Here is a 91,233-nt window from a genome sequence, read left to right as displayed (position 1 = left end):
AACCGGAAACGCTATCTTATTTTTGTCCTTCGGACCTAACTCCACACAAGTCTAATTTTGTCTTGAAACAAAAAGTAGTGTTTATCTACAACCTGAGCCACCCATCATGGGTGGCTCTTTCTCTCTATGCTAAAGGGAAATGACACGCGACCTGCCGATCCTGCCCAACCTCAATCAGCTCGGGAATCTCCTTGCTGCATCTCTCCTGCGCCATTGGACAACGAGGATGAAAACGACAACCTGACGGCGGATTGGCCGGAGATGGTACATCCCCTTGCAGGACGATCCGCTCTTGTCGCCGATGCGGAGTAGGCTTCGGAATCGCCGACAACAATGCCGCCGTATACGGATGCAGTGGCTGTGCAAACAAGTCATCCGTTCGTGCAATCTCCACCATTTTCCCCAAGTACATCACGCCTACCCGATCAGAAATATGGCGTACCACATTCAGACCATGCGCGATAAATAGATAGGTCAGCCCCATCTCTTTTTGTAATTTCATCATCAGGTTTAAAACCTGTGACTGTACGGACACATCCAGCGCAGAAACAGCTTCATCCGCCACAATAAACCGTGGCGAGAGTGCAATCGACCGCGCAATACCGATCCTTTGCCGCTGTCCGCCGGAAAACTCATGCGGATACCGATTTCGCCTTGAAGGATCGAGTCCCACCAGACTCATCAGCTCGACTACCCGCTCATCCATTTCCTTTGCAGATGCACGCAGATGAACCCGTAACGGCTCTCCAATAATATCGCTTACCAAAAATCGTGGATTCAATGAACCAAACGGGTCTTGAAAGATAATCTGCATATCCCGTCTCAGCTTCAAATTTTCTTGTCTATTCACCTGATGGATATTGGTTCCGTCAAACAGCACTTCTCCGCTCGTCGCCCCTTGCAAATTCAGCACAACACGCCCCAGCGTCGACTTCCCGCAGCCGGATTCTCCTACGAGCCCGAATGTCTCCCCTGGCCGAATTCCGAAAGATACATCATCTACGGCTTTTACTTGACCGATGACACGGCTCAACAAGCCAGCCTTAATCGGAAAATACTTTTTGATTTGTTTTGCTTCGATCAAATATTCCTGGTTCATTGGCGGTTCACCTCTGCTTTACTTCCAGCGACTGAATTGGCACGCTGATTTATTCTGAATTGATTGCTGACATCTTCATTCAACCAGCAAGCCACTTGTTGTCCCATAACAACCTCGCGCAAAATAGGTTCCTCTTTTCGGCATTTGTCAATCGCATGCGGACAACGCGGGTGAAAACGGCAGCCCGTCGGCAATTGGGTAATACTCGGGATGGTGCCTTGGATCGTGTACAATTCTGCGCCGCGCTCCCCTTCAAATCCAGGAATGGACTGCAGCAACCCAATCGTGTAAGGATGCCGAGGCTCGTCAAATATCCGTTCGACCGTTCCTTCCTCCACAATCGTTCCTGCATACATCACCGCGATACGATCCGCCATCTCTGCTGCTACCCCCATGTCATGGGTGATCAGCAAAATCGACATACCCAATTCCTTTTGTAGCCGTCTGAGCAAATCCAAAATTTGCGCCTGAACCGTAACATCAAGAGCAGTAGTTGGCTCGTCTGCTATCAGCATTTCCGGGTTGCAGGCCAAGGCCATCGCGATGACAACACGCTGGCACATCCCTCCAGACATTTCGTGCGGGTACTGCTTCACTCGTACTTCCGGCGCCGGGATCCCAACCAGACGAAGCATCTCGATCGCTTTTTTAAACGCATCTTTCTGGTTCATATTTTGATGCAGCATCAAGCTCTCCGCAATTTGATCGCCTACTGTAAACACCGGATTGAGAGCCGACATCGGGTCTTGGAAGATCATCGCGATTTTGTTCCCGCGAATGTGCATCATTTCATCCAAGTCCTTTGCCGCCAGATCCTGACCGTGAAACATGACGTTCCCACTCTGAATAAATCCGCCCGCATAATCAATCAGTCGCATGACCGCAAGTGACGTCACACTCTTTCCACTGCCGGATTCCCCTACCAAGCATACCGTCTGTCCTTTACCAACGTTGATGCTCACTCGATCCGTGGCCTTGACCGTGCCGTCATCCGTAAAGAAGCAAGTGGTCAATTTTTTTATTTCGAGGATGTTGCGTTCCACTTGTTCAGCCTCCTTTTCGGGTTCTTCTTTTTCTTCCGTGGGTCGAATGCATCGCGAATGCCGTCTCCGACGAAGTTAACCGCTAGCACCACGAGCAAAATACAAAGACCAGGATAAAGTGCTTGCAAAGGATCGACCAGCATGAATTCCTGTGCCTTGCTCAGCATTAATCCCCAGCTTGTTTCAGGCGGTTGAATTCCCAAGCCTAAATAAGAGAGACCTGACTCTGACAGAATGGCCGAACCAACCATGAGAGTCGCGTACACAATGATGGGAGCCATTGCATTACGTATCAGATGACGCGTAATAATGCCCCAGTGCGAAACACCAATCGCCCTCGCTGCTTCTACATACTGCATTTCCCGTAGCTGCAAGAACTGCCCGCGCACCAGACGTGCCACACTTGTCCAGCTCGTCAGCGACAAAATCAGGATCATATAGACAAATTCCGCTCCGAAGAGAGCCAGAACCAGAATGTTAAAAAACAAACTCGGAATGGAGTTCATCACGTCAACGAGACGCATGAAGCAGGTATCAATCCAACCTCCGAAATAACCAGAAATCGCTCCAATCAGCGTCCCGATGACAACCGCAGCAAAAGCAACGCTGAAGCCGACCAGCATGGACACCCGGCTGCTATGAATGAGGCGGGACAAGATATCACGACCGAGCTCGTCTGTTCCGAGCACATGTCCTTCTGTTCCAGGAGGCAGGTTGGTAATCATAAAATCAATCTTTGCCGGATCATGCGGTGCAACCCAATCAGCAAACACAGCAATCCCAATAAAAAACAGGAGTACGATCAAGCCAGAAACGGCATATGGATTCCGCATGAATTTTTTGCCCGCGGTCGTCCAGAGTCCAGGAGGTTTTTGGCCAACAGGATTCGTCGGAAGTTGTCCACCCGGTCGATTCGTCTCAACAACAGTGTCATCTTGAAGCTGTACTTGACTCATGCTGCCCTGCCTCCTTTGCGTCCAAGCTGCACGCGTGGATCAACCAGTGCGTAGATTAAGTCGGCAAGCAGGTTTCCGATAATCACCATCAGTGAAATCAGCAACGTGATCGACATCAACACAGAATACTCACGGGCTACAGCCATTTCCACAAACAGACGCCCCATGCCTGGCCAGTTAAATACACTCTCTGTCAATGCTGCACCTGCTACCAGAGTCGGCAAATCCAATCCGATGATCGTCACGACAGGAATCAGTGCGTTCCGCAGAGCATGGCGGAAAATAACGCGTCTTTCCTTCATCCCTTTGGCACGTGCCGTCCGAATATAGTCTTGCTCCAATACCTCCAGCATACTGGCACGCGTATATTTGACATAGGCTGCGATGTTCACCAGTGTTAACACCGTAACAGGTAGAATCAAGTGCAAAATGAGGTCGCTTACTTGTCCCTCTTTCCCCATCGTGTACATGTCAGATAGTGGGAGCAGATTCAGCTGCATTGCGAAAAACTGCTGTAGCATAATCCCAAACCAGAAGGTCGGCATCGCAAATCCGAGATAGGCAACGATGGAAGCTATCTGGTCAGACAGACCGTATTGCTTTGTGCTATTGTAGATTCCCCATGGGATGGCGATCAGCATGGAAAGCCCCCACGCTACAGACATGAGCACAAACGTATTCCAGACCGTCGGCCACAAAATATCACCAACAGGAACGTTATTTTTAAAGGTATGGCCCAAATCCCCCTGCAACAAATTTCCAACCCATTTCATGTATTGAATGTAGACTGGCTGATCCAACCCCATATTTTTCATCTGGATGAGTTGTGCTTCTGGGGACATTCCCGGTGAGAGCATGACTTTTAATGGTCCTCCCGGTGCTGCATGCATCAGTCCAAATGACACCACGGTGATCAAAAATAAGACAAGCACAGCTTGTAGTACGCGGCGTACCAAATATTCAGTCAATCCAGCATCCTCCTTTCGTTTGAAAGGGGAAGGGACATAAGGCTGCCCTCCCCCTTTTCCTATTGCTAACCGCTACTAGCCAAGCTTATTTTTTTGTATCGTCGATCCACCAGTTCAGGAAACCAAAGGTCTCCCCATATGGAATCATGGATACTGGTTTAAACTCATCCTTATATTTGACGCGAGAAGTCATGCCTCGTGGCGTTCCGTACTGATACATGAATACGTATGGCAGGTTCGTCGAGATTTCTTTTCCGACTTCTTTATAGATAGCTGCGCGCTCCTCTTGTTTAACCGTGGATACAGCTTTTTCCCAGAGCGCATCTAGCTTCGGATTGTCGTACCAGCCAGCGTTGTTGCCAGGCGGGAATGCCTTTTTCCCGAAAGTAGAAATGCCATCCGGATCTGGGTCAGACAATTGCCATCCGAGTAACAGAACCTGGAATTTACCAGGGTTTGCATACTGATCGACAAGAGCCGAGAAGTCTAATGCTTTTGGCTTCGCTTCAATTCCGATCTCTTTCAGGTTTTGCTGAATAACGACTGCTGCCTGTTCACGACGACTGTTCCCCGAGTTGAAAATGAATTCAAAGGAGAATCGATTGCCGTCTTTGGCAAGGATTCCATCTGACCCGGCTACCCATCCGTCTTCTTTTAGCAATTGTTTTGCTTTCTCTGCGCTATATTCGTAATGGACTGCTGCATCGCCCGGGTCTGCCCATGTACCTGGCAGGAACGGTGCATCCATAATTTTTCCGGTTCCTTTCAAGATATTGTCGATAATACCTTGACGATTGATTGCGTGGGCAATGGCCTGACGCGTTTTTTGACCTTCAAACAACCCGTAGTTGTTCGGGAAGTTCTTCTTGTCGAAGTTGAAGGCAAAGTATTCATAGCTAGGACCTGGCTCCGTCGAGATGTTGATCGTTCCTTTCGCCTTTACCGCTTCGAGCTGCGTGACAGGAATGGAATCTACCAAGTCAACGTCACCTTTCATCAGAGCCTGTACTTGTGTGTTTTGATCCGCATAGATTTTGTACACAACCTTTTGGATATGCGGCTTCTTTTCGCCCCAGTAATCTGGGTTAGCATCTAGCACATGGAATTCCTTTTGTTTCCACTCCGACCATTTGAATGGTCCGGAAGTTGGCGTCTTGGCTGGATCTTTTCCGTAAGAATGTGCTTGCAATTCTTTAAACGGTACGTCTTTCAGCACGTGAGCTGGTGCCAACTTTTGCATTAATCCAAAAGCAAACGGAGCGTACAATTGAGTCAATTTGATTTCCACGGTGTAATCATCCAGTTTTTTCATCTCTTTCACTTTGTCGTATTTCGTAATTTCTGGTGATCCAGTCTCAGGAGTTTTGATGGCATTAATGGTAAAAATCAAGTCGTCAGCCGTGATTGGCGTTCCATCCGACCATTTCGCATTATTCTTCATCTTGATTGTGTAGGTTAAGCCATCTTCACTTACTTTTGGCAGCTCAGCTGCAAGGGACCAAGGGTAAACCGCTAAATCAAAAGATGGGTTTCGATTGTACAAATACGCCTGGGTGTACTCCATCACATCGCCGGATGCCGTGTCATTTCCGAAAATCGGATTGATCGTGACGATGTCAGACGTCGTAGAATGCGTGAACGTTCCACCGTCTACTGGCTTCTCATCATCCGTACTGGTCGCCTGAGGAGCCACCTGCTCCACCGGTTTTTGTGTTGGTGCTGGTGTTCCTGACGAAGCATTGTTCCCGCTCGAGCAACCGACCAACAGCGCGCCGGTTAACGAGAGCAACGCCAACGGCTTCAACCAACCTTTCCCTTTTTTCAAATCAATTCCCCCTCTTTCACTTGTTTTCAAGCCTTTTCCATAATGGGTAATACATCCCAAGACTTGTCTTTTTAATATTAAATAATTTTCTGTTATTTGAAAATATTTTCCCTTTAAAATATTTGAAAAAATCGGATGATTTTATATTCTTTTATAAACCTTAATAACAAATCCCCCTTCTCATGAAGGGGGAGCGTACATGTCTGCTCTACACAGTTTGGAACTGCAACAGTTCACGTACGATGCTTAGCGCCTTGTCGATATCCGCTGTCTCAATACCGGAATGAGTTACTGCTCGAATTCTGCCGTGACCGAGCTCAGCTACGCGCAGCCCTTGTGCTTGCGCTGCTTCTATGAAGGTCTGCCACGTATGGACTGGGTGTTCAATCCGGAAGAACACAATATTGGTCTCTACATCATCCACATGAGTCACGATTCCTGGAATCTCCGCCAGACCCCGTGCCAAGCGAAGGGCGTTTGCGTGATCGACTGCCAATCGATCCGTCATTTGTTGCAAGGCAACCAGGCCTGGCGCTGCTATAATTCCTGCCTGGCGCATACCGCCACCCAGCATTTTGCGAAGACGATACACTTTCTGAATAAAGTCTTCTGATCCGACGACAAGGGAACCAATCGGTGCTGACAACCCTTTCGACAGACATATTTGCACGGAATCCGCATAACGCGCAATCTCAGCCACATCCACGTCAAGAGCAACTGCCGCATTGAACAAACGTGCACCGTCCATATGAACAGGCACAGCCTTTTCGTTCGCAAATGCGCGAACCTCTTCCAAATAAGACAGCGGTAGAACACGTCCCCCCATCCGGTTATGCGGGTTTTCCAAGCAGATCAAGGACGGCAATACGAATTGTGGATCTTCTGGCTCCAACGGAAATACCCGCTCCATATCAGCAATGTCCAACCTTCCATCTGGCTGCGTCGGAATCGGTTCGTACATAATGCCGCCACACACAGCCGCGCCACCCGCTTCATAGATGTAAATGTCGGTCTCATTGCCTACAATGACTTTGGAACCGCGAGGACAATGCGCCATTAAGGATGCCAGATTAGCCATCGTTCCACTCGGCATGAGAATGGCTGCCTCTTTGCCCAGCTTCTGGGCCGCTTCTTGCTCCAATTGGCGAACCGTAGGATCCTCCCCATACACATCGTCACCGAGTACCGCCTCTTGAATTGCATGCATCATCTGACTTGTCGGCAAAGTGAATGTATCGCTTCTCAATTCGATCATCGGTTTCATACCCCACTCTCCAATTGCTGACCTACTTGTACTTTCAGGCTGTCTTTCACCTGCTGGATCAGCTCAGCGGTCTCGCTGTAATGCTTGCCTTCCACGATGACATAGCCGAGACGATGCGAGAAATTTTGCGGAGGCTGGACGCTTTGACCGATTTTTGCATGAACGGTCACTTCAGCAATCCCTGGCAGGTTGCGAACGTTATCCATTCCATGTATCCCGCTAAAGGTTCCCTGACTCTCCGACACGAAAAAATGAATGCCTGCATAGCGTTGCTCTTCGATGGTTTGAGACAATTCTGGCGCAAGTCCAGCCGCACACCGAATCTGTTGCAAAAGCAGATCAATCCCTGTTGAACGACGAATCAGCTCTGGAATCATTCCACCGGCAAGCCTTGCGTTGACCTCGATGACAACACAACCTGCTGGTGTCCACTTCACTTCTGTATGCGCAGCACCAAACTGGTAGTTCACCGCCGCTAACGCCCTTTCCACTGTTCGCTCGATCTCCTGCTTCTCTTCTGCCGACAGCGGTGCAGGGAAAATATGCCCTGCTTCCACGAAAAAGGGATATCCCGTTAACCGTTTCTGGGTAATGCCAATGACAAAGCATTGCCCTTGCCACGAGAACGTCTCCACGCTAAATTCAGGGCCCTCGACATACTGCTCCAGAAGAACTGTTCGAGCTGTTTCCTGGCCGCGCGCATTGTACTTGATCGCAAGGATTTCCGCTGCTATTTGCTCCACTTCATCCCAGCTAGAGCACAGCCGTACGTTATTCGACCCACTATCGTCAGCAGGCTTTACCACGCAGGGCAGAGAAATGGAAGACCGCGCTTCCATTAACGCCTCCATAGAGCCTATTGCCACAAACTCAGGCTGAGACACTTGCTGACCCTGAAGCCTCTCGCGAAATATCGCTTTATTACGGCAGGCCTCAATTGCCTCCAGAGAATTTCCAGTCCACCCGAATTTCCGGGCCAGCTTGGCTACTGATTCGAGGTAATAGTCGCTTGTCGACATGATTCCGGCTATCTCTCTGCCTTCCTTAACCACTTGTGCTACACTGTCAGTCAGCTCCGCTTGGGAATTCGTATCTGTCACGACAACGTGACATTCCAACTCATTCAAACCGTGGTAACGTTCAGGCTTTTCTGTGAAAAATACGGGCTCGAACCCCAACTCGCGCGCCTTTTTAATAGCGAGCATACCTGTCCCCGTCGTATTTGCTTCAACGAATAGAAAGTGTTTGTTCATTCGGATACATCCCCATCGATTTGGAATAGGACCAGCTAGTTACGACTGTCTGTGGTTCCACACATTGTGGCGTGTCGAGCAGGTGCGTTTGCATCAGACCCTTGCTCTCTCGGTAGGAGTGGCTATAGATCGTATCGACATAACGATCCCCTCGATCCGGCAATATGGCCACGATATTGCACTCACTCCCGACTTGGCTCGCTAACCAGTTGGCTACGGCGTACACAGAACCCGAGCTGTTGCCAGCAAAAATATGCTCATTACGAGCCAAACGCAGCGTAGCCGCAAATGCCTCAGCATCGTTCAACCAATGCACTTCATCGATCATGGAAAAATCTACATTCTTGGCGATCAAACTGTTTCCCAAGCCACCTTGTAGACGCGTTGGCTGATCGGGCTGTCCGAATATCACACTCCCCGCTGCATCAACCGCCACGACGCGCAGCTCCTTATAATGACGTTTCAGTTCTCTGGCGGTCCCGGACAAGGAACCTCCGCTGCCGACTGCACCAACAAGCACATCAATTCGTTCGAGATCTTGCATCAACTCGGATGCCAGCGCAGCATATGCACGCGGATTTTCCGGATTATCGTATTGTCGAGGCCAAAACGCTCCTGGATACTCCTTCATTAATTCTTGGAGTCGTTCCAGTCTGGCGCTTTGCCACCCTTGTTTCCCCATCTGCGAAACCACGTGAACATGGCAGCCAAGCGAGGTCAACTTGGCATAGGTAATTGGGTCAATTCTCGGATCAGTCACGATGTGTACGTCGTGCCCCAACTGGCGCCCAACCAAGGCCAAACCGCAAGCCAACGTTCCTGACGAGCTTTCGATAATCGGCATGCCCTCCTGAAGTTCTCCTGACTGTATCGCTGCCAAGACCGATTGCTTGGCTACACGATCCTTCATGCCGAACGGATTCATTAACTCGAGCTTTGCAAATACGGAACCCACTGCCTTTTCATCAAGTCTCAGCTTGACCAGAGGAGTATCCCCGATTGTATCTGCCAACTGTTCATAGCGCATCTACGCTCACATCCTTCCCCTGCTTGCCAGAAAGCAACCTCTTCATTACCCTCTCCCGCCTTTCTTCAATCGCCTGCAATTGCCCTTGTCGATCTTGCCACTCCCGTTGTAGCTTCTCTGCATGCTCCCTCTGTGCTGTCAGCATCTGCTGTACTTCCTCGGGGTTCGTGGAGCCCGTTGATTTCTTCGCGTACAAGCCCCCCTGCACATTGAAGGAAGCAGCGAGGAGTGCAGCCGTATCTGGTACTTGAAAGCCTGCTTCCTCGCAAGCTTCATAGAGTAGCCGTGGATCTCCCGGCTCCGGCGATACACCGTGTTCCAGCGCGCTAACGATGTATCGGCCTGCGATTACCTGGGCTGTACGATACGGAATCTCACGCTCCAACGTCAGCAAATTCGCAAGAGTAAATCCTCCAAAGAAGTCCCGTTTACATATATGGAGCAAACGATCCTCATTGAATTGCAAATGATCGATAACCGCTTTTAACAGGCGCAGCAACGTTTTGGTTTGTTGAAACAACGTCAGAAGATGAGTGCCTGCCTCTTTGGACGTCTCTACCAAATTCGTGAAGGCTGTATTGCGCTGACCTAGCACCATATCCATATAAAATCCGGTTAGATGCGCACTCTTCCCCCGGATACGCTCCAGGATCGGGAAGTTTCTTTTCTGTGGCATGGCAGAAGATATTCCGGATAGCTCATCCGGCAATTGGAGGAAGTTCATTTCGCTGCTGCCCCATTGAATCAAATCCGTTGTAAATCGGGAGACCAATACTGAGAAGTTGGACAGCTCTCCTGCCATTCTCAAAACCCATTCCCGAGACGCGACCGCCGACAACGCACTCATTCGAGGCTGTCGGAACCCAAGCAGCTTGGACAACCGTTGACGGTCCCACGGCAGTTCTACCCCAGCCATGGCCCCTGCCCCAAGCGAGCACTGATTCATTTCGTCATAGATTTGTATCCATCGATTCATGGCTTGCAAAAATTCACCGTTAATAGAGGAAAGATAGAACCCAGGGGTAATGATTTGTGCGGATTGATAGTGAGTATATCCTGGCATGGGGACAGAACGATATTGATCAGCACGTGTATGCATCGATTGAATAAGCTGTCCCAATTCCCCCATCGTCTCTAGCCATTGCGCACGACCAAACATCACTTGGGCGCACGCTTGGACATCATTGCGGCTGCGATCCATATGCCAACACGGTACCGGTCTCGGGAGCAAGCCTTCAATATAACGCTCAAGGGCAAAAGAGATATCAGACATATTCCGTCCGGGGTCAGGAGCTATTGTTTCTGGTGTAGCGGCCTGAAGTGCCTTTGCGATAAGCAAAGCGTCTTGTCGTGTAATCAAGCTCATTCTGACATATTCCAAAAGCATGGCGAATTCAATCTGAATATACCCAGGCAACAAATGATCGACTTCATATTTGAACTGTGGTTCCAATACTTCATCATGCAAGAGGCGGCTTGGTGTCGAAGCAATTCTGCCCGTTAATTTTACACTCATGCAAAAAATACACCTCGCTTCCGACTGAGTAACGATCCAACCAGGAATTGTACTAAAGAGAGATACCCCCTGATTTCTGTTCCGCATAATCGTAGTGATGTTCTTTTTTCATTCTCAAGTGTGGATTCATCAACATGAGAACCACAACGAGAAGTCCCGCTCCGCCAATGATTCCAAATATCGTAAATATGGAAACAAGACCTGTAGTCAGACCTACCAGGAAGACGGAGACTGGCATGGCGCACTGAACTATTACACTGATCAAGCTCGATGCTCTTCCCAAGACTTCTTTAGGCACCATCAAGGTGATCAACGTACTCATTTTGATATTGACGAATGCCGAGCCTATCCCATTCACGAATACACATATGACTTGCCAAACAAGTGGAATGCCAAACGCAAACATTCCGATTCCGATACTGAACAGACTAATGCCACAGCAAATGTAAATAATCGCATCATATCGATTCAAATAATTAATACATAGAGACCCAAGCAAAATCCCGATAAAAAAGCTGATCTCGAGCATGGCCAATTCGGTAACATTGGTAACGACCAGAGGCAGCAAGATCGTTTCTGGAGCCGTCAAAAAATTGAGGATGGTAAAATAAATCATGCAGTTTCGCAAAAAATCATGCTTCGTAATCGCATGGATTCCATCCTTCAAATCCGTCATGATCATCTTGGCTGTAAACTCACTGACAGTAGATAGGACAAGCTCCTTCTCGTTAATCCATAAAATAATCAGTGCACCTAACAAATAGGTGACGACATTCAAAATAAAAGCATATTCTATTCCAAACGCGATCAACCCCGCTGCCAATGCCGGAGCCGCCAAACTGACAATCGTTTGAATCATCTGCGATAAACTTTGGGCTTGCGTCATATGTTGTTCGGGAACCAGCGTCCGTATCGCTACCGTGAGTGCTGGCCTAAAGAAGGCACTGACTGTAGTCAGCAAAACGGCAATGATGATCAGTGCAGCAGGATGTAGCATATTAAACAAAAACAACAGGACGATGCATAAAATGAGCGCAGCTCTCAATAAATGCGAAACGACCATGATCCTCTTTTTATTTCCTCGGTCAACAAAAACGCCCGCGAACAATCCGAATATGATCAATGGAATGGTCTCCGCTGCCAATAAAATCGACATTAACAAAGGACTTTCCGTCAAAACCTTCATTAGCCAAATAAGCGCTAATCGATACACTCCATCTCCCATATTCGAGACAAATTGCGAAAAGATTAAATAGCGATAACTTTTCAAGCTCAGCAACGCCCGAAAAGATACCTTTTCATTAACGCTTACTGGCTGTTCCATCTCGATAATCCACTCCCAATACGAACGGAATCAATTTTTGGGGGAAGATGACTTCCAAGTCTGCCAGAAGCCATCTCTTGGATCTGCTCCTCTACGTGTGGTACACATGCACTTCTTTATTCAATTCACTTAACCATCTGTACCCCAATTCCAGCTTTTGATAGAAGTCAGGTTCTTCTTTCAACAATAAAATACCGAGGCTGGTCCCACTGTGTGCAACAACAGTACCTAATCCTCCAATTTTCTCGTTGATCTCCATGACTTCTGGCAATAATTTTTTGGGCAGAATTTTTTGATTCAAGATCGCACTTCTGGACGACACGGCACCTATCGTGTGGACATCCCTTTCTCTGATCGCTTTCGTGATTTTTTGCAACAACAAGCTATACTCCAGCTTTTCTTCGTGGGTATAGGGCTTTGTTTGCTTATTGAACTCAACAGTATCAATGGTTCCTCCCTCATCAATACTTACAATGCATAATGCCGGCAGTTCCCCGATGTATTCTCGCAATCTGACTTCTTTATGGTAGTAAGAAACAGAACCCTCATACATAACGCCATCCGTCGGCTCAATACTCGACAAAAACCACTCTAGTAAGGAAGGCTCAATGTTTATATGGAAACAATCCCCAACCGCTCTGGAGGCAGCCACCAAATCTGCTGATGAGCTTGCCAAGCCTTTCCCAACCGGAAGTTCAGAGTTGATCTCTAAAATTCCACCTGGCGGCAATCCATAGTGCTGAATGATTTTTTCGACCAACCTTTTTGATTTTTGCTTGGAGTGTGGCACGATGACGATCTCCTGTAGGGTTGGAATCGAATAAAAAGTAGCGTAAGATGCATTTTTGATAGGCAAAGTCACCAGGAAATCCAGATTATTTTCCTCTAGAATCCCCTGCAGAAGTTCCCCAAAAGTACCGACAGATACACCGATTCCTACGTCATTCGTATTAGGAAAACGACTAATGGAACTAGTCTTTATCATGCTCATAGTGGCCCCCCGTTTACACGAATATGATTTGGTGCTGATTCCCCTATACAGCTTGACTACAGGGAAACACATGATTTACATGAGGATCGCTTCCGCAGGACGATAGCACTTCATAAAGTAATCGAAAAATTCAATTTTGTTGAATTGACTTTTATTTGTACTAACAAATACCCCCATTTGTTTTTCTGGCAGGAACCACATAAATGAGTTAAAGCCGATGACCTCTCCTGCCTTCGCCAAAATATTCTCATGTACGTATTCTGGGTGGAATTTTACTGTAAATCCATACCCTGTATATGTTCCTTTTGGATGAGGGACTGATTTACTGGAGAACATTTTGTCTATCGAATCTGCTTCTAAAATGTTTTCTTTGCCATCAGCACCTCCACTTAAGAGAGCCAGCATGAATGTGGCGATATCGTGCCCCGTGGAGAGCATGCTGCCGTCTGGTGAGATAGCAGGGCTGAAATCGTACTTTTGCACGGCCTGATTTTCCAGATCATAGCCTGTGGCCATTTTCGCCTCTAATTCTGGTTGTAGTAGAAAACTGCTGTTTGTCATTTCGAGAGGCGCAAAGAAATGCTCACTTGCATAGCGATCAAAGGAAACGCCTGTAACTCTTTCCACAAGATAACCCGCTAGCATAAAGGCAAAATTCTCATTCCCAAATTGTTCGCCAGGTTTGTAAATCACGGTTGGCATATAGCGGTGAATATATTCTCGTAACGTTAGGGTGTCACGCCCGCCAAAATTATAGCTTTGATCATTTCCCGCGTCTGGCGAGTCAAACCCTGTTGTGTAGCTGAGTAAATGTTCTACCGTTAGTGGTCCTTCAACACTTCTCGGTATTTCAATATCGAGGTATTGCTGAACATCCTCGTTCCACCCAATCAGACCTTGCTCCACAAGCTTTATAATGGCAGCGACTGTTACGAGTTTGGAAATCGAACCTACCTTGACTATCGTTTCATCTGCACTCATAGGCAATTTCTCTGATAGATTGGCGTAACCGTAAGCTTTCTTTACTTTCACTTGACCGTGTTGGACTACCACCGCAATTGCGCCAGGAATATCATTCATCGTAGAAGTGTCGAAAAATCCGTCTACCACTGCCTCGAAATCTACCCATTCTCCAACGATTTCGTGGTCAGGATTGTTGTGCAATTTCATCATGCAGTGTTGGATGACTTCCCTTAGACTATCCTGGAGGCATGCAGTAAGTCGTTCGATGGTTTCCGTTTTATACTGTGCCTCGCTGTAAGCTACCATAAAGTGAAAGCTTCCATTCAACACCACGCACTCAATATCAATCTTGCATTCCCGGGACTGCTCCAGACTCATTGATTCTCCGCCTGAGAATGCGGACAATTGAATGTCGTCATCCTTTTCTTTTCGATCCATATCAAATTGTCCCAAATAATTAAAACTGACCTCAGGCTGTACATTCATGCTGGTGTTTGGCGATTTTGCAGACAAATATTTTAATACACCGTAGTGAATCCCTTTTTGCGGGATTTGTCGTACATCTTTTTTGATTTTAGGAATGATAGCTGACGGATTTATTTCGTTCCCGACGTCTACCATGACTGGATATTCACTCGTGAACCATCCCACTGTACGGTTAATGTTCAGATCTGGTAGAATCGATTCCCTGCCATGCCCTTCCATATTCAAGGTGACGCGATCGATATTTGCCCATTTTTTGAAGGCCATTCCAATAGCAGCCAACAGTAGTTCATCGATTTCCGTCTGATAGGCACGATTGGCTTGTTTTAGCAATTCATCGGTTTGCTGCTGATCCATCGTGACCGTTTTCGTCCTGGTTGTTTTCCGAAGCGGTTTTTGCTCATCGTAATCCGTTGGCAACGATTCGGTGTCCCTCTCCTCGATGCGATTCCAATATTCACGCTCTTGCTCGAGCCTTTCGCTATTGGCATACTCGTTCAATTGTTGCGCCCATAATTGGAAGGAATCACTTTTTAAAGGCAAACGAATCTCTTCGTTACGGAGGAGTTGCCCATAAGCTGTTTTGAAATCGTCGATTAAAATGCGCCATGATACCCCGTCTACGACTAAATGGTGCACAGCTATAAGCAAGTGATCGCCATCCGAGCATTGGAATAACCCTACCCTCATTAATGGACCATCAAAAATATTAAGCTTTGATTGTATTTCACTACATTTCAAGTCCATCGCTTGTTCGATCTCAGACCCATTCTTGGTTTGATAGTCCCAAGTCTCCAGACGATACATGTCGCTAGTGTTGACGCCTCGATTATATGCCTCATAGCCAGCCTTGGTTTGGCGGAAAATCATTCGCAGCGCATCATGGTGCTGTACGAGCTTATCGATGACTTTGCGAACCATCCCCTCGTCAAACCGCTCTTTGCGGTACAACACAAAAGATTGGTTATAGTGATGGAGATGCTGACTGTGTTCTTGCATCAACCAATGCTGTATCGGGGTCAGCGCTACAACGCCTTCAACATCCTTTTGGTCAATTTTCCTATTCATCGGTTTCAGTTTTGTACTTAGTTCTGCGATCGTTGGATATTTGAAAAGGTCCCGAATTTCCATCTTGTATCCCAAAGCTGCTAATTGCGAGGATACTTGGATGGATTTGATAGAATCGCCACCGAGCTCAAAGAAATGATCCATGATCCCAATCTTTTTCTCATGTAAAACGTCTTGCCACACAGCCACCAATATCTTCTCGGTGTCCGTTTTAGGCTCCACATATTCCATTTCACTCTGCAATACGATGTTGATATCCACTAGCGCTTTTCGATCGATCTTTCCATTCGGCGTTACTGGTATTTCATCTAGCTGAACAAAATGGGATGGGACCATAAATGCCGGTAACGACTTCCGCAACGACTCTCTCAATACGTTCGATTCCACAGCCTTTGCAGCTACATAGAATGCAACTAGCCTTTTTTGACCGGATTCATCCGCTCTTGCGATAACGACCGCGTCGCGAATATCGCCCAGCTTTCGTAATTCCGCTTCGATTTCTTCCAATTCGATTCGATTCCCACGTATTTTCACCTGATTATCCAATCGCCTTAAAAATTCAATATCTCCGCTAGGGAGCCATCGTGCCATATCCCCTGTCTTATACATGTTTTCGCCGATACAAAACGGATTGGGAACGAATTTTTCATTCGTCAAATCTGGCCGTTTGAAATATCCTTTTCCTACTCCCAAGCCTCCAATATACAGTTCTCCTGGGACACCCACAGGCTGCACATGAAGATTGGCATCCAGAATATACATTTTCACCCCTGGCAAAGGCTTGCCAATCGGCAAAAATTTGTAATCTTGCTGGTCAACTTTTTCATAATAGGAGGAATCAACGGTAGCCTCCGTCACTCCATAGCTGTTTAAGATTCTCATTGTGCTTCCGTATCGATCGACAAGCTTGTGAAAGGCATGTAACGGGCATTGATCCGAGCCAAGAATCAATATTTTCAAGAAGTCTATGTTGAGCCCATTTTCATAGAGATAGTCCATGAAAGGAAGTACCAAGACGGGAGTCGATTCAAACAGATTAATTTCATGCTTTTCCATCAGGTGGTAAAGGCGCTCCAAATCCACTCTCACATCTTTTGGGCAAATAACCAGTTTCCCACCGTATAACAGACATCTCATATAATCACCAGTAAACACATCAAAAGAAAAACTTGCCCATTGCAAACTCCTGACGGGGAATTCATCCAGCTTGTATTCTTGTTTCCATGCCTGCGCAAGCGAATGAAGCTGTCGGTGTTCAATCATGACTCCCTTTGGCGTTCCCGTAGTGCCTGATGTATAAATCACATAAGCAAGTTGATCAAACTGAACAGGTAACCCCAGATTCGTATTCTCCTGATGATAGGACTCAGCATCGTCAAGCATGATCATTTTTTTGTCAGCATTCACTTTATGGCGTACCGACTGATGCAGCAGCAAAACCTCTGCTCCCGAATGTTCCAACATGTACCTTATACGCTCTTCCGGATAATCAGGGTCAATTGGGACGTAGGCTCCACCCGCTTTCACTATCGCCAATACGCCAACGATCATCTCTATGGACCGTTCTGCGATAATCCCCACCAATTGATTTGCACGGACGCCTTCAGCTACCAATGTCCGCGCCAGCTGATTCACCCGTTTATTCAGCTCCGAATAAGACAGTTCTTGCTCTTCAAAAGCGAGAGCAATTCGATCCGGGGTTCTCTCCGCTTGCTCCTCAAATAGCTCAATGATCGTTTTATGCTCATCCCCATTGGTAAAAGAAACTTCCTTATAGGCAGAGATCATTGCCTGTTTTTCTTCCACTGACAACAATTCGATATGCTTGAAATGAATATCGGGTTGATTGGCTACCTGTTCGATGATGTTGCCCAAGTATCTGAGCATCCGTTGAACCGTTTCTGGTTTAAATAAATCTGCGCGATATTCGACAGTCAAACCCGCTCCCTTTTCTAAATCCATGCATACGAGCGATAAATCGAAATTCGTCATGGAATTATAGGATTCAACAGATGTCATTTCCAAGCCGTTTATTTTATTTTCCTCTTCCGTTTTTTCGATATATTGGAACATAAAAGAAAAAATAGGATTGCGGCTAACATCTCTTTCCGGATTAATTTTTTCGACCAATTTATCGAATGGATACTCATGATGCATGTAAGACTCCAGGGCTTGCTGGCGCCAATCGTGCAACGCCTCGATGAAGGTATGATCCTGATTGACTTCCAGTCGCAAAGGAAGTGTGTTAATGAAAAATCCAATGACCTGTTCAATATCCATGTGATTCCGGCCAGCCTCCGGAGTACCGATGATGATATCCTGTTGATTGGTCAGTTTGGACAGCCAAATGCCTATCGTTGATAAAATCACCATAAACATGGATGCATCATGTTGCTGCGCAATCTCTCTCATCCGGTTAAACGTTTTGTCCTGAATCTGATAAAATTCCATTGCCGAAAAATACGTTTGTACAGGCTGGCGCTGAAAATCTGTCGGCAAGTCCAATACGGGAATCTCTTTTTCGAATGTCTTCAGCCAATACGCTTCTGATTCTCCCAGCTCTCCATGATGAATCGAATGGTTTTGCCAGACTGCGTAATCCTTATACTGGATGCTCAATTCTGGCAATTCGGGCTCTATCCCTTGATGCAAGGATTCGTAGATGGTGCCCAAATCCTTCATCAATATCCCCCATGACCATTGATCACTGATCATGTGATGCATGTTCATTAACAATACGTATTTTTCTTCCTCAGCCTTGCATAACTTCACACGAAACAATGTATCCCTGTCAAAATCAAAGCTAGTTTCCGTTTCTTTTTGGATAATCAGATCAATTGCTTCTTGCTTCGATGCTTCGGACTCCTTGGAAAGATCGACAAATGCATAGGTGAAGTCATTGCTCGGCAGTACCTGTTGAACGGGGAGTCCGTCTCTTAACAAGAATTTTGTTCGCAACACTTCATGTCTTTTCACCAGCAACCCGAATGCCTGATACAAAATACGTTCCTTCAATGGTCCCGTGATATGGTAGATCGTCGGCATATTATAAGCCGTGTTCTCAGGCTCTAGCTGCTGAATGAAAAATAGTCTCCTCTGCGCATGTGAAACCGGATAATACGCTTGCTCTTCTGCCTTTGGAATCGTTGATCGATCATGTTGGGTATGGAGCTCTCCTGTGGATACCGCTTCCTCGGTATGAAACAGGGAGGATAATTCCCGAATGGTTCGATGCTCGAATAAGTCCTTGATGGTAACTTCTATGCCCATCTCTCTTTTCATGCGCAAGCGGACCTGAATGGTTTTCATGGAGTGCCCGCCAAGCTGGAAAAAGTCATCGTCGATCCCAATGTCCTCTATGTTTAGCACGGTACGCCAGATAGCTGCCAAGCTTCGTTCCAGATCATTGCGCGGAGCTACGAATGCTTCCGGCTTCTTGTGAATCACGTCTGTCTCTGGCAATGCTTTTTTGTCTATTTTTCCGTTGCGATTCAGTGGCATCGCATCCAGAATAACGATTCGTTCCGGAATCATATACTCCGGCAAGATCGTTCTGAGATAGGCTTGCAGCTCAGGTTCACTCTGCTGTTCATGCATGACCACATAGCAAACCATTCGGTTCTGCCCATTTTCATCCTCTCGCGCAATCGCTACACACTGTCTCACCAGCGTGTGACGTAAAAGAGCGTTTTCTATCTCACCGAGCTCTATGCGATATCCGCGTACTTTTACCTGAAAATCAGCACGCGTAACAAATACGAGTCTCCCATTTGACAAATAGCGTCCCAAATCGCCTGTCTTATACAGCCGTTCTTTTCTATCCTGCAAAAGTGGATTTTCTGAATAGGCTAGCTCCGTGCGTTCAGCATCATGGAGATACCCCCGCCCTACGCCAGTGCCAGAAATGTAGATTTCCCCGACACAACCAACCGGAACGGGACGCATCCATTTGTCCAGCACATAGTGCTTCATATTGGCGATCGAGCTTCCCAAGGCCACATAAGGATAATCATCATGCACATACGAACGATCGATGATTTCATGCATCGTATCATCTGAGCACTCCGTAGCTCCATACGTGTTCACTACAATCACATCGGGATACAGGTCTTGCCACTTTTTGCACAGTGTTACGGGCAATCCTTCTCCGGTAGAAATCATGTATTGCAATTGAGGCAACGCATGCTGTTCCGGTGGAAGAGTCAGTGCAGCATTGTGCAATGCTTCTATCATCGCTGGTACCATCTGAATCACGGTGACACCGTCTCGATTCAAGGCTTGGAGCAATGCATCCGGATCAGTAGCTGTCTCGTTGTCGTAAATCACAAGCTTTCCCCCTGCCATCAAGGGAGCCAGGAATTGCCACACCGATATATCAAAGCAATGGGAAGCATTCTGCGCTACGATGCTGTCTTCATTCAGTCCAAGGACATCCATTTTGGCGTAAAGATGATTCAGCATGCCGCTATGCTCGATCATTGCCCCTTTTGGCATACCAGTGGAGCCTGAGGTAAAAAAGACGTTTGCCAAATCATCATGTGCTTGGATGATCTCTGGATTCGTTGTATCCGACGCTTGCAAAGAAGAGATATCCGGGCTTGACCCGTCCCCTTCATTCAGGCAAAACACGACTGGCTTGTGGTCCAAGTTGTCTGCCAAGGTCATGCTGCGCGCTTGGAAACGCGCCTCGGTCAGTAAGACCTTCGCCTTGCTGTTATCCAGAATCGTAAGGAGTCGTTGATCGGGATGCGCTGTATCAAGCGGGACATAGGCCCCTCCTGCTTTCAGCACAGCCAGAATGCCAATCAGCATGTCGATGCTTCTCTCTGCAAATAGGCAAGCAAGATCATTTCGGCCAAATCCTTGTCTTCGGAGCCAATGCGCCAATCGGTTCGAATCCTCATTCAATTCCCAGTAGGTGATGGATTGCTTCCGGTCGATAGCAGCAACAGCGTCAGGATTGCGCTTGACCTGCTCTTCTATGATTTGCTGCGCAAATTGCTCCATGCTTCGATTCGACTTCGCAAAATTACCCATCACCCTTGTCATGATCTCTTGTTCTTCATCCGTCACGATGTTCAGATCGCTGATGCTCCTGTCTGCCTCTGAGCAAATCTGCTCGAGCATATGGATGTAATGGGATTGCAGCCGTTCCAGATCGCTCTTGGAGGACGCATTCTCATGGAACAATTGAATCTTCATGAGCTGCCCGACCGTTACGACTATCTCCACTGTTTGGAGACCGCCGCGATAAAGCATGGCAGATTCCTGATGATCTTCTGCACTATTCCGTATCGTCAGTGTCGTTCCAAATATAGGATCAGCTTCTCGGACACCTGCATAGTTACGGACCATATCTAGTGTGGCCATTTCATGTTGCCGCAGTTGTTCCCAGCTTTCCTGAACTTCCTTTACGACATCACGCACTTTTTGATTCGCATGCACTGTCAGGAAGACAGGTAAGCTGTGAGCCAATGGCCCAATAATGGTATTCGCCTCTTTCCATGTTTCGGGTCTGCCAGAGACGGTAACACCAACAACCAGCTTGTCCTCGCCACTGTACATATTCTCCAAGAGGAGCCAAGCAGCCTGAAAGATTGCCTCTATGGATACCCGCTGCTCGAATACCATACTTCCGATGGACGTGGTTAATGCTTCGGAAAGAACAGCGTTGCAACTGATCGGATGACTTGCTTCCTTCTGTGCCCCTTGTACCGGATAAAACACAGTCTCGCTTTCATAGCCTTGGAATTGATCTGTCCAAAAGCTTTTGACTCTGGAGCCATCTTGGCTTGACTCCCAAGCAACGTACTCTTTGAATGAGGCCCGCTGGTCAACAGATGACTGCGTACCCCGTACCCGTTTCAGCCATTCCGCTACAAGAAGCTCGCGACTGGCATCGTCCATACATAATGCATGATGGGTCCAGATGAGGACGGATTGATTTGCGTCCATCTGCAAAATCGATACCCAGACTAACGGCCCCTCCTCATACGGAATGGGCTCCTGATGGGATGTAAGCGTAGAGAGATACACTTGCTCTTGCTGTTCAGGAGATAATTCCCGTACATCGTGCCAGTCAATGGGAATGGGGAGCTCCTTCAACACGACTTGTACATGTTTATTTTTGAGCTGGCGGAAAACCGTTCGCATCACTGGCGTCTGGCTGACTAATTCCTTCCACGTTTCTTGAACGCGTTCCAGTTCGAGACGGTGCTCGATGAGATAGCGCATGGTTGTCATCTTGTCAGGGCGTAATAATTGCTTTTGCACCATGGAAAGCTCTATGACTTCTAGTACGTTCTCTTTTGTTAAATGCTTCAAGCCAGTGCACCCCTTTCGCTACAGAAATAATTGTTCAAAATCATCACTGGTCAGGAATTGGCTGTTTAGATGACTGACAATCTCGCGGATTCTTCGATGCGGCTCGGCTGTCACACTTTCCAACAAATATTTATAGTGGGTGCAGATCCGTTGCACAGTCTCCTTCTTGAATACATTCGCACGATAGGTAATGGCACCATTTATGTGGTCGTTAGATTCATGGATGCGGAATTGAAAATCAATCGTGGAGGGAAATTCGTTCTCATTCATTTCAAATAAGAGTTGAGGCTCGTGAGGTTTAGGAAAGGACACTTGATGATAATGGGCTTCTTTTAACTTGCTTTGGACTTGCAAAACCAAATCGCCAAGTAGTGGATTACCTGACAGATCAGCTCGTAAAAGCAAGGCGCTTGTGACATCCTCGCTCTCGTCCCACCCCGCACGAAATGCCAAAGCCAAATCCTCCTTCTCGGTTTCTGCATACAAAAGTACGAGAAATGCGGTCATGAATATCGCATAGGAAGAGGTATCCCAAACTTCAACTAGTTGAGATATCCCATTCTCCTGCAAGCATGCCCATTCAAACGTCTCTTGCTCGAACTTTATTGAGTCGGTAGAGAGCGGAATGTCGTCCTCCGGCAATATCTTGAGGGAAGGCAAATTGGTAAGACTTTTCATCCAATCGTTGGGCTGACCTGCATATACAGGGATGCTTTCGCGATCATTTTTCAAAAGATAAAGACTGGTGCGTTCAAAGTCGGCAACCCATTTGGCAATGGTTTCTTCATCCAAAATATCCGAATTGTATTCGAAGCCTGCCAATATATCATGATGGTTGTCCTTTTCAACGACCAAACATAAATCATACTGGGATACATCTTTGCCAATCGGATAGATGCTTACGGTAAGACCATTGCTATCAAAAGTATTTTGCGCATTGCCCAGCATAATGGCTGCGTCTTGCTTAATCGCTTTTTGATGGACGAAAGCCGTTGAAAAAAAGGAAGCATATTTTTTATCGCGCTCATATTGCAATTCAGCTGTAATCAAAGAGATTGGATAGTTTTGATACTGTGAACATAAAGACAATTCTTCATGAATCTGCTTGGCTAACTCACGTAGCGAGCTGTTTTTTGGAATTTTGATTCGCAGGGGAAGCATCACCATACACGGTCCCATGATCGTATGAAACTCTCTTTTTGGCCTGCCGTATCTCGGTACGCCAACAATGACGTCGTCTTGCCCAGCTATCCGATAAAGCAAAGCACTAAAAAGGGATAAATAAATGACATCCGTAGGATATTTGTTATGTTTGTGATAAGCAATCAACTCATCCCGGAGCTCGCGGGTAAACGTAAAGAATGATATCCCTCCTTTAAACGAAGGGGTACTCGGACGTTTTTTATCTGCCGGTACTTCTAACCTCTCAAGATTTCCGCCCAATTTCTTTTTCCAAAACACTCTCGCAGCTTCGCCTTCTTGGCTGGCTATGTACTTCTGTTCCCACTCCACAAAGTCCGCGTATTGGTGTATTTGAGGTTGCAACTCCTGATCATTGCCCGTTATCAGTAGTTGGTAGATCATCGTAAATTCATCGAGCGTGAGCGAGACACTCCACCCATCAAAGCAGATATGGTGATACTTGAAACTTAAAATACTGCCGCTTTCTTTATAATCCAGCAATCTGCAACTGAATAACGGCCCCTCTTCCAGCGTAAAAGGCTTGTTGAACTCCTCATTGAAATATTCTCTAATCATCGTATCGTCCCAGGTAGCGGAAGACACATGTTCAAAATCCACTACGGGCTCGCTATATACTTTTTGGATGGGCTCGTCTTCCAAAACAAAAATGGAACGATAGATTTCGTGGCGTTTCACAATCTCGTAAAGAGCACGGAGCGTAACCGATACATCCAATCTACTTTCGAATCGGAACAGATACTGCTCCTGATAATATGGACTCATTGGATAGACCAAATCGTGTAAATAGTAATCTTTTTGAGCCTCAGACAGAGGGATGGTTTTGATAAAAGTTTTATCCATCATTCGTAGTCACCCCGATACGCAACTGCGTAATGGTTGGGCATGCGGCTCTCACCAGCATGCCCCAACAGCCATAAACTAGTTAGCTGAACAGTTCATTGAAATCATATTCTTCCACCAAGTTTATTTGAGACAAGCGCTGCATTGGATTGTCAATCATTTGGCAGATGACATGCTTTAGCTGATCCAGTAACGTATCCATGGTATTCTCGCTGAATGCTTCCGTGTTGTAATGTGCCGTTAACGTCAGTTGGTCATGACGCGTGGACAAAAATAACATCGTATCCAACTGATCATCTTGAACGAAGTGACTTCCTTCATATGTTTTGATAATCGTTTCATCCAGAAAACGACGTAACGGACATTCCGTAAAGGTAATTTCAGCTGATTCCGGCTGATTGTTCGATACGTGTTGTCCAATAAAAACAATGGAATACAAACTCTTCTTATCGCCTGTGGTAGCTAGTTGATCCTCTACGACCAAATTGTACGGATACTCTTGATTCTCGTACGCACCATATGCGGTTTCTCTTGTTCTGTTCAACATTTCCAATACAGTCGGATTGCCTGACAAGTCTGTACGCATGGCGACCGGATTGATTAGCGGACCAATAATTCCTTCAAGGTCCGTCTGTGTACGACCAGATAAAGTCGATCCGACAGTAATGATGGTTTGATCTGTGAGGAGTGACAGCCAAATGTTGATCGCCGCAAGCAAGCTCGTATAGACAGTACCACCAGCCATTCGAGTCAATTCTAAAAGTGATTGTCCCGTCACTTGCTCGATTGGGAGCGATGCTACGTTTGAAATTCGGTTGCCGTGCGTGAGTGTATGTGTCTCTCGCGGTATGAACGGCGCATCTACATTTTGTTGCAGCTGTTTTAACCAATAGTCCCGTTGGCGGTTCAGTTCTCCATTTTGCAATCGTGTTTGCTGCCACAAGGTGTAATCCATATAATCCAATGGTTTGGAAAACTCCTGTTGCACATCACTCTTTACTTGTTGATAAATGCCCCTCAGATCATTCATAAACACATCTAAGGACCAGCCATCAAATCCAATATGATGAGCACTCAAGATGAGGAAATGCTTCGTTGGTGTGACTCGGTACAAAGTCATCCGGAAGAAAGACTCTCGCGAAAAATCAAATGGCTTGTACAGAGCAGCTTGTAAATCCATTTTGATGCGCTGCTCGCCTTCCGTCACAGATAAGGAAGACAAATCTACAAACGCATTCTCCACCTCAAGGTCGTCATGCACTTTTTGATACAATTGCCCTTCGTTTTCTATAATCGTCGTGCGCATGATTCTGTGACGTTCAAACATGAGGCCCATAGACCTGTGCATAAAATGACTGTCAACGGGACCAGCTACTTCAAAGAGGTAAACTCCTCCTACTGCTTCTTGGTCACTGAATTTTGCATGGAACCATTGTCTTCTTTGCCCGTGCGATACTTCGAATAAGGAGACAGCTGTCTGATTTTCTACTCGCGATACTTCATGAATGCGGGTACTCGTTTCACTACCTTGCTTGATCTCAGATATACGAGCGGCAATCACTTCAATAGTTGGAAACTCAAATATCGTGCGCAAAGGTATGTCCATCCCAAAAACGGTTCGCATGCGGGAAATGACTTGCGTAGCCAATAAGGAATGTCCACCCCTATCAAAGAATGAGTCCTTGATCGAAATCTGATCCACCTGCAATATATCGCACCAGATGGAGTGTATAAGCTCCTCAGGTATCGTGCGCGGCTCGATGATCGAGAAATCGCTTGGTTTCACATCTGGTAATTCCAGTCTATTTCGGTCGATTTTTCCACTCGTAGTTTTAGGAATGCTGTCCAACTTCATGAAATAAGTTGGAATCATATAAGCAGGCAAATGCTCCTTCAGGAATGCCCGCCATTCGTTTACATCCCCGTCCCCTACGATATAAGCAGCCAATTCGGTAGCTGACCTGTCGTTTTTAACAGAAATAACGGCTACTTCACGAACAGACGGATGCCTACTTAATGTGGATTCAATTTCACCCAATTCCACCCGCATGCCCCTAATCTTGATTTGATTATCTTGTCTGCCTACGAATTTAATGTTGCCCGAAGGCAGGAAGTACCCCTTGTCTCCCGTTCGATATATTCTTTCTCCTGGTACAAACGGATTCTCCATAAATACTTCTTGGGTTTTCTCGCTATTATGCAGATAGCCTCTGGCCAATCCAAGGCCCCCGATATAAAGGTCGCCAATGACGCCAATTGGGACAGCCTTCATACTTTGGTCAAGAACATAGACTCTGTTGTTATCAATCGGCTTGCCTACACTCACACAATCCTTTTCCAGCACGTCCATTGGCGAGCATGTGTAAATGGTGGAGTCGATCGATACTTCTGTGGCCCCCCACGTATTATGGAGTTTGGCATTTAGCTTTTTAAAGAACTTGCCTACTGTTTCGGGTAATAACGCCTCACCACTGGAGATAACATTTTTTAATTTGTGCAAGTTGGCTGCATCTTCTGGAGTAAGGGCGTCCACAAACATATTGAGCATGCTCGGTACAAATTGAATGCACGCCACCTGATAGTGAATGGCAGCCTGGATAATCGCCTCAGGGTCCCGATGCAGCCATGGTTCCAAGAGTGATATCCGTCCCCCTACAGACAATGGCCAAAAAAACTCAACAGCTGCATCATCAAATGTTAAGGTAGTTTTTTGCAGAACTGACTCGCCCTGCTCCAAGCCATGTTGTCGCTGCATCCATAGCATGCGATTTACCCAACCATAATGGTGGTTTTCAACGCCTTTCGGATTTCCCGTCGATCCTGACGTGTAATAAATCGAGACCAAATCTGTCGGTTTTACGGTTTGCTCCGGCAATCCCTCCGGCATGCTCGCTATTTTTTCCCTTTCCGCTTGGGAATCTATACATCTAACATGAGTGGCTTGTCCAAACAGGTTCATGAACTCCGGCTCAGATATACAAATGTTGGTTTTGGAGCTTTCCAACAGTTTCGCCATCCTTGCTTGCGGCATTTCAGTATCCAAGGGGAGAAATGCTCCGCCAGCCTTTACGATGCCGAGAATCGATATGACAAGCTCTATGGAGCGATTCATACATATCCCGACAGGCGTATTGGGTCCAACCCCCAGCATAATCAGGTAGTGCGCCAACTGGTTAGAACGTCTATCCAGTTCTTGATAGGTCATTTTTTCACTACCATATTCAGCTGCTATGAGTTCTGGTGTCTTTTTTGCTTGTTCGATGAACAAATCATGCAGGCATGTATTCTCCGGAATGGCGACTGCTGTATCATTCCACTCCACGAGGATTTTGTGACGTTCTTTCTCGCTCAACAATTCTAACAAGGCCATCGGCACGTCCGGTGCGTTCACCAGCTCTTGCAACCAATTCGCGAAGTGGTCTGTCATTTTTTCAATCGTGGATGGATCAAATAGATCCGTGTTGTAGATCATGTTCATTACGAGACCGTCCTCAGACTCACCCATGGATAACTGAAGATCAAATTTCGCCACATTGATCTGAACCGGCATTTTTTCTAATTGCCCACTGGACGATTGATAGACTTCCGCTTTCATTTCTGCCCATGTGAACACCGTCTGAAATACCGGGGAGTAGCTCGTATTGCGTTCCAGTTGCAGCATTTCTACGATTTTTTCAAACGGGACATCCTGGTACTCCTGTGCCTGTAGAGCTTTTTCTTTTACTTGGGCAAGCAATTGCTTGAACGTTGGATTGTCTTGGAGGTTCGTCCGGTAGACGAGCGTATTGACGAAAAAGCCAATCAATCCTTCGATTTCCTTTACGTTTCGATTCGCTATGGGGCTGCCCACCAAAATATCGGTCTGTCCTGTATATCTGGATAAAAAGCCTTGGTAAGCAGCCAGTAGGGTCATGAATAAAGTGGTATTCTCTTGCCGACTGAGTGCTTTCAGCTTCTCAAGCAGTTCAGTTGCCAGCACCATCTTATGCATATTTCCGGCATAGGTTTGGATGCTTGGTCTTGGTCGATCGATTGGCAATTGCAAGACAGGAAGCTCCCCAGATAGCTCCGCTTTCCAATAGTCCAGTTGTTGGCCCATCACTTCATCCGTCAGCCATTCGCGCTGCCATACGGCGAAATCAGCGTATTGAATCGGCAATTCTGCCAGCTCCGCACGTGCCCCGCTCTCTGCTTCCTCGTAAAAGGCCAGCCATTCTTCCAATAAGATATCCTCAGACCAGCCATCCGTAATGACGTGATGTATGGTGCACAGCAAAAGAAACTGATCCTCCTCGACAACGATTAATTTGGCTTGAATCAAAGGTCCTCGCTGTAGATCAAACCTTCTGTCTGCTTCCTGCATGATAGTATCGTGGATTTGCTCTTCTTTTTCGGCGGCAGATCGATCGCGTAGATCAATCACCGGCAATATTCGATACACATGGGGTTCAATGACCTGGAAAGGTTGACCCCCTTCATTCAGAAACACAGTGCGCAAGATGTCATGGCGTTGAAGGAGCGCATTCCATCCCGTTTCCAGCGCCTGCACATTCCACTGCCCTGTTAAGCGCCACATGTGAGGAACGTTGTACGCCGTACTCTCCGGCTCCAATTGATGTAAAAACCATAGACGCTGCTGGGCATGCGATAACGGCAGCTTTTCTAGATGCGAGGCCTTCGCAATAGCTGGTGTCCGTTCTCTTTTTCCATCCCGGCCCAGCTCCATGATTTTGGCATCTAGGCTTGCGATCGTCGGGCATTCAAACAGGATGCGCAACGGGATAGACAATTGGAAGGCTTCCTGCAAGCGGGAAATGACCTGCGTCGCAAGCAACGAGTGTCCGCCCAAATCGAAAAAGGAATCGTGGATACTCAATCGTTCCGTTTCCGTTTTTAAAACTTCCCGCCAAATCGATGCTATCCTATTCTCTGTATCCGTGCGTGGTGCGACAAATTCATCCTTCATCGTGCGCATTTCTGGTAGCGGCAATGCTTGACGGTCCACCTTCCCGTTAGCTGTCAGTGGGAAAACGTCCATTTTCACAAAATAGGAAGGGACCATGAAAGACGGCAATTGTTCACTCGCATACCGTCTCCATTCATCGACATCCCCGTCTCCCGCGATATAAGCAATCAGACGTTTATCATCCGCTCCATATTCATGTACAAGGACGACGGCGTCTCTTACGCTCTCATGCTGGCTGAGGACAGCTATAATCTCACCAAGCTCGATCCGGTTCCCTCTTATTTTTACTTGATTATCTTTTCGCCCGATAAATTCGATTCCTCGCCCTGGCACATATTTCACCAGATCGCCCGTCCTGTATAATCTCGCTTCAGTGTCTGAATGAAACGGGTGCGGAATAAATTTCTCTTGGTTCATCTCCGGTCGGTTCCAATATCCGAAAGCTAGTCCCTTGCCTCCCACGAACAATTCCCCCACGAGACCGTCAGGAACTACCTTTAACATTTCGCTTAAGATATACACCTCTGTATCATCGATCGGTCGACCGATCGGAACGGAGTGCTGGATTGCGCTCTTATTTTTTATAGGATAATAGCAAGTAAATGTCGTGTTTTCTGTCGGGCCATACCCGTTAATCACCAATGTATCTGGCAACATATCCAAGGCACGTTGCGTATGCTTGGCGGACACAATGTCGCCGCCAGCTAACAATTGACGCACCCCTTTTAAATCTTCAATCCGGTAATCGATCATTTGATGAAAAACGCCTGCGGTTAGCCATAACGTACTAATTTTTTCGTCACGTAACACCTGTCCCAACTCTTCAAGAGACAGACCATGAAATGGATAAATCACCAATTTCGCGCCATTTAGCAAGCTCCCCCATATTTCGAAGGTCGCCGCATCAAATGAGATTGAAGCGAGTTGCAGCATGGTTTCATCCGGTGTGAGTGATACATATGAGGCGTGCTTCGTAAGTCGAATTACCCCTCGTTGAGGAATGAGTACCCCTTTCGGATTTCCTGTCGAACCGGACGTATACATCAAATAGGCAAGGCTTTCCGAAGTCGTACTCTCGCCCAGATTTGCATCTGATTCCTTGTTGATCTCGCTAGCGTCCAGATCAGGACAAACGATTTTCAATCCATCTGGCAGTCTGGACACCAAGCTTTCTTGTGTCAGCACAGTCGTAATGCTTGCATCTTGCAGCATATAAAACAATCTTTGCTCAGGGTAGGCAGGGTCAAGCGGAACATAGGCACCGCCTGCCTTTAAAATAGCGACCATACTGATGATCATTTCAAACGAGCGATCCATGTACAAGCCTACTCTGCTATCTGCTCCAACCCCGCACGCTTTTAAATAATGCGCCAATTGATTTGCTCTGCTATTAAGCTCTCTATAGGACAGGCTAGTGCCTTTGTATACTAAAGCAGTGGCGTCAGGATGAAGCTCCACTTGTTCTTCAAATAATGTGGCGATGGAATCTTGCTTGGAGACTGTAGCCCCCTCATTTTTTCCAAAGTCACTGCGAGTGTGATTCCATTCGAATAAGAGTTTGTAACGTTCTTCCTCGGTCAACAATTCCAGCAAAGCAATCGGCATATCCGGTGCGTTTACAAGTTCTTGTAACCAATGCGCGAAGCGGTCTGTCATTTTTTCAATGGTGGATGGATCAAATAAATCCGTGTTGTAGATCATGTTCAACACGAGACCGTCTTCAGACTCACCCGTGGATAACTGAAGATCAAATTTTGCCACATTGATCTGAACTGGCATTTTCTCTAATTGTCCACTGGACGTGCGATAGACATCCGCTTCCATTTCAGCCCATGTGAACACTGTCTGAAATACCGGGGAGTAGCTCGTATTGCGTTCCACTTGCAACATCTCGACAATTTTTTCAAACGGAACATCTTGGTACTCCTGTGCCTGAAGAGCTTTTTCTTTTACTTGGGCAAGCAATTGCTTGAACGTTGGGTTGTCTTGAAGATTCGCCCGATAGACGAGCGTATTGACGAAAAAGCCAATCAAACCTTCGATTTCCTTTACATTACGGTTCGCTATGGGGCTGCCCACTAAAATATCGTTTTGTCCGGTATATCTGGATAAAAAGCCTTGGTAAGCAGCCATCAGAGTCATAAATAAGGTGGTATTCTCTTGCCGACTGAACGCTTTCAGCTTCTCAAGCAATTCGGATGCCAGTACAATCTTATGCATACTTCCGGCATAGGTTTGAATGCTTGGTCTTGGTCGATCGATCGGCAATTGCAAGACAGGAAGCTCTCCGGACAACTCCGCTTTCCAATAATCGAGTTGTTGGCCCATCACCTCATCCGTCAGCCATTCACGCTGCCATACGGCGAAATCAGCGTATTGAATCGGCAAATCTGGCAGCTCCGCACGAGTTCCACTCTCTACTTCCTCGTAAAAGGACAGCCATTCTTCCAATAAGATATCTTCAGACCAGCCATCCGTAATGACGTGATGCATCGTGCACAGCAAAAGGAACTGATCATCTTCAACGACGATGAATTTGACTTGAATCAAAGGTCCTCGCTGTAGATCAAACCTTTTGTCTGCTTCCTGTTCGATATAGTCGTGGATTTGCTCTTCTTTTTCGGCAGCAGGTCGATCGCGTAGATCGATCACTGGTAACGTTTGATACACATAGGGTTCAATGACCTGGAAAGGTTGACCCCCTTCATTCGAAAACACAGTGCGCAAGATGTCATGGCGTTGAAGGAGTGCATTCCAGCCCGTTTCCAGTGCACGCACATTCCACTGCCCTGTTAAACGCCACATGTGAGGAACGTTATAGGCCGTACTCTCCGGTTCCAGTTGATGTAAAAACCATAGACGCTGCTGAGCATGTGATAACGGCAGCTTATCTCGATGAGAGACTCTCGCAATAGCTGGTGTCCGTTCTCTTTTTCCATCCCGGCCCAGCTCCATGATTTTGGCATCTAGGCTTGCGATCGTCGGGCATTCAAACAGGATGCGCAACGGGATAGACAGATGAAAGGCATCCTGCAAGCGGGATATGACCTGCGTCGCAAGCAGCGAGTGTCCGCCCAAATCGAAGAAGGAGTCATGGATGCTAAGACGCTCCACCTTTAAAATTTCATGCCAAATCTCTGCGATCCGATTCTCTGTATCCGTACGTGGTGCGACAAATTCATCCTTCATCGTGCGCATTTCTGGCAATGGCAATGCTTGACGGTCTACCTTCCCGTTCGCTGTGAGCGGGAAAACGTCCATTTTCACAAAATAGGAAGGGACCATGAAAGGCGGCAATTGTTCACTCGCATACTGTTTCCATTCATCGACATCTCCGTCTCCCGCGATATAAGCGATCAGGCGTTTATCATCGGCTCCATATTCATGTACAAGGACGATGGCTTCTCTTACACTCTCATGCTGGTTGAGAATAGCTACGATCTCACCGAGCTCGATCCGGTTCCCTCTTATTTTCACTTGATTATCTTTTCGCCCGATAAATTCGATTCCTCGCCCCGGCACAAATTTCACCAAATCGCCTGTTCTGTACAATCTCGCTTCAGAGTCTGTCTGAAAGGGATGCGGAATAAATTTCTCTTGATTCAACTCCGGTCGATTCCAGTATCCGAAAGCTAGTCCCTTTCCCCCCACATATAATTCGCCCACAAGACCAACAGGAACGAGCTTTTGCTTATCGTTAAGGATAAAGACCTCCGTATCATTGATGGGTCGACCGATCGGAACAGAATGTTGAATCTCGCTCTTCTGTTTTATGTGATAAAAGCAAGTAAATGTCGTGTTTTCTGTCGGGCCATACCCATTAATCACCAGTGTATCTGGTAACATGTCTAAGGCGCGTTGCGCATGCTTGGCGGACACAATGTCGCCGCCCGTCAACAATTGACGCACTCCTCTTAAGTCTTCGATCCGGTAATCAATCATTTGATGAAAGACGCCTGCGGTTAGCCATAACGTACTGATTTTTTCATCAAGCAGCACTTGACCCAGTTCGTCCAGAGACAGACCGTGAAATGGATAAATCACCAATTTCGCGCCATTTAGCAAGCTCCCCCAGATTTCGAAGGTCGCCGCATCAAAGGATATCGACGCGAGTTGCAGCATGGTTTCATCCGGTGTAAGCGATACATAAGAAGCATGCTTCGTAAGTCGAATCACCCCTCGTTGAGGGATAAGTACCCCTTTGGGATTTCCTGTCGAACCGGACGTATACATCAAATAGGCAAGGCTTTCCGAAGTCGTACTCTCGCCTAGATTTGCATCTGATTCCTTGTTGATCTTGCTAGCGTCTAGATCGGGACAAACGATTTTCAATCCGTCCGGCAGTCTGGGCACCAAGCTTTCTTGTGTCAGCACAATCGAAATGCTTGCATCTTGCAGCATATAGAGCAATCGCTGCTCAGGGTAGGCAGGGTCAAGCGGGACATAGGCCCCGCCTGCCTTTAAAATAGCGACCATACTGATGATCATTTCAAACGAGCGATCCGTGTACAAGCCAACTCGGCTCTCTGCTCCAACCCCGCACGATTTTAAATAATGCGCCAATCGATTCGCTCTGCTGTTAAGCTCCTTGTAGGTAAGGCTTGCATCTTTGTATACCAATGCAATGGCATCAGGATGAAGTTCCACTTGTTCTTCAAATAATGCGGTAATGGAATCTTGCATACAGCACCTCCTAATGATTACTCCACATTTCCAGCAGTTGTTTTTCTTCCTCTTCTGAAATCAGTCGCAAGCCTTCTATTGACTCCTCCGGATATGCCATCACTTGCTCGAGCCAATTCACAAAATGTCCGATCATTCGTTCTATACTGGACGGATTAAATAGGTCTGTGTTGTAGCCAAATGAAATCGTCAACGAATGCTCTGAATTGACTTCTATTGAAATAGACAAATCAAATTTAGCTACCTTGATGGTGCTTTTCACTGGCTCAATTTTTCGATTTGGCCATTGCTTTACGTTTCTCAGGTGGGTTTGCATCGTAAAAATCGTTTGGAAGACAGGGGAGTAGCTTGCATTTCGCTCTGGCTGAAGAGCCTCTACTATTTTTTCAAAGGGCACATCCTGATTTTCTTGCCCGCGCAACGTTTTTTCTTTGACTTGGGTGACCAATTGCCTGAAGCTTGGATTGTCTTCGACGTTTACTCTGTAAACCAGCGTGTTTACAAAGCACCCAATTAACCCTTCCATTTCTTTTCGCGTGCGATTCGCAACCGGGCTTCCTACTAAAATATCTGTTTGTCCGGTATAGCGAGAGAGAAAGCCCTGATAGGCAGCCAGTAATGTCATGAACAGAGAAGCACCCTCTTGTTTGCTAAAAGCTTTTAGCTTTTCTAATAATGCAGGTGCCAAATCGATATGCTGCATGTCCCCTGCATACGTTTGAATGGCTGGCCGTGGACGGTCGAATGGCAACTGAAGCACCGTAAGCTCGTCTGCAAGTTCATTTTCCCAATACGCCACTTGCTCTTTCATCGTCTCATCCGATAGCCATTGTCTTTGCCACACAGCAAAGTCCCCGTATTGAATGGATAACGGTGGCAGATCGGCAGGCGTTCCGCTGACTGCTTCTTCATAAAATGCCATCCACTCGTCCAACAAGATATCCTCTGACCAGCCATCGAAAACAATATGATGCACGGTACAAAGAAGAACATACTCCGATTCATCCTGCTTAATCAGCTCGGCTTCAATCAACGGTCCTTGACTCAAGTCAAATACGCGATCAGCACTCCGTTGAATAGAATGCTGGACCTGCTTTTCTCTTTCATCCGCGGAGAGACTGCTTACATCCATGACAGGTAATGATCTTGGCTGATGCGGCTTAACGAGCTGTACAGGGACGCCATTTTGTTTTGCGAATACGCTACGAAGCATTTCGTGACGTTCAATCAATTGGTTAAATCCTGTTTCTAATCCGGCAACATCCCACGATCCGCTTAAGCGCCATACATATGGAATGTTATAGACGTTGCTTCCAGGCTCCAGTTGGTCAAAAAACCACAACCGGTGCTGCGCAAAAGATAACGGGATCGGTTCCGTTCTATCCACTTGCAGGAGCGCAGGCAATTGAACCATTTTCTCGCCTTGTCGCAATTCGGTTAGCCGCTTAGCCAAGCCTTCAATGGTCGGGCAATCAAAGATCGCTCGGAGAGGTAGATGTTGACCAAACACTTCTCGTATGCGCGATACAACCTGTGTTGCCAAAAGGGAATGTCCGCCCAATTCAAAGAACGAATCAAATACCCCAATTTGGTTTACTCGTAAAATTTCACTCCATATGAGTGCGAGCAATTCTTCCGTTGAGTTTCGCGGCGCTGTGTAGTGATGGCTTACAATGTGGGTCTCAGGCAGTGGCAATGCTTTACGATCTAATTTGCCACTCGATGTGAGCGGCATTTCCCCCACCCGTACAAAATAAGAAGGAATCATATACGGCGGTAACTGTTTCTGTAAATGGCTTTTTAATGTCTCGACCTCTGATGCCCCACTGTAATAAGCAATTAATCGTTTATCCCCCGGCTCATATTCATGGGCAATGATTGCAACTTCTCCTGCCCCTTGCTGCTTCCTCATAACCGCTTCGATTTCACCTAATTCAATCCGATAACCGCGAATTTTCACTTGATTATCCATACGCCCGATATACTCAATATTTCCATCTGGCATCCACCGCGCGTAGTCACCTGTCTTGTATAGCCTTTCAGATAGATTGCCAAAAGGATTCGGGACAAAACGTTCAGCTGTTAACTCGGGTTTTCCGATATACCCTCGTGCAAGACCAATACCCCCAATAACCAATTCTCCCATCACACCTATTGGTTGCAGGTCCCCTTCCTTATTGAGGATGTAAGCTTGAATATTATCCATAGGCTTACCAATAGGGATTACCTTGCTATCGGCATGGCAATCATAGTAGGTCACTTCAATTGTCGTTTCCGTAGGACCATACAGATTGATAAGCGTCGTATGATTCCGTTGCCCGATTAATTGATGAAAACGTTGAACCTGATCCGTACTCAAAGCTTCCCCGGTCGTATAAACTCGCTGTAAAGTTTTGATTTCCTCTGCGCAATCCACGTTCTCCAAATGGTCTAAAAAGATGCTGAGCATAGATGGAACAAAATGAATATAAGTTACTTGGTGCTGGGCAACCGTTTTGATAATAAGCTCCGGGTCTTTCTCTGCATGGGGAGCGAGGAAACATAGTTTGCTGCCAGTGAAAAACCATAGGACTAATTCCGTTACGGAAACATCAAAACAATAGGGAGTTTTTTGCATAATGGTGTCATACTCGCCCATAGGATAGCGATGGACCATCCAGTTCATCCGATTGACAACCGAGCAATGTTCGATCATGACTCCTTTTGGTGCTCCCGTCGAACCTGAGGTATAGATGACGTACGCCAAATTTTTCGAATGGGCAACGGACTCAAGATTATCGCATTCCACATCCTGATCCGGCCTATTCTCTTCAAATAACAGAACAGGTCCATTGAAATCGATCGCTGTCTTGAATTTCTCTTGCATGACGACGACCTTCGTATCGCTATCCCGGAGAATATAGGACAGTCTTTCTTTCGGAGCCACTGTGTCCATCGGCATATACGCTCCACCCGCTTTTAGAATGGCAAGAATACCAATCATCATGTCGGGAGAACGCTCACTCATTAATCCTACTAATGTATCCGGCTTCACTCCCATATTTCGCAATTTGCTTGCCAGGAAGTTTGCCCTGTTGTTTATTTGCCTGTAGGTCCATTGTTCATTGCCGAATACAACCGCCATTCGCTCTGGCGTCCGGGCAGCTTGCTCCTCGAATATTTGATGGAGCGTTTTCTGATCCTCAAACGCAACTTCCGTGTCATTCCACTCTTGAAGGATTTGGTTCTGCTCAGAAGCGTTCAGCATAGGCATGGAATGTAACGTCCGGTCACTGTGTGTAAGAACGCTTTTCAGCAATTCAATATAATGCGCGAACATGCGGCGCATAGTAGATTCGTCATACAAATCCGTATTGTATTCCCAGTCAAGGCTTATACTTCCGTATTCATCCTTTGTTAAAAGGGAAGAAGCGAGCTCCTCGTGATTCGTCACCACTACGTTGATATCAAATTTGGCCGATCCGTTGCTAATGCCTTCGGTGAGTTGAATATTCAGGTTGGATACAGGTAGATGAGTGACTTTTGCATCCTGAAAACTAAACATGACTTGGAATAGAGGGTTACGGCTTTGATCACGCTTCAGTTTTAAGGCATCGACTACTTGATCAAAAGGAATCTCTTGATTCTCGTACGCTTCCAAAGCTGACATCTTCACGTCTTGCAATACATCCTGGAACGTCATATTGTCGGTAAATTGCTGACGGATCACAATATTGTTCACAAACATTCCGATCAATTCTTCCGTGTCTTTCCAGCGCCGATTCGCGACACCCGAACCTACTATAATGTCTTCTTGATTGGAATACCGATGGAGCAAGGTTTGAAACGCAGCCATCATGACCATGAATAAGGTCGTGTTTGTTTTCATGCAGTAATCACGCAGTTGAAGATACAGTTCTTCCGGTATTAATTGGGTGAACATATTCCCGTGAAAGGTTTGATTTACTGGTCGTGGCCTGTCAGTGGGCAGTTCCAGAACCCCATTCGCCCCTTGCAATAGATTCTTCCAGTACGTTAACTGCTTGTTTTCCTTGCCGCGCTTAAACAACTCATTTTGCCATACGCAATAGTCTGCGAATTGAATCGGCAACTCAGCCAATGGAGATGGTTTATTTTCAAGATAGGCACTGTACAGCGTAAACAGCTCTTTTAAAAATTTGCGGAACGACCATCCATCATGAATCAGATGATGCTCCACAAACAGAATGACGGACTCCAACTCAGAAATCTTGTAAACAATCCAGCGGGCTAATGGCAGCTGCGCGATATCAATCGGATTTTTGATCTCCATTTGGATCAATCTATGGACTTCAGCGGCACGATCACTCTCAGGTAAGTGCGAAACATCCATAACAGGCAATTCCACATCGAATGGTTCATAGATCACTTGATACGGTTGCCCATTTTTCTCATGAAAAACGGTTCGGAATATTTCATGTCTGCGCACAATCTCTGTAAAACACTTATTGAGAATGGGGAGCTCCAGCATCCCACGCACTTTCATTGTGGCTTGAAAAATATAAGCCAAATTATTAGCGCTTAGCTGTTCTAAAAACCACACTCTTTCTTGCGAATAAGAAAGCGGCAATTCTCGATCTCGTGATACCCTCTTTATGGCAGGTAACGCATCTACTGCATTTACCTCATCTGCGGCAGTTACAATCGGCACGATGCTCCGAATCGTCGGATATGTAAACAGAGCAGACAACGGAATCTCTTTCTTGAAAAGAGCACGGATTCTGGCAATCACCTGAGTCCCCAACAGCGAATGTCCGCCTAATTCAAAGAAATTATCCTCGACGCCAATCTCATCGTATCCGAACAAATCCTTCCAAATGTCCAAGAGCTTCATTTCCCATTCTGTATCCGGTTTTACATATTCCGTCGAAACATGCGGGCGACTATTGCCTACCTCTGGCAGTGACTTACGATCAATTTTTCCGCTGGGAGTAAGCGGGAAAACATCCATTTTCACAAAATAGGCCGGAACCATGAACTCTGGAAGCTGAGCCTTCAGATAATCACGCCATTCTGTTACCGTTCCAGACCCTATCACATAAGCGATCAGCTTGTTATTTTCATAGGCGTCTTTTTTCGCGACAATGATTGCTTGTTCAACAGTCGAATGATTGCCTAGAGTGACTTCAATTTCCTCCAGCTCAATTCTGTACCCTCTCACTTTTACCTGGTTGTCATTCCGCCCGATATACTCCAAGTTTCCGTCGGCCAGGTATCGAACCAAATCTCCCGTTCGATACAACCGCGAGTCTGATCCCGCACAATACGGGTTGGAAATAAAGCGTTCCTTTGTCAATTCAGGACGGTTCAAGTAACCTCTTGCTACGCCTGATCCGCCGACATACAGCTCTCCGGCAACTCCGACAGGTTGAATTTGCAAATGCTCGTTCAACACGTATAACTGTGTATTGGCATTCGGTTTTCCAATGGGTATTTGCGTGTGTGTTTCATCTGGATGGCATTTGAAGCTGGCAACCTCGACTGTCGTCTCTGTCGGCCCATACGTGTTGTATAAGCTGGTACCATGAGGAATGGTCAATCGATCGATACTTTTCGTAACAACATGAGGCGGAAGCACTTCCCCTCCAACTGTGATGTATTTCAAGGAGGATAATGCAGAAGAAGAACCATAATTTTCTATACAATCCAAGACGGCTTTCAACATAGTCGGCACAAACTCAAGATGGGTAATTTTATGCATCTCGACTGCTTTCACAAGCAAGGCGGGGTCTTTCTCATCGCTGTTCGGGAGGATGTACAAGCTAGCACCTTTCAACATCCACCAAAAGAGTTCCCAAACAGACGCATCAAAGGAAACAGACGTTTTTTGCAAAAGCCTGTCCGTTTGTAAAAGCGGACTGCGACTCTCCAGCGTTTGAAGAAAATTCATAACGGAATGATGCTCAATCATTACGCCCTTCGGATTTCCTGTCGAGCCGGAGGTGTAGATGACATAAGCAAGATTGTGGCCGTTTACTTCCATTGCAGGAGGCTCCGTGCTTTCATTCGACAAAATTTTGCAATAATCCGATAATTTAACCACTTTTATTCCGTCAGGCACTTTCGCCGCGGACGCTTCATCCGCAATCACTACTTGTAAAGCTGCATCCTCCAAAATATAGTGGAGTCTTTGAACGGGATAAGCAGGATCGATCGGTACATAGGCGCCTCCTGCTTTCAACACACCCAATATGCTCACGATCATTTCAATGGAACGCTCTTGGCATATTCCCACCAGCACTTCACTCGTTACGCCAATCTTTCGGAGGTAATTCGCTAATTGATTTGAGCGGAGATCCAATTCCCTATAGGTCATCTTCTCTTGCTTAAAAACGAGCGCAATGGCATCGGGATTTCGATTGGCCTGGAAATCAAAGGCAGCCAAGATTGTGCTAGGAACATTCGTGGGTTCATCCTTCCTGCACCACTCGTCTACCAGTTCTTTCTCTTGGTTTTTGGTTATCAGTCTTAATAAATCGATAGGAGTATCGACATTAGTAATTACTTGTTCGATCCAGTTATGGAAGTTCTCGATCATTCGTCGTATCGTTTGTTGTGTAAATAGGAAGGAATTATATGTAAATGTTATGCGCATTCCCTCAGCCTCTTCGACATCAACACGCAGCTCTACATTTTCTATTTGGGAATCGACAAAAAGTCTGTTATCCTCATCCCCAGCTTTTCTCGCTCTTAAAAAGGTATGAAATAATTTCGTAGTTTCGGAGCTATTGGCAAGCTTCTCTTCAATCCCATTCTCTCTGACTTCGTTCAATAGCTGCTTAAAATTCTTCGTTCCACCAACAATCACTCGACTTGCAAAAAAAGCAGAACTACCACCCGCTATCGCACCAATCCGAATGTCGTTTTGCCCCGTATATCTGTAAAGATAGCTATGGTATGCAGCCAAGAATAGCGTAAACATGTCGGTCTCTTCTTGCTCGCAAAGTAAACTCGCTTTCTCCCCTATCGTTTTTGACAGATCAATCAATTGCGTCTCTTCCACATAGCGAGCATTCTTATGTCTGGGGACATCAAACGGAAGCTGCAGTAATGGAGCCTCTCCTGCCAATTCTGAAAGCCAATGATTCACTTGATCTTCCATGGTCATGGTTATCCTCCCTTTTTGAGCTTGATAATGAAGGGGGAACCCTCTAAACTTATGAAGTTCCTCACCCGCTCTGCTTGATCAGACTTTTAAAATGGATATTGGTCGGTAAGCCTTCCCCTCCTTTACAAAGTAGGCGTTGACTCATCGAATCGTCCACGATAAAGACTGGACACACGATTGGTTAAGGTGAATCAAATAGAAAAAGGGAAAAACAGAGGAATAGTTGACCAAACAAACATGTTGCTTTCAAATTTTATCGTGCATGTTCAAAGCGGCTACAAACGAGATGTGAAAGGGAAGGTAACTGAATCGAATTTCTATGAATTCGCGAAAAAAGTGGAGTAGTGTTTGAATACAGTTGCGTATGAAACACCTATGCAGGAAAGCCTTGTAATTGAATGGTGAATTGTTCTTTCGAATCGTGGAAAGGCAGCTTCAGATTCTACTAGGAAGAGGGGAATTTTTAGAACAATTACCTTTTATAAGCATAATATGTAATAGATTACCATTTAAGGGCATTATACCATATCTGAATTTTATGTCAAATATTAGCATAGACATTGGTTTATCATAAAACAAAAATAGACATGTTTACCTTCTCGGGTTGGCTGGTGTAGAAATTGATCGATACCTGAGAAGGTTGAACATGTCTATTTTTCTTTGTAGAAATTTGCTTACTCGATACGTAAAATCATTAACTTTGAAAAAGGGTATACCCTCCTACTACTATCGAGACTGCAAATAAAATACCGAAGTACCACTTCGTAAATCGAAGACTGAACCACGAGCCTTCCCACCATAAGATCCCAAAAAAAATAGCGCCTACCATGATGCTAGTTGCAAAAGCAATGAGTGCATTTTCCATATTTCTTCACCTTTTAAACAGAATGGAAAAGAGGCTGCCCTCCACAGTAGATCGAACAGCCTCTTTTCATTTACCTGACCGTAATGTTAATTGTAATGGTCTCGCCGCCGTATTCCACAGTAATGGTTGTTTTACCAGTTTCCAGTGCGGTCACGATACCATTTTCTACGGTCGCAATCTCAGGATCTTTCACTGTCCATTCAGCATCCTTGGTGATGATCTCCTCGTATCTATTTTCATAGACCGCATACAGGACGATCTCTTCAGTATTGTCTGCCTTCAAGCGCAGTGAAGAGCGCGATACTCGCAAGTTTTTCACTTTCTTTTCCTCTACGACGAGCACACGATTGGTTACCTTTTTACCGCCATATTTCGCAGTAATGACAGCCTTCCCTTCAGCCAGCGCTGTCACTTTTCCCTCTTTTGTTACTTCGATGATCTCTTCGTCGCTAGAGGACCAAGCTGCTTTCTCTGTCACCTCTTCAGTGTTCTTGTCACTGAAGACGGCTGTCAGCGTTAGCTGCTTTTCATCATCGACTTCCAGCACCAAATCCTTGAAGGAAGTCGTCAACGAACGAATCGTTTTCTTAGAAACCGTCACCGGAATCTCCAGTTCCTCGCCCATATAGCGAACGGTAACGATGTCTTCTCCCTCTTCTTTGCCTGCTGTAATGCGGCCCTGCTTGACGGTAACCAACCCGTTTTCTGTGTCGTATTCCACATTTTTGTCTCTCGTGATGTCTTTGCGTTTTTTGCCTTCTACCTTATAGAGTCGTAAGGTCGTGGTTACTCTTGGCTTAATCCAGAAGGACGGTTCGTCTGTTTCCAACTGGAAGGTAGCTATTTCCTTAACGGTTACTTCCACCGAATCGGTTTTCTTCCCGTCCTCTGTCGTCACTGTAATCGTCGTAGTCCCAGGAGCTACTGCCGTGATCTTGCCTTCCTCATCTACCTCGACGATTTCAGCGTCACTGCTTTCCCACTTGACTCGTTTGTTGGAGGCATTCGCTGGTTTTACAGTGGCACGAAGGCTTTCTGTATCGCCAACACGCAGCGTCAGCTCCTCTTCCTCCAACTCAACTCCGGTGACCGGCTCTCCTATTTCCTTAACAGTTACTTTCACCGAATCGGTTTTCTTCCCGTCCTCGGTCGTCACTGTAATCGTCACAGTTCCCGGAGCTACCGCTGTGATCTTGCCTTCCTCATCTATCTCGACGATTTCAGCGTCACTGCTTTCCCACTTGACTCGTTTGTTGGAGGCATTCGCTGGTTTTACAGTGGCACGAAGGCTTTCTGTATCGCCCACACGCAGCGTTAACTCCTCATCCTCTAACTCAACTCCGGTGACCGGCTCTCCTGTTGGCGGATTTGACACATATAACTCAATGGAATCATCCAGTTCGACCGTGTTTCCTGCCAGGTCGCGAAGCTGGATCAGAACTTTTTTCGTGCCATTGCCATACGTCAAGCTCCACGGTACCGTTCCCGTCACTTTTTCCCAGCTGCTCCACTTGCCTTGGTCATTGGAGATGCGCATCTCTACATCTCCCAAATTGTCCGTAGCAGTAACATGCAGTCTCACGCTGGTAGAGTTGGTTAGACGATCATCATTGTTGATGACGAACGTTCCCGTTGGTGCTGTCTTATCCAAAGTAAACGTGATCTTGGTTTCGTTTCCGGAAGCATCTACGACCCGCAGTTCATGCTTGCCTTCACTTGTTACCTGGTCACCACTTGCGAACGGAGCACTATTCAACGTCGCAGTTCCTTCATTGAAGGTGATGGTCACGTCATCTTTGTAAATGCCCTTGTCCTCGACTCCTGTAACAACTGGCGCATCTGCATCCAGCTCGATCGTATCGGAAACGGTTGTGATGTGCCCTGCCCTGTCTGTGATCTGCATCTCGACAGTCTTGGTTCCATCACCGGACTTCAACTGCCATGCTTTGGTCGTAGTTACTGCCTCCCAATCGCTCCAGTCGTTGTCACCATTTGCGAAGCGGATCTGTACAACGCTCGTACTGTCGTTCGCTGTGATGGCGAGCGTAACATCACGGGACTTAGTGTAATTGTCTCCGTTATTGATCGTGATGGATCCAGTCGGCGCCACCACATCGAGTTCAATCGTATCACTTAGCTTTGTGACGTTCCCCGCTTTATCCCGCAGCTTGACATAGACCGTTTTGGTGCCGTTTGTACTGCCATCAGCCAGCTTCCATGCTTTTGTCGCTGTGACTCGCTCCCACGTACCCGAATTGTCATCCGCGTTAGAGATTGCCATCTCGATGTCGTCTGAATTTCCTGACGCAGTGAGTTGCAGCGTAACATCTTCTGTTTTTGCAAATTCGGCTCCGTTATCGATGCTGAGCGTTCCAGTCGGTGGTGTTTTATCCAGCGTGAAACGAATCGTCGTGCGATTTTGTGCCTCGTCTGTTACGACTAGTTCATACGATCCTTCCGCACTGACAACAGAACCGCTCGTAAACGGATTGCCGTTCAGTAATGCTGTTCCCTCGTTGAAGGTAATCGTTACGTCGCTCGCATAGACACCATTCTGGGCGACTCCTGTAACAACTGGTCCATCTGAATCCAGCGTGACTTGCTTTTGAAGGGCAATTTGGTTTCCGGCCGGATCTCTCAGCTCGAGATAGACCGTTTTGGTTCCATTCGCACTATTCAGATCCCATGGAATGTCACCTTTTGATGGTGCCGCTTTCCAATCGCTCCACGTCAGGTTGTCATTGGACAAGCGCATTTCCACACCATGAGCATCAGCCGACTCCACACTCAAGGTAACTTTGCTCGTGTTGGTATGCGACTGACCTTGATTGATCTCAAAAGCACCCGTAGGGTTGGTCATATCGAGTGTGATCTCATCGGTAAAGCTAGCAATATTCCCTGCTTTGTCCTTTACTTCCATGTAAACCGACTTGGTTCCGTCCCCAGTCGGCAAGGTCCACGCCTTTGTTGGAGTCAGCGCTTCCCATGAAGTCCAATTGGCTGGATCACTCGTATCATGGGAAAAGCGCATCTCTAGATCATTACTGAAATCGGTAACGGCAATTTGTAATGTGGTTGCAAGTGAATTGGTATAATTGGCGTCACCATTGATCTTGAGACTGCCTGACGGTTTTGTTTGATCAATCGAAAATGCAAGCGATGCTGTATTGCCCGCTTCATCCGTGACAATCAACGTATAAGCGCCATCCTCATTGACGATTTCTCCGTCAGCTATCGTCTTTCCGTTCAAGGTCGCCTTTCCTTCGTTGAAGCTGATCGTGACACTCTGATTGTACAGCTTGTTGTTCTCAACCCCTGTGACAGCAGGTGCAACCGTATCGAGTGTAATCGATGCCTGTAAATCATGGGGGTTGCCAGCTTCGTCGATCAACTGTAGATAGACCGTTTTCTGTCCATCCCCATTTGTTAGCTTCCAAGCCTTGGCGGTCGCCACATCCTCTAGCGCACTCCAGCTGATGTTATCGTTGGACAGCTTCATTTTCACCTTGCTGGAAACGTCAGTGGCATCGATTTGCAAAGTGACATCTTGGTTATTCGTATGGGTGGCTCCGTTATTGATTGCAAGAGTTCCAGTAGGCGCGGTTTTATCTAGGGTAAAAGTTACCGTAGTCGTATTCCCCGCTGTATCCGTCACTACCAGCGTATACCTGCCCTCCACACTCACCTTTGTGCCGCTGGCAAAAGGAGCACCATTCAATGTTGCTGTGCCATCATCGAAGACAGGTGCGACATCTGCCGTGTAGAAGCTGCCATTCGCAACCCCCGTCACAACAGGTGGCGTTTTGTCTAACTCGATGGTATCCGATGTCGTAAACAGATTCCCTGCACCATCACGGAACCTCGCGTAGACCGTTTTTTGTCCGTCTCCACTAGCCAAGTTCCATTCCAGCTTGTTATTGGCAGGGATTGGCAGCCAACTGCCTGTAAAGTTGTTATCATTCGACAACATCAGTTCTACCAGGCCGTTCGCATCACTACCCTGAATGGTAAGCTCTACCTTTTCTGATGAAGTGGCTACGTTCCCATTATTGATCTCGATGGTCCCTGCCGGAGGTATCGTATCCAGCACAATGCTATCCTGCACTTGCAGGACAGTTCCTGTTCCGTCACGCAGCTCCATGAAGACCGTTTTGGTTCCTTCTCCTGTTGTGAGAGTCCACGTCAAAGGTGTCACAAACGACTTCCATTCGCTCCAAGGACCACCTTCCACATTCGTCAAACGGTACTCGGGCTTGGCCGCGTCGGGATCATCATGGGTCATGGTGAGCGTCACATTTGCTGAATTCGTAATCGCAGCACCGCCATTGATGGTAACCGACGCTGTCGTAGGTGGTTCATTTACATCTGTCACCTGGATGGTCATCGTCTTGGTAAAGATATTGCCAGCCGAGTCTGTTGCGGTGATCGGTACATAGTAAGTCGACTTCGTTTCAAAATCAAATTTTTCCGTTGCCTTCAGTTGATTTCCCTCAATAGTAAATGGCACCGGATTGTTTAGAATGCTGAACGTAACGGTTTCCCCTTGATCAGGATCTACTGCCGAAAGCGTACCAACTACCGCTCCTATTTGATTGTTTTCAGGAATCGAATGGGACGATAAGAGGATATCGGTTGGTGGAGTGTTAGCAGCATAAGTGATTTCTAGCTGAGATGCGAAGCTGGGATTTATTTTGTCGTAAAAAACGATTTGAGGCTGATACAAAGGTGGAACTGGCGGCGCAGTTTGTCGTCCTCTTAAAACAAAGGTAGCTTTTTTGTCTGGAATCTGGCTCTTAACAAAGCTGGTTACATCAAACGATTTCCACCCTGTGAAATTATTGGGAAGCATCTCATTTGCTATGATTCTTTCATGATGCATAGGTATCGTCACCGTAGAATCATCGTTCCAGCTGTCATCAAGCGAGCCCCATAGATCAATAAAGGGCATATCTCCGCCTGTTGATTCTACCTTATGCACATAAATTTTCAGGTTGGCGGACTCAATTTTCTTCTCACTTTTCACGCCGCTCAGGTCAAAACGCAGGGCAGTATTCGCAGCCCCATAGTCCCCGCCAGAGTCTCGCGCATAGCCGACGATCAACGCGTTCGGAATCAATTCATACTGTATTCCATCTGGATAGGCACCAGACGCATCCACGAACTTGTCTGCCTCTACTCGAATCACATCTGTAAGACCGGCTGCATTCACTTTTTCATGAATAAACACAGGTTGGACAATTGCAAACAGCAAAGTAAATACCAACAACCGAGCAATCATTCTTTTCATCAATAACACTGTCCTCCTTCCTTCTTCATTTGAATTCCCCCTACTGTCGACACACTCCCCTAGCAAAACATCTAGGTGAAACAAAAATATGGTAACAACAGTCTTTTGCAAAAAATACTAACTAAAGTTATGTCTTTTCGTGATTATTTTCTTCCCAACAAAAAACCCCACCGTAAACATGTGCCAAACAAAATAAAAAGAACCTCAAAAATGAGGTTCCAATTGATCGGACGTTATTTAAGGGTTAGCTCCTTCTCCCATGTCTTTTCATTGCCTTGCTCATTTTGAAAGACCAAAATCAATTTCCCCTTTTCCCCCTTCAACTCATCCTTGTAGTAGAAACTGGATAACGACATGCTACCACCGATGACAAAGCGATTCTCACCAGGGTTACCTTCCATGTCGTTTTTGATCGCTTGCTCTGTCGTGGTTACGATGTCAGTTTTCTCAGACTTCCACTGCATGCTAGCTAATGAATAGCCGGCAGGTCGCTGTTCGATAAAGAAATCGAAGCTATTTCCCTCGATGGGTTTCGGTTCCTGGTCGACCACGACGAGAATTTCTTTTTCCTGCTGTTCTGCGGCCATGTCTTGTGCAACGTTCTCCGGTTGTTTCTCCTTGTTTTCTTTGTTTTCCTGAGGAACTTGCGGCGACACTTGACCAGTCGATTCTGAAGGAAGCGGTGTGCCACAAGCACTAGTAACAAGTGATAGGACCAATACAGCCAGTAAGCTTTTCATATTATTCTTTTTCAGATTCATTGTCATTTCCACCTTTGTTTTCATTGTCAACTAACGTGAAGGAAAAAGCGACTCCATCCACGGTATTTTCCGCACCATAATCACTGCCATGCAGATCGAGGATATGTTTACAGATCGCCAATCCGAGACCCGTGCCGCCAGATTTCCGCCAGCGAGAGCTATCTACTCGATAAAATTGCTCCCATATCCGCGTTAGTTGATCCTCTGGGATGTGCGCTCCTTCATTTTCGATGCGAAACCGGATGCACTCCCGCTCGCTGGCCCCCGTTATCCGAATCTCACTTGATGGATTGGCGTGCCTGACTGCATTGCCGAGCAAATTCACGATCACTTGCTCGATACGTCTTGGATCTGCCCATACGTTGATCTCTTCAGGTAAGGCGAGCCTTAGTCGTACCTGCTTGTTTGCCAGCTGTAGTTGAAAGGAAGCGGCTACACGATCTATTACTTCCGATACGGGAAACGATTGTCTACGAAGCAAAATGGCTTTGGCTTCGAATTTGGACAACTCCAGCATATCCATAATGAGCTCGTTCATCTTGTCGACTTCGCTTAAAATGACGTCCATGTATCGCTCCCGCTTTTCATGTGCGACATCATCTTTTAACCCTTCCGTAAAGCCCTTCACAATGCCAAGCGGGGTCTTGAGTTCATGAGAGATGTTTGCAATCAATTCTTTGCGAAGCTGCTCCATTTTTTCCTTATGCTCTAGATCCTCGCGAAGAGTGACGTTGGCACTCGTCAGGTCTTTTAATGTCTGATCCAGCTTGCCGGCTAACGTATTCAGATGGCGAGAGAGCTCACCGAATTCATCCTGAGAATGAATCGAAGCAAGTTCTGTGAAGTCCAGATTAGCCATGCGTGAAGCGGAATGACTCAGCGTAACTAATGGTTTCGTGATGATCTTCGAAAAGACAAAGGACAGCAGCAGTAAGATGACGAGGATGACTGGTGTTGCGTAGAAGGAATAGCTGGTTAGCATACTTATTGCATCGCTCACAGGTTGCAGTGTCGTCACCGCTATCATGTACATCGCCTCGCTATGATAGGAGAACCGATGAATGACGATGGCATAGTTTACACCACTCCACGGATCAGTCCACTTCCGCTGGATGAATGATCCGCTTTTCATCTGTGTAATCTCTTCGGATTGCTGCGTCAGCCATGATCCGATTTGATCCTCTACGAGAGAATCCTGATAAAAAGGGTTATGTGCCCGCTGCTGACTAGGTAGCATGAGGTCAGAAATGACACCCGTAACCCGGGTTAGTCCTTTTTCGGATACATTTGTGGATGGACTTTGTCTTGCTATCTGTATCGGCTTCATGATCGTGTCGTTCTCATCCATAAAGATTCCGTCAACGGTAATCGTGTCTCCCACATGGAGTCCTTCAGGGAGCTCGGTGCTCGTCATTTCTTTTAACGGTAAGGTAATCACTTGATTTTGATTTGCTACGTTTACTTTGAGAAAATAGGGATCGAGATTCATTTGCCTAAGCTGCTCGTTTGCGATCGCAAAGCTGGCATCTGTACGATTCATCAATGTTCCAACCAGCCTATCCAGCTTGTGCTTGCCTGGAGGGAGTTTGGCGTACTCATCTGGGAAAGATGCCATTGCTTCCGAGAGCTCGCTTACTTTCGCATTTAAATAAAAGCGCTCAAAGAAAAACTTTTCCCCGATCAATATCAAAGCGTAGAGCAAAAAGACAAAAACAAAAGTGGCGGCAAATAATTTTGTCACAACGTTTAGTCGAAGGCGTTTCATCGTTTTGCCTCAAACTTATATCCAAAACGAATCATCGTCTGAATCAGATGCTGCTCTGTATCCAGCTTGGCACGCAGTTTTTTCACGTGGGTATCAACCGTACGATGGTCGCCAAAGTAGTCCATCCCCCAAACCCCATTCAATATGCTATCTCGGGACAAGACCGTCCCTTCATGCTTAATGAAGAACAGAAGCAGCTCATACTCTTTTGGTGTCAATGAAATCGGGGAGCCCGCAATCGTAACGGTGTGAGCTCGTTTGTTTACCGTCAATGCTCCAAACTGAGCGATATCATCTCCCCTCCCGATGCTCCCCTCTGCCCTTTTCATCAGAGCTTTGGCACGGGCCACTAATACTTTTGGGCTAAACGGTTTGGTGACATATTCGTCCGCGCCAAGCTCAAAACCCATCAACTGGTCATCGTCGTCTACTCTTGCTGTAATGATCATGATGGGAATGTCGGATTGTTGGCGGATTTTTCTGCACACCGACCAGCCATCCATCTCGGGCATCATAATATCTAGTACAACTAAATCGACAGGGTGCAGAGCGAAAAGCTCCATCGCCATTTTACCGTGTTGCGCTTCGTACACTTCCCAAGCTTCTTTTTTAAAATAATCCGATACAAATTCACGTATGAGCTCGTCGTCCTCTACGAGTAACACTTTCCGTTTCATTTCCGCACTCCTTACTCGTGGTTGTGCATTTATTGCATAGATTACCAGTCTATCGTGAAATTTACGAATCCTTTTCTCACCGTCGCCATTCCTATGACCACCAACCTTGTTATTACAAGATGAGTATAGATGGCTGATGTGACCGTTGTGTGTACATGAGATGGATTTGCAAAGAAAACAAACACCCGAAAATAGCTGAGGCCACTGAAAACATGCAAAACAAGCCTTAGAATCGATTCTAGAGGCTCGTTTTGCTTTCGTTATTTTGTCTAATGGTCGATCTCACTTTCTCTTAATCTGACGATGGCTTGTGCCCGATTTTTCACCTGGAGCTTGCTAAAAATTTGATGCACATGCCCTTTTACCGTTCCCAGTGTGAGATGCAGCTTGTCCGCAATCTCCGAGTTGGATAACCCTTCACCGATCAGTGCCAGCACTTCCGACTCTCTTTCCGTCAATTTTTCCAATGCAGGGGATACCCGAATTTGAATATCGAGCGTAGGAAATTCCTTCTCTACACTTTTAAGCAGCATCGAAAGATAAGCCATCTCTTGCTTGGATACGTTTTTGCTTTTATAGAGCGAATAGAGCATTTTGGCAACGCCAGGGCCTTCATCCAAAAAAGTGCGTACATAGCCTTCTGGTGCGGCTAACGTCACCGCCATGCGCATACACGCCATCGCTTCATGATGCTGTTTTTGGATCATGTAAGCTTGGCTGAGCAGAATAAAGGCTTCAATCCGACTCCCGAGCCGATCCTTTATTTCCGCCTCATGCTTTAAGCTGGTTAGTAGCATGATGGCTGCACTGTCGTTTTTTAAATAGATATATACCCGGGCCAACGTCATTCGTTCAAATTCATGTCGGGAAGCGACAATATCGACATTCATTTTGGTGTAAAGCTCGGCCCATTTTTCTATTTCTTCCCGTCGATTTTCTTCGATCCATAATCGGACGCGGAATGTTTCTACAAAAGACATCCAATGGGGAGGCGCATCATGCTGGCGGCAGAGCGATGTGATTTCCTCCATGGCCAGCCACATCTCGTCGTTACGATGCTCTGCTTTTCTCCATCGGGCCAAAGTCAAATACACAGGGACCAATACGCCAAAATTCAAGGAGATGGTGCCTAACTGGATGGCTCGCGGTACGAAATATTTTAGCTGCTCAAAATCATTTTTCTCATAATAAAGCTCAGCCATCACGATGGAACCGTAGGCTAATATGCCAAGACCACTGTGCTTCCAGATCGCTCTTAATTTTGGATAGTATTCATTCACATTGGACAAATACCCGCTCAAGGCCACACGACTACGCAGCACGTACGGCTCATCTGAATTCAACTCTATGCCGACGATGAAGTAGCGGCTGAATTTTGGCTTCATTTGGACCGAATCTTCCATATATTTGAGGGAAAGGTCCACATTTCCCCGCATCACTTCGATATATCCCCGAAGCACACACATTTCTACTCGACAGTCGTCAAAGCTCCCATGATTGGTCCGTGTTGCTTCGTCAGCCAATTGAAGGAGGATTTCCGCCTGATCAATTTCGTTGGATACAGCATGCAGCCAAGCAAAAGCAATGCACAGCTCAGGGTTGCATTCCAACCAGGACTTCTCAAAGTATTTCATCCATCTGCGCAGTGTTATATTTTCGTACTGTTTCAACATCCACGGCGCATGTGCGACGATCAAACGGCTCGCCCGGGTCCAATCTTTTCCGAGAAACGCATGCTCAGTCGCCTCCATTATCCACCCGTGACTTTCAAACCAGCAGCTTGCAGAGATATGTAGGGCAGGAAGCAGTTCGTTATATGTTTTCCTTACATGGGAAAGCAGAAGTTCTGCGAACAAATGGTGATAACGATACCACTCATTTACGCCATCCAGCGCGATGACAAATGAATTCGTTCTCTCGAGCATGCGAAGGATGTCGTGAGCGTCCGGCTCTCCGGTAACGGCTGCGCATAGATCTCCTGTCAGACGCGGCAGTATGGACGTTTTCAACAAAAACATCTGCACCTTTTCAGGCAGTCGTTTCAATACTTCTTCCGTCAAATATTCTCCGACATACTTATCGTTACCGGAAAATTGATGAATGACCTTAGACGCTTCGGGCTTTCCTTGCATGGACAAGGCTGCTAACTGCAAACCAGCCACCCATCCCTCCGTTCGTTTGCTTAACGAGCCAATATCTTGTTCAGACAGACTCAGACCCAGTTGCTCATGGAATAAGCGTCGACACTCCTCCTCATTGAACCGAAGAGTGTCCGAGCCCAGTTGCTTCAACTGTTTCCGAACGCGTAGACGGTGAAGGGCAAAAGGAGGTTCCTCCCGCGTAATCAGGACGACATGCATATAGAAGGAAGCATGCTGGATCAGTGTCTGCAGTCCTTCATGAATGGAAGGTTCCTTAATGAGATGGTAATCGTCCAATACCAAATAAAAATCACGTTCAAACCCCGCAATTTCTTCGAGTAACACGGACATCAACTGCTCAGCAGAAGCCGTGTACTGTGGGTGGAGCACCGAGGAAGCTTCTTTGCCCAAGTCTTCCTGAGCCCTATCAATTGCCCTAGCAAAATATCGCCAAAAGCGCACGGGATCATTATCTGATTCATCCAGGGAGATCCAACCGGTCGGTTTGCCGGAATTTTGCGTCCATTGACTGACTGCTGTCGTTTTACCGAAACCGGCTGGCGCGCACACGAGAATCAATCTTGCATCTCCAGCGTCATCGATTTCTTTCAATATCTGATGTCGAAGTAACAAGTCCGAACCATACTTCGGAACATGAAGCTTGGTTGCGATAAGTGGACTGTACGTTAATAGATCCATACGCATCTCCTGCCTAGAAGTAAAATGACATTCATGAAGGAAACATGGAAAGTAGCCTTGCTATCGATGACCTGAAGCGCAATGAGGTTGGCTAACGGGGAAAAAAGTCTATAAAAAGATAGGAAATATTGCTCAGATTAAAGATACAGCAAAGTGATCTCTGAGTGGATATTTTTTTTATGAACGTTGCATCCAAACAGAGAAAAACCCGACCATTACAGATGTCGGGTTTACTTTGAGTCATCTAAGCATTCTGTTGATTCGTCTAGCTTCTATCGCGACTTTTTTACTGTACAGCCTTTTATCCTGTTTGAGTTGCAGCACCTTGGCACATTGGTGCGCCTTTCTCAAAACATTACTGCTGTAGTTGTTTGTCGATTTTAACATCTGGTCGGCCCAGTGGTACGCTTCTCTAGCCAAAGACTCGTCGCTGTCCTTTGCCATCAAGCTGATATCCAACAAGGTCTCGCTCAAACTTCTTCCCAAACCGGCACTCCTCCAGGAGGAAAAGAGTTTGAGCTCTGGCTCGCACTGCTTGATGCTGGCAAAAGCCTGAATCCAGTCCTGCTTGAGCAAATGGATTTCGGCCATTTTTAACCAAAGGAATACTTTGTCAAACGAGTCTTCCTGTTCCGGGAGATCCTGTGTGAGATAGTGAAGTGCCTTGTCGTACTCTTCCAATTGTTTTGCCTGATGATACAGCAGAGAATAATTCTTTTTGTCAGAGCCCAGCTGCTCTTCTAGCTTCTCCAGTAATTTTCTGGCTTCTGCCATGTTACCGAAATCGCTTGCTCTGTCCATTAACGTAATCAAGGACTCTTCCTCGCGATTGGCAGGGTAATTTCTAGCCTTGGATTGAAACCATCGCTCCATATGTTCAACCGTATACATCGTTTCCAGCTCCTCTTTCTTATCCTGAAAGAAAGAGCTGATTCGGTACAGGTCGTTCTCTTCGATGTACGTGATCGCCTCTTCAATCCCCGCCGAAATGACATACTCGGTGTCAAAGCCATAGTAGGTATCAAAATTGCTTAATTTTGCCTGCTCAAACAGCGGGATATAATTAACATCCTTAAACTTCGCCAATAAATAAGCCACGATGTCCATGGATTCATGTAATCCCTGATAGGGATGGGACTTATGCATCTCAATCTCTTGGCTCATCAAATAGTGCAGGAACTCCTTGTCTGCTTCTGTCACAGTCTGATCGTATTGAAGCTGAACGATCAGCGCGTATCTTTTCAGCCCGTTCTCGTCATAACCGTATGCATCCTTACACTTGCTATAGGCAAAAGAGCCCCAGCGGTCTTTGGAATGTTTGATCACTGGCAATTGCTCGGGTATTTGGTGGATTTCCATATGTAATTCTCCTCTCCCTGGAATGGGACGGCAGCGCCTTGCTCATCTTTTTCCATTCTAATCGTCTACAATTGACAATACAATTTTCAAAGTGGTTAAATGTAATATGTTTACATTTTTCAGGAGGTGCACAAAATTGGAGCAACAACCGCCATCACCATTGGTACCGACAGAGTTTTCTCCTCTTCCCCAGCAAGAGCCACCAAAAAACATGGGAGATTTATCGAAATCGTACGACAGGGCAACGATTTTTTTCACGAGATGGGGAGCCCATGTTCTTGATCATATTCTTCTCGCTTGTTTTCTAATCGGATTGCTCTCACTTGGGGTTTCCATTGATAAAGTCGCTAACGGTCTCTACTTCTTCATCCTAGCCGCCATTATCCTATGTTCTTATTATGTACTGTTAGAAGGACTTACCGGATATACGATCGGAAAATTTACGTTCCGCATCATTGCTGTCAATGCGGAAGGACGACCACCCGGGTTATGGAAATCATTTATTCGTTCCCTCATTCGTCTATTCGAAGCAAATGTATTTCTTATAGGCGGGTTGCCAGCCGGAATCAGTGTGTTGGCTTCCGACAAAAGACAACGGTTAGGCGATCTAGCAGCGAATACATACGTCGTGAAAGTGAAGGATCTGAACAACGTCAGCAAAAAGCAAACAACCGTACTCGCTGTTGTCTTCTCCATCGTAGCTGTTTTATCCATCATTGGTATGATTTTTGGGATAGTCGATCTCGCATCAAGAACGCCTACCGAAGAAATTTTCTATAGCAAGGATAAAAAGTTTCAAATAACAGCCCCTTCGGATTGGGGCAAGGATTCAGCCCTCCACGATGAAGCTGGTTTACAAATCTCCAATCGTTTTAGCGAAAAGTATGTATTGGTGCTGTCAGAATCGAAGCAGGATCTAGACAGTTCATTCACGCTTCAAGATTATACCCAAGTCATTGAAGCAAACCTTCAAGAGGGTGTAGAAAATGTATCCGTAGATAAACAGATTCGTACTGTAGTCGACAACCAGGTGGCCATCCAATTCAATGCCAAAGGCGAAGTAGACGGCATTAAGGTCGCTTATATTGTGACATTGGTCGAAACGCCTACACATTTTCATCAAATCATGGCTTGGACAGAAGAAAAAAGGTTTGATTCCCTCAAGCAAGAACTGCAAAAGGTCAGTGCAAGTTTTCGCGAGGTAAAATAGCGACTGCCTTCTCCGTGGTTTCAATAAAAAATGAAAAGAGGAGCTCTTCTTAGGGCTCCTCTTCGCACTTCTCCGTTTTCTTTCCACTCACATGCTATTTCTCTATCGGCTCTTTATCACTGGCCTTTTTGTTGGCTATTTGATTTCCCCACGGAGGTTCTGTTCTCATCAAGTGCCTTACAAAATAATCCCATTTTCTGCGAATAAAGTAAGGCTCCAAAGAAAAGCCGTGATGTCGGTTGGGCAATAGCAGCATGTCAAAATCTTTGTCCGCTTTAATCAGCGCATCCGCCATCCGAATCGTTTGGGATGGATGCACATTTTCATCCATATCTCCGCTCACCAGTAAGAGCTTTCCTGTCAGATTGGCTGCCAGACGCGCATTGTCTTGATCCCTGTACAAGTCCGGATCATACAGACCTTGATAGCGTTCTGCCCATGCTGCTATATACAGTCGTTGATCATGATTACCACACGCGGAAACCGCAGCCTTGTAAAACTCAGGAAATGAGAGCATGGCCCTTGTCGAAGCATAGCCTCCCCCTGACGAGCCCCAAATGCCTACCCGATCAACATCCACATATGGGTAGCGCTCAGCCAATTGCCTTACCGCTGTCACATGGTCAAGCAAACCTCCTGCTTCCTCCAATTTTCCGTTCGAGATATCATGGAACCATTTGGAGCGATAAGGTGTCCCCATTCCATCTAAGATCAATACGATAAAACCCAACTGCGCCAATGATTGTCCACCACCCAGCGGGTCATGGCTTCGACCTGGATCGAGCGCGAAAGCTTTCGGCGTATTGATGATCTGAGGTCCCCCGTAAATGTAATCTACGACCGGATACTTGCGTGAAGGATCAAACGGGAATGGACGCAGCATCACCCCATAAAGATCGGTCACACCGTCTCGTGCTTTGACGGTAATCCTTTCTGGAAATTGGTACCCCATCTCGAGCAGCATTTCCACATCAGCGTGCTCCAATTCGCGAATTAAGGTGCCATCTATCGAGCGGAGAACAGAAACAGACGGCAAATCAACTCGCGAAAACGTATCGACGAAATACTTCATAGTGGGAGAAAACACAACATCATGTTCTGCATCTTCTGGCGTCAGCAACGATAGATCCGTTCCATCCAGGCGAACACGATACAGGTGTTGATAATAAGGATCTCGCCCCGCTTCTAGCCCCCCTCCAGTGATATACACCCATCCCTGCTGCTCGTCCACTGCCATCAATTTTCGTACCGTCCAGGAACCCGATGTGATCGCATTGCGAATTTCCCCCGTATTGCCATCGCAATGGTAGAGGTGGCTCCACCCATCACGCTCTGAGTGCCAGATGAACGAACCATCGGCCAATAACCGAATATTCGGATTAGACGCTCCGAGATTATGCAGGTCTTGGTTCAAAAACGTATCGCTTTCTTCCCGCAGTAGCGTGCAAACCTCACCGGAGCAAGGATCAGCTACGGAAAAATCGACAGAGCGGGCATCACGGGACATCCGGGCGAAATAAACCTGTTTACTGTCGGCTGACCATCCGGCCATTTGCATCCCCGGAGTGAGGGGTGAGACTGGACATGCCAGTAAAGGCTCGCTTTCAATTTGGACTGTGGTTCGCCTTTCCAAATCACAGACAACCAGCTCTGCCAACGGTACGTGTGGATCGCCAACCAGTGGATAACGGTACGAGTGCAGTACCGGCCTTACTTCTTCGCCCTTCGGAACCGATTGAATCAGATGCAAATTGCGCACCTTTCTTTGGTCAAGTCGATGGGTCAACAGCATCTTGGAATCAGGGGACCAAATGACCACTGGAGGGAGCTTCATGTTTGCCAATCGCTCCGCCACCGTCGAGAGTCGACATTCAGGTTGGGTTCCGTAATCATAGTAAGCCTTGCCGTCGCGGGTCAGCCTGATACGCTTTCCGGTTTCGAGTGACCGAACATACAAGTTATGATCATATACGAACGCCACCCATTTTCCATCTGGAGACGGCAGTTCATCCATCGACGGCTTATCAACATGATCTATGGGCTTGCAGCTGTATTCCTGTAAATCACAGATCCAGACAGTACCGCCCACCTTAAACTGGAATGACGATCCATTCTCGGTAAACAAAAGTTCCCCAAGTGGCAATGTTTCTGCGCTATACGTTTCTCCTGCCCTTCTTGACAAACAGACGGCTAATCGTGCGTGATCGAATGCTGGCTGACTCGTATTCTGTTCAGCATCCACGATCACATATTGCCTACCAGTACCCTTTTCCAAACGGATTTCACGGATGTACCAGAACTGATTCCCGCTGATCCAGTTTGGCCTGAGAAAAGCATTGAATACTGCGTCGTAATAATTGGCAGGATGCAAGCGTTGTGCCCTCTCATACTGTTCCCCTGTGACAACATTCTCCATCTGAATCCCCCTCTTTCAAAGTGAGATACAAGAATCATGTGCTTCACATTTCCGAACGAGAAATTTACTTAATTATCCATTTGTTACATGCATATGTCAAAAGCGAGATAATATATCTCCGAATTTACTTTTTTAGCACCGAACAAATGATTTTTTTTCAAAAAGAAAGAGGCGATCTCTCGCCTCTTCGCTCCTCACATAGATTACTCCACTTCCGCTATCATTGTTTGGTTCCTACCCGATCTCTTCGCCCTGTACATGGCCTCGTCAGCTACATGCATCAGATCTTCAGCCGAAACAGCATGGGAAGGATAGTGCGCAATGCCTTGTGACACGGTCAGCGGCTGCCCGATTGGATTTGTACTTGTTTCTAAGGTATGGCGTATTCGTTCGGCCACCTGATAGGCCTCTTCCAAGCCAGCATGGGAAACAAGGACAACAAATTCCTCACCGCCAAAGCGACTGCTCACATCTTCTGGCCGAAGTGATGAAGAAATCATTTTTGCAAAATGTTTCAACACCTCATCTCCAGACTGATGACCATACGTGTCATTAATGGATTTAAATCGATCAAGGTCCATCATAATAAGAGAAAAGGGGATTTGCTCCATCATCCATTTTTGCATGGTTTCCTCGAGTGTTCTTCGGTTTGTTAGCCCTGTTAACGGATCTGTTCGCGCATCATGAGCCAACTGATCTGTCTGTTTTTTGATATCGTTTAATGTAAAGCGAATGGCTCGAGTTAACAGCTCAGCCTCTCGATTCCAATGCTGTTTACCTTCCGAGAACTCCACCTCTTCTCTACCTGCCTTGCTCACAAGATCGGCCAGGGATACGAAAGGTCTTGCTACTTTGCGCGCAAGTCCAATCACAACTAGCATTAATAGTAGAAAGGGAGGCAGTGTATACAACAAAACGCGTTGAATATCACGATTTACTTGTTCATAAACAACACTGATATTCGACACGACAACGACACCCCAGTCGTTCTCTGGAACTTTCACGTAGGCGGCCAATTCCGTCTGTCCCCTCAAGTTGACGATCTGTTCATAGCCACTTTGCCCTTGAGTGAGCTTGTACACGGCTGGATTGGCACTGATATCCTCTCCGATCCGACTTTCATCACGATGGAACAACAAATGACCGTTTGATCCTACGATGTAGAAAGATGAACCTAGCTCGTCCGTTGGGTTGCTCCCCAGGATCGTATTTAAAATGTTCTCTTCATGAAGATAAATCGTTCCCCCGATAAAACCACGGTAGATTCCGTCTTTATCAAAAATGGGTTCGCTAATAAGCAAAATGAGACGATTCGAATGTGCAGTGATATAAGGTACAGAAATATAGGGCTTTTTTAATGCCAGTACCTTTTTCCCCACTTCCATTTTCAAATATCTTCCTGCTGCACCAATTGATTCGGGAGACACACTTCGAACAAGCCCGGTTTCATCCACCACGATAATCGAATTAAAAAAGTTGTTTGTACGACGTATCAATTCAAGCTTCGAATGTATTTCATCTGCATCCATCGCGTGCATATCGGAAAAGATGCTCGCCGAATACTGTAAGCTACTCCGCATGGATTTTATCAAAGCGTCTATGGTGTGACTCATTTTGAGTGCACTTGTGTGATTTAAGGTCAACGTCGTGTGAATCAGTGCCTGTTTTTTGGATTGATAGAATGAGATAAGGAGAATGGTAACAGTCAGAACAACAGATAAAGAGACTAGTCCTGTTAATAGTGCCACCAGGCTAATCTTTTTCGAGTGGTTTGCTTTTTTTTGTAAGACAGGCATCGGATGCCCCCTTGTATTTAACATGAGAGATAATCAATAAATAAAAAATAGTCTAACACTTGTTAATATTCGTTTCAAGTATATAAGGAAGTTCGAGTAGCCGACTCTTGGCTTGTGGACATAAAGAAGCCACCTTTGTCAGGTGGTCGTTTCGCATATGTATTTGGGGATTCCTCCTCTAGGAGACCCGAAAGCTTTGTCTTCTCATCCACATCGTTGCAACCCACTTTTCCCCATGGATCACTTGTGTCCCTGCATGCAAAGTGAACTCATTTAATTCTTGATTGCTATAAAAATATTCAAAGTAGACAGCCATGCCTTTAGTAGGAAAAACAGATAAATGAAGCAAAGGGAACACGGTTTCTCCGCCTTGCTCCACATCATTCAAATACATCACGAGCGTACTAATGCGATTGTTGGTACTTGCTCGACTTGTTTCTGCAAAGAAATCATAATGGGGTTTGTATTCTTGGCCAGGGGTATATCGTAGAACTTGCAAGCCATCACCGTGCTCAATAGGAATGTTCATGATTTGAGAGATTCGCTTCTCGATTCTTGTAATCGTCTCCGTCTGCTCGCAGAACACCCCGCTGCTCGTCCGAATAGAATTGACTGAACGATCCTCCCCTATTTTTGAGCGTTGCAATCGTTCTTTGGAATGTTCGATTAGCTCATCGCATTCGCTATCGCTAAGCACATTTCCTAACACGACAACCAGTGGTTCCTCATACTTAGCAAGGATTCGAATCTCTCGGTCTTCTGTCTTGATCCTATTCCCAGTATGATCAAATATCGTCCGTTCTTTCTCTGTCGTGTGCCCTATCATCGTTATGCACCCCATATATATGACATCCATAGCAAAAAATAGAATACCATAAAATCGGTAACTTCAATCAGTAAACTTTAGAAAAATAAAAATATTTTTAACTATCGCTCGATGCTGATTGACTTATGAACAAAACCCGTCTCCTATATGGTAAGAGACGGGTTTGTAAAGCATCTTCTAAGTGGCATGTGTCTATGTGAAAAGTTAGATTCATGCCTCCTTCTGTTTTTGAACGTGATACGTATTCTTCCGGAATACACTGATCATGTATCCACATACCCCACCTATAAGAGAAGGCAGCAACCAGCCCAAGCCTACGTCATACAGTGGAAGGAACTGAGTAAAATAATGATGGACAACACTGTTTTCGACTCCAGCAGCCTTTAAGCCATCAAACAGACTAATCAGAAAAGTGAAAAGTAAACTTCCTTGATACACTTCTGGCCTGCCATTGAATGCTTTGTGCAGAAACGTCAAGAAGAGTAACGAGATCGCAATCGGGTACATAGTCATTAAGATCGGAACGGAGACCTTAATGAGTTGCGTTAATCCAATATTAGCAACAAGCGTACTAAATACAGACAAAATAACCGCGAATTTTTTGTAAGAAATCTTCGGAAACAATGAATGAAAAAAAGAAGAGCAGGCTGTAATAAGCCCTACACTTGTAGTCAAGCATGCCACTGTAATCATTAATCCCAATAAAACGGCACCATAAGAACCAAAGTAGTAATTCGAAACTTTCGCCAAAACTTCAGCGCCATTTTCCAAGTGGCCCAACTTTTCTACACTAGAGGCACCCATAAAGGAAAGCGCGGTATAGAAAAGAGCGAGAAGTAAACCGGCTATCATTGTTGCTTTTGCGCACGCAGCCAAAACTTGTTTTTTGGCAGTAACTCCTTTTTCTTTAATCGCATTCACGATGATCATTCCAAAAACAAAAGCTACAAGCGCATCCAATGTTAAATACCCTTCTTGAAAACCCTTGAAAAATACATCGGATGAGTAATCTGCTTGCGGGGCTTGAAGGGCTCCAATTGGATAAAGAATAGCCGTTACTGCAATAATTCCGATAAATGTTAATTTAATTGGAGTTAAGATTTTTCCGACTACATGGATAATTTTCATAGGATTGAGCGATAAGAAGCAGGCAATTGCGAAAAACAGGATGGTAAATAGAATCAGCGGTGCCGAACCTGCCTGTTCTGATAGAAATGGCTTTACCCCAATATCAAACGATACATTGCCGGATCTAGGTATCGCAAAAAACGGACCGATTGCTAGATATAAAACAATCGTGAATACCATTCCGAATACGGGGTGCACCCGACTGGCTAAGGAGCGCAAGTCGTCTTTTCCCGAATAAACAAAGGCTGTGATCGCTAGTAACGGTAACCCAACCCCTGTAACCAAAAAGCCTGCATTGGCTATCCATACATTTGTTCCTGCTAATTGGCCAAGCATTGGCGGAAAAATTAGATTACCCGCTCCAAAAAACAACGCAAATAACATGAATCCTATCGTAACTACAAAAGAAACTGGCGCTTTCTGTGACACAACAATCCTCCTATTTGTTCTCTATCTCTCATTCATAAATGTTCATTCAGATGGTAGGTTACCCAACCCTCATTTATTCATTTTGATACTATACTCTAAATAAACATTCTTTTCAAACATACATAACTCAAAGTACCGCTCCCCTCGTAAGAGAAAGACACTCCAATCGCTATGAGCTCAGTTACTCCAAGTTACCGGAAATCAAGCTTACACCCTGATACAGTTTACTACAAGCACCCCCAGTGTCGCAGCAGGAAGTACCTTCCCTGGAATAAGCCACCATTAATAGAATTTATATTTTTCAGAAAATATTTATTTTTCTTAACTTGAAATGAATTGTCAATTTTCCTTATAATTACAAATGAGCCTTTTGTTGATAAAAAGCTCATATAATTCCATCTCCATGGAAAGGAGGAGTAAACTCATGAAAAAGGTCGTAAAAGTAGCAGTAAACAAGAACAAACAAGTGCAAGAAATGAAAGCGTTGAAATGGCGCGTAGTTGTTGATGTTTGCTTGTAAGAGAGTCAAAAAGCATGCATGCTTTCCATAAAATGATAAAAACTAGGAAGGACGGGATTGCCCATGAAAAAGGTAGTGAAAGCACAACTTTCTAATAATCAAAACGTTCAAGGAATGAAATTGCTTCCCCTTCCAATTTTAACCATTGCATGTAGAATGTAATCAATTGTTCAAGAGCACCTCGTGTGCTCTTGAATTTTTTGCATAAAGTTCTCACTTTCCAGGCAGTAAGCAAACATGACGGGATGGTGCAGTTTATGAATCAAGCGCATTTGTTGGAAAGATATCATCAGTTGAGAGAGCTTGCCGAGGACGCAGACGCATGGCTGGAATCAGAGATCGGTTCCGATCTTTGGGTGGATGGAATTAACGTATTTTTAACGGTATCACCAGAGGATTTTATTGAGGGACTTGAGAGATTCGAGGCTAACTACGGTTTTAAGAACCATGGAATTGTAAGCGATATACTTCAATTTCAACGATATTGTAAAGAAGCATCCGCGGATGGTGAATTTCCTTTATATCAGGCTCTAGCAGTTGGGATGACCTGGTTACGCTTACAGCCTCAAATAAACGGCGGCTATTTCAACTTGCCTGTTCAAATTACCAATCACTCCATCGCTTTGTTGTTAAGCCCAACCTATTTAGCTGTTTGGGCACATAGTTACAATGAAGGGATTGGATTATACTTAGATTTACACTCGACGCTACCCACGTTATTCCGGCCAGAACATGGACGGATCTATCAAAATGCAGGATCGTATTTGGAGGGAAATCACATCAAGTTCCCTTTTCAAAATTACTTCCACGAAATTGCTCATATCCTCTTCTTCCATGACGTCTATCAACGTGTACTAGGGAGCGAAGACGAATGCAGAAGCTACTGGACACATATCGAAGCATGCATTTATGGTCTTGAGGAGCAGGTGCTAGCTGAAATGATGGAAGTGCAACCAGATTTGCATGCCATCGATGATGGATTCGGAAGTAGTAAAGGATTCGAGGATTTTATCTCTTATCGCTTTGGAATTCTTGGTGCTCAAGAGGATAGATCGATACCAAAAGACACGGTTCGAACGTACATCAAAAGAAACATGCAATTAGGCGAAGCGAATGAAAACATCCCTGATAATAGGGTAAAAGCGAGGATTCTTGCTAGTCATAAGCTAGATGAAGAACGATTAGAAGAGCTCGATACATACTGCAAGTCATTTGCTACGGCATTGCAGGTACATAGCTTGTGGGGAATCAAAAGCTATCAACGAAACTCGATTCCAGCGTTTCGTGAAGTGGTAGAGCTACTCTCTCCTGATGCGTACTGTCTGCAAAAACTCGAAGAATCTATGCGACCAGATTCATGGGGTACATTAGAGGATTTGTTATCGAAAAATCCGTTTGTTGAGATATGCTCTCAAACAAGAGAAAAGAATATTCAAGTATGGAACTGTCGAGATACCCTGTCTCGGTTGGCAGAAATGCGCGGATATTTGGCAAACGCGAATGAACCTGGTTATGGTGACACCAATCAAGAGCTATTTCAGATAGCAAATCGTTTAGCTAGAGTAATTCACGAGGAGAAACAAAAAGAGGGCCTGGAAGAGCAGCATGAGAGCCAGTACGTCGACATAAAACAAGAAATTAGCGAAACATTAAACCGAATGCCTAACGTGGAAGTACGCGATCATTTGCACAATCTTCTCTCCAAACCCTATTACTTTGTGTTAGAGCCTAATTAATAGCTGATATGAGTCAAAGACCGGCGATATTTACTATGTTGGTCTTTGTTTTTTTATGCAATGTATACATAAGCCGTTATGACGTTCAGATTTTATCCTTTTTTTAGAAATCGTTTAGGGTTTGTTTTGAACTTGCGTTTAGGATGGGGGTAAGACAAATTATTCAGATGGGAGCGGTTTTTACATGCTTGAGATGAATGAGAAGATCCCCCTTCCCCCTCCTCGTGTGAAAATATTGAGGTACATGTTTATTGTCCTCGCATGGGTGTTTTTTGCTTTCATTATTGTTCAAGTATCACTGGCAGGTCTTGGGCTGTTCGTCAACGGAGAACATTGGGAAATGCATAGAACCTTGGCTCAGTATTTTGCATGGATTCCAGTCGGCATGTTGGTTCCCTCTTTCCTTGGAAAGTTGCCCGTACATCTTCGTTGGATTTGTCTCGGATTATACCTAATGATCGTTGCGCAGTTCCTGACCGTTATTTATTCCTCTAACTTAGGAATCCTATCTGCACTTCACCCGGTTATTGCCTTGTTTCTCTTCTGGGGATCTCTCTCCACCGTAAAACATGCTCATATTCTAGGGGGGAAGAAGTCATGAAACTCCCTAAAATTTGGTGGGGATTATTTCTTGTATCTCTAGTGGTTATCCTTCCATTTATGTATCCCTATTTAACATTAGATCCTACAAACAGTCGAATAACGATTATTTCCGGCACTGTTCACTATCCGTTATTAGTTGCTCATATCGTTTCTGCTTTCATTGCTCTTCTCACTGGTTTTTTCCAATTTGTCGACCGCATTCGCCTGAAGAACCCAAGAATACATCGTTTTCTTGGGAGGGTTTATGTGTACAGTGTGTTTATCAGCGGACTACTCTCTTTAGGGAGTATCTTTTATGCAGAAAATTTCATGAAGGCAACAAGCTTCCTTGTCTTATCTTTGGCTTGGCTGTTCACTTGCTGGAAAGGATACCGTACCGCCATCAACAGGCAATATGAGGAACACCGAAAATGGATGATTCGCAGTTTTGGAATGACATTAGTTGCCATAAGCGCGCGACTTTTAGTGCCAGTATTACTCCTTTTCTACTATATTTTACACGGCTTTTCTCTTCCGCATGGTATGGAAACCGTCATTGGAGAGGTATTGAATGTTAACATTTGGGCTGGTCTGATTCTTAATTTTGTTATAGTCGAGTGGGCTATATTGAAGAAATAGGCTTGCTTAGTCACGCCACATGGGCGATGGAGCTCTACCACTACGGTGATGTAGCCGCGAAGTTTATCCGATGTAATTTTTGCTAGTTCTTTCTCGGCTTCCGCCGCGTTGTCATGTAGATACGCATACAAAAAACGATAGTAAGGTTGTTTTGAATTGTTGATTTGACCGATTAAGTCTATAACATTTTATGTAAAAATATTGAAAAAACACCAAATGATTGAAGGGGCTTAATAAGACAAAAGCGAATCCTAACAGAAAATATTTCTTATGAGAGGGTGTTTTGTTCATGCTTAAAAAAAGTATGGTTTCTGCTTTAGGTCTACTAGTAGTTACAATGTCTTTATCCATTCCTACCAAGGCTACTGAACTCACTACATCTTCTCAGGAAACGTTACTTCAAAATAATTCAACCGACTCTCGTAAAGTATCAAGAATAACTAGTGTTAATTTTGGAGCTACAAGACAAATTTCAAAATCTACTCCGATTCCTCCAGATTGGGTCATTACAACAGTAATGAGTGACTACTACGTCATCCAATATGTAGGTGGAGCAAGGTTGGGTCAGACAGTACAGACTGCTAGAACGACCCCCATTCCAAAAGACTGGGTGATCACTCTTGCAACAAGTGATTTCTTTGTATGGACGTATGTAGGAGGAGCAAGCTTCGGACATTCAATTCAGACCGCAAAAATAACCCAAGTTCCAGAAAACTGGGTGATTACTCTAGCAACTTCGGATTTTTATCAACTGATGTATGTAGGAGGAGCAAGCTTTGGACAGACCGTACAGACTGCAAAGTTCACTCGAATTCCAGCAAATTGGGTGATCACCCAAGCAACTTCGGATTACTTTGTATGGATGTATGTGGGAGGGGCAAGCATTGGAACGACCGTACAGACCGCAAAAATTACCCAAATTCCACCAGGCTGGGTCATTACAACTGCTACATCAGACTTTTATATCCTTACTTATAGAGGATAGTGGTAGTTAGAGTAAACATGCATAATGACACCTACTCGTGAGAGCGGGTGTTTTTTCTCATCTGTCATTGCTATATTTACTGTCACCCTAGACTACATATTATCGTCGTTCATCTTCATTGACACGCCTCAAAATTGCCCAAAGTTTCTCAGTCGCCGCAGAAAAATTTTGGCTTGCCGAAACAAAAAAAGCGAGATACGCATCTGCGTACCTCGCTTTTGTCAGTGTATTATACGAACATGGCGTGCTGCTTATAGAAGGATTGTAAAAAACGTGCCGAAAGCGGCCGCTTTCCATAAAGTTTCTCGCAGAACGCATAAATCGTTTGTCTTGCGGCTTCGTCTTCGAGCATTGTCATATGTGTCGAGGCTTCAACGTCCATCACGTACGCCTGTGGGATCTGTCTAACCCATTCCTCCCAGTAAGGCAGATGGTCGAACGGAACTGCCCCTTCTTTTGCCGTTAAATAAGGTTCCCATGGTCCCATGAACACCCCACTCTGGTTTCGGAAGTAATAGCAGGTCACCTCATCAGGCCGAGGCAGAGGCAGAAGCTTATAGTCTATCAACCCGTAGCGCTGCTGCATGGAAAACTGACGCTCGAATTGCTTCTCCATCAGCCGCTTAGGAATATCCAGTCCTCTATGCTCGGCTAGCTCGGTTAGACGTTCAAAGAATACATCGAATCCGTTGTCGCCATCAATCTCATCCCTATGGATGAGATGACCTTTCTCATCGGTCGAGGCAAAGCCATGGGCGGCTGCCAACGCCATGTTAACGGTTTGCAGGGCTATAGAATTCTGATCGAGGGTCGTACTCTGGACCTCCGGGCTAAACATCGTATCCAGCATGACCAAAGACGATACGGTCTCACCCGCTTCCTGCAGCTGACGCGTCATTTCGTAGGCCAACATACCGCCGAGCGAATATCCGCCAAGCTCATAAGGGCCCTCCGGCTGAATCGCTTGGATGAGTCGGACATATTGTGAAGCAATAGCCACTATGCCCTCAGGTGCTTCATCGCCGGTATCACCGAACGATTGGATACCGTAGAACGGTCTTTTCGCATACGCGGCTAAAGAACGATATACTTCCACGCCTCCGGATGCGCCATGAATCCAAAATACCGGCCTTCCATCCGTAATAGGATTGAGCCGAATGATCTGCTGATTGAAGTTCTCCTCCAAAAAAGAGCCGTCAACATGAAGATCATCGATTTCCGGCGGGAAGTTCGCTTGCACCTTGTCGATCAAGTCTTGAATCGTTTCACAAGTCAACAGATCGGGGAGCTCCATCGATGGAGCAGCCACTTTCTGCAGTCCTGCAAGCAATTGCGCGAGATGAAGCGAACTCAATCCGTAATACATCAATCGCTTATCGGGTTGAATCTCTTTCGGCTTCATGCCAAGAAGTAGAGCGACGCTGTTTAAGACGATCGTCTTTGCATCATTCCCGTTCATGGCAAGCTGAGCCTTTTGTGCGCTCATCTCATCGTTCTTGCTCATCTCAGCTTCGGTCCGCTCTAAGCCCGCTTCCGGTTGGGATTCAAGCCAGCAACGCTGCTTGACGAACGGGTAAGTGAGCAATGGTACGATTCTCCCCTTTCTTCGGCTGCGATACAATTCCCTCCAGTCCATATCGCCGCCCTTTGACCAGTAGATGGCAAGCTTCTCGACATCATATTCATCCATCAAGTGCTTCATATACAGCCGGCCGTTTTTACCAGAAAGGAGCCTGAGCATATCATCCGGAGGTCCGCCCGCATTTCCTTCGTATAACCCGAAGCTCCCGGATAGCGGAACCGAACTGCCGGTATCATCAAGATAGTACGAGAGCGCTGCCATCAATTCTTCCCTGCTGCTAGCTGTTACAGCAAGGCGGAAGTCCGTGGATTCACGACCGACCTGCAGCGTATAGGCCAGATCGTCCAACGAAAGCTCCTCGTTCCGCTTCACATACTGACGTACATGGTACACGGCTTCCTTCAGACGTTCCCGGCTTTTGGCCGAGAGGATCAATAATTGATCTCCAGTTTCCTGTACAGACGGCTCTTCAGCAGGCGGCACATATTCCTCGACAATCAGATGAGCATTCGTACCGCCGGCACCAAAGGAGCTGATCGCCGCGCGAAGCGGGAATTTCCCGCCACGTGGCGCTTCATTTTCCGTCTGCTGCCAGTCCTCTAAACGCCGCTGAATACGGAAATTCGTTTCCTCAAGGCGCAAATTCGGATTCAAGGCTGTGTCCGAGCCGATTGTCGGAACAAGCTGCCTATGCTTTAACTGAAGAACGACTTTTGTTAATTGGGCGATGCCCGAGGCAGCTTCCCCATGCCCGATGTTGGATTTGACGGACCCAATCGGCAGAGCACGCTTCGTACCGGAATGGCTGCGGTACACCTTGTTCATCGCTGCTATTTCAACTGCATCGCCGATGGATGACCCGTTAGCCGCACACTCGATATAGCTGATCGACTCTGGTTTTATGTCGGCCTGGCGCATGCTATCTTCCATCAGTTGGGCTTGCGAATTCGGATTCGGCGCTCCGTAGCCGTTTGTCTGTCCGCCATGATTGACGGCGGTTGATTTAATCACCGCTAAAATGGAATCACCATCCTCGATGGCTTTGACCAGCGGTTTTAATAGGACCGAACCGACTCCTTCCGATGGCAAATAACCGTCCCCGTCCGCGAAGCTTCTGCTTCCAGGATGACTGCCAGCCAAACGCGACATGCTTAAGCCGACATACTTTTGCGGATGAATCGAAAGATTGACACCGCCAGCGATCGCCAGCTCGCATTCCCCCTTCCGCAAGCTTTCGCATGCCATATGGATCGCGACCGCCGAGGAAGAGCACATCGTATCGACAGCGATGCTCGGACCTTTGAGATTAAAGAAATGGGACACCCGGTTGGCGATGGAGCTATACGAGGACAGAGCAAGAAGCGGCTCCTTCGCCGGGTCCTTATTAAGCAAATGATAATGATTGTACATACAACCGGCATACACGCCGACTTTGCTGCCGTACTCATGCTCAAGCGTCTGGCTTGTATATCCCGCTTGCTCTAGCGTGTTCCATACGGACTCGAGAAACAGCCGCTCTTGCGGGTTTATATAAGACGCTTCCATGGGTGAGAGCTGGAAGAAGATCGGATCGAATTGATCGATATCTTTCAGAAACCCGCCCCACTGACAGTAGCTCTTGCCCGGCTTGCCTTTCTCAGGATCATAATACTTGCCGCTTTGCCAACGAACAGCGGGTATTTCTTCAATACAATCCTTCCCGCTCTTCAGATTGTCCCAGAACTGGTCTAAATCGTCCGCTCCCGGATAGCGGCCCGACAATCCGATGATCGCGATATCGGACGCAGGTTGACGCTCGGATATCTCCTCGCGGATCAGCGTCGCTGGCTTTAACACTGGTTTTGTCGCCGCTGGAGCCGGCGTAACGGATAAATGAGCAGCCGCTAAGACCGGTGAAGCTGCCTTTGTTATCACTTGCGTTAGCTCGGGCGCAAGCAGCTGACGGAGCTTACGCTCATAATGACCGAGAAGATATTCACTCAGCGCTTGTATATTTTCATACTCGAAGAACAAGGTTTTCGGCAGCGAGCCTAATTCGTTCTCAAGCTGTGCCGTAAGCTGCATCGCCATAATCGAGTCAATGCCAAACTTGCTGAAAGAAGTCTTGGTATCCATACGATGCAGCGGCATGCGTATATAGGATGACAGGGTCTCCCTTAAGTAGTGCATCGTTCTCTCATACAACTCGTCTGGTCCGAGCAGGTTATCTCTATCTGATTGCCACTCGGCCGCGGGAGCTTGCTGCGCTGTCGCCAACTCTTCCTTGAGCGGCGTTGTGCTCAAAGCCATGTTCGTCACCGCAACTTGGTGCTTCCCGCTTGCTAGCGCAGCGTAAAGCGCTTGAATGCCCTGCTGGCTCTGCATCGCTTTCATTCCCACGCGCTGCTCCATCATCGCTTCCGTTGCGGGATCGACGGTCATGCCGCCTTCCTGCCACAGCGGCCAATTCACCGAAAGCGTATGTCCTTGCCGCTGGCCAGCCGCTGCCAGCTCATTCCGATAAGCGGCGAAGGCATCCATAAACCCGTTTGCTGCCGCATAATCCGCCTGCCCATAGTTTCCGAGGCATCCGGAAAGCGAGGAAAACAGAATAAAGAAGTCGAGCTCCAGCCCGCTTGTTGCTTTGTCCAATGCTATGAGCCCATCCACTTTAGGTCCCAAGACAGCAATCAAATCGTCTGTTGTTTTATGGATCAGGAAGCTATCCTTCTTCATACCTGCAGCATGAAGGATGCCGTTCAATCGGTCATGTCGTGCTACAATTCCACTCATCAGTGCCGCCATGTCCGATTCCTTGCGAACATCTGCGGTATGATACTCCACGTGTGCACCTAATTCGCGAATCGTTTCCAATTGGGCCTGACGGTTACGGTCAAGCTCTGACCTTCCGGTTAGAATGATTGCCGCTTCACGGGATTTCCTAGCGATATCCTGTGCGAAGATCAATCCAAGTCCCCCGGCACCGCCCGTGATGAGGTAGACGCCTCTGTCCTTCCACGGCGCTTCCACCACAACGTCCGCCGTATTCAGGCCTTCGATTACCGCTTCATACCTCCGGCTTCCTTCATAGCGAATATGGCTGACCGATGGATGACGGCCGTCAATCTCTATAAAGGAAAGCAGTTGATCGGATGAGACGGTTGCATCAAATTCGATTAACTGGCACCATACATTCGGATTCTCCAGATGCGCCGTCTTCAACATACCGGCTAATCCGGCGTATAGCTGCTGCTCACCGGAAGCGGGGATCAGCAGCTGGATCAGTGTCTGACCGCCAAACTTGTCCCTTAAGATCTTCTGAATGTCAACCATGAGCTGCTCCGCATAGCCGGCATACCGTTTCTCGATCACCGGCCCTTCTGCTTTCAGCACCTTGCACGCCGCCTCAGGGAACGCTCGGGCCAGCTGCCCGTTCATGCTTTGGTTTTCTTCCAGCAGATACATATACCGCCGGGTGATTGTGCACGCTTCGCTTCGGTCTTCATCATTGCGTTCGGCCCATGCCGGATTCCATAGAAGCGGAGCGTTTTCTTCCATAGCCATTGCCGCTTCCGATTCCTCTTCCAATTGACGCGAAGAGAGGCCTTGCAGCATCGCGCAGTGTTTTCCATATTCATCATAGATGTCGATATCAAGCTTTTGAATCGCTCCTGTTGTGGTGCTTCCGGAGCTTCTTCGAATCCATGCCCACATGACCGCTGTACTTGGACCCAAAATCACCAAACGGTCCAGTGCATAAGGAAGTCCCGGCCTTAATGCTGCTTCCGAGCCGGTTCCTCCTTCCGAATCTACAGGTAATGCGGCCATTCCGATTGATGCTTGCAGCGCCGAATCGATCATGCCCGGATGAAGCACATAATGCTCCAGTGTGGACAAGGCGGAATCCGCAATTTCCAAACGGGCCAGCAGCTCGCCTTTACCGACCTGGATTCGGTCAATAGCACGATGGCCAGGTCCGTAATCCATGTCTAGCCGGCCAAGCATGTCATAACATTGGTCGCCGGTGATGAGTCCGACGTCACATCTAGCCTGATGTTCTTCGAGCAATTCGGTATGCGCCACTTGAACGGATTCGCTTAATGCCGCTGTTCCTTGACAGTGAACCGTTCTTCCCGCCGGATGACCCGGTGCTTCCGTATAAATTTCGAAGAAGAAGTCCGCTTCGGAATTACGCTGTAGATGAATGTTCACTGTGACGGAACGATCTTCCACGACGATTGGCTGCGCCCATCCGATATGCCGCAGCAAGACGGGTGACGTTGGCTGACCTGATTCTTTTTCGTATGCTTCCGTCACAGCCGCCCGCGCCATCTCCAGATAGGTGACGGCAGGTAGCACCTTTCGACCTCGAACTGAATGATCCGTCAAGAAAAACTCCGTCCCCGTCAGAACCGTTTGAAACAAAAGGCCTGAAGTGTCGCTCAACGAAGCGCGCTGAAGGTTCAGAGGCAAAGATTCGCTAGACGCTTTCATAGGTTTGCGTCTTTGTGGTTCCTGCGGCGGATAGTCAGTATTCGAAACCCAGTAACGCTCTTTGGCAAACGGATATGTCGGAAGCGGAACACGCGAATAGGAGTCGCAGGCAAACAGCTGACTGTAATTCAGCGCATAGCCTTGAACATACAATTCGGCTGCCGTGGACAGATGCTCCAGATACAAGCCTGGATTCGTGCACGTTTGGCAGCTCTCGATCGCGGCATTGCCGAACCGCTTTAACGATTGCTGCTCGCGAACGTCGTTTTCCGCTAACTCGGATACGTACACCTGCGCCATTTTACCGCGCGATAGCCAGTTGGAGAGCAGCTGTTTTAACTCTTCAGCGTCTTTGACGATAAAGGCCAACCGGTGATTCATGTGACGGCGCCCAACCAGCAGTGTATAGCTGATGTTTCCCGCATCAATGCCAGGTACCCGCTGGCAATGCTCCAACAGCCTCTCGGCTTGCTGCTTCAGCTGTTCCCGGCTGCGGGCTGACAGCGTAATGAGATAAAACGGCCTCGATGCATGCATGCGCAAAGGAGCTGGAGCCTCCTCAATGACCATATGCGCATTGGTGCCGCTGAAGCCGAAGGAGCTGGTGGCTGCAATCCGCCTTGAACCCGATGGAACCGCCCAATCTTTAATCTCCGTATTGACATAGAACGGGCTGCTGGAAAACTTGATATGCGCATTGCCCGTCTCATAATGCAAGGAAGGCGGGATTTGCCGGTTTCGCAGCGACAGCAAAATTTTGAAAACGCCTGTGACACCTGCAGCTGCGGTTGTATGACCAATATTTGTTTTTATTGTGCCGATCGCGCAGAACTGCTTTTTATCCGTGTAATGGCTGAAGGCACTGTTCAATGCTTCGAACTCGATCGGATCGCCGAGACGGGTTCCGGTGCCATGCGCCTCCACCATTTGAATCTGCTCCGGATGAATGGCGAAACGCTCATAGACGGACTTTTCCAGCCGTTCCTGTGAATTGGCGCTTGGAGCGGTTATGCCGTTTGTCGTCCCGTCCTGGTTAATGCCCGAACCCTTAATAACCCCGTGGATATGATCGCCGTCGGCAATAGCATCCTTCAGCCGCTTCAGAACGACGACCCCGACCCCTTCGCCAGGCACGAAGCCGTCCGCCCGATTATCGAACGTGTGACATTTGCCCGAAGGAGACAGCATGCCGGCCCGGTTGGAATTGATATAAAACGTTGGCGTCGTTTGGATAAATACGCCCCCTGCCAGCGCCATCTCGGTCTCGCCGGTCCATAAGCCTTGGCAGGCAAGATGGATGGATACGAGCGAGCTGGAGCAGGCGGTATCCACCGTAACGGCCGGCCCCTGTAGATTTAAATAATAGGCGATTCTGGCTGGAATAATGGATGGAGCATTCCCCCACATCGCTTGCGGAGGCGAGTTGTCTCCGATATGGTGCACATAGTCGCCGATATTGTAGCCGACATACACGCCGCAGGCACGACCCTCTACGCTCTGGCCCGCATAACCCGAATCCTCCAGCGCCTTCCATGATTCCTCCAGGAACATGCGCTGCTGCGGATCCATATAGGTAGCCTCGAGTCCGGAAATATTAAAGAAGGACGGATCGAACTTATCGATCTCATCCAAGAAGCTGCCGTGATTGCAGTAAGGCATGCCTTTGGGTGCATACTTCGATAGATCCCACCGGGTAACTTCTTCAACAAGATCATGACCTTGAGCCAAATGGTCCCACAATTCATCCAGCGTGTTCGATTTGGCAAAACGGCCACTCATTCCGATTATGGCGATGGGTTCTTTAACTGCTGCTTCCGCAGCCCGAACGGATACAGCTGCCTCGGCCGGCTGCGCGGACGCCTTCGTTTGCAAGGATTCGAAATGGACAGCTTGCTCCTCCCTTTCAAGAGGAATTGAACCTTGCTCGTAAACGGCAGCGAGTCGGTCGCTAAATGCGGACACGACAGCCTCTTTATGCGCAGACAGCAAATAACCGGCCAGTTGATTGATCGAACTGTAGTCAAAAAGAATGGTCGTCTTCATCTCAATCTGCAAACGTTCGTTAAGCGTATTGACGATATGCACACCGGAAATGGAATCAAGCCCGTAGTCTGCGAAAGAGTCATCCATATCGAGCGATGATTCATCCAGCTTCAGCGTTTCCGCCAGCTGGGAGGCGATCAACGATTTGATTTCATCCTGGAGCATCTGCTCATTCAAGGCAAATAAGCTGTCTTCGCTTTCGCTTCTGGAATCCGCATGTGCTACATCATTCCGCTCTTTCGTCAATGTTGAAACGGATTGGGTTACAGACTGCTGAGCGCTTATTCCTTTCCGCTGTTCCCATCTAGACTGTCTGATGATTCCATCGCTTTGCGCCGCAACGATTTGCTGTCCCAGGTCGTGATGATCCCGGGCTAGGAAGCCGATCGCACCGAAGCCCTCCCTCTCAAGCAGCTGCTGCCAGCTTTCGGGCGAGAGCGCCGGACTGCCCGGGATCCGAATGCCGGGATCGTCATACAGCCACCAGCCTTCCAGCAGTCCGAACGTAAGATGGGTAAATAGGGCGCCGCTGCTTATTTCATTTAAAAGCAGCCATCCTCCGGGCTTCAATGCCGCTTTGGTGTTGCGAACCGTCGTCCGCATGTTACGCGTAGCATGAAGGACGTTCGCGGCTATGACAAGATCATACTGACCGGCATCAACGCCTTGCTGCGCAAGAGCTTGCTCGACGTTGAACGTGCGATACGTCAGGAACGGATAGCTAGGTCCGTATTCCTTCTGCGCATGGAGCAGGAACATTTTGGATAGATCGGTATAGCAGTATTCCGCAATATGGGTCTTATAGAGAGCAAGCTTGGCAAGCACGCCCGCAGACGTACCGCCTGTGCCCGCGCCGATTTCCAGAATACGAATTTGCGCCTGCGGATTTTCCTGTACACGCTGTCTGACTACATGCAGGGCTGCCTCGGCCACTACATCGTTGAAATAATCGGCTACCGGATTGCTCTTGTAAATCCCCTCTACAAGTTCCATTGACGAGTTCGGAAAGAGCACGTCAGTCGCTGCGGATTTCCCTGTAAGGACGGCCGGCAAGGACTTCAGCGTTGTTTCTACCAATACGATTTGCGCTCTTGTTTTCTCGTCCTCCCGCCATTTAGCGGTATGCTGCCTCCACTGCTCCCATACCGTCCCGTGTTCGGTGCTTGCCGTGACTGACGTAACCGACAGAAGATGGCCGCTGCGGGACAGCAGCCCGAGCTCTACGAGAACAGTAACGCTCTGACTCAGCCATTCGGCATACAGCTCTTCGGCGATTCCTGAAACAGCCATTGCCTGTTTCAGATCGAACGTTCCGGAAGCGAATAACCCCGTTTGTCGAAGCTGCACGAACAACAGCCTGCCAAGAAGTGCGTTCATCTCATCCGTCTTCTCCGCGTTCTCACGCTTCAGCTGTCCGATATCGGGTCGCTCAGAGGCGGCAGGCAGGCTTCGGCCTGCTTCAGCTGACCGCTGCCCTGCAGCAAGAGCCGTAATTTCTTCTTTGGGATTCATGCTTTCGACGGGGATCGGCTTCGTCGTTTTCATGACAGCCAGCTGCAATTGCGGCTGGTCAAGCACTCTCTCGATCGCCTGCATCGCTTCCTCCGGCTCGATCAGCCCGATTCCAAGCTCCTGCAGCATCCGGTATTGTTCCGTATCCTCGACCTTGTCGCTTGACCAAAATCCCCAGTTCAGAACTTTAACACTGCAAGACCACTGCTGTGCCAGCAAGTGCGCGAGAGCATCCTTAAAGACACAACCGGCCGCATAATGAGCCTGCTGTGGATTCTTAATGAAGCTAATGAGCGACGAGAAGAAAAGTACGAAATCCAGCCGTTCCTCGCGAAATACCTGCGCCATCCTGACGCTCACGTCAACTTTAGCGGAGAGCGCAGCTTGAAGAGCAACCTCATCCATTTCAGCCAAGCTATACTCGTTTAATACCATTGCCGAATGAACGACGCCGTTTACAGAGCCAAAGCGCTGCTTAATCTCGACATAAGCCTGCGAGAGCGAATGGATGTCCGATGCGTCTGCACTCCAATACCGAATCTCGGGACCACGATCTGAAAGACTGTGAATTTTGGTTCGAATGGCGTCATTCATCGGGCTGCGGCCAATCCATACGATTTGCGCTTGATAGGTACGAATCATATACTCCGACCATACCATGCCGATCCCGCCGGCGCCGCCGATGACGACATATACGCCTCCATTCCGGTACACCGGCGCCTTCGGAGCGGGAAGAACAGTTGGAATCAGCTGCATACGGTGCCACTCACGCCCTCTGTATACTGCAGCCCCGCCTTTCCGGTCTGCAGGGACCCGGAACATCTCGGACACCGGCCATGTCGAATCCGACTCCAAGTCGATAAGACGAATCATCCAGTTTGGATATTCTTTAGCAAGCGAGCCGATCAGTCCGTGAACGCCTGCCTGTGCCGGTTTTATGATGTCTTTCTTGTATACCGCTTGGGCCTGGGTCGTGATGACCGTGAGACCGACGGGCCTTGAACCGTAGCCGGATTGCAACAGCGCTTGAATAAACCGGAAGCAGCTGAGCGTAGTCTGATTGTGAGCGGTAATCAGCGCATCGTCCAAGACACCGTCATTAGCAGCAGGATCACGAACTGCCCATATAAAATGTCCGATATCCTCAAAGCCGGAAATCTTCCGCTTGATATCAGCCACGGATGCGTCTTCGTCATTACCCAAATTTACGGAACCCGGATATAGGGCTAGGATTTGCGCGAAACGTTCGTTGCAGAGACCAAATACAGCGATCCGTTCCGTTACGGCAGGGAAAAAGTCGCCTTCCGACTCAACGGTGAACGTATCCCACACCGGAGTAAACTGCCGCAGCATATCCTGCGAACCGGCACCTGCGTCAGCTTCCACGATACGTTGGTTAGCGTCAATTACGGCTGAGCTTTCTCCCTGAGGCGAGATCGGACTTGCCGCTTTGGTTGTGCTTCCTGCTTGCTGTACCGCTGTTGGCAGGCTGTCCTGCGGTTTCGCCGCAACCGGCAGCCAGTATCGGTTTTTCGCAAAAGGATAGGTCGGAAGATGCATTTTTCTCGGTTTATCGGCACGGTAAAGCCGTCCCCATTCGATATCGCCGCCCTGAGCCCAACACTGTGCGATTTCAGCCATGTTTCCTTCTGTGAACCAACGGTCGTCCGTCTTCGCCACTTCCGCCAGCACGCCGGACTTCTTCTTCAGCTGACCTCTCCAGCAGTTCGGAACAGAAGGTTTACCATCCGCATATGCTTTCAATTTCTCGACCAGTTCCCGGATGCTGCTGACTAGAAAGACAACCCGCTCTTCCATTTCTTCGCGTCCGGTCTGAAGCGTATACGCAATGGACGACAAGCTCATCTCCTGAGATGCCCCGCCTTCCGCATGACGATTGCGATTCAGGATCAGATGCAGCGATTCGGCGGCATCAGAGATTGATCGAAGCTCGTACCAATCGATGCTTTCGCTTTCGCTCTCGATTTCATATTCCCGCAGCAGTTGATCCCGGACAGCAGACAGGTGAGCCGTCTCCATGCCGTATTCCGACCAGTCTTGATCGAAATCGATGTCTTGTTCTTCCACCTTCAGAACAGTTGAAACCATTCGCAGAATATTGGCTGCCAGCCCGCTCTGTGATTCCATTTCCTTAACGCTAGCCACGTATCCAGCCTCATCTGCAAGGAACCGCGCTAACCGATCCGCATACGCTTTCAAGCGATCTTCATTTTTGGCCGATAACGGCACAATGACGGCAGACGGCTCGCCGCTCGCGGAAGAAGCCTGCTGCGGCACCCATTCCTCTAGAATGACATGCGCATTTGAGCCGTAGGCGCCAAAGGAGCTGATCCCTGCCCTTCTCGGGTATACCGTTTCCTTTCCTGCTTCGATCAGCCGAGGCTGCTCCCATTGTTCTACCTGTCGCTGGATATAGAATGGCGATTGCTCAAAATCGATATATGGATTCGTTTCGCCGGAATGTAGCGACGGCACTAACGTTTTATGATGCATCTGTAGCGCAACCTTAATCAATCCGCAAACCCCGGCGGCGGACTCGCCGTGACCGACGTTGGATTTGACCGAACCGATAGCGCAATATTGACGGTCATCCGTATAGCGGGAATAAGCTTTAACCAGTCCTTGGATTTCGATGGGATCGCCGAGCGACGTGCCTGTGCCGTGCGCTTCCAGATAGCTGATCGTTCTCGGATGAATATTAGCCTTATTCAGGCAGTCTTCAATCAATTCAGCTTGCGAAACCGGACTGGGCACCGTAATGCCGCTAACCGTACCCACATGGTTAATTGAACTGCCTTTGATAACGGCATATATCTGATCGCCATCCTTGACGGCCGCGCTGAGCGGTTTTAGTACGACCGCGCCAATCCCTTCTCCGGATGTGAATCCGTCGCCGTCTTTACCGAACGTGCGGCAATAACCGTCGCTCGAATGCATGTTGGCCATGCCGAACGTTTTATATTTGCCGGGGTGAAGCGACAAGTTGACACCGCCCGCAATTGCAGCTTCACATTCTCCGCGCCGGATGCTCTCTACTGCCATGTGGACAGCTGTCAGCGATGCGGAGCACAGCGTATCGACTGCCAGACTGGGGCCATGAAAATTAAGCGAATAGGAAACCCGGTTCGCCACGTACGAGTAGCTCAAAGAAAGCGGGAATAGCACGCCTTGCGCCATAAGATCCGACCCGAGTAGCGCATAATCCTTATGCATAATACCGGCGAACACGCCGACAAGGTTCCGTTTGTTCGGTCCTCTTGGCGTTACGAGGCTGGACGGACGGTATCCAGCATCTTCAATGGCTTCCCAGCAGGTTTCAAGAAAAATCCGCTCCTGCGGGTCCATGAATTCCGCTTCGCGAGGCGATATGCGAAAGAACGGCGCATCAAAGCAATCCGGGTCATCAATGAAGCCGCCCCATCTGGAAACCCCTTTACCCGAAGGAGACTTTAAGTCTTCAAACTGTTTCCAATCCCATCGTGAAGGGGGAATTTCGCTGATGCAGTCTTTGCCGTCCTTCAGATTTTGCCAAAACTCGCGGAGATCGCTTGCCTCTGGAAAACGGCCTGACATTCCGATGATTGCAATATCCTCTTCTTGCGATGTTGATGCCTCTGCGCGGCTGCTGGAATCTGCAGGTGTCATCCTGTTGTCCCGATGTTCTTCAAGCTGCAATCGGGAGGCATCGATTCCATCGCCCGGTGCCGGTGCGAAGCTTTCATCCGCGAATGCCGAAGCGTAGTGTTCGGCCAAGTAAACGGATAGGTCTGCAATCGTCGTATATTCAAAAAGCAGCGTAGGCGGAAGCGATACGCCTACCTTCGCTTCAATTCTCTTAACCATCTCCAGCAAGCCTGGGGAATCCAATCCCATCTCATAATAGCCCGCGTTCCGATCGATATCCGCTTCAGCCATATTCAAGCGCTCAGCCAAGATGCCGGCCAGAAAAACGGCCGCCTGAACGGCGGAAGTGCGCTCCCCGCTGAGAGCATGCCCCGCTTTGACTGGCGCCGGTACTGTGACGGACGGGTCATCTCCACCTCCGGAGACGGCAGATGAACCGATCCCGGATGCCGCCCTCACCAGCTTCACCGTGTAGTTTTTCATTTCTGCTACTTTGCGGCCCTTGCTGTCGAATAGCTCCAGCGTCATGCTGAGCAATTCGTTCTTTCGTTGAACACTGGAAGCGAGAACCTGTGTATAGCAGCGCTCTTGAATGAGCTGCTCCGCACGAAAGGATTCAATATATAAGGGCAGAAACAATTGCTGCTCTTCCCCGACATGCGTTCGCAGCAATATCGAGGCACCTGCACCGCTTGCATCTAACAAGACGGGATGAAACAGCACGGCTTCGGCGCTGTCGCGCGAATTGCGATCCAATGCAAGCTCGATGAGCACGCCTGTTGAGGTTTGGAAGGTTTGCCCTTCTGCTTTCATCATGCCGGTATGGATGAGGCCTAGCGCACGAAACTGCGCATAGACCTCCTCTAGATCGACGGAAGCATCCGCCTGATTCATGGCTTGCCCAAGATTGATCGTCTTATCAAATGAAACGGGTTGAATCTTCCGCATTTGGGCATCGGCATATCGTTTCGCCTCCAGGCTGACCGCTCCATCCCGCGATTCGCGGCCTTCTACAACGATGCTCCAGCATCCCGCTTCCTTCTCTTCCACAACAATATCGATCAGCACCTCGTAATCGTGACCCACCGCCAAGGGATGATAAATCGATACATGGCAAAGCTCCAGCTCTCTCCAATCGTACCCGTTATCCCGAAATACTTGGTAGATCAGGTCGACATAAGCCGGACCGGGCAGCAGTTCCTGACCAAAGGCTTTATGGTTGCTCAGGATCGGATGATCGCTGCTTAATAAAAATTGTTCTTTCATGAAATAGTCCCCCTTGAATGCGCTACCCCTGAGCCCTATGGGGTTATTTGGGTTTAGTTCCGCCCCAGAATGATTTCGGACTGCTGACCTTCCGCTCTTCCGCTTTCATTTTCCATATATTCGTTCGGCTCTTAACCGTCTGCGAATCAGACGATGATACGCTGACCGGTTTTCCGCACTCCTGCCATTCTTCCGGCCAAGGCAGCGGCTTCCGTATGGCATCGCCTGAGCGCTCTTCCTGCCAAGATTCTATAACCGCATGAACATTGGTGCCTCCGTCGCCAAAACAGTTTATCGCCGCTGTTCGAACCGATTCACTCCAGTTCTTCGTTTCTCGGTGAAAGAAAAACGGGGACGCTTCCAAATCAAAGTGCTGCATCGGCAGCTCGCCCGATAAAAACGGTACAAACTGGTCATGATCGAGCATCAGCACAACCTTAATGAAGCTCGCAATCCCTTCGGCGCTTAGCGGGTGACCGATATTGGGCTTGATGGAGCCCAAGGCGATAGCGGCATTTCCACCGTTGCCATAAACCTGCTGAATCGTCTTGAGCTCCAACAGATCGGTTACTTCCGAGCCTGAGCCGTTCGTTTCGATATAAGAGACGTCAGACGGATTTCTGCCGCTCTTCTTTAAGGCAGCGAGCATGACGTCCTTCTGCGCCTGCATATTTGGAGCCGCCGGCCCCGCGGTTCTCCCATCGTTATTTACGGCGATTCCCTTGATAACGGCGTAGATGCGGTCTCCGTCAGCCAGCGCCTGCTTCACTGTTTTTAACAGGACAACGCCGGCGCCTTCACTGAGTACAACGCCATCAGCCCTGCCGTCAAAGACGTGAAATGTCGAGCTTTTGCTCAAAATGCCGCGCTGACCGAATAGTTTGTGCGAGAAGTCGCTGTTCAGCAGGCTGACCCCTCCCACCAATGCGGACACCGTATCCCCGCTCCGCAGGCTTTGAATGGCCATGCTCATCCCGGTCAAGGCAGAGGAACAGGCCGTATCGATCACCATGCTGGGACCCCTTAGGTCAAAGAAACGGGATATATTAGCAGCCAAGTAATTTTGGCCGACCGCGACGATCGGATTTCTCGTTTGAAGGAGCAGTTCCTCGCCCGGCCAATACTGGGTTCTGGCACCGATATAAACGCCAACGGCCTTTCCTTTTACGTCCGCACGGTTATACCCTGCGTGATGAAGCGCTTTTACACTTTCCTCCAAGATGAGTAGTGCCTGCGGGTCCATCGCTCTGGCATCCTCGTCCGGAATATGAAAAAACGACGGATCGGCATGGCGAAGCGCATCCAGCAGCCCTGCATAATAAAGCTGGTCGCTCCCCCATCGTTCCTTTGGAACCGGCCGTATCGCGCTTCGGCCTTCCGTGAGCAGCGACCAATAATGGGTCAAGTCCTTCGCTCCCGGAAATCGGCAGGACATCCCGACGACCGCTATACCCTCCTCGCCGATTCGTTCCTGATGAATCGACTGACGGGAGATCTCCGCTTCAGGCATGGAAGGAGCATCGCTAAAATCATGAATTGGCATTGACTGTTCATGCTCCTGGCACTCCTGGCCCCCCGACAGCAATTCCCGGGTCAGCGGCTCGCCGTATGAGGCCGTCAACCAATCTGCGAGCGACTGAATGGTCGTATGCTCGTAAAGCACCGATGGGTCGATATCCTTGCCTACGGTGCGGCTTATTGTCCGAATTAATTGCGCCAATATGATCGAGTCTGCACCATAATCCTGAATCGGTATGTGAAGCTCCAGCTTGGATCGCTCAAGCTTCAATTCCGCTGCAAATAAATCCACCAGCCATGAACGTACGGCTCCCGGCAGCGATGCTTGTGACTCCAAGCGCACTTCCGATGGGCCGGAAGCGGGATTCCGCGTGGTGAGGCTGCTTTCAAGCCGTCGCATAAGCAGACGCTCCGGCTGCCACTTGTCAGGTTGAACGACAGCAGGCAAAACGACCGCTCCCGGCGACTTTGCAATTATATGATCGAGCAATCTCAGCCCTTCCCGGTCGGTCAGGCTGTGCATACCGGTGGCAAGGAAGGCGCCGCTTTGCACCTCGCCCATGCCCGATTCTTTCCAGCTCGGCCACTGAATGCTGATAATGGGCCTTTGATTCGCATGAGCCTGCGCGAAATAATCCATAAACGAATTGGCCATCGCATAATCGCTTTGTCCCGCAGCCAGCGATGGAACAACCGCCGATACGGACGAGAATAGAGCAAAAAAGGCAAGCGGCTCATCCTTGAAACATTCCCATACGGACATTAAGCCTTCCACTTTCGGCTCCAATACCTGCCGTATAACAGAGGTTGGCTTGTGAACAAAAGCCGGATACTCCCGGTCGCCGACGCCCGCGCAGTGGATCACGCCTCCTGCCGGTCCCCATTCATCTCGAATATCAAGAAGCGCCTGCTTTAGTGCATCGGTATCCGTTAGCGGGATGGCGAGCGTCCGCACGTCAGCCCCTATCTTCTCCAATTCCTTGACCAAACGGATCTTATTCGCCATTGGTGAAGACCCGACCGCCTCGTATTCCCATGCTTCCCGGGGAGGCAGCGCTTCTCTACCGAGCAGGACAAGCCTTTTTACGCCCATGTTTTCAACGTAATGGCGTGCACACAATGCGCCTAGTCCCCGCGTTCCGCCGGTAATCCACAGCACATGCCCCTCCGGCCACGAAAACGGCTTGGCATTCTGTGCCGTCTCTTGCTCCCGCAGGCATGCGCGGAAACGCACGGCTTTGCGGTAACAAATTTCCGGCCACTCGCTGTTACCATGCAGTTCTGCAATCAATTGTTCCGCCCAGGCTTTATCAGTATCCGTAGCATCCAGATCGACATGACTGGAATGAATATTGGCGTATTCGCTTTGCAGCATACGGTATAGTCCGGCTCTGCAAGCTCCAGATAATCGCACAGTATCGCTGCGGAATCGCTCAAGACCTTTCGTTACGCCGATCAATTTGATCCCTTTGCTTCGTCTTACATCTATTAGCCGCTGGAGCCAAGGCAATCCTTCCAGGTTCCAATCCGCTTCGCTGCTGCAGCCTAAAAGGTCAATGCAAGCATCGAAATCCATCTCCTCGACCTCTCCCGCTGTCATCTCATCGAGTTGGCGAGGATGAAGGACGACAGCGCCGGGAAGCCGGGATTTAAGCTCCATCGCAAGCTCGCGGGTTCCATCCTCAGTAATGATAGCGACTTTACCTGGCGGTTCACCTTCGACCGATGCCTGCTCTTCTATCCATTCTTTGCAGAGCAAACGTGTCGTATCGGGCTTAAGGGAGTCTGCGGAAGCACCGCTTGAGACCTCAAGCGGTGCTTCCGGCACCCAATAGTGGTCCCGAGAGAACGGATATACTGGCAAATGGATACGACTTTGCATCTCGTCCCCGAATAATAAATCCCCCTCCAGGCTATAGCCTTGGCAGTATAACTCGGCCAGCGCGATCAATGCTCCCCGGTATTCACTCGAAGCCTTGTCCATAGATTGGATTTTATGAAGCCAATCGACCCTTTCCTGCTCCTTCGCCTTGTCGGCTTTAAACATCCGTTCTACTTGTCCGAACAAAATATGCGGGCCAGACCGCTTCTCAGCCGCAGCCAACCAGGCTTCTATCGCTTCCTCCTTGCTGGAGGCAACAATTACGCAGCGATTAGCAAACGGCTGTCTGCCTTCGAGAAGCGTAAGGCAAATTTGTGATAATTCCACCGATGCAGGCTGGCTCGCCATGTAATGGCGCATATCGTCTATTTTCCGCAAAAGCGCATCCTCACTCTTTGCTGAAAGGGGAAGCATATAATACGCTGTTTGACCGGAATTGCTGCTGTGCCGCTTCTCGTTGTAGCTCTGAAGGACGAAATGGGCGTTCGTACCGCTCATGCCGAACGCACTTACGGCACCGGTTAACGGCGCGCCTGAGCTGGAACGCCATGGCCTCGGCTCGCGGTTCACATAGAACGGGCTCCCTTCAAATCGTATATAATCGTTTTCCTTATCCATATGAAGACTTGCAGGTATCGTCTCATGACGGAACGCCTGGACGAGATTAACGAGGCTGACTAGGCCTGAAGCTGCGAAGCTATGACCAAAATTAGTTTTGGGAGAGGTTAACGCGCATGTACTTTCGTTCAACGCTGCCCCTTTAAACGCTTCCTGAAGCGCGTGGATTTCGACAGGATCCCCCAGCTTTGTACCCGTTCCATGCGTAACGATATACTCGACCTGCTCCGGATTCACGCCGGCCTGCTCGTACACCGAACGGATGAGGCGGGCCTGCGCTGCCGCATTCGGCGCCGTAATTCCGTTCGTTTTGCCATCATAATTGATGCCGCTGCCGCGGATGACAGCATAAATCGGATCGCCATCTTTCTCCGCCAAAGACAATCTTTTCATCACGACGGCCACGACCGCCTCGCCCGGTACCATACCGTTCGCTCGGTTGTCAAAGGCATAGCATTTGCCGTCCGGCGAGAGCATGCCCGCTTCCCTCATCCCGTTCAAATACAACGGTGTCAGCATAAGGTTAACACCCGCGGCGATAGCCGTATCGCATTCGCGGTTGCGAAGGCTGACACATGCTTGATGTGCGGCGACCAGCCCGGAGGAACATGCGGTATTGATCGACATAACAGGTCCGCTCAGGTTAAGGAAGTACGAAAGGCGAGATGCCAGAATCGCATTGTTCGTGGATGTCACGCTGCCTGCCCCTTTAGCGATAAACTGGTAGTCGCCATCCTCAGCTCCGACAAATACGCCGATATTTCCTTCCCGCAGCTGCTTGCTCCCGTATCCTGCATCCTCCAGCGCTCGCATCGACTCCTGCAATAACAGCCGCTGCCTTGGGTCCATCAGCTCCGCCTCGCGCGGAGAGATTTCGAAGAAGGCAGGATCGAACGCTGACGCCCGGCACCCATCCGCACGTCCAGCTCTCACCGTTCATGAGATTGCTTCGTACTTCCGGCATCGGCTGAACCACATCGCGGCCATCCCGCAGAATACGCCACATGTCTTCAACCGAACGAGCCTCAGGAAACCGTCCGCTCATGCCGATAATCGCAATGGGCTCCGGAAATGGATGGCTTTGTGTTTCAACCGCAGCGACGGGTTCTTCAACCGGTTTAGATGGCTCCGTATGAACGGATTCCAGAGCAGCCGCTTCCTGATGAAAATCCAGTCCATCATCAGGACGAAGCTCATATCTGTCCTTGTAAAACCCGATCAGGTCGTCACGATGCTCCCGCAAGTAAAAATGGATAAGCTTCTCCACGGTCGGATAGGAGAAGAAGACGGCTGGCGTAAGATCAATGCGGTAATGCTTGGTCAGCGATGAAGCCAGCTCGGCAAAGCTGATAGAATTGAAGCCGAAATCGGAAAAATACTGTTCCTTGTCGATCCGGTCAATCGGGATCGCTACTATTCGACTGATATGCGCCTTCAGGTCTTCCTCCAGCAGCTGTTCTACATTCGACTCAGCATGTTCTGCCCGCTTCGCGATTGATGTCAACGGCGCCGCCTTCACCGGCTTTACCGCTTCCTGTCCAGTTGCCGGCTCCAGACCTAGAGAGCGGCGGACGCTCTCCCGATTCCCAGCCATCACAAGATGATTGGGCTCGTCCTGTGCTAAGAGAAGCTCAAGCAGCGCGATCCCCTGCTCGGCTTCCAAGGCACGCTGGCCGCTTGCTTGAAGATACATTTTCGTCATAACCGGATCCCCGACACTCATGCCGCCATCCTTCCACAGCGGCCACTGAATGGAAACAATCGACCCGCCATGTCGTCGATCTCCTATGCGAACACGGGAAGCCCGCTCCGCGTAGGCGGTCATGAACCGGTTACTGACAGCGTAATCGCACGATCCGAAATCGCCCAGTACAGCGGATATAGAAGAGAAGTAAGCGACAAAATCAAGCTCGCGTTCTTCTTGAAGCAGCTCATCAAGCAGGAGCGTACCGGTAATCTTCGGTTGTATGACTTCGTGAAATTGCTCCGTTTTCTTCTCCAGAATGCTACGGCCGCTTTCCATACCGGCTGCATGGATAACGCCGTTTATGCTTCCCGATAAAGCAGCCCGAGCTTCAACAAGTCCTTGCTTCATGGCGGCATAGTCACACACGTCCGCTTGGATCGCGAATACGGCGGCGCCTGCCGCTTCAAGCTTTTTCATCATCGATCTTTTGCGAGCATCAATGGATGACCGCCCCGTCAGGATAAGCTTGGCCTGATACGTTTTGGCCAAATGCTCCGCAACGACCATGCCGATTCCGCCGAAGCCGCCTGTAATGAGATAAATGCCGCCCCGGCGGAATTTGGTCGCTTTCGGCTGAAGCCGGGTTTCGCGCACGGAACAAACATGCCGTTCTCCCCTTGTATATAAAGAGCTTCGCACCTTGTCCTGTCCAAGCTCTGTCCACAACGACTCCCAAAGATTGCGGCCCGAACTGCGTTCCACCTGAAAACCGTCCGTAAAGAGATGAACAGACATCCGCACATCCTTCATAAGCGGGCCGATCGAACGCTCAAAGCCGATCCAAGACTCCGCATGGCAGCGTTCGATATCCGTGGAGCACACCGCCGCGGCCAGCAGCCTGATCGACGTAAGGCCAGAGGCATGCATCCCTTGGATGAGAGCGGTTAGTTCGTCCGTCATTTGCGCTGAAGGCACTGTCTCCAAAGGCCATAAAAACAGAATGGCTTCTACCGCCTCTGTCCGGTTGACGTCCGCCAGCACACGTTCGAAGCCGGATGAATCCCACTTATCTATGGAATGCGACCATGTATTCAACGCTTCGCCCTCGTAACGTGACACAAAAACCAGCTTCGTCTTCGGACTTAAGTGGTTAACGGCTTCCGTCAGCTCTAGTTGACGGTGTGAATCCGAAAGGAAGCAAACGACCGTCCGCGGCTGTTCGCGCAGCACTTCCTTCCATTCAGCCGGCTGCCACGTTTCTTGAAACGTCATCACTTCAAAAGGGACCTTAACCGCATCCGGTTCAGAAGCAGCGAGCCAATAGCGTTCCTTAGCAAACGGATAAGTCGGCAGGCTCACCCTGCGCGGAGGTTTGCCGCCGTAGAGCTTCTGCCAATCGATTTCGAGCCCTTTCGTCCAAAGATCAAGCAACTTGCCGTACTTTCCCTTGGCAAACCAGGCATCAATCGCCGTCTGCATATCATCGTCCGCAGCCAGTGCTTGAAACGAATTTCTTCCCCGCTTAACCTGTCCGCGATAAATACCGGGGCCGGCGCCAAACATCCTGTACTGCTCCAGCTTTTCCTTTAGCTCCGCAATTGACGCTGCGGTGAAGGCTAAACGTTCCTCCATCGCCTGCCGGCCAATCTGAAGCGTAAACGCAATATTTGCAAGCTCCTCATTCCGCCATGCCTTTGCCCCGATGGCTTCGGCGAATTGGCGGACGTTCGCTTCCAGACGCTCCTCGTTCATCGCGGATAAAACGATGATTGAAGCGTGCTGTGCTAAGTCCGGACGGTCTTCGGCCTTCTCTGTGAACTCTTGGACGACAAGATGGGCATTCGCTCCTCCGGCACCGAAGGAGGATATGCCGGCGATACGGGGATACGTGATCGTTTCCCCGTCCAAGGCAACGACGGGCCGTTTCCATTCCGTCAGCCGCTGCTGCACCGCAAAAGGCGTCCGCTCGAAGGCGATATTCGGGTTCACTTCGTCCGCGTGCAAAGTCGGCGCAAGCTGTTCATGCTTCATTTGCATCAGCACCTTGGTCAGTCCCGCTATGCCGGCCGCGCTCTCACAGTGGCCGATATTCGATTTAACGGATCCGATCGCACAATAGCCTTGTTCTCCGGCCAGCGGCGAGAATGCTCGCGTCAGCCCCTCGACTTCAATCGGGTCACCGAGCGCCGTTCCAGTACCATGAGCTTCGATATAGCTGACGGCACCCGGATGTACGCCAGACCGCTTTAATGCGTCTTGGATCAACTGCGCTTGAGCGGAAGCGCTGGGTACCGTATAGCCGTTCGTCCGGCCGCCGGCATTCAGCATGCTTCCTTTTATGATGCCGTAAATATGATCGCCGTCCGCAATCGCCGCATGCAACGGCTTGAGGACAACCGCGCCTACACCCTCTCCATCGACGAATCCATCGGCTTGTGCACCGAAGGATTTGCATTGATCACCGGAGGAGAGCATGTTCATTGAAGTTAGCCTCTTGTAGTGGACGGGATCTACAATCAAATTAACGCCGCCTGCAATCGCGCATTCGCTGGTACCGGAATAGATACTCTCGAGCGCAAGGTGGATCGCAGTGAGCGAGGAGGAGCATGCCGTATCGACAGCCAGGCTCGGCCCCTGGAAATTCATAAGATAAGATAGCCGGTTCGCAATGGACCAGAAATTCGCCCCAGTCGAATAATTGCCGTTCATCACTCCGACAAAAACACCAACCTTACCGGAACGGCTTAGACGTTCCGGGGTATAACCGGCATCCTCTATACTCGCATAAGCGGTTTCCAAAAAAATCCGCTCTTGCGGATCCATTCCTTCGGCTTCCTTGGGCGCAATCTGAAAGAATAGCGGGTCGAATTTGTCGATATCATCCAGGAATCCGCCCCATTTGCTATAGACAGCGCCCTCCTTGCCCCGCTCTTCGTCGTAGTAGAGTCTCCAATCCCACCGGTCGGATGGGATTTCGGTAATGCAATTTGTTCCGTGTTTAAGGTTTTCCCAGAACTGTTCTACATTCCGTGCCCCCGGATAACGTCCGGACAAGCCGATGATCGCCACATCCTGTTTGCCTGCCGCTTCGCTCTGTGACATTTCGATGACCGCTTGCTGTTCGTTGATCGGCTCAAGGGCTGCCGGTTCACTATGACGATCTGGCGCTAGATTGCTATCGGGCACTTCTTGCGTATCTAAAATTGAGCTGCCTACTGCTTGTCTCTCCATTCCCGTGAAGCGAAGCATCTCCTCCGGATGGGCTTGCAGCAAATAGTCGGCTAGCGCATTAATCGTTGAGTGCTCGAAAAATAGCGTACTGTTTATTTTGGCGAAATAAGGCCGGAGTGCTTCCGTAAGCTGCACGACCAGAATCGAATCGATTCCGTATGTCTCTAGCGACACGTATGTTTCCATGCGCTGGTATGGAATTTTCAGCGTTTCGCTGATGAGCGCCTTCAGTCGTTCTCTGCCCGTCTCGCGGAGCAACTCCTGGCTTTGTTCATCCTTTTTGGCGGGCAGCGTTGTAGGAGCAATCGGCTTCTGCTCGGGTTGTTCTTCTTCAGCGTTATCCGATCTATCCTCTTGACTTCGTATCCGGATTACACCGTTGCTTTCGGCTACTATAATCTGCTGTCCAAGACCGTGTGAATGCTCAGCAGGGAAAAACACATCGGGGAAGCCCTCCTCCTCCAACAGCGAACGCCACGAATCGGGTGTCAAACCCGGTGATCCCGGCATCCGAAGCTCTTGATCCTCATACAGCCACCAGCCTTCAAGCAGACCGAACGTCAGGTGGATGAACAGATTGCTGCTGCTCATTTCATTGAGGAGCAGCAGACCGCTGCGCTTCAGGACCGTCTTGACGCTTTGGATCGTTGTCTTCATATTTCGAGTTGCATGCAGCACATTGGTTGCAATCGCAAGATCGAATGCGCCTTCCTCAAGGCCCTGCACCGCCGCCGGCTTCTGGGCATCATATAGACGATAGGTCAAAAACGGGTATTGCGGTCCGTACTCATGCTGGGCATGAAGCAAAAACGCTTGAGAAATATCCGTATAGCAGTATTCTGCAATATGCTCCTGCAGCGGTTTAAGTCCGGCCAGCACCCGTGCGCTTGTTCCGCCCGTTCCTGCGCCGATTTCCAAAATGCGCAAGCGGACAGCAGGATCTTCTTGAACCCGTTCCCTAATAAACGCAAGCGTAAGATCCGATACGATCTCATTGAAGTAATCCGCGATATGATTGTTTTTGTAGACACCC

33 protein-coding genes and 3 pseudogenes (1 of these 36 running past the window's edge) are annotated in these 91,233 nt (G+C 47.9%); 5 read left to right on the top strand and 31 right to left on the bottom strand.

Translation table 11 applies throughout. The features are described from left to right. Positions 1-124: 124 nt before the first annotated feature. The 21 genes from ACFVS2_RS27440 to ACFVS2_RS27340 all read right to left on the bottom strand — a co-directional run bounded on the left by ACFVS2_RS27440 (position 125) and on the right by ACFVS2_RS27340 (position 54,476). The gene (locus tag ACFVS2_RS27440) at positions 125-1,099 is read right to left on the bottom strand and encodes an ABC transporter ATP-binding protein (protein ID WP_173616899.1); all 975 of its coding nucleotides are present in this window, start codon (positions 1,097-1,099) and stop codon (positions 125-127) included. Further along, on the bottom strand, positions 1,096-2,142 hold the full coding sequence (locus tag ACFVS2_RS27435; protein ID WP_390239553.1) for an ABC transporter ATP-binding protein: 1,047 nt from the start codon (positions 2,140-2,142) through the stop codon (positions 1,096-1,098). The genes ACFVS2_RS27440 and ACFVS2_RS27435 overlap by 4 nt, the downstream gene beginning before the upstream one ends. Then, complete coding sequence (locus tag ACFVS2_RS27430; RefSeq protein ID WP_390239552.1) at positions 2,118-3,098, bottom strand: ABC transporter permease; 981 nt, start codon at positions 3,096-3,098, stop codon at positions 2,118-2,120. The genes ACFVS2_RS27435 and ACFVS2_RS27430 overlap by 25 nt, the downstream gene beginning before the upstream one ends. Then, positions 3,095-4,066 carry an ABC transporter permease gene (locus ACFVS2_RS27425; RefSeq protein WP_173616902.1) on the bottom strand — a complete coding sequence of 324 codons (972 nt, stop codon included), beginning with the start codon at positions 4,064-4,066 and terminating at the stop codon, positions 3,095-3,097. Before ACFVS2_RS27425 ends, ACFVS2_RS27430 begins: the two co-directional genes overlap by 4 nt. A gap of 85 nt (positions 4,067-4,151) precedes the next feature. Beyond that, positions 4,152-5,891 (bottom strand): peptide-binding protein, encoded by a 1,740-nt coding sequence (locus ACFVS2_RS27420; RefSeq protein WP_173616903.1) that lies wholly within the window; start codon positions 5,889-5,891, stop codon positions 4,152-4,154. Positions 5,892-6,099: 208 nt separating this feature from the next. Beyond that, complete coding sequence (gene ltaE / locus ACFVS2_RS27415; RefSeq protein ID WP_390239551.1) at positions 6,100-7,155, bottom strand: low-specificity L-threonine aldolase; 1,056 nt, start codon at positions 7,153-7,155, stop codon at positions 6,100-6,102. Then, on the bottom strand, positions 7,152-8,408 hold the full coding sequence (locus tag ACFVS2_RS27410) for an ATP-grasp domain-containing protein (RefSeq protein ID WP_390239550.1): 1,257 nt from the start codon (positions 8,406-8,408) through the stop codon (positions 7,152-7,154). Before ACFVS2_RS27410 ends, ltaE begins: the two co-directional genes overlap by 4 nt. Beyond that, the gene (locus ACFVS2_RS27405) at positions 8,383-9,435 is read right to left on the bottom strand and encodes a PLP-dependent cysteine synthase family protein (protein ID WP_390239549.1); all 1,053 of its coding nucleotides are present in this window, start codon (positions 9,433-9,435) and stop codon (positions 8,383-8,385) included. The genes ACFVS2_RS27410 and ACFVS2_RS27405 overlap by 26 nt, the downstream gene beginning before the upstream one ends. Continuing rightward, a complete protein-coding gene (locus ACFVS2_RS27400) occupies positions 9,425-10,951 on the bottom strand; it encodes an argininosuccinate lyase (RefSeq protein WP_390239548.1) in 1,527 nt (508 codons plus the stop codon). The genes ACFVS2_RS27405 and ACFVS2_RS27400 overlap by 11 nt, the downstream gene beginning before the upstream one ends. A 52-nt stretch (positions 10,952-11,003) precedes the next feature. After that, positions 11,004-12,275 (bottom strand): MFS transporter, encoded by a 1,272-nt coding sequence (locus ACFVS2_RS27395; protein WP_390239547.1) that lies wholly within the window; start codon positions 12,273-12,275, stop codon positions 11,004-11,006. Between the two features lie 91 nt (positions 12,276-12,366). Beyond that, positions 12,367-13,266 (bottom strand): GHMP family kinase ATP-binding protein, encoded by a 900-nt coding sequence (locus ACFVS2_RS27390; protein ID WP_173616909.1) that lies wholly within the window; start codon positions 13,264-13,266, stop codon positions 12,367-12,369. A gap of 75 nt (positions 13,267-13,341) precedes the next feature. Beyond that, on the bottom strand, positions 13,342-22,104 hold the full coding sequence (locus ACFVS2_RS27385) for a non-ribosomal peptide synthetase (protein ID WP_390239546.1): 8,763 nt from the start codon (positions 22,102-22,104) through the stop codon (positions 13,342-13,344). Between the two features lie 18 nt (positions 22,105-22,122). Beyond that, on the bottom strand, positions 22,123-24,147 hold the full coding sequence (locus tag ACFVS2_RS27380; protein WP_390239545.1) for a condensation domain-containing protein: 2,025 nt from the start codon (positions 24,145-24,147) through the stop codon (positions 22,123-22,125). Positions 24,148-24,229: 82 nt separating this feature from the next. Continuing rightward, positions 24,230-33,796, bottom strand: coding sequence for an amino acid adenylation domain-containing protein (locus ACFVS2_RS27375; RefSeq protein WP_390239544.1), 9,567 nt, complete (start codon positions 33,794-33,796; stop codon positions 24,230-24,232). Between the two features lie 10 nt (positions 33,797-33,806). Further along, a complete protein-coding gene (locus ACFVS2_RS27370) occupies positions 33,807-40,922 on the bottom strand; it encodes an amino acid adenylation domain-containing protein (protein ID WP_390239543.1) in 7,116 nt (2,371 codons plus the stop codon). A 935-nt stretch (positions 40,923-41,857) separates the two neighbouring features. Further along, positions 41,858-47,074 (bottom strand): Ig-like domain-containing protein, encoded by a 5,217-nt coding sequence (locus tag ACFVS2_RS27365; RefSeq protein WP_390239542.1) that lies wholly within the window; start codon positions 47,072-47,074, stop codon positions 41,858-41,860. A gap of 233 nt (positions 47,075-47,307) precedes the next feature. Beyond that, positions 47,308-47,835, bottom strand: coding sequence for a hypothetical protein (locus tag ACFVS2_RS27360; RefSeq protein WP_390239541.1), 528 nt, complete (start codon positions 47,833-47,835; stop codon positions 47,308-47,310). Then, complete coding sequence (locus ACFVS2_RS27355) at positions 47,816-49,600, bottom strand: sensor histidine kinase (protein WP_390239540.1); 1,785 nt, start codon at positions 49,598-49,600, stop codon at positions 47,816-47,818. The genes ACFVS2_RS27360 and ACFVS2_RS27355 overlap by 20 nt, the downstream gene beginning before the upstream one ends. Beyond that, a complete protein-coding gene (locus ACFVS2_RS27350) occupies positions 49,597-50,277 on the bottom strand; it encodes a response regulator transcription factor (RefSeq protein ID WP_390239539.1) in 681 nt (226 codons plus the stop codon). Before ACFVS2_RS27350 ends, ACFVS2_RS27355 begins: the two co-directional genes overlap by 4 nt. A 269-nt stretch (positions 50,278-50,546) precedes the next feature. Next, positions 50,547-53,117 carry a winged helix-turn-helix domain-containing protein gene (locus ACFVS2_RS27345; protein WP_390239538.1) on the bottom strand — a complete coding sequence of 857 codons (2,571 nt, stop codon included), beginning with the start codon at positions 53,115-53,117 and terminating at the stop codon, positions 50,547-50,549. 240 nt (positions 53,118-53,357) lie between these two features. Beyond that, the gene (locus ACFVS2_RS27340) at positions 53,358-54,476 is read right to left on the bottom strand and encodes a hypothetical protein (RefSeq protein WP_390239537.1); all 1,119 of its coding nucleotides are present in this window, start codon (positions 54,474-54,476) and stop codon (positions 53,358-53,360) included. 136 nt (positions 54,477-54,612) lie between these two features. Between ACFVS2_RS27340 and ACFVS2_RS27335 the strand changes: the two genes are divergently transcribed. Continuing rightward, on the top strand, positions 54,613-55,686 hold the full coding sequence (locus ACFVS2_RS27335) for an RDD family protein (protein ID WP_390239536.1): 1,074 nt from the start codon (positions 54,613-54,615) through the stop codon (positions 55,684-55,686). Between the two features lie 94 nt (positions 55,687-55,780). Here ACFVS2_RS27335 and ACFVS2_RS27330 read toward each other — a convergent pair whose 3' ends face one another. From ACFVS2_RS27330 to brnQ, 4 genes are all read right to left on the bottom strand, one after another. Further along, positions 55,781-58,102, bottom strand: a complete 2,322-nt coding sequence (locus ACFVS2_RS27330) for a S9 family peptidase (RefSeq protein WP_390239535.1) — start codon at positions 58,100-58,102, stop codon at positions 55,781-55,783. 203 nt (positions 58,103-58,305) lie between these two features. Further along, positions 58,306-59,898: a sensor domain-containing diguanylate cyclase gene (locus ACFVS2_RS27325; RefSeq protein WP_390239534.1), complete on the bottom strand. Its 1,593-nt coding sequence runs from the start codon at positions 59,896-59,898 to the stop codon at positions 58,306-58,308. 178 nt (positions 59,899-60,076) lie between these two features. Further along, positions 60,077-60,724 (bottom strand): 2OG-Fe(II) oxygenase, encoded by a 648-nt coding sequence (locus tag ACFVS2_RS27320; RefSeq protein ID WP_390239533.1) that lies wholly within the window; start codon positions 60,722-60,724, stop codon positions 60,077-60,079. A gap of 210 nt (positions 60,725-60,934) precedes the next feature. Further along, positions 60,935-62,281 (bottom strand): branched-chain amino acid transport system II carrier protein, encoded by a 1,347-nt coding sequence (gene brnQ / locus ACFVS2_RS27315; protein WP_390239532.1) that lies wholly within the window; start codon positions 62,279-62,281, stop codon positions 60,935-60,937. Between the two features lie 777 nt (positions 62,282-63,058). Here brnQ and ACFVS2_RS27310 point away from each other — a divergent pair. The 4 genes from ACFVS2_RS27310 (at position 63,059) to ACFVS2_RS27295 (ending at position 66,743) form a co-directional block, all read left to right on the top strand. Then, complete coding sequence (locus tag ACFVS2_RS27310) at positions 63,059-64,537, top strand: hypothetical protein (RefSeq protein WP_390239531.1); 1,479 nt, start codon at positions 63,059-63,061, stop codon at positions 64,535-64,537. 184 nt (positions 64,538-64,721) lie between these two features. Then, entirely contained in the window at positions 64,722-65,138 is a 417-nt protein-coding gene (locus tag ACFVS2_RS27305; RefSeq protein WP_390239530.1) for a DUF6220 domain-containing protein, read from the top strand. After that, entirely contained in the window at positions 65,135-65,758 is a 624-nt protein-coding gene (locus ACFVS2_RS27300; RefSeq protein ID WP_390239529.1) for a DUF2306 domain-containing protein, read from the top strand. Before ACFVS2_RS27305 ends, ACFVS2_RS27300 begins: the two co-directional genes overlap by 4 nt. Before the next feature lie 289 nt (positions 65,759-66,047). After that, positions 66,048-66,743: a hypothetical protein gene (locus ACFVS2_RS27295; RefSeq protein ID WP_390239528.1), complete on the top strand. Its 696-nt coding sequence runs from the start codon at positions 66,048-66,050 to the stop codon at positions 66,741-66,743. A 229-nt stretch (positions 66,744-66,972) separates the two neighbouring features. Here ACFVS2_RS27295 and ACFVS2_RS27290 read toward each other — a convergent pair whose 3' ends face one another. The 6 genes and pseudogenes from ACFVS2_RS27290 to ACFVS2_RS34615 form a co-directional block, all read right to left on the bottom strand. Beyond that, positions 66,973-81,264 (bottom strand): SDR family NAD(P)-dependent oxidoreductase, encoded by a 14,292-nt coding sequence (locus ACFVS2_RS27290; RefSeq protein WP_390239527.1) that lies wholly within the window; start codon positions 81,262-81,264, stop codon positions 66,973-66,975. A gap of 43 nt (positions 81,265-81,307) precedes the next feature. Beyond that, a complete protein-coding gene (locus ACFVS2_RS27285) occupies positions 81,308-82,774 on the bottom strand; it encodes a beta-ketoacyl [acyl carrier protein] synthase domain-containing protein (protein ID WP_483862260.1) in 1,467 nt (488 codons plus the stop codon). Between the two features lie 120 nt (positions 82,775-82,894). Then, positions 82,895-86,131 (bottom strand): annotated as a pseudogene (locus ACFVS2_RS27280) (beta-ketoacyl reductase); the annotation flags it as partial. Beyond that, positions 86,019-86,876 (bottom strand): acyl carrier protein, encoded by an 858-nt coding sequence (locus ACFVS2_RS34625; protein WP_483862259.1) that lies wholly within the window; start codon positions 86,874-86,876, stop codon positions 86,019-86,021. The pseudogene ACFVS2_RS27280 and the gene ACFVS2_RS34625, both read right to left, overlap by 113 nt. A gap of 147 nt (positions 86,877-87,023) precedes the next feature. Then, positions 87,024-87,563 (bottom strand): annotated as a pseudogene (locus ACFVS2_RS34620) (SDR family NAD(P)-dependent oxidoreductase); the annotation flags it as partial. 723 nt (positions 87,564-88,286) lie between these two features. Beyond that, positions 88,287-91,233: pseudogene (locus tag ACFVS2_RS34615) on the bottom strand (beta-ketoacyl synthase N-terminal-like domain-containing protein) (its annotated part continues 14 nt past the right edge of the window); the annotation flags it as partial.

The organism is Brevibacillus sp. NPDC058079 (assembly GCF_042885155.1).
In the GTDB taxonomy this organism is placed as follows: Bacteria; Bacillota; Bacilli; order Brevibacillales; family Brevibacillaceae; genus Brevibacillus.
Note: the sequence above shows the minus strand (reverse complement) of the source record. Positions and strands in the feature narration are given on the sequence as shown.

Bases quoted from the DNA above. Each gene is read 5' to 3' on its own strand.
- ACFVS2_RS27440 (WP_173616899.1), bottom strand. From the start codon at position 1,099: ATGAACCAGGAATATTTGATCGAAGCAAAACAAATCAAAAAGTATTTT.
- ACFVS2_RS27430 (WP_390239552.1), bottom strand. From the start codon at position 3,098: ATGAGTCAAGTACAGCTTCAAGATGACACTGTTGTTGAGACGAATCGA.
- ltaE (WP_390239551.1), bottom strand. From the start codon at position 7,155: ATGAAACCGATGATCGAATTGAGAAGCGATACATTCACTTTGCCGACA.
- ACFVS2_RS27410 (WP_390239550.1), bottom strand. From the start codon at position 8,408: ATGAACAAACACTTTCTATTCGTTGAAGCAAATACGACGGGGACAGGT.
- ACFVS2_RS27405 (WP_390239549.1), bottom strand. From the start codon at position 9,435: ATGCGCTATGAACAGTTGGCAGATACAATCGGGGATACTCCTCTGGTC.
- ACFVS2_RS27400 (WP_390239548.1), bottom strand. From the start codon at position 10,951: ATGAGTGTAAAATTAACGGGCAGAATTGCTTCGACACCAAGCCGCCTC.
- ACFVS2_RS27395 (WP_390239547.1), bottom strand. From the start codon at position 12,275: ATGGAACAGCCAGTAAGCGTTAATGAAAAGGTATCTTTTCGGGCGTTG.
- ACFVS2_RS27390 (WP_173616909.1), bottom strand. From the start codon at position 13,266: ATGAGCATGATAAAGACTAGTTCCATTAGTCGTTTTCCTAATACGAAT.
- ACFVS2_RS27380 (WP_390239545.1), bottom strand. From the start codon at position 24,147: ATGGATAAAACTTTTATCAAAACCATCCCTCTGTCTGAGGCTCAAAAA.
- ACFVS2_RS27375 (WP_390239544.1), bottom strand. From the start codon at position 33,796: ATGCAAGATTCCATTACCGCATTATTTGAAGAACAAGTGGAACTTCAT.
- ACFVS2_RS27370 (WP_390239543.1), bottom strand. From the start codon at position 40,922: ATGACCATGGAAGATCAAGTGAATCATTGGCTTTCAGAATTGGCAGGA.
- ACFVS2_RS27365 (WP_390239542.1), bottom strand. From the start codon at position 47,074: ATGAAAAGAATGATTGCTCGGTTGTTGGTATTTACTTTGCTGTTTGCA.
- ACFVS2_RS27360 (WP_390239541.1), bottom strand. From the start codon at position 47,835: ATGAATCTGAAAAAGAATAATATGAAAAGCTTACTGGCTGTATTGGTC.
- ACFVS2_RS27355 (WP_390239540.1), bottom strand. From the start codon at position 49,600: ATGAAACGCCTTCGACTAAACGTTGTGACAAAATTATTTGCCGCCACT.
- ACFVS2_RS27350 (WP_390239539.1), bottom strand. From the start codon at position 50,277: ATGAAACGGAAAGTGTTACTCGTAGAGGACGACGAGCTCATACGTGAA.
- ACFVS2_RS27345 (WP_390239538.1), bottom strand. From the start codon at position 53,117: ATGGATCTATTAACGTACAGTCCACTTATCGCAACCAAGCTTCATGTT.
- ACFVS2_RS27340 (WP_390239537.1), bottom strand. From the start codon at position 54,476: ATGGAAATCCACCAAATACCCGAGCAATTGCCAGTGATCAAACATTCC.
- ACFVS2_RS27330 (WP_390239535.1), bottom strand. From the start codon at position 58,102: ATGGAGAATGTTGTCACAGGGGAACAGTATGAGAGGGCACAACGCTTG.
- ACFVS2_RS27325 (WP_390239534.1), bottom strand. From the start codon at position 59,898: ATGCCTGTCTTACAAAAAAAAGCAAACCACTCGAAAAAGATTAGCCTG.
- ACFVS2_RS27320 (WP_390239533.1), bottom strand. From the start codon at position 60,724: ATGATAGGGCACACGACAGAGAAAGAACGGACGATATTTGATCATACT.
- ACFVS2_RS27310 (WP_390239531.1), top strand. From the start codon at position 63,059: ATGAATCAAGCGCATTTGTTGGAAAGATATCATCAGTTGAGAGAGCTT.
- ACFVS2_RS27305 (WP_390239530.1), top strand. From the start codon at position 64,722: ATGCTTGAGATGAATGAGAAGATCCCCCTTCCCCCTCCTCGTGTGAAA.
- ACFVS2_RS27300 (WP_390239529.1), top strand. From the start codon at position 65,135: ATGAAACTCCCTAAAATTTGGTGGGGATTATTTCTTGTATCTCTAGTG.
- ACFVS2_RS27295 (WP_390239528.1), top strand. From the start codon at position 66,048: ATGCTTAAAAAAAGTATGGTTTCTGCTTTAGGTCTACTAGTAGTTACA.
- ACFVS2_RS27290 (WP_390239527.1), bottom strand. From the start codon at position 81,264: ATGAAAGAACAATTTTTATTAAGCAGCGATCATCCGATCCTGAGCAAC.
- ACFVS2_RS27285 (WP_483862260.1), bottom strand. From the start codon at position 82,774: ATGCCTGAAGCGGAGATCTCCCGTCAGTCGATTCATCAGGAACGAATC.
- ACFVS2_RS34625 (WP_483862259.1), bottom strand. From the start codon at position 86,876: ATGGCTGGGAATCGGGAGAGCGTCCGCCGCTCTCTAGGTCTGGAGCCG.